This is a genomic window from Bradyrhizobium sp. HKCCYLS2038, from assembly GCF_051167655.1.
In the GTDB taxonomy this organism is placed as follows: Bacteria; Pseudomonadota; Alphaproteobacteria; order Rhizobiales; family Xanthobacteraceae; genus Bradyrhizobium.
The window spans coordinates 1-112,989 of sequence record NZ_JBNPTM010000005.1 but is presented as its reverse complement, the minus strand read 5'-3'; the positions used below and the strand labels follow the sequence as shown (position 1 = coordinate 112,989).

Here is a 112,989-nt window from a genome sequence, read left to right as displayed (position 1 = left end):
TGGAGGATGTCCTGCTTGAGCCCTATGGCGGGCAGATACTGCATCTCACGGTGGGAGACACCACCAAGCTCACTGCGGCTCTTGCGGTCGGCGGCCTGTCCGGATTCGGCCTGGCTTCGCGAATCCTGAGCCGCGGCTTCGATCCGTTCCGCATGGCCGGCTACGGCGTGCTGGCCGGCATCCCGGCATTCATTGCGGTGATCGCTGCCGCGCCGCTGTCGTCCGCCGCGCTGTTTGCCCTCGGCACGTTTCTGATCGGCTTCGGCGCAGGCCTGTTCGGCCACGGAACTCTCACCGCCACCATGAAGTCGGCGCCGCAGGAGCAGACCGGTCTCGCTCTCGGCGCCTGGGGAGCGGTCCAGGCGTCGGCCGCCGGCGTGGCGATCGCGCTCGGCGGGGTCATCCGTGACCTCGTTGCTGCCGCAGCACCGCAGAACGCACTGGGCGCCGCGGCAGGATATGTTTCGGTCTACGCGTTGGAAATCGTCATGCTGCTTGCCACGCTGTTGATCATGGCCCGTCTCGTTCGCCCCGGCGAGCTCGGGCTTTCTTCGGACCGGAGCGTCAGGTCGAGAGTGCGGCACGACAACGGCGAAGTCCGCACCACATTAGAATGGAAAGAGCCATGAGCCAGACGATCTGTCGGATGTACCCAACGCCTGCGCAGGCAGCGAACGCAAAGCTGGAGCTCGAGCACGCGGGCTATTCCGACGTCCATCTCGTCTCGAGCAACAGCGTGGGCGAGTCCGATGACGATCTCATCGCGGCCATCACCCGGGGATACGTCCTGAAGTCTCACGCGCGTGTCTACGCGCAGGGGATCCGCAAAGGCGGATCCCTGGTGACCGTGCACGCGCCGTTCACCGGCGCTGGCAAGGCGCTACGGATCCTCGCCAAGTACGGCCCGATCGAGTCCGGCATCACCGAGCCCGAGAGCCATGTGATGCCGTGGAACGAAGCGACGCCGATGTCGTGCATCCTGCAGATGCCGGTCCTGCTCGACGATCCGACGCCGTTTGCCAAATTCTGGAACGTCCCGGAGCTTGCGAGCAGCACGTTCTCGCTGTCGGCGGTCTTGGGCATTCCCCTGCTGAAGTCGTCCGATCCGGGGACCTCGTCGTTCAATCTGGCGCTGCTCAGCCGCGATCCGACGCCACTGTCCTCGCTGTTGGGCCTGCCGACGCTCACCGGACGATCCGCGCGACGGTAAATGCCGGCCGTGGGAGACGCTGCGTGACCGGCGCCGTTCATGAACGCTTTGTCACTTCTGGCTAGCCTGCCCGTTTGATAGGTTCGACGATCTGGCCCGGACGGCCGGGAGGTTGAGCGCTTTGAGGGCAGGTTAGTGACGGCTTTCGGCAAGCTGATAAGGACCACGGCGTTCCGGCTGACGCTGGTCTATCTGCTGTTGTTTGCGCTGTTCGCCGCCTCGCTGCTCGGCTACTTCGCCTGGAACACCCGCCGCCTCATCACCGAGCAGATTTCGACCACGGTCAGCTCGGAGATCGGCGAAATGACCGACATCTTCTCCCGCTGGGGCCTGCGCGGGATCGTCGGCGCGATCGAGAGCCGCGCGCTGCGGCCCGGGGCCAATCTCTATCTCATCACCACGCCGACGGGGCAGATGATCGCCGGCAATGTCGGCTCGCTTGCGCCCGGCGTGATGGGCTCGTCCGGCTGGTCGGAGACGTTCTATCGCCGGTTAGACGACGGCAGCGAGCATAACCATCGCGCGCTGGTCTATGTCACGCAGCTGGAGAGCGGCTTTCGTCTGCTGATCGGCCGCGATCTCGAGGAGCGGCGGCGGCTGTTCGGCATCGTCGCGAAGGCGGCGCAATGGTCGGTGCTGGTGGTCGTCGTGCTCGGCATCGGCGGCGGCATCTTCGTCGCGCGGCGGGTGCTGCACCGAATCGATGCCATGACCGGCACGACCCGCACGATCATGGCCGGTGACCTTTCGGGGCGGCTGCCGGTCGGGCGCAGCGGCGACGAGCTCGACCGCCTGGCCGAGAACCTCAACGCGATGCTGGAACGCATCGAGGCGCTGATGACCGGCCTCAAGGAGGTCTCCGACAACATCGCGCACGATCTGAAGACGCCTCTGACGCGCTTGCGCAACCGCGCCGAGGAGGCGCTGGCGAAGTCGCGCTCGGAAGAGGAATATCGCAGCGCGCTGGAGCGCACGATCGAGGAGTCCGACGGCCTGATCCGCACCTTCAATGCGCTGCTGATGATCGCACGCGCCGAGTCCGGGCAGGCGCGCGGCGACATGGTCGAGTTCGACGCCGCCGACGTGGCCGGCGGCATTCACGAACTGTACGAGCCGCTCGCCGAGGACAACGAGATGACCTTGCGCGTCAAGGCTGCGGCGGCGCCGGTGCATGGCAATCGCGAGCTGATCAGCCAGGCGCTCGCCAATCTCGTCGAGAACGCCATCAAATACGGCAAGCCGGCGGCGCTGCCGCTCGATCCGGTTGCCGCGGCTGCAAGCCGTGAGATTGTGATCGAGGCGCGGCGCGAGGGCGGCCAGGTGCTGCTCAGCGTCACGGATCATGGCGAAGGCATCCCGGAGGCCGAGCGCAAGCGCGCAGTGGAGCGTTTCGTGCGGCTCGAAGCGAGCCGCACATTGCCGGGTTCCGGGCTCGGACTCAGTCTGGCCTCCGCGGTTGCGACCTTGCATGGCGGTGAACTCAGGCTCGCCGACGCCAGGCCAGGGCTGATCGCAACGCTCGTTCTGCCCGCCGGTGCGGGCGTGCCCGCGAAGCTTGCGGCGCCGACGCAGGATGTGCCACAGAAGGCCGCATGACCTCATCCGCGCCGGGAAACGCGGACGGGCGGATTCTGGCCGGGCGTTTCGTAGCCGGCCCGCATGTCCGTGCGCCCGACAAAGCCGAACACCGTCTGCAAGACTGGCTCGCCGAGCTCGAGCCCGCTCAGTCAGTCGCCTTGCGAGAACTGCTCGCCGATGGCTGGGCGCGTACCATCCTGCTCGGCATCGCCGAGTGCTCACCCTATCTGTTCGACCTCATCCGCGCCGACGCCCACCGCCTTGAGCGCCTGCTGCGCTGTGAGCCGACGTCGCATCTCGCTGACCTGATCGCGCGCACCGGCCGCGAGGTGTTCGCTGCCGGCAACGAGGCCGAGGTGATGCGGCTGCTGCGGCAGCTGAAGGCGGAGGCAGCGCTGTTGATCGCCTTGTGCGACATCGGCGGGGTCTGGCCTGTTATGCAGGTGACGGCGGCGCTGACCGACGTCGCGGTGTCCTCGGTACAGATGGCATTGCGCCATCTGCTGCGCCAGGAAACGGTGCGCGGCCGGCTCGCCCCTCGCGACGCCGACGACCCGGAGCAGGGCTGCGGCCTGTTCGTGCTCGCCATGGGCAAGATGGGCGCGGGCGAGCTGAACTATTCGAGCGACATCGACCTGATCGTTTTCTTCGATCCCGAGCGCCATTCGCTCGCCCGCGACATCGAGCCGCAGCCGTTCTTCGTCCGCGTCACCCAGGCGCTGGCGCGGCTGCTGCAAAGCCGGACCGCCGACGGCTACGTGTTCCGTGTCGACCTGCGGCTGCGGCCGGATCCCGCCTCGACGCAGGTGGCGATGTCGACAGAGGCGGCGCTGCACTACTACGAGCGCGAAGGCCGCACCTGGGAGCGCGCCGCGATGATCAAGGCCCGCGTCTGTGCCGGCGACATCGTCGCGGGCGAGGCCATGATCGCCGAGCTGTCGCCGTTCGTCTGGCGCAAGCATCTCGACTTCCAGGCGCTGACCGACGTCCACGACATGAAGCGGCAGATGCAGGTCTATCGCGGCCACAGCGAGATCGCGGTCGAAGGTCACAACGTCAAGGTCGGCCGCGGCGGCATCCGCGAGATCGAATTTTTTGCCCAGACGCAGCAATTGATCGCCGGCGGCCGGCATCCAGAGCTGCGCGTGCGTCCGACCTTGCAGGCGCTCGACGTGCTCACGAGCAGCAACTGGATCACCGCGCAGGCCCGCGATGAGCTCGGTGTCGCCTATGAGTTCCTGCGCCGGGTCGAGCACCGCCTGCAGATGATGGCGGACGAGCAGATCCACAGTCTGCCCGACGATGTCGAAGGGGTCGGGCGGTTCGCGTGCTTCTTCGGCTACGAGACCCGTGAGGCGTTCGCGACGGATCTTCTGTTTCAGCTCGGCGTGGTGCAGGGGCACTATGCCCGGCTGTTCGAAGGCGATCCCACGGGAACGGTGAGCCTGCCGCCGGTGAACTATGGCGCCGGGCCGGACGAACATCGCCTGTTGGAGCATCTGGCCGCGCTCGGTTTCCGCGATCCGCTCATGGTCGCCAAAACGCTGCAGCGATGGCTGGCGGGCGAGTACCGCGTGTTCCGCTCTGAGGCGACCCGGGCCAGCTTCACCGAGTTCCTGCCCGCGCTGATAGACGGTCTCGCTCACGCCGACGAGCCGGATCGCGCCGTGGTCGCGTTCGACGGCTTCCTGCAGGCGCTGCAGCTCGGCGGCCGCCTGATCACCCTGCTCGGGCAGAACCGCGATCTCGTCGCGCTGGTGGCGCTCGTGCTCGGTGCGGCGCCGCGGCTCAGTGACATGCTGGCGCGGCAGCCGCGGCTGATGGACGGCCTGATCGATCCGCGCTTCTTCGGTGCGATGCCGGACCAGCGCGAGCTGTCGCAGCGTCTTGCGGCGACCCTGCAGGATGCCGGCACCTATGAGGAATTCCTCGATCGTCTCAGGCTGTTCGGCCAGGAGAGCCTGTTCCTGATCGGCACGCGCATTCTCTCAGGGACGGTGTCGGCGCAGCAGGCTGGCACGGCGTTCGCCGACGTCGCCGAGGGCATCGTGCACACCGTGCATGATCTCGTGACCGAGCACTTCGCCGCTCAGCACGGCCGCATCAAGGGGCAGGAGACGGCGATCATCGCGATGGGCCGGCTCGGGGCGCGCGAGATGACGGCCTCGTCGGATCTCGATCTGATCCTGCTGTATGATTTCGACGCCGACGAACCGGACTCGGATGGCGAGCGCCCGCTGCAGGGCGCGCACTACTTCGCTCGCTTCACGCAGCGGCTGATCTCGGCCTTTACCTCGCGCACCAACTACGGCGTGCTGTACGACATCGACATGCGGCTGCGGCCGTCGGGCCGCGCCGGCCCGCTCGCCTCCCACATCGATTCCTTCGCGCATTATCAGGAACAGGAGGCGTGGACCTGGGAGCACATGGCGCTGACGCGCGCGCGGGTGATCTCAGCGTCACCGGCGTTCCGCGCCCGCGTCGAGGCGATCATCCAGACGGCGCTACAGCGCCGGCGCGACGCCGAGGCGATCGCCCGTGACGTGGCCGACATGCGCCGCGCGATCGCGGCCGAGAAGGGCGAGGCGGATCTGTGGGACCTCAAGCACGCCGCCGGCGGCATGGTCGACATCGACTTCGTCGCGCAATATCTGCAGCTCGTGCATGCCGCGACCAAGCCGGAGATCCTCGACGTCAGCTCGCTGCAGGTGCTCGATCACGCCGAGCGGCTCGAAGTGCTGTCGCGTTCGGATGCCGTGATCCTGCGCCAGGCGGCGCGGCTCTATCATGATCTGACGCAGATTCTGCGTCTATGCGTCAGCGACAAGTTCAAGCCGGATCAAGCCGGCGAGGACCTGCTGCGGGTGCTGGCGCGCGCCGGCGACGCACCGGACTTCTCGGCGCTGGAGGCACGCCTGCGCGAGACGCAAGGCGAGGTGCGCCGCGTGTTCACGGCGCTGCTGGAGGGGGAGTAGGATCTGGGAGCGATCGCCCAGCGTCGTCGTGTGGCTACGCCTTCTCCTTCGCGACCGCCGCGGCCTTCAGCTTGCCGATCGCTTCGTTCACGGCTGGGTCCAGCCCGGCGCCGCCCGCGTCGTGGTGGGCGTAGATCGTCTTCAACATCCGCGGGTCCCAGAACTTCTTGATGTGCTCGGCGACGCCGGCGACTTCCTTGTCGTGGCCCTGGCTCTGGAAGAATTTTCCGATCTGGTTGGCCATGTAGACGAGGCGATCGTGGGTGCTGCTATGCGACATGGGACTTGTCCGTCTGTGTAGAGCGCGCGCCAGCCTCGGGGCTGATCCGCTCGGGATGGGTGAAGATTTCAAAACCGTCGTTGCGGGCCACCGCAATCAGCGTGATGCCGGCAGCCTCCGCCAGGCGGATGGCCAGCGCGGTCGGTGCTGACACCGCGACCAGAATGGGCGCACCCATCGCCGCGGCCTTCTGCACCAGCTCGACCGAGACGCGGCTGGTCATGATGACGAGGCCTTCGCTCGCCGTGCTGTGCGTCTGCGCGAGGTGGCCGGCAAGCTTGTCGAGCGCGTTGTGACGGCCGACGTCCTCGCGAAGTGCAACGATGCCGCGGGCAGGGGTCCAAAATGCCGCGGCGTGCACGGCACGGGTTTCGTGGTTCAGCTTCTGCAGCGGCTCGATCGCGGCCAGCGCCGCCATGACGTCACGGGGCGTGAAGCTTCGGCCCTGGGGCACATGTGCCGCCGGCCGCACCGCTTCAGCAAGGGAGTCGATGCCGCACAGGCCGCAGCCGGTGGGGCCGGCGATGTTGCGGCGGCGCTGGGCGAGGCGTTCGGCGAGGGCATCGGGGAGCCACATCCGCAGCTCGATGCCGTCATCGAGCTCGACGACATCGAGCGAGGTGATGTCGTCGCGGCTCGTGATGAGGCCCTCGTTGAGGCTGAAGCCGATGGCGAAGTCGGAGAGGTCGTGCGGCGTCGCCATCATGACGGCCTGGGTGCCGCCATTATAGGTCAGTGCGACCGCGGTCTCCTCCGGCACGCGGCGGTGGCCCTCGGTGAGGGCTCCGTCGCGCCAGACCAGACGATCCGCGATGCGCACTGCATCTCGCATGCTACTCCGCCGCCTCCACGATCGGGGCGATGCGGCGCGAGTTGCGGGCCTGCTCGTCATAGGCCTTCTGCCAGTCCGACGGCCCGTTGGACTGCGAGACCTGCACGGCAGTGACCTTGTACTCAGGACAGTTGGTCGCCCAATCGGAGTAGTCCGTGGTGATGACGTTGGCCTGCGTGAGCGGGTGATGGAACGTGGTGTAGACCACGCCCGGCGCCACGCGCTCCGAGATCAGCGCATGCAGTGTGGTCTCGCCGGCGCGGCTGGTCAGCCGCACCCAGTCGCCGTCGCGAATGCCGCGCTGCTCGGCGTCGTGCGGATGGATCTCCAGCACATCCTCGCCATGCCACACCACATTGTCGGTGCGCCGCGTCTGGGCGCCGACATTGTACTGCGACAGGATGCGGCCGGTGGTCAGCAGCAGCGGGAAGCGCGGGCCGGTGCGCTCGTCGGTCGCGACATATTCGGTGACCACGAACTTGCCCTTGCCGCGGACGAATCCGTCGACATGCATGATCGGCGAGCCCTCCGGATACTTCTCGTTGCAGGGCCACTGCACCGAGCCCATCTCCTCGAGCTTCTGGTAGGAGACGCCGGTGAAGGTCGGCGTCAGCGCCGCGATCTCGTCCATGATCTCGGAAGGGTGGCTGTACGTCATCTCGAAGCCCATCGCCTTGGCCAGGCCGATCGTGACCTCCCAGTCGGCGAGGCCGTTGAGCGGGGTCATCACCTTGCGGACGCGCTGGATACGGCGCTCGGCATTGGTGAAGGTGCCGTCCTTCTCCAGGAAGGTCGAGCCGGGCAGGAAGACGTGGGCGTAGTTGGCGGTCTCGTTCAGGAACAGGTCCTGCACGATCACGCACTCCATCGACGACAGCGCCTGCACGACATGCGTGGTGTTGGGATCGGACTGCAGGATGTCCTCGCCCTGCACGTAGAGGCCCTTGAAGGTGCCGTCGATCGCGGAGTCGAACATGTTGGGGATGCGCAGGCCCGGCTCAGGGTTGAGCTTGACGTTCCACATCGCCTCGAACTGATCGCGCACCGCGTCGCCCGAGATGTGCCGGTAGCCCGGCAGCTCGTGCGGGAACGAGCCCATATCGCAGGAGCCCTGCACGTTGTTCTGGCCGCGCAGCGGGTTCACGCCGACGCCGCGGCGGCCGATATTGCCGGTGGCCATCGCGAGGTTGGCGATCGCGATCACCGTGGTCGAGCCCTGGCTGTGCTCGGTGACTCCAAGGCCATAATAGATCGCGCCGTTGCCGCCCTTGGCATAGAGCCGGGCCGCGCCGCGGATCGCTTCCGGATCGACGCCGGAGATCGCGGCGATCGCCTCGGGGCTGTTCTTCTCCAGCGCGACGAACTCGGCCCAGTCCTGGAATTCGCTCCAGTCGCAGCGCTCGCGCACGAAGGTCTCGTTGACGAGGCCCTCGGTGACGATGACATGCGCCAGCGCGGTCAGGATGGCGACATTGGTGCCGGGCAGCAGCGGCAGGTGATAGTCCGCCTTGATGTGCGCCGACTTCACGAGGTCGATCTTGCGCGGATCGACGACGATCAGCTTGGCGCCCTGGCGCAGCCGCTTCTTCATGCGCGAGCCGAATACCGGATGCGCATCGGTCGGGTTGGCGCCGATCACCATGATCACGTCGGAATCCTCGACCGAGTCGAAGTCCTGCGTGCCGGCGGAGGTGCCGAAGGTGGTGGCGAGGCCGTAGCCGGTCGGCGAGTGGCAGACGCGGGCGCAGGTGTCGACATTGTTGTTGCCGAAGCCCGCGCGGATCAGCTTCTGCACCAGATAGGTCTCTTCGTTGGTGCAGCGGGAGGAGGTGATGCCGCCGATCGAGTCGCGGCCATACTTGGCCTGCAGGCTGCGCATCTTGTCGGCTGCGAATTTGAAGGCCTCGTCGTAGGAGACCTCGCGCCAGGGCTGGTCGATGGTCTCGCGGATCATCGGCTTGAGGATGCGCTCCTTGTGGGTCGCATAGCCCCAGGCGAAGCGGCCCTTGACGCAGGAATGGCCGCGATTGGCCTTGCCGTCCTTGTAGGGCACCATGCGCACGACTTCCTCGCCGCGCATCTCCGCCTTGAAGGTGCAGCCGACGCCGCAATAGGCGCAGGTGGTGACCGCCGAATGCTCCGGCTGGCCGATCTCGATCACGCTCTTCTCGGTCAGGGTCGCGGTCGGGCAGGCCTGCACGCAGGCGCCGCAGGAGACGCATTCGGAGCCGAGGAAGCTCTCGCTCATGCCGGGCGACACCCGGCTGTCGAAGCCGCGGCCGGAGATGGTCAGCGCGAAGGTGCCTTGCACTTCCTCGCAGGCGCGGACGCAGCGCGAGCAGACGATGCACTTGGAGGGATCGTAGGTGAAATAGGGGTTGGACTCGTCCTTCGGCAGCCAGGCCGGATTGGCCTCGCCGCAGGCGTCGGCGAACACGTGGTTCTCACCCTGGTTGCCGTAGCGCACGTCACGCAGGCCGACCGCGCCGGCCATGTCCTGCAGCTCGCAATCGCCGTTGGCGGCGCAGGTCAGACAGTCGAGCGGATGGTCGGAGATGTAGAGCTCCATCACGCCTTTGCGCAGCTTCTTCAGCCGCTCGGTCTGGGTGTGCACGACGAGGCCCTGTCCCACCGGCGTGGTGCAGGAGGCCGGCGTGCCGGCGCGGCCTTCGACCTCGACGAGGCAGAGGCGGCAGGAGCCGAACGCGTCGACCATGTCGGTCGCGCAAAGCTTCGGGATCTGCGTGCCGGCCTCCATGGCCGCGCGCATGATCGAGGTGCCCTCGGGAACGGTGATGCTCTGGCCGTCGATGGTCAAGGTGACCATCTTCTCGGACTTGGAGAGCGGCGTTCCGTAATCGGTTTCGTGGATGAGCGACATGGCTGGTGTCCTTATTCCCGAAATTCTATTCCGCAGCCTGCAGGTGCGGCTGCTGAGGTCCGAAGTCTTCGCGGAAGTGCTTCAGCGCCGAGAGCACAGGGTAGGGCGTGAAGCCCCCGAGTGCACAGAGCGATCCGAGCTTCATAGTGCCGCAGAGGTCTTCGACCAGGGCGATGTTCTCGGCGACGCGCTCGCCGCGGCGGATCTTGTCGATGGTCTCGGCGCCGCGCGTCGAGCCGATGCGGCAGGGCGTGCACTTGCCGCAGGATTCGATGGCGCAGAACTCCATCGCGAAGCGCGCCTGCTTCGACATGTCGACGGTGTCGTCGAACACGACGATGCCGCCATGGCCGATCAGGCCGTCCTTGGCGGCGAACGCCTCGTAGTCGAACGGCGTATCGAACAGCGCGCGGGGGAAATAGGCGCCGAGCGGGCCGCCGACCTGCACCGCACGGACGGGGCGGCCGGTGAAGGTGCCGCCGCCGATCTCCTCGACCAGCTCGCCCAGCGTGATGCCGAACGCGGTCTCGAACAGGCCGCCGAACTTGACGTTCCCTGCGATCTGGATCGGCATCGTGCCGCGTGAGCGTCCCATGCCGAACTCGGCATAGGCCTTGGCGCCTTCGTCGAGGATGAAGGGGATCGCCGCGAACGACAGCAGGTTGTTGACCACGGTCGGCTTGCCGAACAGGCCATGATGGGCGGGCAGCGGCGGCTTGGCGCGGACGAGGCCGCGCTTGCCTTCGAGGCTCTCCATCAGCGCGGTCTCTTCGCCGCAGACATAGGCGCCGGCGCCGGTGCGAACTTCGAGCTCGAAGGTGTAGTTGGAGCCCGCGATCTTGTCGCCGAGCAGGCCGGCCTTCTTGGCGATGTCGATCGCCTTGGTCATGGTCGCGATGGCGTGCGGATATTCCGAGCGCGTGTAGATGTAGCCCTTGGTGGCGCCCACCGCGATGCCGCAGATGGTCATGCCTTCGATCAGCACGAAGGGATCGCCTTCCATCAGCATGCGGTCGGCGAAGGTGCCGCTGTCGCCCTCGTCGGCGTTGCAGATGACGTATTTGCGGTCGGCTGCGGTCTGCGACACCGTCTTCCACTTGATGCCGGTCGGGAAGCCGGCGCCGCCGCGGCCGCGCAGGCCCGACGTGGTGACCTCGGCAATGACTGCGTCCGGCGACAAGGTCAGGGCGCGCGTGAGACCCTTGTAGCCGCCATGGGCGCGGTAGTCTTCCAGCGACAGCGGATCGACGACGCCGCAGCGGACGAAGGTGAGGCGGGTCTGCCGCTTCAGCCACGGAATCTCCTCGGTCAGCCCGAGCGAGAGCTTGTGCGGCTTGTCGGCGATGACGGCGTCGAGCAGCGACGGCACGTCGTCAGCGGTGACGGGGCCGAAGCCGAACCGGCCCTGCGCCGTCTCCAGCTCGACCAGCGGCTCGAGCCAGTACAACCCACGCGAGCCGTTGCGGACGATCTCGATTTCGACACCGCGCGCGAGCGCCTCGCGGTGCAGCGCCTGCGCAACCTCATCGGCGCCGACGGCGAGCGCGCCGGCATCACACGGGACAAAAAGACGCACGCTCATCGTTGGGCCTCCGAGACGAGGGCATCGATCCGGGCTTCGTCGAGCCGGCCGACCAGCCGGCCGTCGAGCATCGCCGAGGGCGCGGTCGCGCACAGGCCGAGGCAGTAGATCGGCTCCAGCGTGACGCGTTCGTCGGCCGTCGTGTTGCCCATGGCGATGCCGAGCTTGGCCTCGGCGCGCGCCGCGAGCGCATCACCGCCGGCGGCCTGGCAGGCCTCGGCGCGGCACAGCTTCAGCACGTGGCGGCCGGCCTTCTTGGCCCGGAAATCATGGTAGAACGTGAACACGCCGTAAACCTCGGCGCGTGACAGGTTGAGAGCGGATGCGATCATTGGAAGGGCATCCTCGGGCACGTAGCCGAACGCCTCCTGCAACGCATGGAGGATGGGCAAGGTTGCTCCCTCCATCTGGCTATGTTCGGCGATGATCTCGGCGCCGCGCGCCGCGTCCCAACTTTCGTACACCGGCGTCATCCTGATCCCGATTCTGCGTTGCAAGCGTTTCGCACATACAAGTTGGAAATGCTCCAGATATCAATAAAGCAGTCCCGTGCTGCGATAGCGAAACGCAATCGTGAGGTAGCTACAAGTTGACGAAAAACGGACCTTCTCGCGACCGTCATGCGGCGTGTTTTACCCGTGTCCGGCACCCCCTCGTCGTGATAGGGTTTCAGCCTGCCCGGAGGCTCCCAAAACGTGCGGAACCGGGCCACTCAACCGCTGGAAGGCCGACCCCTTGATCGACAAGCTCGAACTGCTGCTGGCGCTGGCCAAGGAGCGTCATTTCGGCCGCGCGGCCGAAGCCTGCGGCGTCACCCAGCCGACGATGTCGACCAGCATCAAGCAGCTCGAGGAGATCCTCGGCGTCATGCTGGTGCAGCGGGGATCGCGGTTCCAGGGGTTCACGCCGGAGGGCGAGCGCACCCTGGACTGGGCGCGCCGGATCGTCGGCGATTTCCGGGCGATGCGCCAGGAGATCAATGGCCTCAAGGACAAGCTGTCGGGCGAGATCCGGATCGCGGCAGTGCCGACCGTGCTCGGCATGGTTGCGTCGCTGACGACCCCGTTCCGCGCCCGGCACCCGGAGGTGCGGTTCCGCATCATGTCGTGCACTTCCGCGGACGTGCTCGGCCTTCTTGAGAACCTCGAGGTCGATGCCGGCCTGACCTACATCGAGAACGAGCCGATCGGCCGCGTCCGCACCATCCCGCTGTACAACGAGAGCTACCGGCTGCTGACCGCGCCGGACGGGATGTTCGGCGATCGCGAGCAGGTGACCTGGCAGGAGGTCGGGCAGGTGCCGCTGTGCCTGCTGACGCCGGACATGCAGAACCGCCGCATCATCGACCGCGCGCTGAAGGCCGCCGGCAACGAGGTGACGCCGACGCTGACGTCCAATTCGCTGCTCGTGCTCTACACCCACGTCAAGACCGGCCGCTGGGCCAGCGTGATGCCGGCCAAGCTCGCCGAGACGCTCGGCCTCGCCGACAAGGTCCGCTCGATCCCGATCGTCGACCCCGTCATCAACTACCAGATCGGCCTCGTCATCCCCCAGCGCGACCCGATGACCCCGCTGATCGCGGCGCTGGTGCAGGTCGCGCGCGAGGTCGCGCCGAGCCTGCAGGCGTGAGGCGCGGCGGGCGTCGACGCGTTTCAAGCCAGATGTTCGCGGCTATCGATTAGCAGCTCAGCAAGCGGCCCCTGGATTGCTTCGCTGCGCTCGCAATGAAGGTGCCAAACGGTTCCGTCCGTACCTGGGCTCGCACGATAGGTAGTAACAGAGCACGGCTCTCTCCACGCGTCATTGCGAGCGCAGCGAAGCAATCCAGGGCCGCGGGGACGGTCGATGCCGTCGCAGCAGGTCTGGCCTCACCGGGGTCATCGGCCGGCCATGGCCCTCATGCGGTCGCCGAATCCTGGGCTTGCGCATGGCGCGCGATCCGCAGCTCGTAGTGCGCGGCTTGGTCGTCATAGCGGCTGAGCAACAATTGTGCCGCCGCTGGCACCACGGCCGTCTCGTGCTGCGGACCTGCGAAGCGCACAACCGCCGCCTGATCGGTGAACGTCATGATCGTCATGAACTCGATCTCGGTCCCGACCGGTCTGCGCAGCAGCTCGATGCCGAGAAATCCGTCGATCTTCCGACCCATGATGCCTGGAAAGATCGTCGACCGCAGCAGTTGTTCGTAGGCGTCTGCATTCTCCGGCCTGGTCCAGCCGCGCCAAAGTCGCTTCAGCATCCGTCTCTCCTCGGTGCGATCATGGCGATGGTCATCGCACGGCAGCCGCCGCTCACACTTGGTGAAAATTGCTACAGCCAATCTGCGCGCATGCGATCATGGCCGGCGGCGATTTTCTTCACTGTGATTGATTTGCCCGACGAGCAGAGACGCGCCTGTTCAGTGGCGTGAAGCGCGATCACGCCTGTTGAAGGAAGCATGCGCGCCGCGCCCGATTTCGTCAGTCTTTTCAACGCGCGACACGCTGTCCAGATGCGCGGTGAAAAATATTCCTATTTTCAGAAATCAATTCCTGTGTCTTCCTGTGCGCATCCCGCCTCATGCAGAGGGGCGTTGCGCGCGATCGTCACGACACGCGAGGCGGGGAGGCGATGGCCGCGATGAGCCGCAGCGTGTCCTGAAGAGGATGCGCGGACGAACGGTTCGGCGCGGACGTGAAGTCGCAGCGTGCTGGCACCCCGACGCTGGTGTCCCGCGCAATGTGCGAAAGCGCGTTGTCGCGAATGGTGGCCAACAAGCCCGGCGCACCAGGCAGACTGCGTATAAGCGTTAAGACCGTCGCGCAGGGAAGGCCGGGTTTGTCCGGCTGCACCTGTGGTACCTGCCGCCTGCATTTTTTTCGCAGGCGGGCCGCAGGCGTCAGCCGACGCCTGGCCTTCCCTGCGCCCTTTGCATCGTCGAGGGGCGGACTGATCGCATCACTCGGGCATCCATGTGCCGCGAGCATGCGGGGGCATGTCCAGTTCTGTCGGACGCGCCGAGGTCCGTGGTTGTTTGAGATGTTGATCCGATCCTCAGGTGTCGTCCCGGGCTTGACCCGGGACCCATACGCCGCGGCGGAGATGAGGCGCGGGATGGTCGACGAGCGTGCCTCGCACGACGGCCTGGGGTTATGGGTCCGGGGTCAAGCCCCGGACGGCAGCGGTGGTTGTTGATGCAGCCGGGCCACCTACGCCGCGACGGAGATGTTCGCCGTGGCCTTGTACGCGTCGCGGGGCAGGGTGACGCGGACGACGGTGCCGAGCTCGATCCGCGAGCGCAGCCGCATCGAGCCGCCGTGCAGCTGGGTCAGCGAGCGGGCGATCGCGAGGCCGAGGCCGGAGCCGTGATAGGTCTTGGTCATCTGGCTCTCGACCTGCTCGAACGGGCGGCCGAGCCGGGCCAGCGATTGCGCGGGGATGCCGATGCCGGTGTCGGCGATGATCAGCACCACCTTGTCCTCGAACACCCGGCTGCGCATCGTGACGCGGCCGCCTTCGGGGGTGAACTTCACCGCGTTCGACAGCAGGTTGACCATGATCTGCTTGGTGGCGCGGCGGTCGGCGATGACCGGGATGCTGCCCTCGATGTCGGCGTCGAGCACCAGGCTCTTGTCCTGGGCGCGGCCGGACACCACGCGGAGCGATTCCGCCAGCGTCTTGGCGAGGTCGAGCGGCTCCATGTCGAGCTTCATGCGGCCGGCCTCGATCTTGGACATGTCGAGAATGTCGTTGATCACCTCGAGCAGGTACTGACCGGAGGTCAGGATGTCGTGGCAGTATTCCTGGTACTTCTCCGAGCCGAGCGAGCCGAACATGCCGCTGCCCATGATCTCCGAGAAGCCAATGATGGCGTTGAGCGGCGTGCGCAGCTCGTGGCTCATATTGGCGAGGAATTTCGACTTGGTCTGGTTGGCTTCCTCGGCCCGGGTCTTTTCCTGCGAGTACTTCTCGGCGAGGTCGGCGAGCTCGATCGCCTGCCGCTCCAGCGCGGTCTGCGAGCGCTGCAGGTCGATGACGGTGGCGCGCAGCCGCAGATCATTGTCGACGAGCTTCTGCTCGTGCTCCTTGATCCGGGTGATGTCGGTGCCGACCGAGACGTAGCCGCCGTCCTTGGTGCGGCGCTCCGAGATGTGCAGCCAGCTGCCGTCGTCGAGCTGCGCCTCGAAGGTGCGGCCGCCCTGCGCGTGCTGGCTGTTGTCGTGCAGCCGGGTGCGGATCTCCGGCATCTTGCCGACCTCGATGACGGTCTCGTAGGAGGTGCCGGGGATGACGGCGGATTCCGGCAGCTTGTGCAGCTTCTGGAAGTGCGAGTTGCACAACACCAGGCGGTTGTTGGCGTCCCACAGCACGAACGCCTCGGAGATCGTCTCGATGGCGTCGCGCAGCCGCAGATCGGCTTCGACGGTCTTTTCCGCCAGGCTCTTCTGCTCGGTGATGTCGACGGCGATGCCGATCAGGTGCATGCCGGAGGCGGTGGTGCCCTGGCTGAGCTCACAGCGCACCCGCAGCCAGATCCAGTGACCCTCGGTGTGGCGCATGCGGAAGCTCTGGTCGATCTGGCGGATGTCGCCGGCGACGAGCTGGTCGGCGATCGCGAACAGGTCGATGTCGTCGGAGTTCACCAGCGCATTGACCTCGCCGAAGGTGAGCAGGTCGCTGCGGTTGTCGAGGCCGAGCATCTCGAACATCGAGTTCGACCAGAAGATCCGGCCGCGCGACAGGTCCCAGTCCCACAGGCCGCAGCGGCCGCGGTTCAGCGCCGTGTCGATGCGGCCGCGGACGGCGTCGTTGATCAGGTCGCCCTCGCGGGCGCGGGTCGACTGCCAGTGGAAGGCGAAGCCGAGAATGAGCACGACGAAGCCTGTGGTGGCCGACAGCGTGACAGACAGCGCCGCGTCCGAGCCCCAGATCGGCTCGAGCTTCTCCTGGATCACGACGACGCGGCCGGGCAGCGCCTTGATCAGCTGCGAGACGGCGAAGGCCGGGCGGCCGTTCGGCAGCGTGATCTCGGTGACCGCGCCCTGCAGGCCCGGCGTGGCGAGCAGCTGCGCGGTCGAGATCAGGTCGAGGATGCGGTCGTTCTCGCCGAGCGCGGCATCGACCGGGACGCGGGCCAGGATGCGATGGTCGGCGCCGGTGACGATGACGTGGCGCCCGGGCGAGGCGCCCCAGCTCGGGATCAGGTCGGGCAGCAGGCCCTGCAGGTGCTCGATGGTGGCGACCCGGTCCGGGCGCATTGCCAGGTGGGCGATGCGGTCGGCCAGCAGGTCGGAGATGGCCGCGAGGTCGCGCTTGGTCGCGCCGCGCTTCTGCCGGCTCTGGTCGAGCACCTGGACGAAGGCGCCGAGACAGATCGTGACGAGAAAGGCAATGATCAAAGTAGGGACAGCACGACGCAATACCGGCTCAGCAGTCAGCAGCCTTTGATAGGCCGGTTTCGCGATCGATTGCGCCAACCCTTTGATCGAATCAGAAGATTGGACGCACGCGTTCGCGGCATGCGCACGCGCCATGCTGTAGACCCCCGAAACTTCCTGGATACCCGAATTTCGAAAGAGCCCCAGCCACTTCCGAATCAAGTCAATTTGAATCCAGATTTGTCGGGCTGTCGAGAGTCAACGATTTGGCAAAAGCTAATAAATCTTATCCAATGCGGATTTGCCATGGCGAAAAGCCGGCAACAGGAGTCCGAAGCGAGAACACCACGTGACATCACGGGCTCAGCCGTGCGGCGGCTCGGCATGACTGATGACGCGCTTGACCGTCGGGAAGGCGCGCCGCACTCCGCGTTCGATATGGTCGACGTTGTCGTGCACCTTGAGCACGCTCATCGACGGCGCGGCGCGGCAGTGGAAGTTGACGATCTCGCCGGCCTCGGTGTTGCGGACGCGGATGTTGTGCACGTCATACATGTCGGTCTCGGCGGCGAAGCGCTGCAGCGCCGCCGCGATCTCCTCGACGCGCTGCGCCGGTGCGTCGATGCCGAACGGCAATTCCGGCTCGAGCGGCTCGATATGCGTGTCGACCTCGACGTCGGCGCCGAACTCCTCGCGGATCGAGCGCTCCAGCTCGTGCGCGATCGCGTGCGCGGAGACCAGGGTCATGTCGCCGTCGACCTCGAGATCGATCGCGACGATCAGCCGGCCGCCGATGTCATGCACGGTGACATGGTGGATGGCGAGGCCGGAGTTGCGCGCGATCACCATGATCCGCTCGCGCACGCTCTCGTTGCTCAAGGCGACCGGCACCGTGGTGAAGGTGACGTCGGCGCCCGACAGCGTCTTGTCGACGGAGGCCTGCGCCTGGCGCTTGATCTCGTCGACGCGGTCGATCGGGTAGGTGCGCGGCACTTGCACCGTGGCATCGACGAAGTGCGTCGCGCCGACGAGCCGCACGCGCAGACGCTCGACGTCGACGACGCCGGCAACCGAACGGATCGCGGCATCCGCCTTCTCGGCCGCGCCGTCCGGCGCGCGGTCGAGCAGGGTTTCCACGGTCGAGCGCGCCAGCCTGAGACCCAGCACGGAGATCATCACGGCAACCGCGACGGCCGCGGCGGAGTCGCCCCACCAGAAGCCGAACCCGGTGAGGACGAGGCCGGCGATGACCGCGACCGAGCCGAGCACGTCGGAGGCGAAATGCAGCGCATCAGCGGCGAGCGCCTGGCTGTGGGTCTCGTGCGCCGCCCGGTGCAGCGCGCGGGCGCGCCAGAAATTGACCGCGATGTCGATCAGCAGCACGACGAACGGAATGGCCGACAGCGACGGCGGCGGCGCCGCCTCGCGCAGCCGGCTGACGGACTCGACCAGCACGCCGCCGGCCAGCACGTAGAGCAGGGCGATGACGACGAGCGCCGACAGGCTCTCGAGCTTGCCATGGCCGTAATGATGCTCGTCGTCGGCTGGCCGGTCCGATACCCGAACGACCATCCAGGTGATGATGGTGGCGACGACGTCGACGGCGCTGTGCAGCGCTTCGGAGACCAGAGCGAGACTGCCGATCAGGACGCCGACGATGAACTTCGCCGCGGCCATGCTCGCGCTCGCCGCGATCGAGATCGCAGCGACGCGGGCCTTTCCGGAATCGACATGAGAGACGGCGTCCTTCATGGCCGCGGATTTAGCAGCCGATGCCGCGCCGTGAAAGCCGGCATCGCGCGGCAACCTCGTCTTTGCCGCGCACTGTTTCGATTGCGTCTAAATGTCAGAACAATGGGCTCACAAGGTCACCACGATCTTGCCGAGATGCTTGTTGGCTTCCATGTGGGCGAACGCCGCGCCGATGTCGTCGAAGGCGAAGACGCGGTCGATCGGCAGCCGCAGCGTCCGGGATTCCACGGAGCTCCAGATGTCCTGCTTCACCTCGGCGAAGATCGCGCGGATCTCCTCGATCGAGCGGGTCCGGAAGGTGACGCCGACATAGGTAATACGGCGCGCCGCATGCAGGTCGAAATTGAAGTCGGCATGGGTGCCGCCGAGCCGGCCGACATTGACGATGCGGCCGAGCACCCTGGTCGCGGCGAGGTTCTGGTTGGCGACTGTGCCGGAGATCTGGTCGACGATCAGGTCAACGCCGTCGCCGCCGGTGGCTTCGCGCACCTGGTCGACCCAGGACGGGTCACTCGAATCGATTGCGAGATCGGCGCCGAACTCCTTCAGGCGCGCACGACGCGCCGGGTCGGTCGAGGAGCCGATCACGAGCGAAGCGCCCTTGAGCTTGGCGACCTGCATCGCCATCAGTCCGACGCCGGAGCTCGCGCCCTGGATCAGCACCCGCTGGCCGGGTTGCAGCGCGCCGTTGGTGACGACCGCATTGTGCATCGTCGTGAGCGCGATCGGCAGCGTCGCCGCCTCATCGAAGTTCATGTTGGAGGGGGCGTGGAACAGCCGGCCGTGATCGGCGAGGGTGTATTCGGCGAACGCCGCGCCGCCCGAGCCCATCACCTTGTCGCCGACCTTCAGGCCTGTCGCGTCCGGCCCGAGTTCGGCAACCTCGCCGGCCCACTCCATGCCGAGCACGGTGCCGACGCCGCCGGCGGCGCCGTGGGCATGGCCCTTGGTCATGCCGAGATCGGCGCGGTTAAGGCCGCAGGCGCGCACGCGGATCAGAACCTGCGTGCCCTTCGGCGTCGGCTTGGCGACATCGGTGATCGCGGCGCCCTGGGCGCCATAAACATAGGCTTTCATCGCAGGTCATCCTGTCGGGACAAGCGAGGCGACGGCCCGGTGCCGTCGCTCTCGATTGCGGACCGCCTAGCAGGCGCTCCGTCGCTCCGACAAGTCTTGATCCGCGATGGAACCGATCGCGAGCCGGAGCTCTGCCGATCAGGCGGCGGCGGAGGCTTCCGCCTCGTCGAAGGCCGTCGACACGTCGCGCATGCTGATGACGCCGGCGAGCGCGAAGTCGACGATGACGGGCAGGTGGCGGATGTGGTGCACGTTCATCAGGTGGCGGACGTGCTCGAGCGTGTCCTCGGTGCTGCAGGAGATCAGCCGCTGCGGCGAGATCAACTGCGAGACCTTCATGTTGACGCCGGCGGCGCCGTGCTCGGCGATGGCCCGCACGACGTCACGCTCGGTGAACATGCCGGCGGCGGTATTGCCCTCGGTACGCACGACGTCCTTGACGACGAGGGCGCTGACATTGCTCGCGCGCATCAGCTGCGCCGCGACGCCGACGGTCTCGTTCATACGCACCGTGATCACGCGCGCCGTCTTGTTGCGCAGGATGTCTCCGACTTTCATGGCACCCTCCCGTTGGTTGTTTTGAACGAGAGGAAGTCTGGTATACGTTATGCCAGATGTCAATGCGGATCTTGCGGTTTCCGAGGCAAATCTCGGCTAAACAAGGTCAGTAGTGCTGTCAGAGCTGTGTTGCCTCTGGCATCTGGCATTCAATCTACTCGAACAGAAAAAAAGAGGCGCACCGGGGGGATGCGCCTCCTGCAGTCGCGGGAAGAAGTGGATGGCTCACGCCGTGCGGATGTCCTGCGCGGCCGGCTCGGTGACGGCGGCCTCCTTGCCGAGAATGAAGGCGCGGCGCAGCGGCTTGATCACGAACAGCGCCAGCAGCGCGGCGGTTGCGTTGAGGCCGACGCCGATGACGAACACCGCCTGCCAGCCATATTTGGCCGAGACGAGGCTCGCGAGCGGGACGAGCAGCGATGCGGTGCCCTTCGCTGTGTAGAGCATGCCGTTGTTGGTCGTGGCGTATTTGCTGCCGAAGGTGTCGCCCGAGGTGGCCGGGAACAGGCTGTAGATCTCGCCGAACACGCCGAAATACACCGCGGTCGCGAGCACGAACACGATCGGGTTGTGGCCGTAGTTCGACAGCGTCAGCAGCATCAGCGCAGCGGTGCCGAAGGCGATGAACATGGTGTGCTCACGGCCGATGGTGTCCGAGATCCAGCCGAACAGCGGCCGGCCGAAGCCGTCGAAGATGCGGTCGAGCGAGATCGCGAAGGTCAGCGCCGCCATCTGGAACCCGGCGAGCGTCACCGGCTCGTTGGCGATTCCGAAATCCTTGGCGATCGGCGCGATCTGGGCCGCGGTCATCAGGCCACCGGAGGCAACCATGACGAACGTCAGATACATGATCCAGAAGATCGGGGCGCGCAGCACCTGCGGCGGGGTGTAGTCGATCTTGGTCTGCGGCAGGTTGAGCTGCTTCTTGCGCGCCGGCACAGCCTTGGTCGGCGGCCGCAGGAAGATCGCGAGAACGCACACGATCAGGCCCTGGCCGATGCCGAAGGTCAGGAAGGCGCTCTGATAACCGCTCGAGGCGATCATGCTGGCGATCGGCACCACGGTGAGCGCTGCGCCTGCGCCGAAGCCGGCGGCGGTGGCGCCGGCGGCGAGACCGCGACGGTCAGGAAACCATTTCAGCGCATTGCCGACGCAGGTGCCGTAGACCGCGCCCGCGCCGATGCCGCCGACCACGGCGCCGGCGTAGAGCAGGGTGAGCGAGTCGGCGTAGGAGTTGATCACCCAGGCCAGCGCGATCATCGCGCCGCCGAACATGATCACGATGCGCGGACCGTATTTGTCGACGAACCAGGCCTCGACCGGCACCAGCCAGGTCTCGGTCACGACGAAGATCGTGAAGGCCAGCTGGATGGCGGTGCGGCCCCAATGGAATTTGGCGTCGATCGGATCGACGAACAGCGTCCAGCCATATTGCAGGTTCGCGATCATCGCCATGCAGACGATGCCCATTGCGAGCTGGACCCACCGGAAGCCGCTGGATTGCGGCAAGTCGGTCGGCGATGCCTCTGTGCTGGAAACCATGAATCCTCCCAAACGCGTTCTCTTGGAGGGGCCGCTGTGATCCGCGCCCTCCCCACCTGCGATGAGGCATTCTGGTATAATATATTCCAGCCCGCAATATGGCCTGCGACACAGGGTGCGACATGTTGCTGTGCAGCGAGATGGTCGCGGGTGGCCAAGCAAAAGAAAACGCTCGGCAAAATGCCGAGCGTTCGAGATTTCGGGTCGATTGACTTTATTTTTATTGCGCTGCGAAGAGTGGCTTCACAGCATCGATTTCTGCACCACCGTCTTGCGCCAGGGCTTCAGCACCGCAATCGCCAGGATCGAGGCCAGGATGTTGGCGCCGGCCGCGATGATGAAGACCTGGTCCCAATTGCCGCTCGACTGCTGCATGTAGTTGGCGATCGGCACCAGGAGCGCCGCCGTTCCCTTCGCGGTGTAGAGCAGGCCGGCATTGGTGGTCGCGAACTTCGTGCCGAACGTGTCGGTGCAGGTCGAGGGGAAGAGCGAGTAGATCTCACCCCAGGCGAAGAACACGAAGCCGGACAGGATCACGAACCACACCGGATCGTGGCCGAGCATGTACAGCGCCCAGATGCCGATGCCTTCCATGCCGAAGGCGATGAACATCGTGTTCTCGCGGCCGATGTTGTCGGAGATCCAGCCGAAGAACGGACGCGTCAGGCCGTTCAGCACGCGGTCGATGGTCGCCGCGAAGGTCACCGCCGTCATGGTCATGCCGATCAGCGTCACCGGCACGGCGTCGACCTTCCAGTCACCGGCGATCGGCTTGAGGTTGGCGGTCACCATCAGGCCGCCGGCGCCGACGATCACGAACATGAAGTACATCAGCCAGAAGATCGGCTGACGGATCACCTCGGTCGGGTTGTAGTTGCGGCGGCTCTGCACGAGATTGGCGTTCTGCGTGACCACGGGTACCTGGCCTTCCTTCGGGGCGAACAGGAAGAAGGCGAGGATTACGATGATGATGCCCTGACCGAGACCGAAATACAGGAAGGTGGTCTGGAAGCCGGAGTCGCGGATCATGGCCTGGATGGGGGCTACGGTCAGCGCCGAGCCGGCGCCGAAGCCGGCCGCGGTGATGCCGGCCGCGAGGCCGCGCTTGTCGGGAAACCACTTCAGCGCGTTGCCGACGCAGGTGCCGTAGACGCCGCCGGCGCCGATGCCAGCGATGATCATGCCGAGATAGTAGCCGTTGAGCGAGGTGGCGTAAGCGTTGATCATCCAGCCGATCGCGCAGAGGACGCCGCCAACGAGGACGACGATGCGCGGGCCGTATTTGTCGACGAACCAGCCCTCGACCGGCACCAGCCAAGTCTCGAACAGAACGAACAGGGTGAAGGCCCACTGGATCGAGGCACGGTCCCACCCGAAGGTCTTGGCGATGTCGGGGACGAAGAAGGTCCAGCCATATTGGTAGTTGGCGATCATCACCATCGCCAGAACGCCAACCGCCAGCTGCGTCCACCGATAGGCGTCACTTACTCTTGCAGATGCGGGCGCCCCCGCGTGAGCCAAGTCCGTCATGTTTCCTCCAGGCTGTCTATTTTTAGCTAACAGCTATGCGGAGTTTGGTATATGATATGCCAATAGACAAGAGGATTCATCGGCCGCTGCCTGATCCTCACAGCCTGCGATCGGCGAAAAAGCGCGAATTAGCAAGGCAAATCGCTGCAGCGACAATACGACGCAGCAGTGCCGATCTCGAGATTGATTGTCCAGCTAAACCAAAGTCAGGCTTCCCGCAGTCGGGCATAGCCCTCCTGGAGCGCCGACCAGAACAGAGCGATCAAGCCGAGCACCATGATGGTGCCGACCAGCCCGTTCGAGAAGAACACCCCGAGGGATCCCTGGGATCCCAGCAGCGACTGCCGAAACGCTTCTTCGGCCTTGTCGCCAAGAACAATGGCGAGCACCAGCGGCGCGAGCGGATAGCCGCACTTCTTGAACAGATAGCCGAGCACGCCGAACACCAGCATCAGCACGACGTCGAACGTGCTGCTATGCACCGAATAGGCGCCGATCGCGCAGAGCACCAGGATAAGTGGTGCAATGATGCTGAACGGAATGCGCAGGATGGCGGCGAACACCGGGACGCAGGTCAGAACGACCAGGAGCCCGGCGAGATTGCCGAGATACATCGAGGCGATCAGCCCCCATACGAATTCCTTCTGCTCGACGAACAGCATCGGCCCTGGTTGCAGGCCCCAGATCAACAGACCGCCCAGCAGCACCGCCGCGGTCGGCGAGCCGGGCACGCCGAGCGACAGCATCGGCAACAGTGCCGCGGTGCCTGCGGCGTGCGCCGCCGTCTCCGGCGCGACGACGCCCTCGATCTCGCCCCGGCCGAAATTCTTGCCGCGCTTGGAGAGGCGCTTGGCGATGCCATAGCTCATGAACGACGCGGGTGTGGCGCCGGCTGGCGTGATGCCCATCCAGCAGCCGATCAGGCAGGAGCGCAACGAGGTCAGCCAATGCGCCGGCATCTCCTTCCAGGTGTGCAGCACCACCCGCAGATTGATCCGCGCGTCGCCGCCGCGGAAGCTCAAGCCTTCTTCCATCGTGAGCAGGATCTCGCCGATGCCGAACAGACCGATGACGGCGATCAGGAAGTCGAAGCCGTTGAGCAGCTCGGTAATCCCGAAGGTGAGCCGGAGCTGGCCGGTGATGGAGTCGAGTCCGACCGCCGCGAGTGCGAAGCCGATCATCATCGCCGCGACGGTCTTGAAGGGCGGCTCCTTGCTCAGGCCGACGAAGCTGCAGAAGGCGAGGAAGTAGACGGCGAATTTCTCGGCTGGTCCGAACCGCAGCGCGAAGCTTGCGACCAGCGGCGCAACCAGCGTGATCATCATGACAGCGAACAGCGCGCCGACGAAGGACGACGTAAACGCGGCCGTGAGCGCTTCGCCGGCCTTGCCCTGCTGCGCCATCGGATAGCCGTCGAAGGTGGTCGCGACCGACCAGGGTTCGCCGGGGATGTTGAACAGGATCGATGTGATGGCGCCGCCGAACAATGCGCCCCAATAGATGCAGGACAGCATGATGATGGCGGAGGTCGGCGGCATGCTGAAGGTCAGCGGCAGCAGGATCGCAACGCCGTTGGCGCCGCCGAGGCCAGGCAGGACACCGATGACCACGCCCAGCACGATGCCGAGGATCATCACCATGATGTTGAAGGGTTGGAGGGCGACGGCGAAGCCGTGAAACAGATTGGCGAACTCTTCCATGCCAGCTTGGTCCTGCAACCCTCAGCGAATGAGTTTTCTTGTTTAAAGTCCGAGCCATTCCTCGACCGGTCCCTTGGGCAAGGGGACCATGAACCAGCGCTCGAAGATCAGGTAGGTGACGATCGGCATTCCGATTGCGACCGCCGCAACCGTGAGCCAGCGATATTTGCCGAGCCATCGCATGAACCAGCCGATGAAGATCATCGATGCGAGATAGAGACCGGTGAAGGGCAGGGCACCGACATAGATCGCCGTCGGCACCACCACGCTCAGGACCTGGCGCAGCTGTCCCCATTCGGCGAAGACGCCGCCGTCATCTTCGCGCAGCGTGTTGCGGACATTCATCGCGCTCGACGCGACGATGAACAGGCCGACGTAGAAGGGGAAGAAGCCGGCGCGCGGTCCCTCCGCGCCCCAGTTGATGCCTGCCTTGATACTCCCGAAGATCACGATGACCCCGAAGAGCGCGATGGCAAGCGTGACGCCGAGTTCGACCGCCTTGTGGCTGGGGCCGGTGGATCCGCCCTGACTGCTCATGCGAGCCGCTCAGTTCGAGGCCAGGAAGCCGGCTTCCTTCATCAGCAGCTCGTGACGCTTCTCCTCGGTCTCGACCCATTTGGCGTAGTCGACCCCCGTCATGAACGTGGTGTTGAAGGCGCCGGTCTTCATGAAGTCCTGCCATTCCGGCGTCTCGCGGACCTTCTTGAAAAGGTCGACGTAGTAGTCGATCTGGTCCTTGGTGGCGCGCGGCGACATGAAGATGCCGCGCAGCATCACGTATTCGATGTCGAGGCCCTGCGACTTGCAGGTCGGAATGTCCTTCCATGCCTTGCCGTCGGTGATCTGCTCGTCGTAGCCCATCGGCTTGTCGTCGAACACGCAGAGCGGCCGGACCTTGCCGCCGCGCCACTGCGCAACCGCCTCGATCGGATTGTTGACGGTGGAATCGACGTGATTGCCGACCAGCTGAACGGCGACCTCGCCGCCACCCTTGTACGGAATGTAAGTGAACTTGGCCCCGGTGGTCTTTTCCATCGCCACCGTGATGATCTGGTCTTCCTGCTTCGAGCCGGTGCCGCCCATCTTCAGCGTGCCGCCACCTTGCTTCACCGCGTCGATGTAGTCCTTGGCGGTGGTATAGGGCTTCTCGGCGTTGACCCAGAGCACGAACTCGTCGAGCGCGAGCATCGCGACCGGGGTGAGATCCTTCCAGCTGAAGGGGATGCCGGTGGCGAGCGGGGTGGTGAAGAGGTTCGACAGCGTGATGATGATCTTGTGCGGGTTGCCTGCGGACGCCTTGACGTCGAGGAAGCCTTCGCCGCCGGCGCCGCCGGACTTGTTGATCACCACCAGCGGCTGCTTCATCAGGCTGTGCTTGGTGACGATGCCCTGGATCGTCCGCGCCATCTGGTCGGCGCCGCCGCCGGTTCCGGCGGGAACGATGAACTCGACCGGCCGGACGGGCTCCCATCCCGCAACAGCCGATGCATGGCTCGCGGCCACGGCCACAGCGGCAGCCAGGACGACGCGCATGGAACGCTTCATCGACGCATTCTCCCCTTCATTCCAGGACGTGACGGCTTCTTCCGGCCGCTACGTCCGAATTGCCGCCCTTGTCGGGCCTTGCAGATCTCGCCCCAGCCGGCGCTGGGCGTCAGCGCTCACGCGAGCATAGGTTGAGTCCTCGGCTGTCCGCAATTACGACCGCAACCGCGTAGAGCACGTCGATTTTGATATGAGCAATTCCCAACCGCAATTCAGGAGAGCCGCCGACGGTGCGGCAGGGCGGATTTGTCGCAGTTTGACGGTCCCCCAAAAAGCAAAAGCCCCGGAGATCCGGGGCTCTTGTTTGGGCTTCAATCCTGCTGTCCGGGCGCGTCGCCGCGCCAAGGCTGCTCAGAGGCCGAAATAGGGGAGGTCGCCGTTGCGGTTGGCGGCGCGCGCGCTGGTCATGAGCACGCGGTCGAGAGCGGCCAGGAAACGGCCGAACAGGGACACCGAGTTGACGAGGGGGAGGGCGACGGTCTTGGCCATGGTTTGTCTCCTTCAGTGAGGCGGTATGACGTTCTGACTGAGGAGAATTTACGTATACCAGATGCCAGATACAACGGATGATATTGCATGGCAGCATGAGTGTTTTGCGGTGCAGCAGGAATGTTACAATAGGAATTTCCAATCAAAAGTGACGGTCTCATATGGAAAAACCACCATCTCAATGTCAGGCCGGAAGAACAAAGGTATTATGCTATTCTAACTCATCCTTGCGTCTTGCGCGGCGGATCAAGTGCGACAGAGTTGTGGGTGTCGGAGCTCGACTGCAGACATTTCGGGGAGAATGCGCATGAAGGACCTCGCTGGAAAGACGGCATTCGTGACCGGGGCGGCATCCGGCATCGGATTGGGCATCGCGACGGCGTTCGCCCAGGCGGGCGTGAAGGTGATGCTCTGCGACATTGAGGAGAAGGCTCTGTCGGCTGCGCTGGAGCAGCTGCGGCTCACCAATGCGGATGTCGATGGCGTGCGGGCGGACGTCTCGCTCAAGGCCGAGCTTGCCGCCGCCGCGGAAGCCACGACGGCGCGCTACGGCAAGGTGCACATCCTGGTCAACAATGCGGGCGTCGGCGGCGGCGGACCGTATGGCACCTGGACCGACGCGTCGTGGAATTGGACCCTCGGCGTCAACCTGATGGCGACGATCTGGGGCATCGAGATCTTCGGCCCGCTGATCGAGCAGCATGGCGAGGGTGGGCACATTGTCTCCACCGCCTCGCTCGCCGGCCTGATTTCGAACGGGAGCACCGCCTACAATGTCTCGAAGTATGGCGTCGTCGGGTTGTCCGAGGGCCTGCGGCACGAGCTCGCGCCGCGCGGCATCGGCGTCTCGGTGCTGTGTCCCGGCTTCATCAGGACGCAGATCATGGACTCCCGCCGCAACGTGCCGCAGCGTTTCGAGGAGCCCGTCCGTCCGCTGCCGACGTCCGGCCCGCTTGCCGAGCGCATCAACATGATCCGGGAGCGCGTGTCGCACGGCATCGATCCGCTCTATGTCGGCGAGCTCGTCCGCGAAGGCGTCGAGAACGACTGGCCCTATATCTTCACCGACCTCGAATTCGAGCCGATGATCGACGCCCGCTTCGCCACCATCAAGCAGGGCTTCGACCACATTCGCGGGCGCATTCCGAAACGGTGAGCGAGCGGCGCTCGCGCGCTGCGCCCCGCGTGCAATGCGATGCAACAATCGGCGGGAGGCGAGGGAACCGTGTCGCGCGGACCGCAGTTGTTCTGCAATGAAGCGGGGTGACGCCGCCGGATGTTGATCACTGGGTTGGTCGGGCTGTATCTCTCCTGCTGGAACAACATCGGCAGACCTGAGGGCGAAGGAAGGCCATGCGCTTCTTGATCCTGGCACTCTCCATCCTGGCGATCGTCGGAAGCACGCATGTTGCGAACGCGGGTCTCAGCACTTCGCCTCGTGGAACGACGGCGCCCGCCGAGACGGCGAGCGCGAGCGAGGATGCAAATCAGCAGACCGAGAACCAGATCGGCCTCACCAACGCGAAGCGTCGCGCGGTGCAACGCGGGCTGACCAGGCTCGGGTTCGACACCAAGGCCAACGGGGCGTTCGACGAACGGACTCGCGCGGCGATCGCACGCTGGCAGGAGGAGCGCGGCTACCCCGCGACCGGTTATCTCGATGCCACCCAGCACAAGGCCCTGATGGACGCAGCCACCGAGGCCGCCAAATCCGACCGTCAAGCGCGTCGGAGCTCGGGCGGACGTACGCGGCATTCGCGAAACGCCGGAGGTCCCATCGGCGCGATCGGCGGCGCGATGCACCGCGTGGTGGGCGGAATATTCGGCAGGTAGGTCGTCCGGCCTCGAACGAGGCGAATTTCGCCCGTAGCCATAGCAAAGCGTATAATCAGGATCGGGCGATCTTTGAGATCACGCTCCGCGATCCGTCCCCGAAAGCTCCGGCCATTCTGGCGGTACCCTCTTTAAGGCTGACCTCGCTGAGCGGTGACAGTTTTCCATCACAAGGTAAGCCTTAGGAGGAAATCCCGTAGTATTGCCGATAAGAAGCAAGCTGCTGCTGCGGCGTGAAGCCTTCAAAGTCGCCGGCGCGCTTGCAGTCTTCCAGCATGGCAAGAAGCTCTTTGGCTTCGGGGGCGCTGCTCGAATGCAGGAATTCTTCAGTGGCCTCGAGACCAGCCCCGCAGACGAGTTGAATGTCGATGGTGCATCCTGCGTCGAAGGACGACATCTTGGCCTCGAAGATCAGAAGAGCATCACTGGCGATGCCGGCCGAGAACAGCTGCGTGCACAGGAGCTTCAACGCCTCGTTGCTGGTTCGATCGTTATCGTCAGTCTCAGCTTCGATGAGCCGGCGGATTTCGGGAAGGTCGTCCGCAGCTGGAGTGAGGCCGAAGCGGGCGAGCAAGTCGTTTTCATCCATAATGAGAGAGAATCCAGCAAACCGCGCGGTGCGGTCAACAGGCCGATTGAGCGCTTCACGCCAGAAATCGTCAGTGGTGGATCGGACGGCCGCAATTGGCGATGCGGGTAGGATGCGGGGATAGGCTGAAGCCGCAACATCGTGCCGCACCGACAGCTCATGGGGCAATCGCGCGCAAATTCATGCTAATGTGGCGCCCATGATCCCCGAGCGACAAATCAGAGCATCCTACACCCCAACGACAATCCGGGTGTATCAGGCCTATTCAGACGGCATCGCCGACGCGGCTTTGAAGCAGGGCACGTTCGTCTCACCGCCCTTCAGCATGACCCGGATGACGTGGATCAAGCCGTCGTTTCTGTGGATGATGTATCGCGCCGGGTGGGGCTCCAAGGACGACGGCCAGCGCCGCATCCTCGCGATCGATATCACCCACGATGGCTTCAACTGGGCCTTGGCAAATTCCTGCCCGAGCGAGCGCCCGCGCGACCTCGATGCTGAAGGCTGGCGGCGGCTGAAGGATGCTTCGCCGGTCAGGATCCAGTGGGATCCGGAGCGCGATCTTCATTTCGCGCCGCTCCCGCATCGGACAATTCAAATTGGCCTGAGCGGAGAAGCGGTCCGCCTGTATGTGCGCGACTGGATCAAGGCGATCACGGACGTGACGCCGCTCGCGCATGATATCTATTCCGACGTGAAGGCGGGCGCGCTGGACAGCGCGCGCTCGAAGCTGCCGGTTGAGCGTGCGTATGAAGCTGTGGATCAATAACGATCACATGCAGTAGAGCCGCCGACCACTGCGCGACGTTTGCTGCGTTTGTGGCGTCGGACATTCAACGACTTGGAGTCGAAACGAAAGCCGATGAAGGTCATCAAGGGAGATTTGATCAGGCTCGCGCTCGACGGTGCGTTCGATGTGATCGTCCATGGCTGCAATTGTCAGTGCACCATGGGAGCAGGGATTGCAAAGACCATCAAGAACATCTTTCCTGAGGCCTATGCGGCCGATCTGACGACGACGAAGGGCAGCCGCGAAAAGTTGGGCTCGATATCGACTGCGATCGTCACCCGTGGCGGCCACCAGCTGACGATCGTCAACGGCTATACGCAGTTCAACTGGCGCGGACCGGGGGTTCTGGTCGACTACGCTGCCGTGAGAAACGTCATGAAGGACGTGAAAGCCAGATTCTCCGCGCGCCGCATCGGCTATCCCAAGATCGGCGCGGGCCTGGCCAAGGGGGATTGGACACGGATTGCAGAGATCATCGATGCCGAGCTCTGGGAGGAGGATCACACCCTGGTGGAGTATGTGCCGTGATCACGCTTGCCGCAATCCAGATCCGGCCTTGGGTACCAACGGCCATCCTGGGGCGCTGAAATCGAAAACTATACCAGCGCCGCCTCCCAATATCCCATCGAGCACGGCCGGTGCTCTCGCCGCGCTCATGGATCGTAGATGATCTTGGATTTGATACTCAATCTGGCAGCGGCGGCGTCGACTTCTTCCTGGCTTTGAGGATAGGATTCAAAGACGATGTTTGCCTTGAAAAGACGTGGATAGTATCGCGGGTGGAGCGTCCATAGGATGTCGCGGTCCACTCCCGTCTCGGCGTAGATGCTGGCCACTCGCTTTCTGACGTGGGCGCTGTCGGGCGGCGCCACGGACGATGGGTCAATCGCTCTCTCCCGAAAATACTGGGCTATGCGCGCCGATGAGTATTCGACGGTGTCGCCCCCCTCACGACATGGACCACGCCGGAACGCTCTCGGGCCACCCTCGCGTGGCGTCTTGAGGAAGGCACAATATGGATCGGCCGGGTCGCTGCTTCCGGGATTGTGCCAAAGCACGAGGGCGTCCTTGAGCACGAACGTATGGTCGGGAGCGGTCATGATGAACTCGGCACAGGCCGAGAAACAATAGTCGTAGACGACGACCGTCGCGTGGCGATCACGAATGAGCTTGGCGAGTTCGAGGGCCTTGTCTTCCCTCCCGCCAAGGCTGCGGATGACGACGAGTCCACCGGGCTCGAGAGTTTCTGCCGGTAAAACGTCGAGGCCTGGAAGCAGCGCAGCGTCGAGGCACAGGGTGTGCTTGTCCGGGCTGAGCGTGATCAGACTCCGCGGCCGGATCGTCCGGCAGTATTCGGCAGCACGTCCGTAGCTCTCACGAACAATTGCATCGTCTTGAGCAGATGCCGCGCGTGGCAGACATGGAAGCCCGATGGATAGCAGGACAGCGAACCACCAGCCCTTTTGGACCCAATCGGCCACCGAGACAGCTCCTCAACGGCATCTACTTCCGGCTGCAGATCACGATTCTCTATCATCTGTCGCGCAAGACATCAAAATCGTAATGTCGTGAGGACGAGACAGCAAACGGCTTGGTGCATCCCAGTGTCGGCAGCCTTGTGCCGTCAGCGGACCGCTGAGCGCCATTCCAGCTGCCGCGTTCTCAAAGCTGCAAAATATGCCTCCGATGGAGGGCGCGGCCCGCTCCGCAATGCGGTAAGGAAGGCATCAGGTGGCTTGTAGTGATGCTGGGTGACGTAGTGATAGATCATGCTTGGCGCGGCATAAGACTGTCCTGATGGTCCGATCACTCTGATTTCCGAGTCGCCGAGCATGACGGCCTCGCCATTCCGCGTCACACGGAATCGCTCGTAGCTCCAGTCAGAACACAGCTCACAGTCGTGCAGGCCGCGCGTTTGGTTGACCGCCAGCTTGCAGTGCTCCCACAGCAGGTCGAGATCGCTTTCCAGAGCCCGTTCCGTTGCAAACGAGTGGCCGAGGGCCAGCCAGCCTACGTTCTGTGCGCCGAGAACTTCAGAACGACGATATTGGTATGGCGAGAGATCTCGGAAATAGGCCATGCGGTGATAACCACTGAGCAACGGATCATACGCCGTCGCGAGGGGAACAACTGCGCCACCCCCAATGTGCCCACGGTTCGAGACATTGTCGATAGGGCGTGATCGCCGGCCATGGGAGGAGGCAACGGTTTCAGCAGGGGCGGAGCGAAAGAAATCCAGTTTCCCAGCCTGCGAATCAAAAAGCCGCCGGGCATGCCGGCGGCTTGATGTCGGTGGGACAGGCGCTGCTATCGCACCTGTCCGTTGCTTAGATCGCCGCTTACTCCGCGGCTTCCTTGCGCGGCGGATCGAGGGCGCCGGAGTCGTGGATGTCGGCGACCTGGTGGTCGCTGAAGCCGAGCACCTGGCGGAGGATCTCGTCGGTGTGCTCGCCGAGCAGCGGCGAGCGGGTGACGTCGGCCGGGCTGTCCGAGAGCTTGATCGGGTTGCCGACCGAGAGATACTTGCCGCGGGTCGGGTGATCGACCTCGACCAGCGTGCCGGTCTTGCGCAGCGACTCGTCCTCGGCGATCTCCTTCATCGACAGGATCGGGCCGCAGGGGATGTCGAACTCGTTCAAGATGTCCATGGCCTCGAACTTGGTCTTGGTCATGGTCCACTGCTCGATGCGGCCGAAGATCTCGTTCAGGCGCGGCAGGCGGGCGGCGGGCTTGGCGTAGTTCGGATCGGTCTTCCAGGTCGGCTCGCCGATCACGTCGCAGATCTTCTCCCAGACCGGAGCCTGGGTGATGAAGTAGATGTAGGCGTTCGGGTCGGTCTCCCAGCCCTTGCACTTCAGGATGCGGCCCGGCTGGCCACCGCCGGAATCGTTGCCGGCGCGCGGCACGGCGTCGCCGAACGGGATGCCTTCGCCGAACTGGCTGTATTCCTTCATCGGGCCGCGCTCGAGGCGCTGCTGGTCGCGCAGCTTGACGCGGCAGAGGTTCAAGACGCCGTCCTGCATCGCGGCCGTGACGCGCTGGCCCTTGCCGGAATGCGTGCGCTGATAGAGCGCGGTGACGATGCCGAGCGCGAGGTGCAGGCCGGTGCCGGAATCGCCGATCTGCGCGCCGGTGACGAGCGGCAGGCCGTCACGGAAGCCGGTGGTCGAGGCGGCGCCGCCGGTGCACTGCGCGACGTTCTCGTAGACCTTGCAGTCCTCGTAGGGGCCGGGGCCAAAGCCCTTGATCGAGGCGACGATCATCTTCGGGTTGATGGCCTGGATCTTCTCCCAGGGGAAGCCCATGCGATCGAGCACGCCGGGGCCGAAATTCTCGACCAGCACGTCGCACTTCTTGATCAGCTCGGTCAGGACTTCCTTGCCCTTCGGGTTCTTGGTGTCGAGCGTGATCGACCGCTTGTTGTGGTTCAGCATCGTGAAATAGAGGCTGTCCACGTTCGGAATGTCCTGCAGCTGGCCGCGGGTGATGTCACCCACGCCCGGACGCTCGACCTTGATCACGTCGGCGCCGAACCAGGCCAAAAGCTGGGTGCAGGTCGGTCCAGACTGGACGTGGGTGAAGTCGAGAATGCGAACGCCCTCGAGCGCCTTGGTCATGTTGTTCCTCTCCGTAACGAATGGTCATCCCGCAGGAGCGGGCAGGTGATGTCTTGCGGGTGGCCTTACTTCTTCTTGGTCAGCACGCTCTGCGGATTGAGATTGCCGATACGGCCGCTCTCCGAGCCCGCCGCGGGATCGATCACGGCGTTGATCAGGGTCGGCTTGCCGGAATCCATCGCCGCGTTGACGGCGCGCTTCAGCTCGTCCGGCGAGGTGGCGTTGACGCCGACGCCGCCGAAGGCTTCCATCATCTTATCGTAGCGCGCGCCCTTGACGAACACGGTGGTCGCCGGGTCGTCGCCCGCCGAGTTCTGGTCGGTGCCGCGATAGATGCCGTCATTGTTGAAGATGACGACGCAGATCGGCAGATTGTAGCGGCAGATGGTCTCGACTTCCATGCCGGAGAAGCCGAAGGCACTGTCGCCCTCGATCGCCAGCACCGGCTTACCGGTCTCGACCGCAGCGGCGATCGCCGATCCCATGCCGATGCCCATGACGCCCCAGGTGCCGACGTCGAGACGCTTGCGCGGCTGGTACATGTCGATCACGCCGCGGGCGAGGTCGAGCGTGTTGGCGCCCTCGTTGACCAGGATCGCGTCCGGACGCTCCTTGATGATGGTGCGGAGCACGCCGAGCGCGCCGTGATAGTCCATCGGCGAGTTGTTGTTCATCAGCCGCGGCGCCATCTTGGCGACGTTGTCCTCGCGCTTCTTCTGCACGGCGCTCAGCCACTCGACCGGAGCCTTGGCCCAGTTGCTGCCCATGGCGTCCGAGAAGGCCGATACGACCGAGCCGATGTCGCCGACCACGGGAGCCGCGATCTCGACGTTGGAGTCCATCTCCTTCGGCTCGATGTCCACCTGGATGAACTTCTTCGGAGCATCGCCCCAGCTCTTGCCCTTGCCGTGCGACAGCAGCCAGTTGAGGCGGGCGCCGATCAGCATGACGACGTCGGAATCCTTCAGCACGGTTGAGCGCGCAGCACCAGCGCATTGCGGATGCAGGTCGGGTAGCAGGCCCTTGGCCATGCTCATCGGCAGGAACGGCACGCCGCTCTTCTCGACGAAGGTCTTGATGGCCTCGTCAGCCTGCGCATAGGCCGCGCCCTTGCCGAGGATGATCAGCGGGCGCTTGGCGCTCTTGAGAACGTCGAGCGCGCGCTTGACCGAGTCGGGGGAGGGGATCTGTGCCGGCGAGGGATCGATCACCTTGACCAGCGACGCCGCGCCGGCCTGGGCGTTCATCACCTGGCCGAACAGCTTTGCCGGCAAATCGAGATAGACGCCGCCGGGACGGCCCGATACGGCGGCGCGGATCGCGCGGGCGAAGCCGATGCCGATGTCCTGGGCGTGCAGCACGCGGAACGCGGCCTTGCACAGCGGCTTGGCGATCGCGAGCTGATCCATTTCCTCGTAGTCGCCCTGCTGCAGGTCGACGATCTCGCGCTCGGACGAACCCGAGACCAGGATCATCGGGAAGCAGTTGGTCGTGGCATGCGCCAGCGCGGTCAGGCCGTTGAGGAAGCCCGGCGCCGAGACGGTGAGGCAGACGCCCGGCTTCTTGGTGAGGAAGCCCGCGATCGCGGCGGCGTAGCCGGCGTTCTGCTCGTGACGGAAGGAGAGCACGCGGATGCCTTCAGCCTGCGCCATGCGGCCGAGGTCGGTGATCGGAATCCCCGGGACGTTGTAGATCGTATCGATCCCATTCAGCTTCATCGCGTCGATGACGAGATGGAAGCCGTCTGTCAGTTCCTGGTGGGTATCCGGTGCCTCGGTCTTAACAGCAGTCTGCGGCATGCGCCTCTCTCCCTGGTCGTCTCTTGAAGACGCCTTCGGCGTCTTCTTCTGTTTGATCGTGTCAGCTGACGATCAGCTGAATAGTTCCTGCCCGTGAGTCTCGACGTAGGTGGCGAGGCCCAGCGTGTGATCGCGGGCGAGCTTCTCGGCGAGCTCGGTGTTGCGTTCCTCCAGCGCCTCGATGATCGCGAGATGCTCGGGCAGGGAGGCCGCAATACGATCGGTACGTCCGATCGTGAGCTGGCGATAGCCGCGCACGTGCAGCAGAATGTCGTTGGTCATGTCGACGAGGACGGGCGATTCCGACAGCGAGATCAGCGCCTGATGAAATGCGATGTTCGCCTTGGAATATTCCTCGATGTGCTCCTGCGGCGGGCGGTCCTTGCCGAAATCCTTGAAGTAGTCCCGCAGCGCCGTGATGTCCTTCTTGCGCGCGATCGTCGTGATCATGCGCGCGGCCATGCTTTCCAGCGCGGCCCAGGCGCGGATCATGTCGACGATCTCGCTCTTGGTCCGCCTGACAACGACGATGCCACGGCGCGGCACGGTCTTGACGAACCCGTCCTGCTCCAGCATCGCGATCGCTTCGCGAATGGGCGTGCGGCTGACACCGAGACGCTCGGACAGCGCGCGCTCGTCGAGCATCACCGGCTCCGGCGACGCGTAGATGTCCATCTTCAGGATCGCTTCGCGCAAGGCCTCATAGGCCTTGTTCTTGAAGCTCGTCTCCGGGGCAATGCGAGCGATCGCGATGTCGGCCTCGGCCATGATGGGCAATGCCTTGCTTGTTTTCTCTGTAGACAAGACCGATCTCCTCTCCTTGGGAGATGTCTGTTTACAGCATTTTACGTCCAAGATTTTTGGCATACCAGATGCCAGACTGTCAAGCTGCGTGCTTTTTCAGCGTTTCCACACCTTCGCTGACCTTGACAAAGTTTGCTTCTGGCATACCAAATGCCATAAACGACGACACCAATCTCCAGGAGGAAGCCCCAATGTCAGACGCCGCCCACGCCAAAGCCACGATCCGTGCAGTACTGGATCGGGTTAAGGCCGACAAACGCACCAGCCTAACCGCGCCCGAGGGCAAGCTGGTCTGCGACGCCTATGGCATTCCGGTGCCGAAGGAAGGTGTGGCGAAGTCGGCGGCCGAGGCGGCCAAGATGGCCGGCGACATGGGTTTCCCGGTCGTCATGAAGATCGTTTCCCCGGACATTCTCCATAAGACCGAGGCCGGCGGCGTCATCGTCGGCGTCAAGACCGCCGACGACGCGCAGAAGGCGTACGAGACCATTCTCGCGAATGCGAAGAAGTACAAGGCCGACGCCAAGATCGAAGGCATCCAGGTGCAGCAGATGCTGACCGGCGGCACCGAGGTCATCGTCGGCTCGATCACCGACGGCTCGTTCGGCAAGCTGGTGGCCTTCGGCCTCGGCGGCGTGCTGGTCGAGGTGCTGAAGGATGTGACATTCCGTCTCGCCCCCGCGACCAAGGAAGATGCGCTGTCGATGCTCGACGGCATCCAGGCTCATGAGATGCTCAAGGGCGTCCGCGGCGGCGATGCGGTCAGCCGCGAGGCGCTGGCGGATGTCATCGTCAAGGTGTCGCAGCTGGTCAGCGATTTCCCTGAGATGGTCGAGCTCGACCTCAACCCGGTGTTCGCGACCAAGAACGGCGCGATTGCCGCCGACGTCCGCATCGTCGTCGATTTCGACTACAAGCCGCGTCCGGCACCGCGCTCGAACGACGAAATCGTCACCGCGATGAACCGCATCATGAAGCCCCAGGCGGTCGCCGTGATCGGCGCCTCCGCCGAGGACGGCAAGATCGGCAACTCGGTGATGAAGAACCTGATCAATGGCGGCTACAAGGGCCAGATCTATCCGATCCACCCGAAGGCCTCCGAGATCCTCGGCTACAAGGCCTATAAGAGCGTCAAGGACGTCCCCGGCGTGATCGACACCGCCGTGTTCGCGATCCCCGCCAAGTTCGTCGCCGGCGCGCTGACCGAATGCGGCGAGAAGCAGATCCCCGGCGCGGTGCTGATCCCGTCGGGCTTTGCCGAAGCCAACGAGCCCGAGCTGCAGGCCGAGATCGTCGAGATCGGCAAGAAGTACAACGTCCGCCTGATGGGGCCGAACATCTACGGCTTCTACTATACGCCGGCCAATCTCTGCGCGACCTTCTGCACCGCCTATGACGTCAAGGGCCACGCCGCGCTGTCGTCGCAGTCGGGCGGCATCGGCATGGCGATCATCGGCTTCTCGCGCTCGGCGAAGATGGGCGTGTCGGCGATCGTCGGCCTCGGCAACAAGTCCGACATCGACGAGGACGATCTGCTCGCCTTCTTCGAGCAGGACCCGAACACCAACCTGATCGCGCAGCACTGCGAGGATCTCAAGGACGGCCGCGCCTTCGCGGAAGCCGCCAAGCGCGTCTCCAAGAAGAAGCCGGTCATCGTGCTGAAGGCGGGCCGCACCTCGGCCGGCGCCAAGGCGGCTTCGTCGCACACCGGCGCGCTCGCCGGCAACGACAAGATCTACGAGGACGTGCTGAAGCAGTCCGGCGTCATCCGCGCCCGCAGCTTGCGCCAGCTGCTCGAGTTCGCCCGCGGTGTGCCGGTGCTGCCGACGCCGAAGGGTGAGAACGTCCTCATCATCACCGGCGCTGGCGGTTCGGGCGTGCTCTTGTCCGACGCGGTCGTCGACAACGGCCTGTCGCTGATGGCGATGCCGCCGGATCTCGATGCCGCCTTCCGCAAGTTCATCCCGCCGTTCGGTGCCGCCGGCAACCCGGTCGACATCACCGGTGGCGAGCCGCCGATCACCTATGTGAACACGGTCAAGCTCGGCTTGTCGGACGACCGCATCCACGCGCTGATCCTCGGCTACTGGCACACGATCGTGACCCCGCCGATGGTGTTCGCGCGCAACATGGTCGAGGTGAAGAAGGAGATGGAGGCCAAGGGCTTCGTCAAGCCGATGGTTGCCTCGCTCGCCGGCGACGTCGAGGTCGAGGAGGCCGCCGAATATCTCTACCAGAACGGCATCCCGGCCTACGCCTATTCGACCGAGCTGCCGGTCGAGGTGCTCGGCGCCAAGTACAAGTGGGCGCGCGGCGCGGGCCTGCTCTAAGTCAAATCGACGCGAATGCCGCTCCGGCTATGGCCGGGGCGGCACTTTCTTTGATAGCGTGACGAAGCAAGATCCGTCCGTCCTGCAACGACGCCGCCCCTGAGAGGGTCGCGCAGAGAGGCGCCACGTGATCCGTCGCAAGACGATTGAGCCACGCGCAGATGCCGCGGCCGAGCCCCGCGACGGCGGTGTGCAATCCGTCGGCCGCGCGCTGCAGATCCTGGAAATTCTCGCCGAAGACGACGAAGGCTATCGCCTCAGCGATCTCGCCGTCCGGGCCGGCCTCTCGACTTCCACCGTTCATCGCCTGCTGACGACGCTGGAGAAGCGCCGCTTCGTCCAGTTCGACCGCCTGGAATCGAAATGGCATGTCGGCGCGCAGAGCTTTGCTGTCGGCGCGACCTTCACCCGCCGGCGCAATTTCGTCGCGCTGGCGATTCCCTATCTGCGGCGCCTGCGCGACCAGTCGCGCGAGACCGCCAACCTCGCCGTCGTCGACGACGAGTCGCTGATGGTGCTGCTGCGGCTCGAGAGCCGCGAGATCATGCGTTCGCTGACCAAGGTCGGCGGCCGCCTCTCGATGGTCACCTCCGGCATGGGCAAGGCGGTGCTCGCGACCTATTCCGACGATGACGTCAACGCCATCATCCACCGCCAGGGCATGCCGCGCCTGACCGAGAAGTCGATCATCCGCGCCAGCGACCTGTTCCGCGAACTCGAGACCATCCGCCGCCAGGGCTACGCCGTCGACGACGAGGAAGCCCGCCTCGGCCTGCGCTGCATCGCCGCCGTCGTCCACGATTCCTGCCGCGAGCCGCTGGCCGCGATCTCGGTCTCGGGCCTGGCGAGCAGGCTGACGGAAGAGCGGGTGCCGGTGGTCGGGGGAATGGTGCGGGATATTGCGGCGGAGCTGACAGCGGCGCTCGGGGGAGTGGGGCCGGTGGCCCGGCAAGGGGAATCTCGGCCCGATTGACTGCGAGCCGATGGTCGAGGCACAGCCTTGGTGACTGTCACTTGAAATGGCAGCCAGTCGCCCGCAGCGAACATCCGAGCTCTGTCCTCGTCATTCCGGGGCGCGCGCAGCGCGAGCCCGGAATCCATAGCCGCAGGCCGTCATGAGTCGCGAACTGGCGGTGGCGCTTGTCTTCGACAAACAACCGGTCGTGGTTATGGATTCCGGGCTCATCGCTAACGCGATGCCCCGGAATGACGGCAGAGAGCCTGTGCCACGATCAGGCCGCACGCGCGGCTGGCCGTTCACCTTGCTCAAGGGGTGAGCAGGCGCCAAGCGGTATTTGGGCTTGCCGACACCCCGCTCGCGCGCAACCATCCGTATCGGATCACGCAACTCGCCCAGGGAGCCTGCCATGACCAAACTCACGCGCTTTTCGGTCGCCCCCCTGTACACCATGACGCGGCGGCTCGCCGATGTCGCATCGAGCCGCGCGGCGCCCGATCTCGTCATTACCGGCGCGCGTGTGCTGTCGACCTATTCCGAGCGCATCCACCCGAACCGCGAGCTCTGGATCACCGGCGGACGGGTCGCGGCAGTCAAGCCGGCCGGCGCGCACAAGGCACTTCCCAGGGGCTTCGCGATCCACGACGCGGCCGGCGGCATCATCGCGCCGGGGTTGGTCGATCCGCACATCCACATCGAGTCCTCGATGGTGACGGCCTGCGCCTATGCCGAGGCGGCGCTGCTCAACGGCACCACGACGATCTTCTGCGACAGCCACGAGATCGGCAATGTGATGGACGTCGCCGGCGTCGAGGCGATGCTGGAGGACGCGCGGCAGGCGCCGCTGTCGATCTTCCTCACCGTGCCCTCCACCGTGCCGGCGACATCGGCGGCGCTGGAGACCGCCGGCGGCGACCTTACGCCGGACAAGATCGCCGGCCTGTTCGACCGCTGGCCGGAGGCGGTGGCGCTCGGCGAGAAGATGGATTTCGTGCCGGTCTGCATGGGCGACGAGCGCAGCCACGCCATCCTTGCAGCGGCCCTGCAGCGCGGGCGGCCGGTGTCCGGCCACGTCTATGGCCGCGAATTCGTCGCCGCCTATGCGGCGAGCGGCGTCACCGATACGCATGAGGCGATCGACCGCGACATCGCCGATGATCTGCTCGATGCCGGCGTCTGGATCTTTCTGCGCGGCGGCCCGCCGACGACGCCGTGGCACAGTTTGCCGCAGGCGATCCGCACGATCACCGAGCTCGGTGCCTCGCACAAGCGCACCGCCGTCTGCACCGACGATCGCGATGCCGACGATCTCATGCTGTTCGGCCTCGACTGGGTGGTGCGCGAAGCCGTGAAGGCCGGGATGTCGCCGGAGCAGGCGTGGTCGATGGGCTCGCTGCACGGCGCGACGCGCTTCGCGATGGACGGCGAGATCGGCGGGCTCGGCGGCGGCCGCCGCGCCGACCTCGTGCTGCTTGACGACGGCCTGAAGCCGCAATCGACCTGGTATGGCGGCGAGCTCGTTGTCGACAAGGGCAAGATCACCGCGCGGCTCGATCAGGCGCTGTCGCAACGCTATCAGTACCCGAAAGCCGCCTATGCCACCGTGAAGCTGCCGGCTCAGATGAAACTGACGCCGGAGCTTCCTGCCAAGGCCTGCACCGTCAACGCGATCAAGACCGCGCTGCCGGGCATCACGCTGATCCACGAGAAGGTCGCGATCGAGCCGGCCAATGATTGGGAGACGCTGTTCGCGCGCCATGGCCTGTGCTTCGTCGCCGTCATCGAGCGCCACGGCAAGTCCGCCGGCAATGTCGCGCATGGCCTCCTGAAGGACTTTGGCCTGAAGCGCGGCGCGGTCGCCTCCAGCGTCGGCCATGACAGCCACAACATCATCGTCGCCGGCACCAATGAGGCCGACATGCAGGCCGCCGTCGCCGCAATCGGCGCGCAGCAGGGCGGCGTCTGCGTCGTTGCCGACGGCAAGGTGAGGGCGATGGTTCCCTTGCCGATCGCAGGCCTGCTCTCCGACAAGCGCGTCGTCGAAGTTGCGGAGGAGGTGAAGCTTTTGAAGACGGAATGGGTCGAGGCGGGCTGCACCATTCCCTACATGGGCTTCAATCTGATTCCCCTATCGGTCATTCCGGAAATTCGTATCACCGACAAGGGCCTCGTGCTGGTGCCGCAGATGGAGCTCGCGCCGCTGTTCGAATAGCGTCGACGCGCCGCAACTCATCAGTTCATGTCATCCCATCTCAGTCGCAACTAATTGAGGATGAGCATGTTTTGCCAAGCATTCTGCATCGTGGGAAAAATCGACGACTGAATTGAGATCGCACCCGTCAGCAGCGATCCTCGCGCATCAACCAAACGGGAGACGCGAGATGGCGAAGATGCGGGCGATCGATGCTGCGGTGCGGATCTTGGAGAAGGAGGGCGTCGCTTGCGCCTTCGGCGTTCCCGGGGCGGCGATCAATCCGCTTTATTCTGCGCTGCAACGGCGCGGCTCGATCCGCCACATTCTCGCCCGCCACGTCGAGGGCGCCTCGCACATGGCGGAGGGCTATACCCGCGCCAAGGCCGGCAATGTCGGTGTGTGCATCGGCACGTCGGGCCCGGCCGGCACCGACATGATCACCGGGCTCTATTCGGCCATTGCCGACTCCATTCCAATCCTCTGCATCACCGGCCAGGCGCCGCGCGCGCGGCTCTACAAGGAGGATTTCCAGGCCGTCGACATCGAGCAGATCGCCAAGCCGGTGACGAAGTGGGCGGTGACGGTGCGCGAGCCCGGCCTGGTGCCGCGGGTGTTCAGCCAGGCCTTCCACATCATGCGCTCGGGCCGCCCGGGTCCGGTGCTGATCGATCTGCCGCTCGACGTGCAACTCGCCGAGATCGAGTTCGACGACGAGACCTACGCGCCGCTGCCGGTCTACAAGCCCGCGGCGACCCGCAAGCAGGTCGAGAAGGCGCTGGAGATGCTCAATGCGTCCGAGCGTCCGCTGATCGTCGCCGGCGGAGGCATCATCAACGCCGATGCCAGCGATCTGCTCGTCACCTTCGCCGAGATCGTCAACGTGCCTGTCGTGCCGACCCTGATGGGGTGGGGCGCCATTCCCGACGATCATGTGCTGATGGCCGGCATGGTCGGCCTGCAGACCAGCCACCGTTACGGCAACGCCAATTTCCTGGAGTCCGATTTCGTGCTCGGCATCGGCAATCGCTGGGCCAACCGCCACACCGGCTCGCTCGAGACCTACACCAAGGGCCGCACTTTCGTACATGTCGACATCGAGCCGACCCAGATCGGCCGCGTGTTCAATCCCGAGCTCGGCATCGTCTCCGATGCCAAAGCCGCGCTGGAGATGTTCATCACCGTCGCGCGCGAATGGCGCAAGGCGGGTCGCTTGCGCGAGCGGCAGGCCTGGCCGGCGGCGTGCCAGGACCGCAAGCGCACGATGCTCCGCCGCAGCGATTTCGATCAGGTGCCGATCAAGCCGCAGCGCGTCTATCACGAGATGAACAAGGCGTTCGGCCGCGACACCTGCTATGTCAGCGTCATCGGCCTGTCGCAGATCGGTGGCGCGCAGTTCCTCAGCGTCAACCACCCGCGTCACTGGATCAACGCCGGGCAGGCGGGCCCGCTCGGCTGGACGCTACCGGCCGCGCTCGGGGTCCGCGCTGCCGATCCCAAGCGCGAGATCGTCGCGCTGTCGGGCGACTACGACTTCCAGTTCCTGATCGAGGAGCTCGCGGTCGGCGCCCAGTTCAACCTGCCTTACATCCACGTCGTCGTGAACAACGCCTATCTCGGCCTGATCCGCCAAGCCCAGCGCGGCTTCTCGATGGACTATCAGGTGCAGCTGTCGTTCGACAACATCAATGCGCCGGAGGTCGGCGGCTACGGCGTCGACCACGTCGCGGTCGCGCAAGGCCTCGGCTGCAAGGCGATCCGCGTCACCGATCCGCGCCAGGCGCAGGCGGCGTTCGCGACCGCGCGCGAATGGATGGCGGATTACCAGGTGCCTGTGGTGGTCGAGTTCGTGCTCGAACGCGTCACCAATATCGCGATGGGCACGGAGATCGACAACGTCGTGGAGTTCGAGGAGGTGCTCGATCTGCCGGTGGACGAGACGCCGGCCGAGCCGGCCCGCACGCTGCAGCCGGCCTGACCGCAGCCATCGCACTCAGTCGAGGATCACGTCATGCCGCGCTTTGCCGCCAATCTCACGATGCTGTTCAACGAGCTGCCGTTCATGGAGCGCTTCGCCGCCGCCAAGGCGGCCGGCTTCAGCGGCGTCGAATATCTGTTCCCGTACGAATTCGACAAGACCGAGCTGCGCGAGCAGCTCGCCCGCCACGGCCTGACCCAGGTGCTGCACAATCTACCCGCCGGCAACTGGGCGGCCGGCGAGCGCGGCATCGCGATCCTGCCGGATCGTGTCGACGACTTCCGCGACGGCGTGCGCCGCGCGATCGAATACGCCAGGGCCCTCGACTGCCGGCAGCTGAACTGCCTGGTCGGGATCGCGCCCGATGATGCCGATCCGCGCGAGCTCAACCAGGTGCTGGTGCGCAACCTGCGCTTCGCCGCGACCGCGTTGAAGGCGCAGGGGATCAAGCTCCTGATCGAGCCGATCAACACGCTCGACATTCCCGGCTTCTTCCTCAACCGCACCGCCCAGGCGCTGCAGCTGATCTCGGACGTCGAGTCCGACAATCTGTTCGTGCAGTACGACATCTATCACATGCAGATCATGGAGGGCGATCTCGCCCGCACCATGCAGAAGCATCTCGCCCGCATCGCGCACATCCAGCTCGCCGACAATCCCGGCCGCCACGAGCCCGGCACCGGCGAGATCAACTACCCCTTCCTGTTCCGCCACCTCGACGCGATCGGCTACAGCGGCTGGATCGGCTGCGAGTACAAGCCGCGGACGATGACGGAAGAGGGGCTGGGCTGGTTTGATCAGCGCATGGCTGTTGGCGAGCGGTCTTGACCGGAGTGGATCGCCTGTGAAGACGCGGTCTTCCTGTTCAGCCGCTACTCCGACGGCGAAGCGGGCGCGCGTTCGAGCGCGGGGTCGTGGCCCACTGCAAGCACGATGCCCATCGCGATGATGCCTAGGCCGGCGAGCAGCAGCAGACCTGCCGTGTAGCTGCCGGTATGATCCCTCAGCCAGCCCATCGCGAACGGGCCGGCAAATCCCGCCAGGTTGCCGATCGAGTTGATGACGGCAATTCCAGCGGCCGCCGCGGCGCCCGACAGAAACGCGGTCGGCAACGTCCAGAATACCGGCAGGCAGGCGAAGATCCCGAATCCTGCAATACAGAACGCGAGCATCTTGAGGGTCGGATCGGCGAACAGCACGGCCAGGACGAGTCCGGCGGACGCAATAGACAGCGGGATCGCCGCGTGATAGGTGCGCTCCGCCGCCTGATCGGAGCGCCGGCCCCACCAGACCATGCCGATCACGCCGACCAGATATGGCGCCGCCGATACGACCGTCGTCAGGAAGGTGTTGAGCCCGAACGCCTTGACGATCTGCGGCAGGAAGAAGCTCAGGCCGTAATTGGTCGCGACCGCGCCGAAATAGATCAGGCTGAGCGCGAGCACGCGGCGATCGAACAACACCTCGGAGACCGTGTAGGACCTGACAGCCTCGCGCTGGCGGCGCTCGACCAGCAGGCGGCGGGTGAGCCAGTCCTGTTCGTCCCGCGCCAGCCAGCCGGCGACCTCCGGGCGATCCGTCAGATAGAAGAACACGACGACCGCGAGGATGATGGCGGGGATCGCCTCGATGAGAAACAGCCATTGCCAGCCGGTCAGCCCGAAGCCGCCATGCAGGTAGAGCAGCAAGCCGGAGATCGGCGCGCCGATCACGGTCGAGAGCGGGATCGCGGCCATGAAATAGCCGATGATCCGGGCGCGATGCTCCGCCGGAAACCAGAGCGTGAGATAGAAGATGATGCCGGGAAAGAAGCCGGCCTCGGCGACGCCGAGCAGGACACGCAATAGATAGAAGCTGTATTCATTGCCGAGCCCGGACACCCGGGAGATCCAGGGCAGGCAGGCCATCAGCCCGGACAGCACGCCCCAGCTCAGCATGATCCGCGCAATCCAGGTGCGCGCGCCAAAGCGCTCCAGCAGCAGGTTGGACGGCACTTCGAAGATGAAATAGGCGACGAAGAAGATGCCCGCGCCAAAGCCGAACGCCGTCTGCGACAGGCCGAGATCCGCATTCATGGTGAGTGCGGCGAACCCGACATTCACCCGGTCGAGATAGGCGACGAAGTAGCAGACGACCAGAAACGGAACGAGGCGCGCGGTGACCTTGGCGATTGTACGGGCTTCGAGATCTTGCAGCATCTGACTCGTCCGATATCGGACAAGAACTCATGACTTGGATGCCCGTTCCTTTCGGCGCTGACATGAGAGAAGCTGACATGGGAAACGGAGACAGTGCGTCGCAATATCCACATGCAATGGAGGTCGCGCGAGGACCCGCTCGGGCCGACCCGGGGTCCCGACGGGCGATGGCTGCGCGCCGCTAGGCGCTGGCTAAGCTGGAAATCTCCGGACCTGAAAGCCGGTCTCGTTTTGCCTAAGGATCATGTGCAACAGTGTTTTGCTCGACGCCCAGCGCTTACCCGCGGCGGCGATATGAACGCCAGGCCGAAGCGGGGCCGGATCTTGAGCTGGCGAAAGCGGCCTCCGGACCAGAAATGGCGCGCGCCAGTTCGATCGTTATCGGAAGAACCCCCAAAGTCGAACGACAACCGCGTCGCCGCTTTCGCTGCCGTTTGTCACCACGAACGGCGTCGAGAAGGCAACTCCGGTGCTGAAGGTCCGCTCGACATTGGTGGTCGTCTGCCCGACGAAGCTCCAGCGATTTGTCGTTCCTCCGCTGGGGGGAATATCCTGCGTCAGCGAGACCTCCAACAAGATCGCCGTACCATGGACGGACAGCCGCTGGATGGAGATATCGGTTATGACGAACGTCTTGCCGGCGGGGATCGAGAACGCGGTGTCATGACCGTCCGGGTGGACGATGTTTGGGGTGCTAGTTCCGCCCTTCGCCACGGTCGTCTCGAGTTGGACGGGGCGTCTCCCCAGGACTGGGGGCTTCTTGACGGGACTTACCAAGACATCCCTCCATGGCACCGCAATCCCCGTACCGCACGGCATGCGCCGCGCCCCAACTCGTTCTGAAGCTCCGGCCGTGTGAAGTTGGGACGCATCGCTGCACCTCCAAGGGGTCCTCGCAGCATGCACATCGAAGCGCGAGAGCACCTTGCTCTGGATCAAAACGAAATGTTTCTCGGAGGTCTGCGAGCGGGCAGGGCATGCTCGCACCCGATTTCCCTCTGTGACAGCAAACGCGCTGCGACTCTCGTGCCGTCAACTGCGGAACGCGCCGCGTCATGGCTTCCGATGTTCGAGGAATTCCTGCACCGGCCCGACGAAGGGGTGCATGAACTGGCCAAGCATGCCACCGGGAATCGGCTTCACCGTGCCGTAGTTGACAGGCCAGCGGTCCTTGGGCAGGTGCCAGGTTCCGCCCAGCATATCGAACAGCGGCGTGTGTGCCGCGTAGTTCTTGTCGAGGGCCTCGGCGTCCGACGCATGGTGCCAGTGATGGAATTGCGGCGTGACGATCACGTAGCGCAGCCAGCCGACATCCATCTTGATGTTCGAATGGATCAGCACCGATTGCACGGAGATGAAGATGAGATAGGCGAAGATCGTGTCCTGCGGGAAGCCGAGCAGGACGATCGGCACGAGCACCAGGGCGCGCGTGGCCAATGGCTCGAAGAAATGCAGGCGCGATCCCGAGAGCCAGTCCATGTGCTCGGGCGAATGATGGACCGCATGGATGCGCCACAACCACGGCACCTCGTGATAGGCGCGGTGGGCGACGTATTCGACGGCATCGGCCGCCAGGATCACCAGCACGAAGCGGACGATCGCCGGCAGCGCCACGACATGCGCCTGCAGTGACGGGCTGATCGCCCAGTTGAAATAGTCATGGGCAACATGTGTCGAGACCACCAGGAAGACGCCGATCAGCAGGTGGTTGACGCCGAAATAGGCGAGATCGAGCTTCCAGCCGGGGCTGAGCGGCCCTTGCTCCGGCCGCACCCGTGGGAAGACCCATTCGAGCAGCACGAAGGCGGCGCCGGTGAAGAAGAGATCGAGCACCAGCCAGTCGAGGCCGAGATAGACGCGCGGCTGGAGAAAATCCGGTGTCGGCACGTAGGGCCCGCCCAGCAGCGTGGCGAGGAAGAGCATGCTGAGACCGATTGCCGCCTGCACCCGCGGGCCGCCAAGCACGATCCCGACCACGCCGAGCCAGGCACCGACGACCATGGCGATCGCAAGCGTGAGGCGGAGCAGCTCGACGTCGTAATGGACGCGCAGCTCAGGCGTCGTGAGAAAAGCGGGGTAGCGCAGGCATAGCACCGCCGCGACGCTGAGCACGCCGATCGCGGCACAGAGCGAACTGCCGATGCGCCCTTCGCCGATACGCGGCCTCGAACTTCCTTGAGCCATCGACGGCCTCCCAGACGGTCCCAGGCGCGTCAGCCCAGGCGCGCGAGAGTTTTTCTCAAATCCAACGGCTAGGGTACTTAGATGCCGGACAAGAGTTAAGATTCCTGGAAGTCAGGGTCTGATTCCGGTCAGAAGCGGCGAGACAATGCGCCAATGATCCTGCCTCAGGCCTTGGATGGGATGACGTACAGGAGGGAGGGCAAGATGGTTTCTGGTGAGAAGTAAAACGGTCCTTCCCCGATCCTAATGGCCCCCATTCGCTCATAGAAGCCCTCCGCTGTAGGTTCGGCAGTGATAAATAGGGCTCCGGCTTTCATCAGCTTTGCGCGAACGATAGCTGCGCCGAAAAGAACGCGACCGACCCCTCGCTTCCAATTTGTCGGGTCGACATAAAGGCCGTGGAGCTGCGCAATTCCTTGAAGAGACGTTGGCGTCACCGCAACGACGCCGACTGTTTTGCCGGCTCCGTCTTCTGCCACTTGCACAAATTTCGCACTAATCAACGGCACCGTAATTGTAAGCGCAGGCATGGTTCGATCAATGAACGCCTCGTCGTGTCCCGCGTGCATTGTCGCTTGGATACAGAGGCGCGTTAATTCACGTTGCTCATCGAGCCTGGCCTCTCGAACTGTGAATATTTCCATTTGATATGTTTCCGTTCTCTTGACGCAATCGGACCAGATTTGGGAACGCCAAGGGAAGTCAGCAATGGATCACAAGCGGGCCTGCGCTACGCCGAGCACCTCCTTCCGGTTGAGCCAAATTGCAGACACCGTCGCGATCCGGCTGTGGGTCCGGAACGGGCCATCAGGGGACATTGCAGGTTTGGCCTGATATTGAAGGAGGCCGCCCACCGAGGCGGCCTTGGAGAAGAACTACATGCGCATAATCGCAATTTGGGTTTTGGGCCTCGTCGGATGCTTCTTCCTCGGCAGCATTCTCGGGCTTCTGTGCAGCACCCTCTATCCAGAGCCGCGCACTCTCATGCCAGTGACGGTGATCTGGGGCTCGGTCGGCGCGATGTGCTTGTTCGCCAGCCTGCGGCTTTGGTTCGCAAAGTAGGCCACTGCGTATTTCAAATTAGGCCACTTCGATCCGAGACAGGCCAGTACCAACATGTTCATGAGAACCGAGCGACAAATCAAGCCGAGAAGCGAACAGGCCCGAATGTCCGTCTGGGTCACAACCAGACCTCGGTTGTCGGGCGGCTTACTTCCGGTTGCATCTCGACAAGTAGACCTGCTTCGCCCCGACCGGGAGGTCCGGAACGGCGAATTACGGACGTGACAGGGCCGCGCGACCGGGCCCTGAATGGCCCCGGAGGCTGCCGACTTGCGGCGCTGCATCAAGTCGGCAACCATCCGAGGTACGCCAGCCGTGATACTAGTTCGTTCGGGGCGGCAGTACGTGACCCATTGAAGACGTCGCATGGTTCGGTAAATCTGAGGCTCGGAGATATCTTACGACCAACGGAGTGAGAATGAATTTCGTTGCCGTCATCGCTGAATACGGGATTGTCATCCGTCGGCGCGCCTTGACCGAAAGGGGCGTATCGTATCAGGCCGTACTTGATGCCCTTGAGACGGATAAGCCGCACGGTGCTGATGAGGAGCTACTCTCTTTTGGTCCAAGCTTCGGTCCAGAGGCACTCGCATCTCTGACGCGGAGGCTCATCGATCTGGGCCTCGTCTATTTCGATGACTTCTTCGAGTTCGCCAGCGACGTCCCGCGGTGGTGCAAGTTTGCCGTGGCGTTCGTGGCGACTAAGTCAACGTGAACCAGCGCACTGGATGTCTGCTGTTGGACCATAGCGGAAATTGCACCGCGATTCTAAGGTGCAGCGCCGGTCATGACAGGCCGACGAATACAGAACATGCAAACACCATCATATGTTGAGCAGTCACATCGCAATGCATGCCCGGCGTCTGCGATTGGGATGGACCATGAATCGAGTTTTCGTCGCCATACTCTTGTTTGCATCGTCACCCATTTGTCTGGCCGGTTCAACGCCGCCATCAACAATCAATGCCCCGTTCATTGAAACTTACAAGAGGAGCGGTAAGGAGCTGATCTACTTGGCCGTCGTTCATCACTCGTCGTTGAAGTACCCGAATGCCATGAGCGACCCGACGTTCAAGACCATTGCACAGATTTTCGCGCAAACTCCACCGGATGCTGTGGTCGTCGAGGGAGTCGAACCTCAAGACTTGAGCAGCTTTCTTCAATTTGCGAGAAGTTGCGCGGCTGCAAACTTCAACCTGTCTGAAAAAATCTGCAATGAGCCTCCATTTGCTGCCGACCTTGCGACAAGCATAGGCGCCGTGGTGTACGGGGGGGAGCCGCAAGGGGTTTCAGTGTTGGCTCATTTTGAGAAGCATGGATACACCGCTCAGGATGTTCTTGCCTACTACGTCATGCGAATGGTTCCTGTGCAAAACAAACACGCGCCATTGACGCCAGAAACGTTTGCTGCCTTCGAGCAGAAAGTCACTCGGGATGCGCGAAGGAAACTTGGAATCTCCGAGCCCTTTTCGCCCGAGGATTTTCTCGCTTGGTTTGTGAAGAACAAGCCTGGTCCCGAGAATTATCTGACAATCACAGCCAACGACACAGGACCAGGAGCTCCCGGGCAGAAGCCGACCTTGTTGAATACTCTGACGAGAATCAATTTGGCTTTGCGCGACGAAAGTGTCGTCAAAACAATTCAGCAGGCACTTGAAAAGCACAATCGAGTTCTGGTGGTTTACGGATCGGCCCATCTCGTTCTTGAATGGGATCAGTTGGAACAACTTATGGGAACGCCGACATGGAGCAAGCCGTTCTGAGGTTGGGCCCGTGTAAGCCGGGTCGAGTTCATCGTCCTTGCGTTAGGGTTTGGGAGGGGCGCTGTATTGCAATCAGCTCGAGGCCGATCCGGGCATCGTGATCAATCGCACCGGCAACGAAACCATGTCCGACGCCAATTCGGGTGCAGGTGCTGATGGACGTAACAACCTTCAACGCGTCAAGATCGAGTGTTCCCTTGACAACCCTTTCGACCCGAGCATCCATCACAGCCAGCCGGCCGTATCTCTGAGAACTGATATCGGCCTCTATGCCGACGATCGTCACCTCTACGATGACGGGCGCATCGACCTCCTCAGGGATATGGTCAAAGAGCACGCCAGTCTGTGCGCTCGCCACCGCACAGGCCTCTGCCCGGTCGAATAAAAAACAACCCGCAATCAAGTAAAGGGCGCCCAGCCCTGTTGACCTTGCCCCTCGGGCTTAATCCAGTTTGAAGTTCGTTCTGGCCCAACGAGGACCAGAGCATGAAGCGCAGCCGCTTTACGGAAGAGCAGATCATCGGGATTTTGAAGGCGCACGAGGCTGGTGTTCCGGTCGCCGATCTGTGCCGCAAGCATGGCGTGAGCGACGCCAGCATTTACAAGTGGAAGGCCAAGTTCGGCGGAATGGACGTCTCGGAGGCCAAGCGGCTGAAGACGCTGGAGGACGAGAACACGCGGCTCAAGCGGCTGCTGGCGGACGCCATGCTGGACAATGCCGCGCTGAAGGATCTCCTGGGAAAGAAGTGGTGACGCCCGCGGCGAAGCGGAAAGCTGTCGCACATCTCGTGGGCGTTCACGGGATGAGCGAACGGCGGGCGTGTAAAGCCATCGGCTGTTGCCGGATGACGGTCAGATATCAGACGAGCCGTGCCGACGATGCCGGGCTGCGGCAGCGCATGAGGGCGATCGCCCACGAGCGCCGCCGCTTCGGCTATCGGCGCCTGCACGTCCTGCTCAAGCGGGAGGGCTACCTGATCAACCACAAGAGGCTGTTCCGGCTGTACCGGGAGGAACGACTCACGGTGCGCCGCAGAGGTGGCCGCAAGCGCGCGATCGGGACCCGAGCGCCGATGACGGTGCCAGTGCTCGCGAATGATCGCTGGTCGCTCGACTTCGTGTCGGATCAGATGACCGATGGCCGGCGCTTCCGCATCCTGACCGTGGTCGACGACTGCACCCGCGAGTGCTTGGCGCTGGTGGCCGACACCTCAATCTCGGGCGCCCGGGTCGCTCGGGAGCTGGACCGGCTGGTCGCCGAGCGTGGCAAGCCCAGGATGGTGGTGAGCGACAACGGCAGCGAGTTCACGAGCAATGCCATCCTGGCATGGACCGATCAGAGCCGTGTCGCCTGGCACTACATCGCGCCGGGCAAACCCATGCAGAACGCCTTCATCGAGAGCTTCAACGGCCGCTTGCGGGATGAACTGCTGAACGAGACGCTGTTCACCTCGCTCGCCCAGACCCGCGTCGCGCTCCGATGCTGGCGGGCCGACTACAATGATGAACGACCACACTCGCAGCTCGGGTGGAAAACGCCGTCCGAGTTCGCGGCCACCTGCAATCCGCGTCGGGATCTGGCGCTGCGCTATGTCGAAAGCTCCGCGCCAGCCCCCGCCGCTAACACAGCCCGGATGGGCACATCCAACCGCCCGAACGAACTGAGACCTGGATAAAACTTGGGGGCAAGGTCACTGTCATCTTCAATGTACGCATGTTCGCACCCTGATCGCTATCTCAACACGATGCCAAGACTTCTCAAGGTCAGCAATGGGTCAATAGCGGATATCGCCACGCGCGGCCGCAAATGCAGGCTTTGGGCCAACAAGAGACTTCCGGATTTATGTATCCTAATATCACGCCCCGGTGTTCGTTTAACCGTGAGACGCTGAGTTCATGGCATTTTTCCCGGACCTTTCACCCTATGCATATGGGCACGGTGCCGATCCAGGAGTGGTTCACGTGGGTTGGCTGGATGGCACCCACCCATTTCCAAAAGGCGCAGTCGATACTCGAATAATTGAGCGAATCAAACTCTTGGCCAGGAAGCCGGTTGAGCTTTATCGGGGATATCACCTCTGCGAACTGTGCACAGCGCCTCCCGATATCGAAAAAACATTCATGCCTCACAACGACAGGATTATTGATCCGAACTGCGCGTGGGCTCGATGGGCCAATGAACGCCGCAGCAATGGCGAAATAAGAGTGCGTTTGGGAAATGTTACTTTTGCTGCGCCAGTTCTCATTGCCCACTACATAGAAGAACACGGATATTTGCCGCCTTCTGATTTTCTCGCGGCGATCGAGGCAACAGCTTGCTGACCTTCTGATGCCGACTTCCGCTTTGGGTCATAAGCGGAAGTTGGCGCAATAGCCCGAAAAGTGGCAAGATCACATGATCGCTCCCGGCGTGACGGGAACTTTGTAGGCACTTGGTGCATGGAAAACGCACGCGTCGAAATGATGATAACCAGCATAGAGCTCGATGCTAGCAGTTGGAAAACAGCCTCCGATTTTCAATCAGCGTTCAAGGCTGCAATAGCGGCTCCCGAATGGCATGGGGACATGGCGGGCGCTTTCCTGGATTCAATTTTCGGCGGGGGTATGAACGTGCTCAAGCCTCCATTCGTCATTAGAGTCGTAAATGCCGCAGGGCTTGCCCCAGAGCTTAAGGAGCTGATCCACGACCTTTCCTCAACGATGCAAGCAACACGCCTGCGTCGGCTCAGCAGAACAGGCGAGGACGTTGCTGCCAGTCTTGAATTCGCAAACTGAGCCGGCTCGCGGAACGTCAGCTTTATCGCGGCACGTCGGCTTCGGGTCACAACCAGACCTCCGAGCGTTGGACAAGACACGTTCGGTTGCTCCTCGAGAGCAGACATCCTCAGCGCAGATCCGGAGTGTCCGGACCGGGCCAACAGCGGATACGGCTGCGCGTCGATAGTGTCCGAGATCGGCATCGGCGATGGCCCTGCGGTCTCGAGGGAGGCGGATCACCCGGCGGCCTCGCAAGGGCGACTGGGGCGATTGGTCCCGAGTTTGCGCCGCGCCTGCTCGTCGGGCAAATCAGCAGTGGTCGATCCTGCGCGTGCCGGCGGCATTCGCCTGCGGCAACGTTGCGGTAGGCCGCATCGGCAAAAACGAATTCTCGAACTGGATCAAGCCGATGCTGCGCTCGTCGATATCGAGCGAAAAAATGTCTTTCATATTTTCCGAAATCATGCATCATGTGCCCATCCTGCCTCGATGAGAGGGACGTTGCGCGCGATCGTCACGACACGTGGGGCAGGGATGCGGTGGCCGTGGGGTGTCGCAGCATGCTCAGTGCATGTGGACGAACGACGCCTTGCGGACGTGAAGTCGTGTGGTCCTGGCCTTCCGGTGCCGAGGTCAAGTTCGCGACGAGGGCTTTCGCCCTCGCGTGAGGCGACGGGGTCAATCAGCCGGTCCCCGGGGAGAGCACGAAGGAAGCGTTAAGACCGCCGCGCAGGGAATGCCGGTTGATCGGCTTTGCCTGTGGTACCTGCCGCCTGCATTTTTTTGAGCAGGCGGGCCATGGGTGGGGCCTTCACCCGGCATTCCCTGCGCCCTCTCGTTTATTGGAGGGCAGGTTCATCCGCACGACTTCGGGCGTGATCCGCCGCGAGGCCGCAGACGCGCGCGTGGCTGTTTGAGACGTGGAGAGCTATGGAGCGGTTAGCGTCATCTCCGCGTGAGACACGCGGGATTTCGTTCCCCTGGGCATCATGAAGTTTCGGCCATCTGGAACCGGAACCGCAATCGATCCTCGTTGTTGATCGGCATCTCTAAACACACTGGAGGAGAGATGATGAGGACCCGTCTTGCCGTTTCGCTGATCGCCACCTCGCTGCTGGCATCGACCGCCGCGTTTGCCCAGTCCACCACCGTCGAAGGTGCCGCCAATGGCGCGGCGGCGGGCGAGGCTGTCGCCGGTCCGGTCGGCGCCATGGTCGGTGGCACGGTCGGCGCGGCCGTTGGCGCTGCGGTGGAGATCCCGAACGCGGTGATCACTTCGATCGACGCCGAGCGTGCGCCGTCGGTCGTCGTGCGTGAGCGCGTCGTGGTCGGCGAGCCGCTGCCGGATACGGTCGAGCTGCGCCCGGTGCCGCGCTACACCGAGTATCGCTACGCGGTCGTGAACGATCGCCGCGTGATCGTCGATCCGCGTACGCGACGCGTGATCAAGATCATCGAGTGATCTGACGTCATCACCGCTGAAGGCCTCGCTGCGTCGGCGGCGGGGCCTTTCGCATATTCAGCTGCAAAAAAAAATCTGGCAATTAGTTACTCCGTCATGCCCGGGCTTGTCCCGGGCATCCACGTGGTTCTCAGCAGGCTGAAAGACGTGGATGGCCGGGACAAGCCCGGCCATGACGGGGGGACGGGCGAACTTACCAGTCCGATCGTCAAATGGGGTAGCCCTGGCGTCAGTGGCGGGGCCCTTCGCGCGTCAGGTGGTCTCGTCAGGTGGCTTGGGGACGAAGCTGCCGTGCCAGCCAGTCGAACAAGGCCGCAAGGCCGAAGCCGATGCAGGCCGCTGCGGCATCGACGATGAAGTCCTCCAGCCGCGCGTGCCGTCCGGGTGCCCAGAATTGCGCCACTTCGAGCGCGCCGATCAGGATCACCGCGACCGCCGTCGTGAGCAGCCGCTGGCTGCGGTACGCCAAGCCGAAGGCCAGGCCGATCAGGATGAAGGCCAGCGCGTGCTCGCCATCCTGTCCGAGCGGGGAATGCGGGCGGTAGTTCGGCGGCCCGAGGGTTGCGAACGCAACGGCGGCCGCGAGCAGCCAGGCCGAGAGACGGAGTGCGAGTTTCATGGCTGCTGCATAGCATGATCCGGGCCAGCCGCCGGGCTCACAGCTGCTTGAGCCCCAAGCTTAGTTAACGCGCGCCAGCCGCGCCAGCGCACGTCAGATCGGCTGCCGAACGCCGAGCCCTTGCATGAAGCGCTCGCGGATCTGCGCCGGATCGCGCCTGGTGGCGCCGACGCCGGGCTTGTCGTCGATCCGCGCAGCGATCAGCACCGGGCCATCGGCCTGCAATGCGCCATCGACCAGCCGTTCGAAATCCTCCTCGTCCGCCGCCCAATGGCTGGCCGCGATGCCGCAGCCCAAGGCAATGGCCACGATGTCGGCGTGGCGCGCCGGCGTCGGCTGGCTGCCGGTGATCTGGTAGATGCCATTGTCCATCACGATGATGGCCAGATTCTTCGGCGCCAGCGTCGCAATCGTGGTCAGGCATCCCAGCTGCATCAGCAGCGAGCCGTCGCCTTCGAGCGCAAACACACGACGCTGCGGCTGCGCAAGGGCGACGCCGAGCGCGATCGGGCAGGCCAGCCCCATGCTGCCGAGCATGTAGAAATTCTGCGGCCGCTGGCCTGCCGCCCACAGGTCGAAATTGGTGTTGCCGATGCCGCCGATCACGGCTTCCTCATGGGCGAGCTTGCCGACCAGCCGGCAGGTGAGGTCGAAGCGGTTCATGACCTTGGTGTTGCTGAGGGCAGCGCTCATGCGAACACCTTGCCGCCGGTGAGGAGGGGCGAGAGGATCAGCGCGACGGGGGCCTGCGTGGCGATCGCCTGCTTGATCGAGCGGTCGACGATGAATGCGAGCTCGTCGAGGCGGGTCATGGTGTGATGCTCCACGGCCAGCGCATCGAGCACCGGCCGCATCGTCCGGCACACCAGCGACTGGCCATAGTTGAACTCGCCGAGCGTGCCGCGTTCCGACACCAGCATGATCAGCGGGATCTGGCAGGGCACGACCAGGGACGCCAGCACATTCGGCAGGGTCGCAAAGCCCGAGGTCTGCATCAGCAGCGCGCCGCGCCGGCCGCCCATCCAGGCGCCGGCGAGAATGCCGACGGCTTCCTCCTCGCGCGCGGTGGCGAAGGTGGTGAAGAACGGGTCGGCGTGCAGGGCCTGGATCAGCGGGGTGAGGACGCGGTCGGGAACATAGGGGACGAGGTCGATCTGATTGCGCTTGAAGCCCTGCAGCACGATCTCGGGCCAGCCGGGCGGCGCTGATGCTGAGCGTGCCGCATCGGATTCGGCGGTCATTCCATGGCTCCGGGTCTCGCTGGGCGTCCTGTCCGGCCCGAGCTTGACGGGCCCCGAACGATTGTCAACATGCCGGCCCGGCCGGTCAGGCATCCGCCTCGCAAGTCCGAAGACAACACTCAACACCCGGGAGGTCGCCCGTTCATGGTCGCAAACTCGAAGCGCGTGTTCTACGTCAAATACCTGGCCCACCCGATCTTCAGCGAGCTGCTCGCGGCCCGGCCCGACGTCCGGCTGGACCGGCTCGAGAATGACAGCGCGGAGGCGGACACGGCGGCCATCCTGGCGACGGCGCACGCCTACCAGATCGGCGCCGCCCGCGACGAGCTCGCGACCCGCTTCCATGCCGACGCCGACCTGCTGCGCCGTGCGCCGAACCTGCTGATCGTCTCCAGCAACGGCGCCGGCTACGACCCGGTCGACGTCGAGGCCTGCACGAGGGCCGGCGTGCTGGTCGTCAACCAGTCCGGCGGCAATGCCCATTCGGTCGCCGAGCACACGCTCGGCATGATGCTGACCCTGTCGAAGCGGATCATCCAGTCGGACCGACGGCTGCGCCGGGAGCGCGACGTCAACCGCAACGACCTGATCGGCAACGAGGTGCAGGGCCGCATTGTCGGCATCGTCGGGCTCGGCAATGTCGGCCGCCGCGTCGCCGAGCTGTGCCGCGGCCTGCTGGGCATGACGGTGCTGGCCTACGACCCGTATCTCTCCGCCGAGGAGATTCGCGCGCGGGGGGCGGAGAAGGTGGAGCTGCAGGATTTGATGCAGCGATCCGACTTCGTGTCGATCAACTGCCCGTTGACCAGGGAGAGCAGGGGCATGATCGGGGAAAGGGAGTTCGCGCTGATGCAGCCTAGCGCCTATTTCGTCACCACCGCCCGCGGCTTCATCCACGACGAGGATGCGCTGCTGGCGGCGCTCCGTGAAAAGCGCATCGCCGGGGCCGGGCTCGACGTCTGGTCCAAGGAGCCGCCGCCGCCGGACCATCCGCTGCTGCAATTAGACAACGTGCTGGCCAGTCCGCATACGGCCGGCGTCACCCGGGAGGCGCGCCAGAACATGGGCCGGATCGCCGCCGAGCAGCTCCTGGGGGCGCTCGACGGCATCAGGCCGCCGCGGCTGATCAACCCGGAAGCCTGGCCGCGCTACAGCGCCCGGTTCCGCGACGCCTTCGGAGTGCCGCCGGGCTAGGCGGGGAGGCAGAAAGTGGGGGAGAAGATTTCATCCGTCGAAAGCTGCAACGCAGCAATAAATCTTCTCTCGACCGCAGCCTCGGCGAAGCGATCATTGCTATTTTCGAGTCCGTCTCGACAGTCCTGCGGAGGCTGATCATTTTCCATGATGCGCCATGAGCTTAGTCACGAGTTTTCGCTCGGCGCAGAAGGGAACTGGTCCGATGCGCCGGCTGAACTTGATCCTGAAGTCGACCCATGGTCGCGTGCGGCGCGCCGTCTCAACCTTCGTGGCAATTGCCGCGGCGAGCCTTCCCTCGGTCGGCGCCTGAGGGCGGTTCCACTGCTGCATCAAATATTTGCGGCGTCGGCTTGATATCGGTCAACAGCCGCGGCTGAGCCGAGGTAACATGGACTTCAACGACTGCTGCAACAGCAGGGAGGTCCCATGTCGCGCTATGTCATCCACTTCATGAAGGACGTGCTGGGCGAGAACGGCCGCCAGTGCGAAATCTGCCAGAGCACGCTGGAAGTTGAGGCCGAGACCGAAGGCGAAGCAGCAGAAATCGCCAAGCAGGAATTCTGCAAGACGCAGAATTTGCGCGATTGGTCCCTGCACGCCGACCGCATGCAGGTCAAGGCGGCCGACTTCCCGTCCTGAACTGATCGTACGGGAGCGCTTGTCATCGGCGGAACGCGGTGGCAATCGGAGCGTCCCCGTTGCTTCCACGAGAGACCTTGCGTGCTTCCCGACTGGATTTCCCTCGATTGCCCGCTGCCGTCCGAGCCCCATCGGCAGGCGGCGCTCGACCGGCAGGCGCAGCTGACCAAGCCGCTCGGCGCGCTCGGGCGGCTGGAGCAGGTGGCGGTCGAACTGGCGGCGCTGCAGGCCGCGGACCGGCCTGCGGCCGATCGCGTCCCGGTCGTGCTGTTCGCCGGTGATCACGGCATCGCGGCTCAAGGCGTCTCGGCCTATCCGCCCGAAGTCACCGTGCAGATGCTGCACAATTTTGCCGGCGGCGGCGCGGCGATCTCGGTGCTGTCGCGCAGCCTGGGATGCCCTCTCGAAGTGGTCGACGTCGGCACGCTGGCGAACGATCCCGTTCCCGGCGTCGTGGCCGACAAGCCGCGGCGAGGCACGCGCGACTTCAGCCGCGAACCGGCGCTGACGGCTGAAGAAGTTGCATTCGCCTGTGAAGCCGGTCGGCGCGCCGTCGCGCGGCAGTCCGATCGGGCACCCGACCTGATCATCTTCGGCGAGATGGGCATCGGCAACACGACATCAGCCGCGGCCATCGCCGCGGCGTTGCTGTCGTGTGCGCCCGCCGACATCGTCGGCAGCGGCACGGGTCTCGACGCCGAGGGGCGGGCGAGAAAGGCGGCCGTCATCGCCGCCGCTCTGACGCGACACGGCCTGACCTCCGGGGCGGCCGTGCCGGATATCCTCGCCGCCGTCGGCGGTCTCGAGATCATCGCCCTAGGCGGCGCGATCATCGCTGCTGCGCAACGGCGCTGGCCGGTGCTGATCGACGGCTTCATCGTCTCGGTCGCGGCGCTGGTCGCCGTCAGGCTCAATCCGTCGTGCCGGCCCTGGCTGCTGTTCTCGCACTGCTCGGCCGAGCGCGGCCATGCCATGGTGCTCGAGGCGCTCGATGCGCATCCTCTGATCGATCTCGATCTGCGCCTCGGCGAGGCCTCCGGCGCCGCCACCGCGCTCCCTATCATCCGGCTGGCCTGCGCGCTCCACAACGGCATGGCCACCTTCGCGGAGGCCGCCGTGTCCGGACGCGACGGCTGATGCGGATCGATCTGCTGCGGCACGGCACGACCGGACGAGACGGCCATCTGGATGGCCGCACCGACCCGCCGCTCAACGAGCAGGGCTGGCAGCAATTCAGGCGGCAAACCCAAAGCCGCATCTGGTCGTCGGTCGTGAGCTCGCCATTGGCGCGCGCGCGGGCGGCGGCGGAGAATTACGCCGCGCAGGCCGGCAGCGCGCTCGACATCGACGCGGATTGGAGCGAGCTCGACTTCGGCCAGTGGGACGGTCGCAAGCGCAGTGATGTCTCGGCTGAATCGGGAGGGGCCGCCTTGCTCGAGGCGTTCTACGCGGATCCCGCGATCGCTGCGCCTGACGGTGAGAGCTGGGCCGACCTACTGATGCGGGTGGCGTGCGGGGCCGATCGCATCCTCGCGCGACCGGACGCGAGTCCGGTTCTGGTGGTGACCCATGGCGGTGCCATGCGCGCCGCACTGTCGCATCTGCTCGGCTGGCCGTTGCGCCAACTCTGGAGCCTGCGCATCCATCCGGGAACCCGGATCACGCTCGAAGCCGGACGAAGCGAAGGTGGCGTGCCCTGGGGCGAGATCGTCGAGATCATCCAGCCATGACCATGCGAGAATTCTGGATCGCCTTGCAGTTCCTGACCCGGCTGCCGACGCCGCGGATTGCGGACACGAGGCCGGACGATCTCGCGCGGGCATCGGTGTGGTTTCCGGCCGCCGGCCTGGTGATCGGAGCGTGCCTGGCGGTGATCGCGTGGCTGCTGCAGGGGGCTGATCCTTGGATCATCGCGTTGGCCGTGCTCGTCGGCTGGATCTGGATCACAGGCGCGCTGCATCTCGATGGGCTCGGTGACGTCGCCGACGCGTTCGGCGCTGCGCATGGCAAGCCGGAGCGGTTCATCGCGGTGCTCGGCGATCCCCATGCCGGCAGCTTCGCCGTCGTCGCGATCGGCCTGCAGATCGCCGCCAAGCTGGTGCTGCTCGCCGAGCTGGCGACCGGCCCGACAGCCTGGGCGCTGCTGCTCATCCCGGCCTGGGCGCGCTGGGGAACGTTGATCTGTAACAAGACGCTGCTGTCCCTGAAGCCCGGGCTGGGCGCCAGCATCGCCAACAGCGTCGGCTGGAACGTGATCTTCGCCTGGGGTGGCGTGCTCGCACTCGGAGCGCTCGCCGGCGCCGTTCCGACGCTGCTTGCGATCGTGCTGATCCCGGCGATCGCGTTCTATTGGCAATTTCGGCTCGGCGGCATCACCGGCGATTGCCACGGGGCCAGCATCGAGGTGACGGAAACGCTGATGCTTGCCGCCTGCGTGCTCGCCTAAGCCACGTCACCCAGCGCTACCGCAAGACGTTGCCAATCGGGCTCTTCCCCGGGCAGGCCGAATCGCAGCCAGCTCGGTTGCGCCGGAAAACGCCGGACGTGGATGCCGTGGCGGGCAAGCCGTTCCGCGATGTCAGCCGCGTTCGATGATGCGATCAGCCGGAACAGCGGCGTCCCGCCAATCACACGGCAGCCGGCTTGGTCGAGAAGCGCGTCCATTCGCAGGCAGTCTCTCGCCAGCCTGGCGCGCGTCTGCTGCAGCCAGTCGTCATCGGCCAGCGCCGCGGTTCCGATGGCGAGTGAGGGTCCCGACACCGCCCATGGTCCAAGCTCGTCGCGAAGCCGCCGCGCGATCGCAGTGGAGCTGATCGCAAAGCCCAGCCGTATGCCGGCGAGACCGTAGACCTTTCCGAACGAGCGCAGCACGATCGTCCCGGGGGGGAGATCGACCGCGAGACTCGCATCGGCGGGATAGAGGTCCATGAAGGCTTCGTCGACGATCAGCAGACCGTCGCGCCGGCGCAGCCCCGCTGCCAGGCCGACGAGCGCATCACGTGGCAGCAGGCGGCCGGTCGGGTTGTTGGGGGTCACGACCACTGCAACCTCGGCATCCGCGAGGGCGTCGAACTCTTCGACCAGATCGACGCGATGACCGCAGCGGCGCCAGCACAGCGCATGCTCCTCATAAGTCGGCGTCAGCACCGCAACCGACGAGCGCGGCCGCAGCCGCGGCAGCAGCTGCAACAGGGCCTGGGTACCCGGTGCGGCCACGATGTTGTCGGACGCGCCGACACCATAGCGCGCCGCGGCGGCCGCGTTCAGCGCTTCTTCTTCCGAGTGCGCCGGCAAACGTTCCCAAACTGAAGGAGGGATCGTCGGAAGCGGGTAGGGCGTCGGGTTGATTCCGGTCGACAGATCGAGCCACGGCCGTGGCGCATCCGGGTAGCGACGGCTGATCGCATCGAGATCGCCGCCGTGAAGGATTGCTTCCGGCCGGTCCGCGCGCGTGCTAGTCGCTGTATCGTCCATGTCTGTCCTCTAGCGGAGATCGATGTTCGTCTCTCTCGCGCTCACGGCGCTCCTCATCGAGGCGGCGGTCGGTTATCCCCAGGTTCTGGTGCAACGGATCGGCCATCCCGTGATGTGGATGGGCGCGCTGATAGCATGGGCGGACGATCGCTGGAACGGGGCTGCCACCGGCTTTGCCGCCCGTCGGGCGCGCGGCATCGGGCTGGTCGTTCTGCTCGTCACGGCGATGCTGGCCGTCGGCCTGGGCGCCACATGGATCCTGCGAGCGATCGTTGGTGAGCCGGTCGTCACGATCCTGCTCGGGTGCCTTGCCAGCAGCCTGTTGGCCCAGCGCAGTCTCGACATGCATGTTGCCGCGGTCGCGGACACGCTGGAGACGGACGGGCTCGACGGCGGCCGCCGCGCGGTGGCGATGATCGTCGGACGCGATCCGGAGCGGCTCGATGAAGCCGGCGTCGCGCGTGCCGCCATCGAGAGCCTTGCGGAGAATTTCTCAGATGGCATCGTGGCGCCGCTGTTCTGGCTCGTCGTGGGCGGGCTGCCCGGGATCCTGATCTACAAGGCCATCAACACCGCCGACAGCATGATCGGTCATTTGTCGGAGCGCCATCGGGCGTTCGGCTGGGCGGCGGCGCGGCTCGACGATCTCATCAACCTGCCGGCGTCGCGGCTGTCGGCACTGTGGATTGCGGCAGCGGCCAGCTTCGTGCCGGGCGGATCTCTGGCGGCCGCGTTGCAGGCCGTCGCCCGTGATGCGTCGAAGCATCGCTCGCCAAACGCAGGCTGGCCGGAGGCCGCGATGGCGGGGGCACTGGCGCTGCGCCTGGCCGGCCCGCGCGTCTATCACGGACATCTCGTCGCCGATGCCTGGATGGGCGATGGCCGCGCCAACCTCGATGCGTCCGACATCCGGCGCGCCTTGCGGCTCTACCGCCTGGCTTGCGCAATCCAGGCCGTCTTCATCGCGGTCATCGTCCTCGTCAGGGTGCTGTAGCGGCACGCGGTGTAGGCTCACGCGCCAGCGCGAGGATGCTGGCGACGTCGACGTGGCGTTCGAGATGCGCCGCGAACGCATCCAGCGTCGCGTCGACATCGCTCTCGTAGGACAGTCCGCTCGTCGTCGCATTCAGCCCGCGCAGCCAGTGCGCGCGCAGGCGATCATCCGTGAACAGGCCGTGCACGTAGCAGCCGGCGATCTGGCCGCCGGCTGCAACGGCACCGTCGCGGCGGCCATCGGAGTAGATGAGGAAGGGGCTCCGTGCCGCCGGCCCGTCGGTGCGGCCGATGTGCATTTCGTAGCCGCGGAACGGCACCGCCTCATGGGTCAGCGTGCCGTCGACCTCGCGGAGCGCCTTGTCGTCCGTCAGCGTCGTCTCGACATCGAGCAGACCGAGCCCCGCGACCGAACCGGGCGCGCCTTCGTGTCCGGCCGGATCGCTGATCGTGCGCCCCAGCATCTGATAGCCGCCGCAGATGCCGAGCACCCGGCCTCCACGCCGCAGATACGCGGTCAGGTCGATGTCCCAACCGGTCTCGCGCAAGGCAGCGAGATCGGCGATGGTGGCCTTCGATCCCGGCAGGATGACGAGGGCGGCGTCACCCGGAAGCGGCGTGCCCGGTCGCAGGAATTGCAGATCGATGCCGGCTTCCAGCCGCAGCGGATCGAACTCGTCGAAGTTCGAGATGCGGGGATAGGCGAGCACGACCACCTTCGGCCGCCGGCTCTGTTGGTCTGCTTGCGCCGGAAGGCCAAGAGCGTCCTCCGCCGGCAAACGAGTTGCCCCGGCGAAATGTGGAATGAGACCGAGCGACGCCCATCCGGTGCGTGTCGCGATCTCGTTCATGCCCGTGGCGAACAAGGCCGGATCGCCGCGGAACTTGTTGACGAGGAAGCCAGCGATCAGCGCGGCGTCGTCCGGCGCGAGCACGGCCTTGGTGCCGACGAGACTGGCGATCACCCCGCCGCGATCGATGTCGCCGATCAGCACCACAGGGATCTGCGCTGCTTGCGCAAAGCCCATGTTGGCGATGTCTCCGGCACGCAGGTTGATCTCCGACGCCGAGCCGGCGCCCTCGACGAGCACGATGTCGGCTTCGGTAGCGAGACGATGGAAGCTGTCGAGCACGGCCGTCATCAATTGCGGCTTCATGGCCTGATAGGCGGATGCCTTGGCATTGCCGATGACGCGCCCCTGCACGACCACCTGCGAGCCGACCTCGCTCTGCGGCTTGAGCAGCACCGGGTTCATGTGCACCGTCATCGGCCGCCGCGCTGCGCGCGCCTGCAGCGCCTGGGCCCGGCCGATCTCGCCGCCGTCGGCGGTGACGGCCGCATTGTTCGACATGTTCTGCGGCTTGAACGGGGCCACCTTCAAGCCGCGCAATGTCAGCGCACGCGCGAGCCCTGCGACGATCAGCGATTTGCCGACGTCGGAGCCGGTGCCCTGGAACATGATGGCGCGTGCGGCCATGGCCTAGAACTCGATGCCTTCCTGCGCCTTCACGCCGGCCGCGAAATGGTGCTTGACGAGGTTCATCTCGGTGACCAGATCGGCGGCCTCGATCAGCTCCGGCTTGGCATTGCGTCCGGTGACGACGACGTGCAGGTCCGGACGGCGCGCGGCGAGCGTGGCAACGATGTCATCGATCGGCAGGTGATCGTAGCGCAGCGCGATGTTGAGCTCGTCGAGGATCAGGAGACGGACCGCGGGATCGGCCATCAGCTCTTTCGCCTTCGCCCAGGCGCGCTCGGCCGCTGCGACGTCGCGGGCGCGATCCTGCGTCTCCCAGGTGAAGCCCTCGCCGAGCGTGTGCCAGGACACCTGATCGCCGAACCGCTCGATCGCCTTGCGTTCACCGGTCTCCCACGCGCCCTTGCCGAACTGCACGACGCCGATGCGGAAGCCGCGGCCGAGCGCGCGCAGCATCAGGCCCCAGGCAGCGGTCGATTTGCCCTTGCCCTTGCCGGTGTGGACGATCAGCAGGCCCTTCTCGACAGTCTTGGAGGCGACCTCGGCATCCTGAACGGCCTTGCGGTTCTCCATCTTGGCCTTGTGGCGCGCATCGTCAGCGCTCTCGGTCATCGGCTCGTTCTCCTTCACTTCAATGTCAGCGGCAGGCCGGCCGCGATCAGGATCACGCGATCCGCCATGGCCGCCACATCCTGGTTCAGTCGTCCCTGCGCATCACGAAACGCGCGCGCGAGCGCATTGTCCGGGACGATGCCGAGACCGACCTCGTTCGACACGGCAACGATCGGGCCTTCCGCCGCCGCGAGCGCCTCGATCAGCTCGGCACATCGTGCCGGGACATTCATGTCGGCCAGCATCACATTGCTGAGCCACAGCGTCAGGCAATCGATCAGCATCGGCGTCCGCGCTTTCGATTGGGCGCGAACGAGGCCGGCGAGATCTTGAGTGGTCTCCAATGTCTGCCAACCCTCGGCGCGTCGCGACTTGTGCTGTGCGATGCGCGCGGTCATCTCGTCGTCGAACGCCTGCGCAGTCGCAATATAGATCCAGGGCGGCGGCTGGGCGGTCACCAGCGCCTCGGCATGGCGACTCTTGCCGGAGCGCGCGCCGCCGAGCACCAGCGTCAGGCGCGGCAAGGCGGGAGGCGGCGGGGCAGGGACCATGGGGACGATTCCGATTGACGGGCTTTGGCGCGACCCGTATCTAACAGATGACGGTTCTCCGAAAGGAGAGATTTAGGGAACATGGTGCGGGGTCAAACCCAAGGCCGTGGCTGCCCCCGCAACTGTAATCGGCGAGTGTGAGGCCAAAGCACCACTGGGAAACCGGGAAGGTGGCTTCACGCAGCGACCCGAGAGCCAGGAGACCTGCCGTCGACATTGCTGTTGGCCGACCCGTCGCGCGGGGAGTCGCGATGCTGGTTATGATCCTGCCGGAAACGGCGGGATGCCGTCGGATGCAGCGCATCGTCCGGTCCTCTGGGGGAGCCGGCAAGCGACGGAGACGGCCATGACGTTCAATCGCACCACCACTTTCGCCGCCGTGAGCCTTATTCTGCTCGCGTCCGAGCCCGCTTTTGCGCATCACATGATGGATGGCAAGCTGCCGCAGACCTTTGCGCAGGGCCTGCTCTCGGGCCTCGGCCATCCCATCATCGGGCTCGATCATCTGGCTGCCATCGTCGGCGCCGGCATTGTCGCCGCCTTGCTCGGTCGCGGTTTCGCGCCCGTGCTCGCCTTTACCACGGCGATGATCGCCGGCGTCGGTCTCCATCTGGCCAAGGCCAACATCCCCGCCGCCGAGTTGCTGGTCGGTCTGTCCACCGTAGCGGTCGGCCTGGTGGTGGCGATGCGCGGGCGTTTTGGCGTGCTGCCGGTCGCCGCGCTGTTCGCCCTTACTGGCGTTATCCACGGCTACGCGTTGGGTGAGTCGATCGTCGGTGCCGAGACCGCGCCGCTCGGAGCCTATCTCGCCGGCCTGCTTGTGATTCAGACCGTCATCGCCGCGGGGGCGTTCCTCGGTGTCAAGCTGCTGTCGGCCAAGGCCCACGCGGTTGCGCCGCTCGCGGTTCGCCTCGCAGGCGCAGCGATCGTGCTGGTGGGCGGTGTCGCTGCGGCGACGGCCGCGGGCGTGATCGGCTGATGACGGCATCGCAGATCGGTGAGACGACGCTGTTCGTCTGCACCACGTGTCGCACGCAGCTGGCTGATGCTGCGTCGGATCAGCCGCGGGCGGGAGCCCGCCTGCTGGCCGCGATCGAGACGGTGCCGACCGAGCAGCGGGCGGGCGTTGCCGTGGTCGGCGTCGAGTGCCTGTCCAACTGCAATCGGTCCTGCACGGTCGCGGTGACCGCGCCGGGCAAGTGGACCTACGTGCTCGGCGCGCTCGACCCGGACCTGCATGTGGCGGACGTGCTGACGTTTGCCCAGCTGCACCAGCGCCACGAGGCCGGCCTGCCGGCCTGGCGCGAGCGCCCCGAATACATCCGCAAGAACACCGTTGCGCGCGTGCCGGCGCTGCCGGCACGGCGATGAGAGAAGGATGATGCGGTCATGACGAAGTCATTCGCCAAGACGCCCTGCACGATCGTCACCGGTTTTCTCGGCGCCGGCAAGACCACGCTCGTGCGCAACCTGATCGAGACGGCGAATGGCCGGCGGCTCGCGATCATCGTCAACGAGTTCGGTGACGTCGGCATCGACGGCGACATTCTGAAAGGTTGCGGCGTGCCGGACTGTCCGGAGGATCGCATCGTCGAGCTCTCCAACGGCTGTCTGTGCTGCACGGTTGCCGATGATTTCGTGCCCGCGCTGAAGAGCCTGCTGGACCAGAAGGAGCCGCCGGAGCACATCGTCATCGAGACGTCCGGGCTGGCGCTGCCGAAGCCGCTGGTCCAGGCCTTCAACTGGCCTGAGATTGCGACGCGCGTCACCGTCGACGGTGTCGTCGCCGTCGTCGACGGGCCGGCGGTCGTCGCCGGACGCTTCGCCGATGACCCAGCGGCGCTGGCCGCGCAGCGTGCCGCCGACGAATCGCTCGATCACGACAATCCGCTCGAGGAGGTCTACGAGGACCAGCTGCTCTGCGCCGACCTCGTCGTCATGAACAAGAGCGACCTGATGAGCGAGCAGGAACGCAAGGACGTCGCCTCCGAGATCGCCGCGACGGTGCAGCGCGCCGTCAAGGTGATCGCGACCGAGCACGGCAAGCTGTCCGCGTCGGTTCTGCTCGGACTCGGCGCGGCCGCCGAGGACGATCTCGCGGCGCGCCCCTCGCATCACGACAACGAGGCGGAGCACGATCACGACGATTTCGAGAGCTTCGTGCTCGACATGCCGGCGCAGACCTCGCCGGAGGCACTGGTCGACCGCATCGCTGCCGCGGTCGAGGCGCACGACGTGCTCAGGGTGAAGGGATTCGTCGAGGTCGCGGGCAAGCCGCTGCGTCTTCTGGTGCAGGCCGTCGGCAACCGCATCCAGCATCAGTTCGAGCGGCCCTGGCGCTCGGGTGAAACGCGGCAGGGTCGCCTGGTCGTGATCGGCGAGCGCGGCCTCGATGCCGCGGCCATCAAGACGCTGGTCGCGGGCTAGGCGAGGGCGATGCACCTCCTGGCGACATCCGGCGCTGATCTCGACGACCTCGAACAGGCCGTGGATCTCGCGCAGTCGCCAGCGGAGATCGTCGTGCTGTCGTTCTCCGACACGGACTTGTCGGCCCTGGCGGAGGCGTGGTCGGCCGCGGCGGAGGAACTGCCGAGCCTGCGTCTCGCCAGCCTGAAGCGGCTGAAGCACCCGATGTCGGTCGATCTCTACATCGATCGCGTCGTGAGCGGTGCGCGCGCCGTCGTCGTGCGCTGTCTCGGCGGGCTCGATTATTGGCGCTACGGACTCGAGCGCATTGCCGCGGTCTGCCGCAGCCGCAACATTCTTTTCGCGGCGTTGCCCGGCGACGATCGCGCCGATGACAGGCTCGGTGAGCTCTCGACCTTGCCGGCAGAGGTCACCGCGCAACTCTACGGCTATCTGCACGAAGGCGGCGTCGGCAACGCGCGCGAGTGCCTGCGCTATCTCGCCGCGCTGCTCGGCCGCGAGACGCGATTTGCCGAGCCGCTCGCCATCGGTTCGATCGTCGGCTTCGTGCCGGACCGCGGCGCTGTTGCCGTCGATGAACTCTGTCGTTGCGACGACGCGCGCCCGACCGCGTTGATCGTGTTCTACCGTGCGAGCCTTCTCGCGGCAGACACCGCGGGGATCGCCGAACTGATGCGGGCGCTGGAGCGCAACAGGCTCTCGGCCTTGGCTGTCGCGGTCACCAGCCTGAAGGATCCCAGCATCGTCGAGCCGCTGAATCGGCTGATCCTCCAGCGGCTTCCTGCAATCATCCTGAACGCCACTGCGTTCTCGGCGTTGCGCGACGACGGCACGACCGTGTTGGATGTTGCGGACGCACCCGTGCTGCAGATCGTGCAGGCGCAGAGCACCGAAGAGGCGTGGTCGACCTCGTCGCGCGGGCTGTCGCCGACCGACCTCGCCATGAATGTGGTGCTGCCGGAGCTCGATGGACGGTTGCTCGCGCGGACCATCGCGTTCAAAGGGGAGACGGCTGCGGACGAGCGCCTCCAGTTCAGCGCGTCGCGCTATGTTCCGCAAACCGATCGCATCGCCTATGTCGCAGAGCTTGCAGCGGGCTGGGCGCGGCTGCGGAGCTTGCCGGCGAGTGAACGCCGCATCGCGCTCGTTCTGTCGGACTACCCCGCGCGCGGCGGCCGCCGCGGCTACGCCGTCGGCCTCGATACGAGCGCGAGCGCTGCCGCCATCGCCCGGCTGCTGGCTGACGCCGGATACGACGTCGGTGAGGCTCCAACGACCGCGCAACTGGATGCGCTGCTGCGGGATGATGCGGATGAGTTTGTCGTGCCGCTGTCGAATCATCGACGCGCGCTTGCGCTGTTGCCGGATGAACTCCGGCGCGCCCTGCTGGACAGTTGGGGTGAGGCGGACGCTGATCCGGCGTTTCGCGACGGCGCGTTTCGCTTCCCCGTGCTGCGCGCGGGCAAGCTCTTGATCCTGCTGCAGCCGGACCGCGGCAGCCGCGCCGATCGCAAGTCGGGCTATCACGACACCACTGTGCCGCCGCGGCATGCCTATGTCGCCCTCTATGCGCATCTGCGCGAGGCCGAGACCATCGACGCGATGATCCATCTCGGCGCGCATGGCACGCTGGAATGGCTTCCGGGCAAGGCGCTGGCGTTGTCCGGCACATGCTGGCCCGAAGCGGTGCTCGGCGCGCTGCCTGTGATCTACCCCTTCATCGTCAACAATCCCGGCGAAGCCATGCAGGCCAAGCGGCGGCTCGCTGCGGTGACGCTCGGGCATCTGACGCCGCCTCTGTCGCAGGCGGGCCTGCACGGTCCTCTGCTCGAATTGGAGGGATTGGTCGAGGAATATGCCGAGGCCGATGGGCTGGACAAACGTCGCTTGAGATTGCTGGAAGACGAGATCATCGCGCGTGCCTGGCAGAGCGGGTTGGCCGCCGATTGCGGGCTCGAGCGCACGATGACCGGACGCGAGGCGATCGCGCAGCTCGACGCGCAATTGTGCGACATCAAGGAGCTTGCCGTCCGTGATCGTCTGCATGTGTTTGGCGAGAAGCCGGACCCCGCCGCGACCGCTCTGCTGAGCGCTGCGATCACGGCCGCCGCCGGTCAAGCGGGCGGTGCTGTCGATGCCGCCGACGTCGAGGTCCGGATTGCGGCAAGCGCGGCCGCCGAGAGCAAAGCCTTGCTGGCAGCCCTCGCGGGGCGCCGCGTCGCTGCAGGGCCGGCGGGAGCACCGAGCCGTCGCCGGCTCGACGTGCTGCCGACCGGCCGCAATCTGACCGCGATCGATCCGCGCGCGATCCCGACGCGGACGGCGGCCCTGGTCGGCGTACGCGCTGCCGATGAAGTGATCCGGCGCTATCTTCAGGACCATGGCGACTACCCGAAATCGCTGGTGCTCGATCTCTGGGCGTCGGCGTCGCTGCGCACGGGAGGCGACGATCTCGCCCAGGCGCTGGCCTATCTCGGCGTCCGGCCGCGCTGGGACCTCAACTCCAATCGCGTCACGGGGGTCGACGTGTTGCCGCTGGCGGTGCTCGATCGCCCGCGCATCGATGCGACGCTGCGGATCTCCGGCCTGTTCCGCGATCTGTTCGAAGCGCAGATCGCGCTGTTCGATCTCGCCGTGCAGACCGTCGCGGCGCGCGACGAAGACGATGCCGACAATCCGCTGGCGGCCGCACGGCGCCGCGGCGAGAGCCTTGCCCGCGTGTTCGGCGGCGCTCCCGGCAGCTACGGCGCCGTCGCTGCTGATCTCGCGCTGGGGATGAACTGGACAGATCGTTCGCAGCTCGGCGAGGCCTATCTCGACAGCACCGGCTTCAGCTTCGGTGGTGCGCATGACGGCGCGCCGGCGTCCGACGCTTTCCGTGCGCGCGTTCGCAGCGCCGATGCGCTGGTCCACGCCCAGGATGATCGCGAGCGCGATCTGCTCGACGGTGAGGAGGTTGCCGATTTCGCCGGCGGCTTCGCCGCAGCCGCCGAAGCGCTCGGCGCGGCGCCCGCGCTGCTGCATCTCGACACCAGCCGTCCCGACGCGCCGAAAGCGCGGACCTTCAGCGAGGAGATCTCGCGCGTCGTGCGCGGCCGTCTCGCCAACCCGCGCTGGATCTCCGGCATGCTTGCGCATGGCTATCGTGGTGTTGCCGAGATCGCGCAGGGGATCGACGCGCTCTACGCTTTCGCCGCCACCTCCAACACCGTTCCCGAGCATCTGTTTGATCTGGCGCATGGGACGCTGCTGCGCGACGAGGCAGTGTTGGAGGCCATGCTCGCGCGCAATCCGGCTGCCGTCGCTGCGATCGTGTCGCGGTTCGAGGACGCGCTGCGCCGCCAGCTCTGGGTGCCGCGCCGGAATGCGGTCGCGCACGAGCTCGCTGCCGCCGGCGCGCGACTGGCGCAGACGGAGAGAGCAACGTGACGGCCGCGGTCGAGATCAAGGGATGGTGTCCGGGCGCGCGCCGGCCGATGCCGAGCGGCGACGGGCTCGTCGTTCGTGTCCGGCCGCATGGCGGCACATTGCCGATTCCAGCATTGCGCGAACTCGCCGAGGCCGCGCAGCGCTTCGGCAACGGCCAGATCGACCTGACGCGGCGCGCCAATCTGCAGATTCGCGGTGTCTCGCCCGAGACGCTCGCGCCGCTTTGGGAAGTCATGGACGCGCTCGCGCTGCTCGACGACAGCGCGGAGATCGAGGCGATCAGGAACATCGTCGTCAATCCGCTGGCGGGACTCGATCCGGCTGAGATCATCGACATCCGCCCCGTCGCTGCTGCATTGGAGCAGCAGCTCGCGGTGGACCGGGCGCTGCACGGGCTGCCTGCCAAGTTCGGCTTTGCGCTGGATGGCGGCGGGAAGCTGCCGCTCGCGGGCCTTGCGGCAGATATCCAGCTCAAGGCCGTTGGCCGGGACAGCGAGCGCCGCATTGCCGTCGGCCTCGATCGGGAAGATGGCGTCCTGTGGCTCGGCACGACTGCGCCTGCGGACTCCGTTCGGGCCGCGATGCGACTCGCTCACCATGTGCTGTCTCACAGCCCGACCCGCCGCTCCGCAACGCTGCCTTCGGACGCAATCGATGCGGTCATTGCCGAGCTTCGGCTCGATGCCTCCACCGCGATGGCGATCGATCCAGCCGCGACAGCGCAGCAGCGACGTGGTCTCATCGCGTTGACCGGGCAGAGCTGCGCCATCGGCATCGGCGTCCCATTCGGTCGCCTCGACAGCGCAACGCTGACGCAGCTTGCGGATCGGCTCGCCGAACGGAATGTTTCCGAGGTGCGGCTCTCGCCGTGGCGTGCGCTTTACGTCGCTGCAGATCGCGCTGTTGCCGAGCGCATCGTCACGGATGCGGTCGGGATCGGTTTGATCGTGGACGACGCGGATCCGCTGATGCGCATTGACGCCTGTTCTGGCGCAGGCTGCTGCGCGTCGACTCAGCTTGCGACGCGCCAGCATGCCCGCGTGCTGGCGGCGAAGATGGCGCACACGCGGTTCGCCGGCTCTTTACACATCTCCGGCTGCGCCAAGGGTTGCGCGCGCTCGGCGCCGGCCGATGTCGTGCTGGTGGGCGACAGCGGCCTCTATCACATCGTTCGCAACGGCACGGTGAGGAGCGCAGCTCAGGGCGTGCTCGATCCGGCCGCCCTCGATTTGGCCGGAAACGGGCTGTTCGAAACAGGCGAGAAGGCCCATGTCTGATCTGCGCGACTACATCAAGGATGGCGCGGAGATCTATCGCCGCTCGTTCGCCACCATCCGTGCCGAGGCCGATCTGTCGCGCTTCCGCGGCCTGGAGGAGAAGATCGCGGTCCGCATCATCCACGCCTGCGGCATGGTCGAGATCACCTCCGACATCGCGATGTCCGAGAGCTTCGCCGTCGCGGCGCGGGCCGCGCTCGATCGCGGCGCGCCGATCCTGTGCGATGCCAAGATGGTGGCGCAGGGCATCACGCGGGCGCGGCTGCCGGCCAAAAACGAGATCATCTGCACGCTGCATGATGCGAGGGTGCCCGCGCTCGCCGCGCAGCTCGGCACGACGCGATCGGCGGCGGCGCTCGAGTTCTGGCGGCCGCATCTCGGCGGCGCGCTGGTGGCGATCGGGAATGCGCCGACCTCGCTGTTTCATCTGCTCGACATGCTCGATCAGGGCGCGCCGCGCCCTGCGGCGGTGATCGGAACGGCGGTCGGATTCGTCGGCGCGCGGGAGTCGAAGGAGGCGCTCGCGGCTGACGGCCGGGTGCCGTATCTGATCGTGAAAGGGCGCAAGGGCGGCAGCGCCATGGCGGTCGCCGCGGTCAATGCCGTCGCGAGTGACGTCGAATGAGCCTGCTCGACACCATCGCAGGCGCGGCCGAGGCGGCGACGCTTTACGGCATCGGCGTCGGTCCCGGCGACGTCCGCTATTTGACCTTGCGCGCCGCCGGCCTGATCCGATCGGTCGACGTGGTCGCGTTCTTCGCCAAGCGCGGCATGGAAGGCAATGCACGGCGGATCGTCGCGCCGTTGATCGAGACTGGCCGTCACGAGCTGCGGCTGGAATATCCGGTCACCGAGGAGGTGCCGGTCGCCGATCCTTCCTATCAGGCGCAGATCGGAGACTTCTATCACCGCGCGTCCGACAGCATCGCGGCGCATCTTTCGGCGGGCCGCTCGGTCGGCCTGTTGTCGGAAGGAGATCCATTTTTTTACGGCTCGTTCATGCACATGTGGCGCCGCCTCGAAGCCGATCATCGAGTCGAGGTCGTTCCTGGTGTCACGGGCATGTCCGGCTGCTGGACCAAGGCAAACGTTCCGATCACCTGGGGCGACGACATCCTGTCCGTGCTGCCTGGAACGCTGGACGAGGACGTCCTGCACGACCGGCTGACGCGCTGCGAGGCCGCCGTGATCATGAAGGTCGGCCGCAATCTCACCAAGGTGAAGCGCGCCGTCGCGCGCGCCGGCCTGCTCGAACGTGCGATCTACGTGGAACGTGGAACGATGGAGGCGCAGCGCGTCGTGCCGTTGGCCGAGGTCGAGCAGGATCGCGGCCCCTATTTCTCGATGATCCTGATCCCGGGGCAGGGACGCCGGCTGTGACGGGCACGCTCACGATCGTCGGCGTCGGCCCGGGGCGGCCCGAACTCATGACACCGGCCGCGTCCGAAGCTATCGCCGCTGCGACGGATCTGATCGGCTATGGCCCTTATCTCGACCGGGTGACGGCCAACCGTGCGGGACAGGTCCGTCACGCCAGTGACAACCGCGTCGAGCTCGATCGCGCCCGTCACGCGCTGATACTGGCGAGCAGCGGCCGGCAGGTTGCGGTGGTGTCCGGCGGTGATCCCGGCGTGTTTGCAATGGCTGCCGCGGTGTTCGAGGCCGTCGAGGCTGGACCGTCAGAGTGGCGCGGCCTCGACATCCGCGTCGAGCCGGGTGTGACGGCGATGCTCGCTGCGGCCGCCGAGGTGGGGGCGCCACTCGGCGGCGATTTCTGCGCGATCTCGCTGTCGGACAATCTCAAGAGCTGGGCCACGATCAGCCGCAGGCTGGAGGCAGCCGCCGCGGCCGACTTCGTCATCGCGCTCTACAATCCGCTGTCCAAGGCCAGGCCGCATCAGCTCGGCCAGGCGTTCGCGCTTTTGCGCACGGTCAAGTCCCCCGCGACTGCCGTGGTGATGGTTCGCGCCGCAGGGAGCGGTGAGGCGAGGTCCATCATCACGACGCTGGGCGAGGTCGATCCCGAATCTGCCGACATGCGCACGCTCGTGCTGATCGGATCGACGGCCACGCGCCTGATCCCTCGCGAGGGAAAACGGCCGTTCGTCTACACGCTGCGCCGCGAGGTCGAGGGCGACCGATGAGCAAGCTGCGCTTCGAGCCACACCAGCGCTGCGCCGGCGCTGTCAAGCGCCACGCCATGCGGCTTGTCGGGTCGCGCGATCATCACCACGGGTACACCGAGCATGCGTGCGGCCGAAATCTTCGGATACGTAGCGGCTCCGCCGGAATTCTTCGAAACGACGAAGCCGATGCGCTCCTGGTCGAGGAAGGCCCGCTCCTTGGCGTCGTCGAACGGACCACGGTCGAACACGAAGCGGATGTCGGGCGGCAGCGCGATATCGCCGGGCGGATCGATGGTGCGCGCGATGTAGTGGTGCTGCGGGGCTGCGGCAAAGGCTTCGAGCTCCAGCCGTCCCAGGCTGAGGAAAACGCGCGCCGGGTCCTGTCCGAGAGCGGCAGCGGCCGCCTGCGGTGTCTCGACCTCGATCCAGCGATCACCGTCCTGGCGCTGCCATTCCGCGCGCCGGATCGACGCCAGTGGCAGCTTGAGTGCCTGACACGCCGCGACGGCATGCCGCGACATCTGGTCGGCGTAAGGATGCGTCGCGTCGATGACCGCATCGATCGCATGATCGGCCAACCACGCCTGCAGTCCCGCAATGCCGCCGAAGCCGCCGATACGGGTCGGCAGCGGTTGCGGCCGGGGCGAGATCGTCCGGCCGGCCAGCGAGAGCGTCGCCGCGAAGCGATCGTCATCGGCGAGCAGCTGTGCCAGCTCCGAGGCTTCGGTCGTCCCGCCGAGAACGAGAATGCGCATGCGGGGCAGGGTCCATGGTGAATCCGGGCGCAACTTGCAACGCCAAGCGCTGGCTGTCCATCGTCGGCATCGGCGAGGACGGCGTCGATGGTATTTCGATGCATGCGCAGCGTCTCGTGGCACAGGCGGAGTTGGTGGTCGGCGGCGTGCGTCATCTCGAACTGGCTGCGTCGCTGATCAGCGGCGAGCGGCTGGCATGGCCGAGCCCGCTGCAGCTGGCATTCGACCAGATCGCCGCGCGCGAAGGACAGCCGGTCGTGGTGCTGGCGAGCGGCGATCCCTTCAACTTCGGCGTCGGCAAGCAGCTCATGCAGCGCTTCGCGGCGAAGGACATGCTGTGCGTCCCGCAGCCTTCGGCGTTCAGTCTTGCCGCGGCGCGGCTAGGCTGGGCGCTGCAGGATGTCGCCCAGGTCACGCTGCATGGCCGCGCCCTCGAAGGCATCATCCGTCACCTCACGCCGGGCGCCCGGATCCTGGCGCTGGCCTGGGACGGCACGACGGCCGGAAAGCTCGCGGTGTTGCTGACGTCACGCCGCATGGGGCGCTCGCGCCTGACGGTGCTGGAGGCGATCGGCGGCGCGCAGGAGCGCGTGCGCACCACGGTGGCCGCGGGCTTCGATATGTCGGACATCCATCCGCTCACGACGCTCGCAATCGAAGTGGAAGCCGAACCCGATGCGCCGGTGATTCCGCTCGCCGCGGGTCTCGCCGATGATCTGTTCGACCATGACGGTCAGATCACCAAGCGTGACGTCCGTGCGGTGACGCTGTCAGCGCTGGCGCCGAGGCCGGGCGAACTGTTGTGGGACGTCGGGCTGGGATCCGGCTCGGTGGCGATCGAATGGCTGCTGCGTCACGGCTCGCTGCGCGCGATCGGCATCGAGGCGCGGCAGGACCGCGCCGACCGCGCCATGCGCAACGCGCTCGCGCTCGGCACGCCTGATCTCAAGGTGGTGCTGGGGCGCGCGCCGGCGGTTCTCGCGGATCTCGAACGACCGGATGCGGCCTTCATTGGCGGCGGGATCTCGGTGCCGGGCGTGTTCGAAGCCGTGTGGTCGCAGCTGAAGCCGGGCGGCCGGCTCGTGGCCAACGTGATCTCGCTCGAAGGCGAGGCGCGTCTGATCGATCTGTTCGACAAGCATGGCGGCGAGCTGATCCGGGTTGCGGTGTCGCGCGTGGAGCCGGTCGGGCGCATGCATGGCTGGCGACAGGCGATGCCGGTGACGCAATGGCGGGTGAGCAAGCCATGATCGCATTGGGGATCGGCTGCCGCCGCGACGCCATTGCCGCGGACATTGAAGCGGTCATCGCCCAGGCGCTCGACACCGCGTGCCTCGCCGCCGGCGATGTCGCCGTGGTCGCGACTGCAACAGACAAGCTGCGCGAGCCCGGACTGATTGACGCCGCCAAGCGGCGCGGATGGCCGCTGCTTGGCCTCGACACGAGCGATCTCAAGCTCGTTGCCGGTCTTGCCTCCACGCGAAGCGATCGCGTGCAGCGCCTCAAGGGTCTGCCCTCGGTCGCCGAGACCGCAGCGCTAGCGGCCGCCGGTCGCAACGCGCGCCTGATTCTGCCGCGCATTGCCAACGCGTCAGCAACCTGCGCCGTCGCAGCGGGCGACGGTGCTGCGGAGGATGGCCGATGACCATCCATTTCATCGGCGCCGGACCGGGCGCAGCAGACCTGATCACCTTGCGCGGCCGCGATCTGATCGCACGCTGTCCGGTCTGTCTCTACGCGGGCTCGCTGGTGCCGAAGGCGCTGCTCGCGCATTGTCCGCCCGGCGCGCGCATCGTCGACACCGCCCCATTGTCCCTCGACGAGATCATTGCCGAGATGGCGCGGGCGACTGCCGCCGGTGAAGACGTCGCCCGACTGCATTCCGGCGATCTTTCGATCTGGAGCGCGTTGGGCGAGCAGTTGCGGCGCCTCGACGCGCTGAAGATTCCTTATACGATCACACCCGGCGTGCCGTCCTTCTCGGCAGCGGCCGCGGCGCTCGGCCGCGAGCTGACCTTGCCGGGATTGGCGCAGACCGTGGTGTTGACGCGGACGTCGGGCCGTGCCTCCGCCATGCCCGAGACGGAGCAACTGGCGTTGTTCGCGCAGTCGCGCGCGACGCTCGCGATCCATCTTTCGATCCATGTCCTGGACAAGGTCGCAGCCGAGCTGCGCCCGCATTACGGCGACGATTGTCCGGTCGCCATTGTCTATCGTGCGAGCTGGCCGGACCAGGTCATCGTGACCGGCACGCTCGCCACCATCGTCGACCGGATCGCGGCGCAGGCCATGGAACGCACCGCGCTGATCCTGGTTGGTCGCGCGATCGGTGCTGACGATTTCCGCAACAGCGCCCTGTATGACGCCGACTATCAGCGGCGTTTTCGCGGGAGGGGCGAGTGAGCCGGTCCGTGATGTCGTCCGACCAGCCGGCCGTCGCGATCGAACACGGCGATATCGAGCGCGATGTCGTCTTTGCCGAGCGCACGGTGCGCCGTCTGCCACGCGGCGCGGGCGACGATGTCGCCGGCGGGAAATCCGGCCCGCTCGGCCTCCTGCAGCACCTGCAACGCGGTGTTGGCATTGCGGGCGGCCGTGACCAGCGCATCCGGCGCGCCTGCGGCTTGCAGCACGCCGGCGAGCCAGCCGAGATCGACCTCGCCGGCGCGCGAATGCAGATCGAGCAGGCCCTGGCCGAGCTTGGTCATCTTGGCGAAGCCGCCGGCGACCGTCACGCGCGCGACCGGATGGCGCCGCAGATATTTCAGCATGCCGCCGGCGAAGTCGCCCATGTCGATCAGCGCCGTGTCCGGCAGCTGATAGAGCTGCTGGACGGCTTTCTCCGAGGTGCTCCCGGTCGCGCCCGCCACATGCGGCACCCCAGTGGCGCGTGCGACGTCGATGCCGCGATAGATCGAGTGGATCCAGGCGGCGCAGCTGAAGGGCACGACGATTCCGGTCGTGCCGAGAATGGAGAGGCCGCCGACGATGCCGAGCCGCGGGTTCAGCGTCTTCTTCGCCAGCTCCTCGCCGCCCGGAATGGAGATCTCGACGATGACGTCGCGCGTCGCGCCGTGCGCGGCGGCGGCCTCGTTGATTGTAGCCGCGATCATCTCACGCGGCACCGGATTGATCGCCGGCTCTCCCGGCGCCAGCGGCAGCCCCGGCCGTGTTACCGTGCCGACACCGGGACCCGCGCGAAAAATGATGCCGGAGCGCGCCGCGCCACGTTGCACGGTCGCCCTGATCAGCGCGCCATGGGTGACATCGGGATCGTCGCCGGCGTCCTTCACGACGCCGGCCGTCGCGTTTCCATCGCCGGTCTCGTGCATGGCCACTGCAAAGCTGACGCGGCGTCCGCCGGGCAGGGCGATCTCGACCATCGCGGGACAGCTGCCGGTGATCAGCAGCTCATAGGCCGCGCGCGCGGCCGCGGTCGCGCAGCTGCCGGTGGTCCAGCCACGCTTCAGTGGTCGGTTCGGCGGATCCGCCAGTTCCATCATGCCCGACCGCATAGCACATTTTGCAGCCGCGCGGCGGTGCTCCGGCCATGACGGCGGGCTTGCCGAAGGGGATCATCATCGCCGCGCCGCGCTCCGGCGCCGGCAAGACGACGATCACGCTCGGGCTTCTGCGCGCGTTCGCTGCGCGCAGCACGGCCGTGCAGCCGTTCAAGTGCGGCCCCGACTATATCGATCTCGCCTTTCATTCGGTCGCCGCAAGGCGGACGAGCTACAATCTGGACAGCTGGGCGATGTCGGCGCCACAGCTGACGGGGCTCGTCGCCGATGCCGGCAATGGCGCCGACATCTGCGTCGTCGAGGGCGTGATGGGCCTGTTCGATGGCGCGCCGCAGCCGGGGCGTGCGGGCCGGGGCTCGGCCGCCGATCTCGCAGCCTTGCTGGGCTGGCCGGTGGTGCTCGTACTCGACGTGAGCGGCCAGACCGAGACCGCCGCGGCCGTCGCGCTCGGCTGCGCGCGCTTTCGCAACGACGTTCATGTGGCCGGCGTGATCCTCAATCGGGTCGCCAGCGCGCGGCATCGCGCGCTGATCGCGCCGGCCTTTGCCGGCGTCGGAATCCCGGTGCTCGGCGCGCTGGCCCGCGATGCGCAACTGACCTTGCCGGAGCGGCACCTTGGCCTCGTGCAGGCGCAGGAGATCACGGCGATCGAGCCTCACCTCGATCGCCTCGCGACCTGCATCACGGCATCCGTCGACCTGGATGTGGTGCTTGCACTGGCGCAACCGATGCGCGGCACGGATCATCCATCCCCGGCAGCGCGCTTCGGCATCGATCCTCCGGGGCAGCGCATCGCATTGGCGTCCGATGCCGCCTTCTCATTCAGCTATCCGCATCTCCTGCAGCATTGGCGCGCCGCGGGCGCTGAGATCGTGCCGTTCTCGCCCTTGAACGACGAAGCGCCTGATCCGGCGGCTGATGCGGTCTGGCTGCCGGGCGGCTATCCCGAACTGCATGCGGGGCGATTGGCGTCGGCGCGATCCTTCATCGACGGCTTGCGCAGCATGGCTAGGCGCGGTGCCGCCGTTCACGGCGAGTGCGGCGGCTACATGATGTTGGGCACCGGGCTAGAGGATGCCCAGGGCCTGCGGCACGCGATGGCCGGGCTGCTGGCGCTCGAGACGTCGTTCGGCAAGCGCCGCCTGCATCTCGGCTATCGCCACGCGACCTTGCTGGCCGACTGCAGCCTGGGCCGGAAGGGCGCATCCGTCCGCGGCCATGAATTCCACTATGCGACGATCCTGAGCGAAGCCGACGATCCGCTGATAGACTGTCGCGATGCATCGGATCTGGCCATCGCCGAGCGCGGCGCCCGGCGCGGCTCGGTGACGGGATCATTCCTGCATGTCCTGAGCGGGGGCGAGCGATGAGCGATCACGGTTCGAGCTCACCGACATTCGACGCGGCCTTCCGGCAACGCTTCGCCGAACTGGTGCGCTGGCGCCGCGACGTCCGCCGCTTTCGCTCTGATCCGGTCCCTCCTGAGCTGCTCGATGCGCTGCTGGCGCTCACCGCTCACGCGCCGTCGGTCGGCTTCTGCCAGCCCTGGCGGTTCGTGCTCGTCGAAAGCCCGGAGCGCCGAAGCGCGATCGTCGAGAATTTCAAGAGCGCGAACCAGGCCGCGCTGGCCGGCTATGACGGCGAGCGTCGCGCGCTCTACGCCGGCCTCAAGCTCGAAGGCCTCACCCAGGCGCCCGTGCATCTTGCGGTGTGCGCCGACGAGGGCGCCCCGACGGGCCATCGTCTCGGACGCGCCACGATGCCGGAAATGCTGCGCTACTCGGTGGTCGCGTCCATTCAGACGCTCTGGCTCGCGGCGCGCGCGGAGGGACTTGGTGTTGGCTGGGTCTCGATCCTCGATCCCACGGCGGTCACTCGCGATCTCGCATTGCCGTCGGAGTGGACACTGATCGCCTATCTCTGCATCGGCTGGCCGCAAGAGGAGCACGACGATCCCGAGTTGGAGCGTCACGGCTGGGAAAGGCGGCTCGATCCGTCCGTGATCAAGCCGCTCAAGCGCTAGCTCACGACGCCAGCGCCAGCGCGGGCGCGTCGACTGTGACCGGCTCCACGGGCGAGGGCGCGTCGCCCTGCAGCTGAAACCTCATGCCGTGCAAAGTGAGCGTGAGCGGAATGCCGCGGAAATCGTCGTGGAATGCGCGGATGCGGCGCTGCATTTCGGCGGCGCCGATATCGGCTGGCATGGAGCACATCCCGGCATACATCCGCTTCGTGCTCCTGATCCCGCTCCAGCCGACGGCGAGCGCCGGCAGCGGGCCGGCATGGCAGGCGAGGTCGTGCGACATCCGCCAGAACAAATAGGCGAGACGCACGAAAGCCATCTGCTCGAGACCGCGCACGTCAAGTCCATTCGGCACGTCGAAGGTCTCGACGCCGACGATCGCGCCGCAGTCGACGCGCGCCTCCATCGCATGCGCCGTTGCGCCAAAACGTGTCGCGCCATCGTACATCGCGAAATGAGCCGGCGCCCAGCCTGGATAGTCGGGTGATGCCGGATGAAAATTGTAGGCACCGTGGCCGAGCGCCGAGAGAATGTCAGCTGGCACGATCACGCTGGTCGTGAAGGCGAGCAGCCGTGATCTGCCGAGCAGATCGCACTCGATGGCCTCGAGCTCCGCCAAAGTGACCACGCAGCGAAAGGAAAGGGCAGAGTTGTGAGCCCTCAGCAAGGCGGTGAGCGCGAGGTGCTGATCGCGGCTGCCGGTCAGAAGGATGATGGTGTCGAACATGGTCTGCCTCGTCTGTCCTCAGCGGCGATAAGCCCTGATATTGGTGGAGGATTGTGTGGCGTCTGCTGCCGCGATGGCTTGAAATAGATTGGGCGCCAGCTCCTGCCCGGTCACGATTTCGACCACCAAATTGCCGGCGCCGGTTGCGGCTGCACGTGCGGCGTGAACCTCCGGCTGCGAACAGCACAATGACAGCTCGAATCGAGCGAAGCCGCCGCAACGGGCGGTGAAGGCGCGCGCCAGCGCATCGATGCTGTCAGCGACTGCGCGCGCGCTGCCTGCCACGTCGAGCAGGATCACGGTGACGGCCTTGTCCGAGTTGGCTTCAGAGCCAAGGACGAGCAGCGACTCCGCTGGACCTGCACGGCCGGCCCGGCGTGCCGCCCTGACCATCGCAGCAAATTCCGGATCAGGACCGAGTTCGCCGATCAAAGGCTTCAAGTTGTGGACGATCGTTGCATCGCGGCTCGCAGCTTCACCGGCGATGGCGTGGTAGGAGCGCGGCAGCCAGACGGTGTCGAGCGCGATCTGGGAGCTCGCGGCACTCCAGGCCTGATCGATCAGATAACCGTCCCAGACATCCGGGCAGGATGATGCGATCTCCTGCCACGTTCTGAGCATCGCAGCGGCCGCCTTCGACGGACCGAAATACAGCGTGCGCGCCGACATCTCCCAGCCGTTCCATTTGTGGGCGGCAAAGTCGCAGCCGGCAAGATGGGGAAGGGTGGGCGCCGCCTGAAACATCACGTCGGGATCTACGTAGAGCAACCGCCCGCCGTGCCGTTGCCACATGCGTGCGATGAAGTTTGCCTTGTCCGCCGCGGTCAGGTGCTGTCCGTCCCGACATTCGACGGCCTCGATGTCGAACGCAAGTCCGAGCCGCTCGAGCGAGCGTCTGAGGTGATAGACGTGTAGGTCGCCCAAGGTCCTGGGATGGCAGGACACGATGCGCGGCGCGCATTCTGCACCCGTCACTTTCGATATGGGCCACGCGAGGCCGCCCCACCAGAGCTGGTGCGGGCCCTCGGCCGATGCGCCGACGGTTCCAAACTCCGTGAGCTTCGATTTCAGGAAGTCGAATGCCGGATTCTCGCCGAACGGGATCAAGACCACGTCGCGCCGGTTCAGCGAGCCGTACAGCAGTTCGGCTCCCGCGCCGGTCGGCGGATCGATCACGACCATGGTGCGGCTCTCGCGAGCAGAGACGCGATCGCTCCAGGGCGCAACAGGTCCGAATGTCTGCGACAGCCATCGTACGCGCCGTTCCTGTTGCCGGCCAAGTCTGACGCCGTACGCGCGCAAGTCCTGCGCGGGGTCGGAATCGATAGCCTCTGCGTCTCGTCCAGTCATGCGGATCCTCCTGCACAATAGAACGGATCACGCCGGCCAATCAGGCGCATCGATCTCTCGTCATCGCGTAGATGCCGCGATGCGCGTGCAGTCGCGGTTCGGCACGGAGCGCGCGAGTGGCGTTTCGAAATGTTGCTACAAACATTTCGGCTCGTAGCGCCGATGTTCATCGAAACAATCAGCAACACTGGCGGAGCGGTTGGACACGAATGCACACATGCAGCAACGGCGCCTGGCGCAAAGCGCAGGTCGCGTCACTCCATCTCTGTTGTGACTACAACGGATGAGTTCGAAAGATCAGGCGCGCGATATCGAAAAAAATCGTCACAAGATGCGAACATCGCTCTCTCGGGTGACTGACAGAGTCAAAAAATCAGGTAGTTTCTTCTCGATGATTCGGAAAAAATTGCCGGGGCCCGATCGGCGTCGGGCAGCGGAATCCGGATGGAGCCATTCCACATCGTTCATGTCGGACACGGCTCGTGTGCGTTGTTAGTACGCGTGATCGCTGCGTTTTCTCCTGCTGGCGTCGTCCTCCGGAATGAATTCTGTCATGCCGACTAGCGGCTCAACGAGCTCGATGAACGTTTGGTGCTTGATCGGGAGGCGGCAAAAACTGCCTGGCGCTAGGCAAAACGTTCCATGTAAGCACTTGAGAAATCACGCAAATACTCCGCCTGATAATTCCGTTCGTGGCGTTCAACGATCGGAAGCCGTCTGCGGCCAGCGCATTCGGCATTGCGGGTTGGAGATGCGGAAATGAGCTACGCGCTGGACGTCTGTGCCCCCGCCGAAGGCGTCACGCCGAGCGAGCCGGCGGCTGCCGCGGCCGCAAGCGTGCCGTGGAGCGAATCGGTCAGCACCGTACCCGACTGCATGCCGCCGGGCGAAGCCGTCGTGCTCGACGAGGACAGCGATCTGCTCGACCGCTTGGCAACCGGAGATGAACTCGCCTTTCGCCTGCTGGTCGAGCGCCACATCGACCGTGCCTATGCGATTGCGCTCCGCATCGTCGGCAATGCGGCGGATGCCGAGGACGTCGTGCAGGACACGATGCTGAAGGTGTGGACCCATCGCGGGCGCTGGCAGCATGGACGGGCGAAGTTCTCGACCTGGCTCTATCGGGTCGTCAGCAACCGCTGCATCGACATCCGCCGCAAGCCTCGGACCGAGAATGTCGACGTCGTGCCCGAAGTGGCCGACGGTAAGCCGGATGCGGCGAGCGTGATCGAGCGCGCCGAGATGAGCGACCTTCTCGAGGCGGCAATGCAGCGTCTGCCCGAGCAGCAGCGCATCGCGGTGATCCTCTCGTATCACGAGAACATGAGCAACGCCGAGATCGCCGGGGTGATGGATACGACCGTCGCCGCGGTCGAGTCGCTTCTCAAGCGCGGGCGCCAGCAGCTGCGCGACATGTTGAGGCGCTACGAGCGCGACATCCGCGGCGCCTTCACCGACTGCTAACCATGAGCGTTCCGGTGCTGCAGATTTTGCGCCTGATGCCGGCAGGTCGCTCCGTTTGATCGGACAGACGGGGCTGATCCGCACCGTCAGTCCCTTCCCGGATCCGGCGCGTGCCGCCGATCACTCATGGAGTTCTCACCGTGCCCGCCATCTCGACCAACATCGCCGCCAACTCGGCAGTCCGCTACCTGAACATCAACTCCAACCAGGAAACCAGCTCGCTCTCCAAGCTGTCGAGCGGCTCGCGCATCACATCGGCGTCCGATGACGCAGCCGGTCTGGCGATTTCGACCCGCATCTCGTCCGATATCACCACCTTGCAGCAGGCGGCGACCAACACGGCCCAGGCGACGTCGATTCTTCAGACGGCCGACGGCGGTGCGTCCAATATCAGCGACATCCTGGCGCGCATGAAGTCGCTCGCCTCGGAATCGGCTTCGGGCACGACGGTCGGAACCAGCCGCACCTACATCCAGTCGGAATTCTCGCAGCTGATCAGCGAAATCGACTCGATCGCGACCGGCACGCGCTATAGCGGCCAGAGCCTGCTCGATGGCACCAGCACGTTCTCGGCCGGCGTCTCGGTTCTGGTCGGCTCGTCGGCGACCGACACGATCAACATCAAGCTGTCGGATCTGACCTCGGCCACGCTCGGCGTCTCCACGCTCGACGTCAGCACGCAGGCCGGCGCGACCACCGCGCTGACCGCGCTGGACACCGCCATCGACACCGTTTCCAAGGCGCGCGCCGATATCGGCGCCCAGGAATCGCGCTTCAACTTCTCGTCCGACTCGATCTCGACGCAGACGCAGAACCTGCAGTCCGCCAATTCGGCGATCAAGGACGTGGACATCGCCTCGGAGCAGGCGAAGCTGTCGTCGGCCCAGGTGAAGACCCAGGCCGCCGTGTCCGCTGAAGCGGCCGCCAACCAGATCCCGCAGTATCTCCTGAAGCTGCTGGGCTGAGCCGTGATCTGCCGGGCCGGCGTCAGGCCGGCCCGGGTCTTTCTGCGGAGGGTGTCGAATGACCGTGAGCAGCGCGACCTCGAGCACGAGCAGCACGGCGTCGTCGTCATCCTCGTCGACGAGTGCGAGCAGCTCGCTGACCACGTCGGGGACGAGTACCACCAGCACGATCGACTGGACGGCGCTGATCCAGTCCGCGGTGAATGCCAAGCTCACCCAGGCGACCCAGATCTCCACCAAGATCACGTCCAACCAGGCCAAGATAACCGCATATCAGACGCTGCAGACGGCGCTGAAGACGCTGTCGTCGGGATTGTCGTCGCTGGCGACGTCGATGGTGAACTCGCTCGCGACCAACGCCTTCGCGACCCGGTCCGCCACCATCGGCGCGACCGGCGACGTCAGCGCGTCGTCGGCCCTGTCGATGTCGGTGAACAACGGAGCGGCGACCGGAAGTCACACGCTGACGATCGGCCAGATCGCCACCGCCCACAAGGTCGCGGGAGCGACCCAGTCCAGCCAGACTGCTGCGCTCGGCTATGCGGGCACGTTCTCGCTCGGCCTGTCCGGCGGCAGCACGTCCGACATCACGATCACGAGCGACATGTCGCTGCAGGACGTGGTCGATTCGATCAATGCCCAGACCTCAACGACCAATGTCGAGGCGTCGATCGTCCAGGTCTCGAGCGGGTCGTATGAGCTGGTGCTCACAGGCACGCAGGACGCCGCCGATATCACCTACGCAAGCTCGTCCGGCGAAGACATCCTCAACAAGCTCGGGGTGACCGACAGCTCCGGCGCCTTTGCCACGGTGCTGCAGACGGCTCAGGCGGCAGAATTCACGCTCGACGGCATCAGTCTGACGCGAGATACCAACGACATCTCCGATGTGCTGAGCGGCGTGACGTTCGACCTGCTGCAGGCGACGCCGTCCGGGACCACCTTGAATATCAGCATCGGCACGGATACGAGCCAGATCTCCTCGGCGCTGCAGACCTTCGTCACCAACTACAACGCGTTCCGGGATGCTGTCATCGCGCAGCAGACCACGAACTCCGACGGAACGGCCGCATCCAGCGCGGCGCTGTTCGGCGACGGCACGATGCGCGACATCATGAACACGCTTCAGGCCGTGCTGGGAACCTCGGTTGGCGGATTGACGATGGCCGACCTCGGCTTGTCCTTCAACGAGAAGAACGAGCTCGAACTCGATACCGGCACCCTGTCGACGATCCTCAGCACCAATCTCGACGGTGTCACGACGCTGCTGTCGGCGCAGACCAAGACCTCGTCGAGCCAGCTCAGCGTCGTCAATACCGGAACGTCCCCGCAATCATTTTCGCTGGATCTCACGGTGGATTCGTCCGGCAATCTCACGGCTGCTTCGGTGGCGGGCGACAGCTCGTTTTTCACCGTCAGTGGCAACACGATCGTCGGCAATTCCGGAACGATCTATGCCGGCATGGCCTTCACCTATAGCGGCTCGACGTCGCAGTCGATCACGGTGACCTCGACGCAGGGGCTCGCCACGCAGCTCTACCAGATCGCGAAGACGGCCTCGTCGAGCACCGGGTCGCTGCAGACGCTGATCGACAACCTGACGTCCCGTGACGAGACGCTGACGACGAAGGCGAACGACATCAAGAGCGCCGCCGCAACGTTTCAGACCCAGCTCACGGCGCAATACGCCAAATATCAGGCGGCGATCGAAAGCGCGAACAACACACTGACCTATCTGAAAGCCCTCCTCAACGCGAGTTCGAGTAACTGATGACCCAGAATGCGACGGCGCAACGTGCAAGTCAGGCTTATCGTGGTGCGGCGGTGGCGGTTCCGCCGCTGCGCGCCGTCATCATGCTGCTCAACGGGGCCGTAAGCTATCTGCAGAAATCGTTGCAGGCCCAGGAGGCGCGCTGCTTCGAGGAGGGGCATGGCCACCTGACCCGCGCTGTCGCGATCCTGCGCGGGCTGAGCCTGCACCTCGACACGGCGCGGGGCGGGGTGGTCGCCGAGCAGGTGTTCGGGACCTACAACGCACTAATCCTGGCCGCTCTGCGCGCCCATGGCCGTCCGCATATGCGCGAGAATCTGCAGCGGATCATCGACAGCCTGGTGGAATTGCGCCAAGCCTGGGAGGCCGTCGAGGTGGCGGCGCGGACCAGGCGAGGTCCGGCCGATCCGGCGAATCGCCGGTAGGCGACGAATCAGAGGCCGCGTGCATCGCGGAAACCTCTCGAAACCGACCAGAAACGGGCAGCATCGTCCGATGTCTGCGGTACTCATTGCAGGCCGTCGTGCAGATGCACCCCAGAATCTACGGGGTTTTCAGGCCTGACCTCGCCTTCGACCCATTGCGATTGCCGATATCAATTTCGTTCGCCGCCTGAATGCTTTATGACGGTCCCGGACACGCTGGATGAGCGGACGATGGACGTCAGGGAATTCGAGGATCTGGTCGACCGGTTGGGAGAAGACATTTCCCAATGGCCGGCCGGGCAGCGCCAGGCGGCCACTGATCTGCTCGCGTCTTCGCCCGAAGCTCAGAGATTGATCGCGGACGCACGGCTCGTCCGTGATGTGCTGTCGTCGCCTCAGGTCCGCGCGCCGGCCGGCTTGACCGGGCGGATCCTGGCCACAGCGAGTCGCATGGCGGCAGAAGATGCTTCGCCGGCATCTGCGGATGCTCACCAACCCGGCTGAGCCGGCGCCGGACCCCGACCTCTTCTTCGCTGAACGTCCAAGTCGATGATGCCGTCACATCGTGCTACTGGCCGCGCCAGTAGCGCGCAACCCGCCGTGACGCATCCCCGTGCTCGTTCTCTGCTCCCGCGACGGCTGGACCGCTCGAACTCTCCGCGCTGATCATCAGTTCGAAGCCAACGCCGCCAGTTGATCGCTGCGAGGAACGGCGCCTTGCGGGCGGCGAATTTTGCCGCCTCTGCCCAACGATGCGGCGGCAAATTCTGCCGTGGGATCAACTGACTAATTCAACACATCGTGCGCCTGGATTCGGCGCTCCGGCCGTTTGATCAGCAACGCCCCTCGTGAGCGGGTGTAGTTCACCGCGCGAGGCGGTGAAAGCCGGAGTTCGCCATGACTGTTTCCGCGACGACTTCGTCGACCGTATCGACGACATCGACGTCCTCATCCAGCACATCGTCACGCACGACGCTCAGCTCGACCGACTTCCTGAAGCTGCTCGTGAGCGAGCTGCAGAACCAGGATCCGCTCAACGCCACAAGCGTGACCGACTTCATCAACCAGATGACGTCCTATGCAAACTTCACCGAGCAGCAGTCGATCAACACCAGCATGGATTCGCTCGCCGGATCGTTCTCGAGCCTGGTGACGCTGAACTCGGTCAACTACATCGGCCACACCGTCGAGGCGAAGACGGACACCGCCGTTCTCTCCAACGGCTCGGCGACATTCGGCTACTCGCTGTCCTCGGCAGCATCCACCGTCTCGATCTCGATCAAAGACGCCTCCGGAAGCACGGTCTGGACTGGCACCGGCAGCGGCAACAAGGGCTCGAACACCATCACCTGGGACGGCACGGATTCGAGCGGCAACCAGCTCAGTGACGGCGGCCAGTACACGATCTCCGTGACTGCGACGGACGCTGCCGGAAACTCGGTCCTTAACTACACGACGATCACCGGGACAGTCACCGGAATAGACACCTCGACCAGTACCCCCTCGCTCACCGTCGGCGGCGTGCCGGTCAGCGCCAGCAACATCCTCGGCGTCACCTCCTGACGGCATCATTCGGAGTCAATCATGAGTCTCTCTGGAGCCTTGTCATCCGCGATCTCGGCGCTCAATGCGCAGAGCTCCTCGCTCGCGATGATCAGCGATAACATTTCGAACGCCGACACGACCGGATACAAGACGACGTCCGGTCTGTTCGAGCAGCTGGTGACGGCATCGAGCAACTCGAAAGCCTACTCGTCCGGGGGCGTGTCGGTCTCCGGCCGCTCCAACATCACCCAGCAGGGATTGTTGGCCGCCACGACAAACACCACTGACGTCGCCATCCAGGGCTCCGGCTTCTTCGTGGCCACTAATTCCACCTCGGCCGGAGGCGGAACCTTCTATACCCGTAACGGCGCATTCACGACCGACAATGCCGGCTACCTCGAGAACAATGGCTACTATCTCGAAGGCTGGCGCACCGACGCGAGCGGCAACGTTGTTGGCAGCGGTCTGGAGCCGGTCAATACCAAGGTCGCACTGACGAATGGCGGGGCGACCACGAAGACGTCGGTTGCCGCCAACCTTCCGGCCGATGCAGCCAGCGGCGACAGCTTCAGCAGCTCGATGACCGTGTACGATTCCTTGGGGCAATCGCACACGCTCAACGTCACCTGGACCAAAGGGAGCACGGCTAACGAATGGACCGCCGATTTCGCGCCGGCCACGGCGTCGGACGGGACCGTCACCAGCGGCAGCTACACGATCGACTTCAACTCGGATGGATCGCTCAGCACCGTCTCCTCGACGAATCTCGGCATCACGTGGAATAACGGTGCCGCCGCGAGCTCGATCGCACTCGATTTTGGTACGACAGGAGGTGGTACGGACGGTCTCACTCAGCTGTCGTCCGGCAGTTCGACTCCCAGCGTCTCCAACTTCAGCGCCAATTCCGACGGCATTTCGTTCGGGACGTTGAGCAGCATCTCCGTCGGCAAGAACGGCTTGGTCGAGGCCACATACTCCAACGGACAGACGGTCCCGATCTACAAGATCGCAGTCGCGACCTTCGCCGATCCGAACGGCCTGGTGGCGCAGTCCAACGGCATGTACACGTCGACGGCGACCTCCGGGAATGCAGCCCTGCAGGCGTCAGGCGAGAATGGTGCCGGCACCATCTATGGTAGCGAGCTGGAGTCGAGCACGACCGACACCACCGGCCAGTTCAGCAACATGATCTCGGCACAGCAGGCCTATTCCGCGGCCTCCCAGGTCATCTCCGCGGTGAACAAGATGTACGACACTCTGATCTCGTCGATGAGGTGAGGCATGGCCGACCTGAAGAGGGACCGGCCCAGCGAAGGCGAGGCGCTGTTGAAGAAGCTGCGACGGCTGCGGCTGCGCGCCGCGGCGGCCGGACGGGATGACCGTGCGCAGCTCCTGGCGCTGATGGACGATATCGAGACGGTGCGGCGAAAGCTGTTGCGCGAGTGCGCGCAGCTCGAAGCAGAGTTCAAGGTGGCCGCCGTACGCGTGACGGCGCTGAACACCTACGCAAAAGTCGCCCAGACGGGCCGTCGGCCTTTGCGCGGACAATGAGATTGGGAGCGATAGGATGAAACGAGCAATTCAGGGCTGTCAGCCGGCGGCAACCGATGACGAGGTGCGGACGTTGATCACGCTGATCGACGAGCTGATCGCGGTCTTGTCCGAGGAAAATATGGAGCTCGCCAAGGGCCTGCCGGCCTCGCGCTCCAAGCAGCTCGACGACAAGAATCGGCTGGCGGGGCTGTTCGAGCACAGGGTCGCCGAATGCGCCAGGCGGACCGCGAGCCTCGACGTCCGCGACCGTGTCCTGCGCGAACAGCTGATGGAGCACATCCTGACTCTGCGCAGCGCGATGGACGAGAATCTCGTGCGCCTGCGGGCGGCCATCGAGGCGAGCAACCGTCGCATCGAGGCGGTGATGCAGGCCATCCGCGAGCAGATCGCCAACGCGTCGCCCTATGGGGCCAGCGGACGGCGGACCGCGCGAGCAACCTCGTGTGGAACAAACTTCAGCGCGTGATGGCGAGCCGATACCGGGAGTAGGATGAATGTCGCTCGATATTGCACGTCTGGTCGCCTTCACGGGCATCTCCACCACGGAGCTGCAGATCAGCGTGGCGTCGTCGAACATCTCCAACGCCGACACGAAAGGGTACACGCGGAAGACGGCCAACCAGGTCACCAATGTGACCGGCGGTATAGGAACCGGTGTGTCCATCACCGGAATTTCCAGCAATGTCGACAAGCTGCTGCTCAAATCGCTGATCGGTGCGAATTCCGACCTCGGCTCTGCCGATACGACCAACAGCTATCTGGCGCAACTCCAGCAGCTGTTCGGCAGTGCGTCCTCCTCGGGGACATCGACCACCGGGACGTCTCTCGCAAATTCGCTGGCCTCCCTGGAGTCGGCGCTGTCGTCGCTGGCGAACTCGCCGAGCAGCGTGTCGCTGCAATCCGCCGTCATCAGCGCGCTCGACGACTTCGCAAGCCAGCTGCGCAGCACCTCGAGCGGCGTGCAGACGCTGCGCGGCAATGCCGACAAGGAGATCGCGTCGTCGATCCAGAGCGTCAATGACGATCTCAAGCAGATTGCCGACCTGAACCTCGAGATCCGGAAGATGGCCGCCTCCGGCCAGTCGACGGCCGATCTGGAGGACGAGCGCAACTCCGCGCTGCAGGACCTGTCCTCCTACATGAATGTGAGCTACTACTCCGCTTCCAACGGGGATCTCCAGGTCTATACATCGTCGGGCCGCGCTCTCGTCGATAGTTCGGCGCATACGCTCAGCTATACCGCGTCAGTAAATGTCTCGGCCTCGTCGCGTTTCAACGGCATCATGGTGGACGGCGTCGACGTTACCTCGCAGATCAGTTCGGGCAAGATCGGTTCGCTGATCACGTTGCGGGACGACACGCTGCCGGCCGTGCAGACGCAGCTCGATCAACTGGCGTCCCAGCTGAAATCGGCGCTCAACGGCATCACCAACGGCGCTTCGGCGGTGCCACCTCCGACCAGCCTGACCGGATCGGCGACCGTGAGCAGCGCGACGTCCCTGTCGGCAACGGGAACGGTCCGCATCGCGGTCACCGATCAGAGCGGCAATCTCGTCTCTTACGGCGATTTCGACCTCTCGGGTTATTCGAGCGTTGACGACCTCGTGAAGGGTATCAATGCCCGCAACATCGGGATCACGGCCTCGATCGATTCTGGCGGCCATCTTGCGCTGACCTCGACGTCGTCGGACAATGGCGTTGCCATTAACGACATGACCAGCAGCATTGGCGGAACCGGCTTCTCGGCCTATTTCGGCATCAACGACCTGGTGACGGGCACCGGCGCGGCCAACTTCGCCGTCAACAGCAGCATGCTCAGCGGAACCGCGGGCCTGCCGACGGACACCCTCGACAGCTCGGCGACCTTGACGACTGGAACTCAGGTCCTGACGTCGGGCTCGGCGACGATCATCAATGCGCTCTACGACAAGCTGACCGGATCGACCAGCTTCGCGTCGGCCGGAGGCCTGAGTGCCACGACCGGGTCTTTCGCGGACTATGCGGCGGTGATCGTGGCCAATGTGGCCAGCAAGGCCTCCCAGGCGTCGACCAACTACACGGCCAAATCGACCGCACAATCCAGCTATGCCAGTTCGCTGTCGTCGCAGTCCGGCGTCAACATCGATGAGGAGACGGGGCGGCTCAGCGCGCTGCAGAACAAATACGCGGCGGCGTCCCAGTTGATCTCGGTCGTCAACAGCATGTTCTCGTCGCTGCTCAGCGCGGTACAGTCGAACTAGCCGGAAACCCATGCCATGACGATGCGGATCGCGACATTTGCCAATGCCGACCAGATGATCGTGAGCGCGCTGCGGACGCAGGCCACGATGGCCAATCTGCAGGTCCAGGAGGCCTCGGGGCTGAGGTCTGAATATCTCGCCGAGTACGGCGCGGACACCCAGCACGTGGTCAATCTGCAGGTCTCGGTGACACGGGCCCAGTCCTACATCGACTCTGCGACTCTGGCCGACAGCAAGGTGCAGGTCATGTACTCCGCCGTAGGGCAGGTCTCCGACATCGTCACGCAGTTGCGTTCGGCCCTGAGTGCTGCGAGCTCCGGAAGCAGCACCGGAACGGCCTCGGCCATCAGCTCTGCGCAGCAATTGCTGCAGCAGATGGCCGCCATTCTGAACACGCAATATGACGGGCAGCACCTGTTCGGTGGGGCGCGAACGTCGGCAGCGGCGGTCGACACGTCGACCTTCGCCTCTGGAACCGGATCGCTTACGACCGCCGATACGAGCTATTTTCAGGGCGACGGTGAGCTGGCGTCGGTCCGTGTGTCCGATGGCCAATCGGTGACCTATGGCGTGACGGCCGACAATGCCGCCTTCGAGGAGGTGATGCGGGTGCTGAAATTCGTCGCGAACAGCTCGAGCCTGTCGACGACCGACATCACCTCCGCCCTGACACTCGCCGACCAAGCCGTCGATGACGTAGCGACCGTGCAAGCCAAGCTGTCGGACGCCGCCTCGCGGATCGAGAGCGCCAAGTCGCAGCAGACCGACTTCAAGAGCTATGCAGAGAGCCTTGCGACCGACCTGACCAGCGTCGACGTCGCCGCCGTCACCGCCCAGCTGTCGACCTACCAGGCGCAGCTGACGGCTTCCTATACGGCGATTTCCAAAATCCAGAGCCTGAATCTCGCCAGCTACCTGCGCTGACGGCCGGCCGGGAGCCTTCCGCTCTGCGTTGCGCCGGCGCTCGGACCTCCAGACCGGGATCTGGCAGAACTCCCTGGAACGGTCGGGCGGATCGTCCCTGTGCTGGCCCGGTCGGCTGTCCCGCCTGGGCGGCAGCGCAGCGCAATAACCTCGGCGCCGCGGATTGAAACCATGACGCGCTCCGGAGGTTTGTTGACGGGCAACACGTCGGCGGATCGCTCATGACTCAACAGAATCAGCTTCGAAGCTTCGGCCACGGACTGCGCGCGGTTGCGGACAATGTGTGGATCGTCGATGCCGGTCGCATCAGTGCCGCCGGCCTGCCGCTGCCGGTCCGCATGACGGTGATCCGCCTGTCGAGCGGCGATCTGCTGCTGCACTCGCCGACCCGGTATTCTCTTGCGCTGCGCGAGCAATTGGAACAGCTCGGCCCGATCAAATATCTGCTCGCGCCAAACGTGGCGCATTGGATGTTCCTGCCGGACTGGCAGGCGGCGCTGCCCGAGGCACGGCTTTACGCAGCACCAGGGATTGCCGATCGGCAACAGGTCCGCCGCAGCCGGCTGCGCATCGATCGCGAACTGACCGATGTCGCGCCGGACGAGTGGTCCGATGACCTTCAGCTCGTCCTCCTCGCCGCGCCGCTGTTCACCGAGGTCGAGCTGTTCCATAAGCCGAGCCGCACGCTCGTTCTCACCGATCTCGTCCAGAATCTGGCGCCCGAGGGGCTGTCGATGCTGCCGCGTGCAGCCGCGAGCGTTCTCGGGATCACGGCCCCAGATGGCAAGGCGCCGGCCTATCTGCGCCTGCTGCTTCGCTTGGGCGGCCGCGCGGTTCAGCTTGCGGCGGCGCGGCTGATTGCGTTGGCGCCCGAGCGCGTCATCTTTGCGCATGGGCGATGGTTTGAGACCGGCGGCACCACGCAACTGCGCCGCTCCCTCGGCTGGCTGCTGGATGCCTCGCCCGAGGCGAGGCGACTGATCCGGGACTTGAGAGGAACCCGTATCGTCATCACCGGCGCATCCAGCGGCATCGGCCGGGCGACGGCGCTCGCGCTGGCGCGGGAGGGCGCCAGCCTTGTCCTGGCAGCGCGCCGCGAGGATGTGCTGAACGATGTCGCGACGGAGTGCGAGACGCTCGGCGGACGCGCCATTGCGGTTGGAACCGATGTCACCGATGCCGAGGCTGTGAAGCACCTCGCCGACGGCGCCATGCAGACGTTCGGCGGCATCGATGTGTGGATCAACAACGCCGGAACCGGCGTGTTCGGTGCTTATCAGGACGCGGACATCGCGCTTCATCGAAAGACCATCGAGGTCAATCTGCTGGGCACGATGAACGGCGCCTATGCGGCGCTGCCGATCTTCCTGCGGCAGCGGCGTGGAACGCTGATCAACAACATCTCGCTGGGCGGCTGGGCCCCGACGCCGTTCGCGGCCGCCTATACCGCCAGCAAGTTCGGTTTGCGCGGCTTTTCGGCCAGCCTTCGCCAGGAACTCGCGGCTCACAAGGACATCCACGTCTGCAGTGTGTTCCCGGCGATGGTCGACACGCCCGGCTTCGTGCACGGCGCCAACGTGTCCGGTCGCAATCTGGATCCTGGGCCGCTTTTGTATCGTCCCGAGGACGTCGCCGACACCTTCGTCCAATTGATCCATGCGCCGCGCGACGAAGTCGCCGTCGGTTGGCCGGCGCGGCTCGGGCAAATCTCCTACGCGCTGGCCCGCCGTCCGACCGAGCGGCTGGTGAGCACGGCGTTCCGTTTTCTGCTCGCGCGTGCCAAAGGCGCTCCGCGCAGCACGGGGGCCGTGCTGGCGCCGATCACCGCCGGTACCGCCGTTAGCGGCGGCTGGCTCGGGCGCAAGGGGCTGCCGCCGGCAGGACAACTGAGCAAGATCGGCCTGGCCGTCGGCCTCGGCGGGCTTGTGCTCATCATGATCTCCCGCGGGCGCCGACCGCATCGCGCACCGCGGGCACGCGCGCACCGCTGATCCGGAGGCTGCATGCTCGGCAAGCTTACGTGGTCGGCGATCCCGTTCGGCCAGCCCATCCCGCTGGTCGCTGCGGGGATCGTGCTCGTCGCCATCCTCGGCGTCCTGCTCTGGGTGTTCTTGAAGGGCTACCTCCCTTATCTCTGGCGCGAGTGGATCACGAGCGTGGATCACAAGCGCATCGGTGTGATGTACATCCTGCTCGCCTTCGTCATGCTGCTGCGCGGCGGCACCGACGCGATCATGATGCGCCTGCAACAGGCGGTCGCGTTCCACTCCAACGGCTATCTGCCGCCGGAGCATTACAATCAGATCTTCTCCGCGCACGGCACGATCATGATCTTCTTCGTCGCCATGCCGTTCGTGATCGGCCTGATGAATCTCGTGGTGCCGTTGCAGCTGGGCGTGCGCGACGTCGCGTTTCCAACGCTGAACTCCGTCGGGTTCTGGCTGACTGCGACCGGCGCTCTGCTGGTCAACGTCTCGCTGGTGGTCGGCGAGTTCGCCCGCACCGGCTGGTTGCCATTCCCGCCGCTGTCGGAGCTGACCTATTCGCCAGGTGTCGGAGTTGACTATTACATCTGGGCGCTGGAGATCTCCGGGGTCGGGACGCTGGTCAGCGGCATCAACCTGGTCACGACCGTGCTCAAGCTGCGCACCACGGGCATGAGCTATCTGCGCATGCCGATGTTCTGCTGGACCACGCTGGCCTCCAATCTGCTCATCGTCGCGGCGTTCCCGATTCTGACGGCGACACTGACGATGCTGATGCTCGACCGCTATTTCGGCTTTCATTTCTTCACCAATGAGGCCGGCGGCAACATGATGATGTTCATGAACCTGATCTGGGCCTGGGGGCATCCCGAGGTCTACATCCTGGTTCTGCCGGCCTTCGGCATCTATTCGGAGGTGGTCGCGACATTCTCGAGCAAGTCGCTGTTCGGCTATCGCTCCATGGTGCTGGCGACCATGGCGATCTGCGTGGTCTCCTTCATGGTGTGGCTGCACCATTTCTTCACGATGGGCGCAGGGCCGGACGTCAACGCGATTTTCGGCATTGCCAGCATGATCATCGCCGTGCCGACGGGCGTGAAGATCTACAACTGGCTGTTCACGATGTATGGCGGGCGTGTCAGGTTCACGACGCCGATGCTGTGGTCGGTCGGCTTCATGATCACGTTCATGATCGGCGGCTTGACCGGCGTGCTGGTCGCGGTGCCGCCGGCGGACTTCCTGTTGCACAACAGCCTTTTCCTGGTCGCCCATTTCCACAACGTGATCATCGGCGGCGTGCTGTTCGGGGTGTTTGCGGGCGTCACTTACTGGTTTCCCAAGGCGTTCGGCTTTCGTTTGTATGAGAGCTGGGGGAAGGCGGCGTTCTGGTTCACCCTGATCGGCTTCTACGTCACCTTCATGCCGCTCTACGTGGTCGGCCTGCTCGGCATGACCCGGCGCATGCAGCATTACGACGTCGCCGAATGGCGTCCCTGGCTGGCGGCGGCGACTTTCGGCACGGCGCTGCTCGCGATCGGCGTCATCCTCCAGATCCTACAGCTCGTCTTCAGCATCAGGGATCGCGAGCTGCTGCGCGACACGACCGGCGATCCCTGGGACGGCCGCTCGCTGGAATGGGCGACCTCCTCGCCGCCGCCGGTGTTCAACTTTGCGGTGATGCCGAATGTCACAGGGCAGGATGCGTATTGGCGGATCAAGGAAAACGCGAAAGACCAGCAGCTCCACACCAGCGACCATGACTATCGGGACATCGAGCTGCCAAAGAACTCCCCCACCGGTTTCGTCTGCGCGTTCTTCGCGACCCTCATGGGGTTCGCGCTGATCTGGCATATCTGGTGGATGGTCGCGCTTGGCGCAATGGGAGCGTTCGCGACGTTCGTCGCATTTGCGTGGCGCGATCACGACGAGTACGTCATCCCCGCCGCTGAGGTCGCGCGGATCGATCGGGGCATCATCGCGGCGCGGCAGCAGGGGCCGTCGTCTACGGGAGGCGGCACCTGAGGCAATAGGCTTCGGTGCGGGCCGGCAGACCGGCCGCACCGAAGCTCGATCAATCTCACCAGCGGTGATGTGTGCGGATCACGCCGTGGCCGCGGCCGTGTCCGAAATGGCGTCCACCGTGCCAGCCGTGATTATGGCCCCAGCCTGGAGCGCGGTAGTAGCCGTAGCTGTGCCGCCATGGCCGCGGGCCGTACGAGTAGCCGTAGCTGCGATAGACCCGGCGCGGCGCGTAGCTGTAGCCATACCCGCTGTAGTACGGGCGATACGAATAGGCGGGATAGTAGCCGCCGCTATAACCGTAATAGGGCGAGCTGGCGTAGCCATAGCCGCCGTAATAAGGCGAGTAGCCGCCGTAATAGCGGGGTGCTGCGATCGCCGATCCGATCACGGTGCCCGCCAGCAGGCCTGCACCGATTGCGGCGCCGCCGCCCCAGCCGCCATGCCAGCCGCCGTAGCGGACCTGGACGGCGTGCGAGCTCTCAGGGCCGGGCTTCGCGGCCGACGACAACGCCGTGAGCGGCGCGGCGGAGGCGGTTTGCAGTGTTGACAAGGACAAGGCGCCGGCGATCGCGAGCGTCGCTGCGGCTTTGAAGGTGACCATCCTGAGTTCTCCCGTTGCTGTCAGGGTGTTGCTCAAACCGGATGCGTGCAGCTTTGTTGCAGCTGTCGGGCGGACCGATTGTCGCGCATCCTTGGTCTAAGGGAACGACGGTGTTGAGGAGCGGTCGATGCCGGACACCGGCATCGACCACGCGTTGTCGTCATGGGCAGGAGTGCCGGCGGCCGTCACGGCCGAGATAGGTGCCGGAGGCCGGATCGAAAGATCTATAGCGCTGCGCGCAATAGACATCGGACTCGCTGGCCTGGGCGCGGCTGTTGGCGATGGCGCCACCGATAATTGCGCCGGCGGCGAGCCCGCCGAGGACTGCAGCACCGGAGCCGTTGTGGTGATGGCGATAGCCGTACTGATAGCCGTGGCGGCGGCCGAGGCCGGGATGCCAGTCGTGCCCGCCGCGCCAGTGGCGGTACTGAACCTGCTCAACGCCGGCCGCCGGGCCGGTTGGCGTGCTGGCCGGATGGTTCGGCAGCAAAGGTGCGGCGGCGAGGGGTGTTGCCGCGGAGAGTGTCATGGTCCCGAGCGCGGCGACCGTCAAAAGTTTGCGCAGCTGCATCTGCGTGCTCCTTTCTGTTCTTGAGATGTGAGGAGCAACGTTTCGCCGCAATGGCCCGTTCCGGGTCTTGGTGCTGCCCGATCGGTGGCACAAGGTCGCATGAATGTCACAATGTCGCAGCGGCCTCGCAAGGCCGCCGCAACGTGTTTGAAGACGTCAGTGCGGCGGCAGACCGTTGCGCACACCCTTCGTGCTCGGCGAGCCGCCGCCGAAGCTGTTCGACGAGTTACCGGTGGCTGATCCGGTACCCGTGGCGGTCCCCGATCCGTTGCCGACGCTGCCCGAGCCGGAAGCTCCCGTCCCTGCGCCTGTCGTGCCGCCCGCGCCGCCGCTGCCGCCACTGCCCACGCCGCCCGCGCCCATGCCGCCACTGCCAGTGCCGCCACCGGCGCCCGCACCGGCACCGGCTCCTGCGCCACCACCTGCGCCGCCACCTGCACCACCGCCACCGCCCTGAGCCAGGGCTGCGCCGACCGAGCCGGCCGCAATCACCGTTGCCGCGAAAATCGTGAGAATTGTCTTCCGCATTGTTGCGCTCCCTTGAGGTTTCACCAACCACCAATCGAGCGCTTCACGCGACGTTCCTAATTACACCCTGTGGCGACGTCGCACCGTGTCGGCCGGATCCACCAGCGGAACAAGGCTTCATTGCTCAACTAACAATGAGGGCATCGAGCAGCGCGTCCGGACATTCCGCCATCATCGTGTGTCCGGCACCCGGCAGCACGATCGTGCGCGCCTGCGAGATCGCAGCCGCGAGTGCCTTGCCGGCCTTCACCGGGGTCATCATGTCCTTCTCGCCAAGGATCACGCGTGTCGGAACCGCGATCTTCGCCGCTGATGCCAGCGCATCCTGATAGTTGTTGCAGGCGGAGAGGTCGTTGAACAGCACGCCCGCCGCGCAGCGCTCCAATGTCGCCTGGGCGCCGCCATGCATCCACAGCCCCGGCGCGCGGCTGCCGCCGAGCTCGGCGGCAAAACCCAGTCCCCAGATCGAGACCATGTCGATGGCGGCGTGATCATTCGCTTCGGCGGCCTTGAGGAGATCCGGCCCGACCGTCATCGTCGCAGCCGTCCCGATCAGGCTCAGCGCCGAGACGCGATCGGGATGGCGGGCCGCCGCGTCGAGCGCGATCAGCGAGCCCATTGAGTGGCCGATGAGATGCGCCGGCTTGGCGTTCACCGCCTGCAACAGCGCAATGATCCAGTCGGCCATCGCCGCGATGGTCGGCAGAGCAGGGCCTGCGGAGCGGCCGTGGCCGGGCATATCAGGTGCCAGCACGGCAAAGCCGTGATGGGCGAACCAGCGGCTGTGTAGCGCCCAGACCGAATGGTCGAAGCCGGCACCGTGCACGAAAACGACGGCGGGCAGTGAGGGATCGAACGCGCGACCGCCGGTCGCCGCGAACATTTCGCGATCAGCAATGGACAGCTGCATGGCTCACACCTTCTGCGAGGCGCGCAGCGCCTGTCCGAGATCGTCGATGATGTCGCTGGCCGCCTCGATGCCGACCGACAGCCGGATCAGCTCCTCGCCGATGCCGGCGGCCGCGAGCTGGGCGGCGTCCATCTGCTGATGCGTGGTCGACGCCGGATGAATCACCAGCGTCTTGGCGTCGCCGACATTGGCGAGATGGCTGATCAGCTTCAGGCTCTCGATGAACTTGCGCCCGGCGGGCCGGCCGCCCTTGATTCCGAATGAAACGATCGAGCCGGCGCCCCTGGGCAGCAACTCCCTGGCAAGCGCGTGGTCCGGATGGCTCTCGAGTGAGGGATGCAGCACCCAGTCGACCGCCTTGTTGGTCGTGAGCGCGGCGAGCACCGCGCTGGTGTTCGCGACATGGCGCTCCATCCGCAGGTGCAGCGTCTCGACGCCCTGCAGCAGATGGAATGCATTGGTCGGCGACAGGCAGGCGCCGAAATCGCGCAGGCCTTCGGTGCGCGCGCGCATGATGAAGGCCGCGGTGCCGAACTGCTCGTCGAAGACGATGCCGTGATAGCCGGCATAGGGTTCGGTCAGCTGCGGGAATTTGCTGGACGCGCGCCAGTCGAACCTGCCGCCATCGACGATGACGCCGCCGATCGCGATGCCATGGCCGCCGAGCCATTTGGTCGCGGAGTGCATCACGATATCGGCGCCTTGCGCGATCGGCTGGCTGAGATAGGGCGTGGCGAAGGTGTTGTCGATCAAGAGCGGCACGCCGGCGTCATGCGCGATCGCGGACACCCTGGGGATGTCGAGCACTTCGAGGCCGGGATTGCCCAGCGTCTCGCCGATCACGAGCCGCGTGTTCGGTCGGATCGCCGCGCCAAAGCCATCGAGGTCGCGCGGCCTGACGAAGCTCGTATTGATGCCGAAGCGCGGCAGCGTATGCGCCAGCAGGTTGATGGTGCCGCCATAAAGTGACGACGAAGCGACGATGTGATCGCCGGCGTTGAGCAGGGTGGCGATGGCCAGATGCAGCGCCGCCTGTCCGCTGGCGGTGCAGACCGCGCCGACGCCGCCTTCCAGCGCCGCCAGCCGCTCTTCAAGCACTGCTGTCGTCGGGTTGGAGATGCGGGTGTAGATATGGCCGGCGCGCTCGAGGTTGAACAAAGCGGCCGCGTGCTCGGTGTCGTCGAATACGTAGGACGTGGTCTGGTAGATCGGCACCGCGCGGGCGCCGGTCGCGGGATCCGGATGCTGGCCCGCATGCAGGCTCAGGGTCTCGAAGGCAGGCGGTTTCGGCGGCGGCATGCGGATCAACTCCCCTCGGGCAGGTCGCACCTTCTGCCATAGATTTCAGCGGACGTCAGGACCTGCGAATCCCGCGTTCCGGTCGGTGGCCTCATGGTTCTCAAGGCGATGCGATAGCATCGCCTGAACGCGCCGCAAAGCGGCGCTCCTCACCATGAGGGGCGAGAGTTTGCCACGTAGGGAAGCGGAGCTCGTGGGCAAGTATCTCTTCCCAACGTCCTCCCATCGTCCCTTGCTCGGCGCATGTCGCTTTAGCTGTCTCGCCGCACATTCCGTCCTCATCCCGAGAAGCCCGCAAGAGGCGGGCGTCTCGAAGGATGGCCGCGAGCACAGATCCATCTCCGTGTTGTCGAGATCGATCGCTAAGGGGGCGGCGCCACACGCCGCCCCCGAACACGTCCATTCGTCAGCCGCCGAAGCTCTTCGGGAACAGGCCCGATGCTGCGATCTCGGCAATCGCGAGGCGAGCGCTCGGCTTCTCGCGCTCCTTCAGCATGGCCGGAAGCTTCTCGCCGTCGCCCTTGCGGCCGACCGCGATCGCGATTTCCACGGCGAAGCCATCGGGCACGCCCAGCGCAGTCTGCGCTGCGGCGACGTCGAAGCCGCTCATGCCGTGGGTGGCCCAGCCGGACACAGCGGCCTGGTTGGCGAAGTTGGCCCAGGCGGCGCCGGCGTCGAAAGAATGCGTGCGGGTCGGCGCCGGCTCGGTCTTGCCGGCCGGAATGAAGGTCTTCTTCGACACCACGTAGACCAGCGCAGCCGCATGCTGGGCCCAGCCGCGGTTGAACTCGATCAGCGGCGCCAGGAAGGTGTCGAACTCGGCCGAGCCGCGCAGCGCGTAGAGAAAGCGCCAGGGCTGCGAATTATAGGAGGAGGGCGCCCAGCGCGCCGCCTCGATGAAGGTCAGAAGCGCGCTCTCGGGCAGCGCCTCGTCGGTGAAGCCGCGCGGCGACCAGCGGTCGACGAAGATGCGATGCGCGGGGTGCTCGGTGCTGCGGTCGGTCGGCGGCGGAAGATGGGCAGTCAAGGTGGTCTCCTTCGTTCGGTCCGTGTGGTCCGGCCCGGTCATAAAGCATTCGGCGGCTATCGCTGAAAGCAAAAGCTTAGCTTACGTGATCACCTCTCCCCAGCGGGCAGGGCAATGGTACGTGGCAGCCGCCTGCAGCAAGCGGCCCGGTCTCCACCGCCCTTCGAGACGCCCGCCTCCGGGCGACGGGTCATCTGGCTCACGGCGCCTTCGGTGTCCAGATCGCCAATGCCGACGTGTCCACCTTCACCGGCAGAACGTGCTCGGCGAGAAAAGCATCGGCGATCTTCTGCTGCTCCGACAGGCCTGCGGCGGTGACCGCGCCGACCTGGTAGGAGCGGTGGCTGTTGGCTTCCTCGACGGTTGCGTCATCGATGCCCCAGAGCGCCGCGAGCTGACTCGCGGCTGCCGCCGGGTTCGTCTTCACCCATTTGCCGGTGTCGACGAGCTTGCCATAGATGACGTTGAGCGCGTCGCCGTGCTTCGCGGCGTAATCGGCCGACGCGAGGTAGTAGCGCTTGTAGTTGGCCAGCCCATCGCGGCCGTCAGTGAGCACGCGCGCGCCCGACTGCCGGATCGTGCTGGTCAGGAACGGATCCCACGCCACCCAGGCATCGACATTGTTGCTGACGAAGGCGGTGCGGCCGTCGGCGGGTGGCAGATAGGCCGGGGTGATGTCCTTGAAGGTGAGGCCGGCCTTGGCGAGCGCTGATAGCAGCAGATAGTGGCTGCCGGCGCCCTTGGTCACCGCGATCTTCTTGCCCTTCAGATCGGCCAGCGATTTCGTCGGCGAGGCCGTCGCCACCAGGATCGCCTGCGCCGAGGGCGAGGCAGCTTCCTCCGCGACATAGGCCAGCTTGGCGCCGGCGGCCTGCGCGAACACCGGGACGGTGTCGGCGACGTCGGCGCCGACATCGATGCTGCCGATATTGATCGCTTCGAGGAGGGGGAGACCACTGGAGAATTCGTGCCAGCTGATCTTGATGTCCAGCGGCGCGAGCGCCTTCTCCAGCTCGCCATTGGCCTTGAGCAGCGCGATCAGGGTCGAGGATTTCTGATAGCCGATGCGCAGCGTTTCTGCCGCGTCGGCCGCGGGGGCGGCGAGCGAGCCGAGTAGACCGATGGCCAACGCCATCAGGCTGCGGCGAGCCAGATCAAAGTGGCGGGCGGGACGATGTGGACCGCTGAAAGGTGTCATCTGGCAAATCTCCTGAGGGCGAATGCATGCAAGGCTCGTGAGATCATTCGCAGGATCGCTGTCCCTGGGCAATTTTGCAGATCGGTCGGGATGGGGATCAATCTTCTCCGCTCCACGTTGTTGGGAGAAATCCGTTCCTTCTCGAACGAGGCGCAATCAGACAGCCGTCCATGAACTCGCGACGTGCCAGGCGCCCGAGATGTCTCTGCCGTTCGTCCCTCCTTGGGAGAGGGCACAGGGAAGGCCGGGCATCGACTGACACCCATGGCCCGCCTGCAGAAAAAAATGCAGGCGGCAGGAACCACAGGTTCAGCCGGACATCCGGCCCTCCCTGCGCAACGGGCTTACGGCTTATACGCGATCTCCCCGGTGCGCCGTGCTTTCTGGCCACCGTCGTCGGCAGGATACCCCCTCGGCATCCCGCCCACTTGATACTAGCGTCGGAGTATCAGGACCACGCGACTTCGCCGTCCGGCTCCCATCGTTCGTCGGCATGCTTGACGCACGCTGCGACGAGACCCGGCCATCGCATCCCACCCGACGCTTCGTGACGTTCGCGAAACGCCCCTCTCGATCGGGCGGGACAGCGGGATACCATCATGAATTCTGAAAATAAGAAACATGAATATTTTTCGTGGAGGGACTGGACAGGCAAATCAGCGTTGAGAATGCGGGAGAATTTAGCTTTCTGGCGCAGGCGAGGACGCGTGATTCTAACCTCTACAGGCAGGGCTGTCGCGTACGCAGATTGGAGTTTTGCGTTCGTCTGTCTCCACATCGTCATGGCCGGGCTTGTCCCGGCCATCCACGTCGTTCAGCATCCTGAGAACGGCGTGGATGCCCGGGACAAGCCCGGGCATGACGGAGCAACTAGCTGGCAGGTTTGCTTATCGCGAGAGCCCGACATCGACATATGCGATAGCACTGCCGTCTGCGGGGGGAGGTCGGACTACATCAAAGATGTGATCCGATTGATGGTGGTGTCACGGGTCCTTATAGGAACTACTCGTGCGGCTGCCCCTCGCCCCGACCCTCTCCCCGTGAAGAACGGGGAGAGGGAGTGCACCGTCATCGCGGTGAGACGCGCGAGGACGTTCCAGCGCGATGTCGTTGCCGCGCGCCGGCCCTCTCCAGATATGCGCAGAACATGTCCGCCATCGCATCGGCATAGGCCGCAATCTCCGCGCGGCTGCGCGGCGTGTCGGAGAAGTGTTTGCCGACCTGGCTCAGCGTCGTCTTGATCAGGTCGGCGGCCCGCGCGCGCTCGGAGTCGGCCGCGTTGGGCAGCGCCTCGCGGATGAAGGCCAGCATGGCGCGGCGGCTGCGCGCCTGGGCCTGCTTCGATTCCGGCGCATCGCGGTAGAGCGGGGCGGCGTCGTCGAGGGCGCCGCGGACCCCGGCCTCGTCGCATTCCGATTGCAGGAAGGCGTGGACGAGCGCGCGGAGGCGCAGCAGCGGCGGACGGCCCTTGTCGTCCAGGATGCCGTGCAGCAGGTCCGTGGTCTGCTGCCACTCGTCGCTCTGCAGCCGGAACAGGATGGCGGCCTTGTTCGGGAAGTACTGATAGAGCGAGCCGATGCTGACACCCGCCTTCTCGGCGACGCGCGCGGTGGTGAAGCGCTGCGCGCCCTCCGTCCTCAAAACCTGAACAGCCGCCTGTAGAATGGCCGCGACGAGGTCGGTCGAGCGCGCCTGTTGCGGCTGTTTTCGCGCGGAAATCGAGGCTTTACGAGCTGACGCCATGGCGTGGTCCGGAATGCGATTAGCGAATGCGACTGATTATTCGTATTTTGACCGGGACGCAAACGACATCCCTCGAGACACGGAGAAACTCCATGATCACTCTCACATCCCAACCGATCGCATCGCTGCTGGATCGCCTCCTGGCTCAGGCCGCGCTGCTGCGACCGGAAACGAGTCCGGCCTTCGCCGGCATGCAGCAACGCGGCGAAGAGCTGATGCGCAGCAAGTCCGGCCATGTCGAGCTCTACACGCAGCTCAAGGACTTTCCCCTGCCGGTGTCGCGCGATACCGGCCTGCTGCTCTACATGCTGGTGCGCAGCTTCCGGGCACGATCGATCGTCGAGTTCGGCACCTCGTTCGGCATCTCGACGCTGTTTCTGGCAGCGGCGTTGCGCGACAATGGCGGCGGCCGGTTGATCACCACCGAGTTCGAGTCGTCCAAGGTCGCTCGTGCGCGCAAGCATCTGGCCGAAGGTGGCCTGCTCGATCTCGTCGAGATCCGCGAAGGTGATGCGCTGCAGACGCTCGGTCGCGATCTTCCCGAGACGATCAATCTCGTGCTGCTCGATGGCGCCAAGCCGCTGTATGGCGACGTCCTGGCGCTGCTGGAGAGCCGGCTCAGTGCGGGCGCGTTCATCGTGGCCGACAATGCGGACTATTGTCCGGATTATCTCGCTCATGTCCGCTCTCCGGCGAACGGCTATCTCTCGGTGCCGTTCGGCGACGAGGTCGAGCTGTCGATGCGGATTGGACCACTCCCGTAGCCTGCATGAGCGCAGCGACATGCGGGGTCAGCACCGGCGTATGCGAGGCCGCGTTGCCTCCTTACAGCTGCGCAATACAACGCCCTCTCCCCTTGTGGGAGAGGGCATCGCCGGCCGATCCTCGAACTCGCTCGGGTGAGGGGTCTCTATCCGCGAGCGCGGTCTGGGGAGGCATACCCCTCACCCAACCGAGCTTGCTGAACTATCCGACATGCCCTCTCCCACAAGGGGCGAGGGCGCAATCACGGCCACCGCATGCGCTGCGAGATAGAACGCTGCTGTTGACAACGTTGTTGACGTGCGGGCCGCGATTGGCCACGAGGAGAGCTCCCACACCGAGCGCCGCGACCCATGCCTCGCATCCTCCTGATCAATCCCAACAGCTCGGCGGAGACCACCGCGATGATGGTCTCGATTGCCGCGGCCTGCTGTGCAGGGCGGGCTGAAGTGATCGGCGCGACTGCGGCGCGGGCACCGGCCATGATCACCGATGGCGCCGCGCTTGCGGCGTCGGCCGCGGAGGTCATCGAGATCGGGCGCGCTCATCTGGGCCATTGCGACGGCATCATCGTCGCCGCGTTCGGCGATCCCGGTGCCGCCGAGCTTCGCAGTGGTGGTCCGCTGCCGGTGGTGGGAATCGGCGAGGCGTCGATGCGCGAGGCCGGGGCAGGCGGGCGCCGCTTCGGCGTCGCCACGGTGACGCCGGCGCTGGTTTCGAGCATCGCGGATGCCGCAGACAGGCTGGGTCTGTCGGCGCAGTTCACGGGGACGCGCCTCACGCCGGGTGATCCGACCGTGCTCGCGGCCGATCCGGCGCGTCTCGCCACGGCGCTCGCGGAGGCCGTGCGCGGCTGCATCGCGGACGGCGCAGATGCCGTCATCATCGGCGGCGGGCCGCTGGCGCAGGCGGCCGATCAGCTGCAGCCGCAATTCGCCGTACCCATCATCAAGCCGATCGCGGCGGCGGTCTCGCAAATGCTGCAGCTGTTGTCCGCGTGAGCGGCGCGCGCCGGGCCTACGGCCGGTAGCTCGCCGCCGGATGCGGCGCGGCGAGCCGCGCGCGGCCGAACATTTTTTCGCGCAACGTGCCCGGTTGATACGCCTTCTTGTAGCGGCCGCGCCTGGTCAGCTCCGGCACCAGCATGTCGGCGACATCGGCAAAACTCTCCGGCGACAGCGCAAACGCAAGGTTGAGACCGTCGACGCCGGTCTGCTCGATCCAGCTTTCGATGAGATCGGCGACCTTGGCCGGCGAGCCGACGAACACCGGGCCGATGCCGCCGATGCCGATGTGCTCGGCGACCTCGCGCACGGTCCAGACCCGGTCCGGATCGGCGCGGGTGACGTTGTCCATTGCGCTTCGGCCGGCATCGTTGAGCACGTGGCGGACCTGCTGGTCGAGCTCATAGGTCGAGAAGTCGACGCCGGTCCAGCCGGACATCAAGGTCAGCGACGCCTCGTGGTCGATGTAGCGGCGATAGTCGGCGAATTTTGCTTCCGCCGCCGCATCGGTCTCGCCGAGCACGACGGTGGCGATGCTGAAGATGACGATGTCGGTGCCTGCGCGCCCGGCCTCGACCGCGGCCTGTCGGATCGCGGCGACGCGTGGCGCGATGATCTTGGCCGACGGGCCGGACATGAACACGCATTCGGCATGGCGGCCGGCGAACACGCGGCCGCGCGGCGAGGTGCCGGCCTGGTACAGCACCGGCGTCCGCTGCGGCGACGGCTCGGACAGATGGATGGCGTCGAGCTGGTAGTTCTCGCCCTGATGGACGACGCGATGAACCTTCGCCGGATCGGTGAAGATGCCGCTGGCGCGGTCGCGCTGGACGGCGTCGTCCTCCCAACTGCCTTCCCACAGCTTGTAGACGACCTCCATGTACTCGTCGGCGACGTCGTAACGGTCGTCATGCGCGGTCTGGCGCTCTTTCCCCATGCCGCGCGCGGCGCTGTCGAGATAGCCGGTGACGATGTTCCAGCCGATGCGGCCCTCGGTGAGATGGTCGAGCGTCGACATCCGCCTGGCGAACGGGTAGGGCGGCTCGTAGGACAGCGTGCAGGTCACGCCGAAGCCGAGGTGATCGGTGACCGCGGCCATCGCCGAGATCAGCATCATCGGATCATTGACCGGCACCTGGATCGCGTGGCGCAGCGCCGCGTCGGGGGTGCCGCCATAGACGTCATAGACGCCGAGCACGTCGGCGAGGAACATGCCATCGAAGCGGCCGCGCTCCAGCGTCTTCGCCAGGTCGAGCCAATAGGGCAGGCGGTTATAGTCGGAGGAGCGGTCACGCGGATGCCGCCATAGCCCGGGCGACTGGTGCCCGACGCAGTTCATCGCAAACGCATTCAACTTGATATCCGCAGCCATGATGTCCCTCGACGCCTTCCGTAACCGCACCAGATGGCACGCTTCGGCCGGCGTTTTCAATTGCGTCGGTGCGCACGGCCGCTTGCGAGCCGCGCAGGCTTGGCTATGGTTCGACGTGATGAGCGCGCCGCAAGGCAATGACGGCGCGAGCCAGGCTCAAGGGCCGCGTTGGGGAGGAATAGATTGATGCAGATCCGGGTGACGGCACTGGCCGCGTTGTTGCTGAGCTCGTCGGCCATGGCATCCGCGCATGCCGAGGATTTCAAGGCGAGCTGTGCCGCGCTGGCGCAGGGCTTTTCCGGCAGTGGCCGCATCGTCACATCTGAATTCGTCGCCGCCGGCGGCGTGCAGCTGGCGCCGCCCGCGCCCGCCGGCGTGACGAGCCCGGCGCCGGACCATTGCCTGATCCGCGGCAAGATCAACGAGCGCACCGGCATCGACGGCAAGCCATATGCCATCGGTTACGAGCTGCGATTGCCCGCGACGTGGAATGGCAAGTTCGTCTTCCAGGGCGGCGGCGGCGTCGACGGCGTGCTGCGCCCGGCGCTCGGCCTGGTGACCGGCGCAACGCCGCCGAATGCCCTGTCCAACGGTTATGCCGCGGCCTCGACCGATTCCGGCCATCTCGAGGAGCCCGGTCCGCTCGGGCCGTACCAGTTCGGGCTCGATCCGCAGGCGCGGCGCGACAAGGGCTACAGCTCGATCCCGCCGGTGGCCGCGGCCGCGAAGGGCGCGACCGAGAAGCTGTACGGCAATACGCCCCGGCGCTCCTATTTCGCCGGCTGTTCGAACGGCGGCCGCCAGGCGATGGCGGTGACGCAACGCTTTCCCGAGCTGTTCGACGGCGTCATCTCCGGTGCGCCGGCCTATCGCGTGCCGCTCGCCGGCATCGACGTGATCGTGCAGGAGCAGGCGCTGCTGGCGATCGCGCCGCCCGGGCCGGACGGCAAGGCCGATGTCGGCAGCGCGCTGACCGATGACGACCTGAAGCTGGTGGCTGATGGCGTGACCGCCGCGTGCGACGGCGCCGACGGCGCCAAGGATGGCATGGTGCAGGACGTCATGGCCTGCCGGTTTGATCCGGCGGTGCTCGCCTGCAAGGATGGCGAGAGTGCGCAGTGCCTGTCCGCGCCCAAGCTGAAGGCCATCAAGCTGATGTTCGACGGCAGCCGCAATGCGATGGGCGGGCTGATCTATTCGCGCTGGCCCTATGACCCCGGCCTCGCCTCGCCGGGCTGGCGCGCGTGGAAGCTCGGTACGCCCAAATCCAGCCCGCCGAATGCGCGCAACCTGACGCTGATCGCCGGCGGCGTGCCGTATGATTTCATGAGCCCGCCGGAGACGCCGACCGATCTGGTCGCCTGGGTGCGCAATTTCGACATCGACCGCGACGTGCCCAAGGTGATGAAGGGCGCCGGCGGCTTCGATGCCGGGATGGAATATGAGGCGGCGACCTCGACCGATCTCGACAAGTTCAAGTCGAAGGGCGGCAAGATGCTGTTCTACCACGGCACCGCCGATCCGATCTTCTCGGCGCTCGATACGGTCGACTATGTCGACCAGCTGAAGAAGAAATACAGCGACGCTGACGGCTTCGCGCGGCTGTTCCTGGTTCCCGGCATGAACCATTGCGGCGGTGGACCTGCGACCGACCAGTTCGACGCGCTGAGCGCGCTGGATGCCTGGGTGGAGGGCAAGGCCGCGGCGCCGGAAACGATCCGCGCCACTGCGCGGAAGGCGCCCGACGTGCCCTGGCCGGGCCGCACGCGCGATCTGTGCGCGTTCCCGAAAGTGCTGACCTACAAGGGCAGCGGCAATCTCGAGGATGCGGCCAGTTTTGAGTGCCGCTGACCGGATCGTGCACGCCATCGCAACGGCGTGCACGATCGCTTGAGGGTGGTTGACGCAGACCGGCGCAGCCCTGATCTATCGGCCAGCGCCGGCCTGTCCTCCGCAGTGTTGCGGCTTCCCATCAGTCCCACCGTTCCCCATGGTTGCCGTCAAGACGCGAGCCTTCACCATCCTGTACGAGTTCGAGCATGCTCAGACGGAGCTGATCGGGAAGTGCGTCGCCTTGAGCGACGGCAAGGCGGGAACCGTGGAGCAGGTCCATCTCGACGAGTTGCACGGCCTGCGCATCACGATCACGGGCCATGACGGCCGCTGGCCGGTGTCGACCATCAAGTTCGCGCAGCGCTGAGCGCCGGGACGACTTCGGAAGTTTGGATTGTTTCGATCAACGACGGAGTGATGGCGCGCTCGCATCGTGCGATGCGGCGAGCCGTTCCGCATTCAGGGCCGCCAAACATGCGCACCCGTATCAATTGATACAGCCGGAAGGCACTGCTGCGGCTAGCATCGACGCTCGCGGCGCGGCCATAGGCGCCGAGATGAAACCGGATCCAACCTCGCATGGAAGAAAGCCAGAAGAAACGGCGCCGGCGCGTCAAGCAGACCATGACGCTGGCAGAGCGGTTGCTCCAAGCGGCGCGTGAGGCGCGCGACATCGCGAAACGTCTGCCGCCAGGCATCGAGCAGGCGAGGCATTTGCGCCGCGCCCGCGAGGCCGAGGCCATCGTGGAGCTCGATCGCTTCCTGACCGCGCCGGCACGCAACACGTCGCCGCGACCGCGCTAGCTGGCGCGTATCGGAAGAGCAGGGTGACTGCATCGGGCCGGCAATCCTCCTGAGCTTGTGGCAACAGGGCTGACCAATCCGCGAGAGCAGGTGCTCGGCGTCGCCGCAGGCCAGCAGGACGCGCACGGAAATACCATCTGTCACTCGGCGATCCCGGACGCGCCGGATGGCGTCATCGCAAGACCCACATCGAGACGCATCTGACGACAGCCGAGCGCGGCTTTGCGGTGGCCGAGCATGTGTGCAATGCCGCGAGTGGCGACCTCGGGCTCGGCGGTCCGCTGGATCCTTGCGGAAGATCTCGTCCGCATGTGCATCCGCGCTCGTGTCGTTCGCTGTTGCAACCTCGGACGAGCAATTTCTGACGCTGCGCGCGGCATCCGTTCCAAAATGGAACGGAAACGGCGTGTGACGGGGCAGAGCGCGGGATGCGACAGCGCTATCCACAATTCTGCACAGCCGTCGCAAAAAGTTCTTGCACGGGATGCGGCGCCGCACTATCTCACCACCACGCCAGCCGGACATCACTGATGACTGAGGCGCCCGACTTTCGGGCCTGATGTTGTTTTTTCTGCTGACTGGCTCTTGAGTTTTTCTTCAAAAAAAAGCTCTTGACGGTCTCCAAAAATCAGCTATTTGAAGCGCCCCGGCAACGGGGACTTCGACGGTGAAAGAGACCAGAGAAGTTGATGTACTAAGTAGTTCGAGGCGAACTAATTAGTACGGGCTGTTTGACAAGTGAAGATGAAGAAAGAGAAACGTGGACGGCGGAGTCCTTGCGGGTCTCGGGATTGAGGGCT

General features: G+C 65.3%; 108 protein-coding genes and 1 riboswitch (1 of these 109 only partly in view). Of the genes, 60 read left to right on the top strand and 48 right to left on the bottom strand.

Annotated elements, in window-relative coordinates:
* The 4 genes from ACQR1I_RS22485 to ACQR1I_RS22470 all read left to right on the top strand — a co-directional run.
* A protein-coding gene (locus tag ACQR1I_RS22485; protein ID WP_434868460.1) for a PucC family protein crosses the window boundary here: on the top strand, positions 1 to 629 show its 3' portion. The gene continues 832 nt to the left of window position 1, outside the view; only the last 629 of its 1,461 coding nucleotides appear in the window; its start codon lies off the left edge, out of view; its stop codon occupies positions 627 to 629.
* Positions 626 to 1,210, top strand: a complete 585-nt coding sequence (locus ACQR1I_RS22480) for a hypothetical protein (RefSeq protein ID WP_434868423.1) — start codon at positions 626 to 628, stop codon at positions 1,208 to 1,210. The genes ACQR1I_RS22485 and ACQR1I_RS22480 overlap by 4 nt, the downstream gene beginning before the upstream one ends.
* Positions 1,211 to 1,345: 135 nt before the next feature.
* Entirely contained in the window at positions 1,346 to 2,806 is a 1,461-nt protein-coding gene (locus ACQR1I_RS22475) for a sensor histidine kinase (protein ID WP_434868424.1), read from the top strand.
* Positions 2,803 to 5,763 carry a bifunctional [glutamine synthetase] adenylyltransferase/[glutamine synthetase]-adenylyl-L-tyrosine phosphorylase gene (locus ACQR1I_RS22470; protein WP_434868425.1) on the top strand — a complete coding sequence of 987 codons (2,961 nt, stop codon included), beginning with the start codon at positions 2,803 to 2,805 and terminating at the stop codon, positions 5,761 to 5,763. The genes ACQR1I_RS22475 and ACQR1I_RS22470 overlap by 4 nt, the downstream gene beginning before the upstream one ends.
* A 34-nt stretch (positions 5,764 to 5,797) precedes the next feature.
* Here ACQR1I_RS22470 and ACQR1I_RS22465 read toward each other — a convergent pair whose 3' ends face one another.
* The 5 genes from ACQR1I_RS22465 to ACQR1I_RS22445 are packed head-to-tail and all read right to left on the bottom strand — an operon-like array spanning position 5,798 to position 11,811.
* A complete protein-coding gene (locus ACQR1I_RS22465; RefSeq protein WP_434868426.1) occupies positions 5,798 to 6,043 on the bottom strand; it encodes a formate dehydrogenase subunit delta in 246 nt (81 codons plus the stop codon).
* Positions 6,033 to 6,863 (bottom strand): formate dehydrogenase accessory sulfurtransferase FdhD, encoded by an 831-nt coding sequence (gene fdhD / locus ACQR1I_RS22460; RefSeq protein ID WP_434868461.1) that lies wholly within the window; start codon positions 6,861 to 6,863, stop codon positions 6,033 to 6,035. Before fdhD ends, ACQR1I_RS22465 begins: the two co-directional genes overlap by 11 nt.
* A gap of 13 nt (positions 6,864 to 6,876) precedes the next feature.
* Complete coding sequence (gene fdhF, locus ACQR1I_RS22455; protein ID WP_434868427.1) at positions 6,877 to 9,756, bottom strand: formate dehydrogenase subunit alpha; 2,880 nt, start codon at positions 9,754 to 9,756, stop codon at positions 6,877 to 6,879.
* Positions 9,757 to 9,781: 25 nt separating this feature from the next.
* Entirely contained in the window at positions 9,782 to 11,338 is a 1,557-nt protein-coding gene (locus ACQR1I_RS22450) for a formate dehydrogenase beta subunit (RefSeq protein ID WP_434868428.1), read from the bottom strand.
* Entirely contained in the window at positions 11,335 to 11,811 is a 477-nt protein-coding gene (locus tag ACQR1I_RS22445) for a formate dehydrogenase subunit gamma (protein ID WP_434868429.1), read from the bottom strand. The genes ACQR1I_RS22450 and ACQR1I_RS22445 overlap by 4 nt, the downstream gene beginning before the upstream one ends.
* A gap of 262 nt (positions 11,812 to 12,073) precedes the next feature.
* On the opposite strand from ACQR1I_RS22445, the gene ACQR1I_RS22440 reads away from it, so the two are divergent.
* On the top strand, positions 12,074 to 12,967 hold the full coding sequence (locus tag ACQR1I_RS22440) for a LysR family transcriptional regulator (protein ID WP_434868430.1): 894 nt from the start codon (positions 12,074 to 12,076) through the stop codon (positions 12,965 to 12,967).
* Positions 12,968 to 13,235: 268 nt separating this feature from the next.
* Here ACQR1I_RS22440 and ACQR1I_RS22435 read toward each other — a convergent pair whose 3' ends face one another.
* From ACQR1I_RS22435 to ACQR1I_RS22380, 12 genes are all read right to left on the bottom strand, one after another.
* Entirely contained in the window at positions 13,236 to 13,577 is a 342-nt protein-coding gene (locus ACQR1I_RS22435) for an antibiotic biosynthesis monooxygenase (RefSeq protein ID WP_434868431.1), read from the bottom strand.
* A 71-nt stretch (positions 13,578 to 13,648) separates the two neighbouring features.
* The gene (locus ACQR1I_RS22430) at positions 13,649 to 13,810 is read right to left on the bottom strand and encodes a hypothetical protein (protein WP_434888842.1); all 162 of its coding nucleotides are present in this window, start codon (positions 13,808 to 13,810) and stop codon (positions 13,649 to 13,651) included.
* Between the two features lie 716 nt (positions 13,811 to 14,526).
* The gene (locus ACQR1I_RS22425; RefSeq protein ID WP_434871098.1) at positions 14,527 to 16,851 is read right to left on the bottom strand and encodes an ATP-binding protein; all 2,325 of its coding nucleotides are present in this window, start codon (positions 16,849 to 16,851) and stop codon (positions 14,527 to 14,529) included.
* A 207-nt stretch (positions 16,852 to 17,058) separates the two neighbouring features.
* On the bottom strand, positions 17,059 to 18,447 hold the full coding sequence (locus ACQR1I_RS22420; RefSeq protein WP_434871097.1) for a cation diffusion facilitator family transporter: 1,389 nt from the start codon (positions 18,445 to 18,447) through the stop codon (positions 17,059 to 17,061).
* A 108-nt stretch (positions 18,448 to 18,555) separates the two neighbouring features.
* Positions 18,556 to 19,524 (bottom strand): zinc-binding dehydrogenase, encoded by a 969-nt coding sequence (locus ACQR1I_RS22415; protein ID WP_434871096.1) that lies wholly within the window; start codon positions 19,522 to 19,524, stop codon positions 18,556 to 18,558.
* Positions 19,525 to 19,662: 138 nt separating this feature from the next.
* The gene (locus tag ACQR1I_RS22410) at positions 19,663 to 20,082 is read right to left on the bottom strand and encodes a CBS domain-containing protein (protein ID WP_434871095.1); all 420 of its coding nucleotides are present in this window, start codon (positions 20,080 to 20,082) and stop codon (positions 19,663 to 19,665) included.
* Positions 20,083 to 20,307: 225 nt separating this feature from the next.
* The gene (gene oxlT / locus ACQR1I_RS22405) at positions 20,308 to 21,624 is read right to left on the bottom strand and encodes an oxalate/formate MFS antiporter (protein WP_434871094.1); all 1,317 of its coding nucleotides are present in this window, start codon (positions 21,622 to 21,624) and stop codon (positions 20,308 to 20,310) included.
* A gap of 243 nt (positions 21,625 to 21,867) precedes the next feature.
* Positions 21,868 to 23,154 (bottom strand): oxalate/formate MFS antiporter, encoded by a 1,287-nt coding sequence (gene oxlT, locus ACQR1I_RS22400; protein WP_434871093.1) that lies wholly within the window; start codon positions 23,152 to 23,154, stop codon positions 21,868 to 21,870.
* Between the two features lie 206 nt (positions 23,155 to 23,360).
* The gene (locus ACQR1I_RS22395) at positions 23,361 to 24,854 is read right to left on the bottom strand and encodes a tripartite tricarboxylate transporter permease (protein ID WP_434871092.1); all 1,494 of its coding nucleotides are present in this window, start codon (positions 24,852 to 24,854) and stop codon (positions 23,361 to 23,363) included.
* A gap of 42 nt (positions 24,855 to 24,896) precedes the next feature.
* The gene (locus tag ACQR1I_RS22390; protein ID WP_434871091.1) at positions 24,897 to 25,391 is read right to left on the bottom strand and encodes a tripartite tricarboxylate transporter TctB family protein; all 495 of its coding nucleotides are present in this window, start codon (positions 25,389 to 25,391) and stop codon (positions 24,897 to 24,899) included.
* A 9-nt stretch (positions 25,392 to 25,400) separates the two neighbouring features.
* Complete coding sequence (locus tag ACQR1I_RS22385; RefSeq protein WP_434871090.1) at positions 25,401 to 26,399, bottom strand: Bug family tripartite tricarboxylate transporter substrate binding protein; 999 nt, start codon at positions 26,397 to 26,399, stop codon at positions 25,401 to 25,403.
* Positions 26,400 to 26,750: 351 nt separating this feature from the next.
* The gene (locus ACQR1I_RS22380) at positions 26,751 to 26,888 is read right to left on the bottom strand and encodes a hypothetical protein (protein ID WP_284420614.1); all 138 of its coding nucleotides are present in this window, start codon (positions 26,886 to 26,888) and stop codon (positions 26,751 to 26,753) included.
* Positions 26,889 to 27,195: 307 nt separating this feature from the next.
* Here ACQR1I_RS22380 and ACQR1I_RS22375 point away from each other — a divergent pair, with 307 nt between their 5' ends.
* Both ACQR1I_RS22375 and ACQR1I_RS22370 read left to right on the top strand, forming a co-directional pair.
* Entirely contained in the window at positions 27,196 to 28,044 is an 849-nt protein-coding gene (locus ACQR1I_RS22375) for an SDR family NAD(P)-dependent oxidoreductase (RefSeq protein ID WP_434871089.1), read from the top strand.
* Between the two features lie 197 nt (positions 28,045 to 28,241).
* Positions 28,242 to 28,721: a peptidoglycan-binding domain-containing protein gene (locus tag ACQR1I_RS22370; RefSeq protein ID WP_434871088.1), complete on the top strand. Its 480-nt coding sequence runs from the start codon at positions 28,242 to 28,244 to the stop codon at positions 28,719 to 28,721.
* Between the two features lie 181 nt (positions 28,722 to 28,902).
* On the opposite strand, the gene ACQR1I_RS22365 is transcribed toward ACQR1I_RS22370, so the two are convergent.
* Entirely contained in the window at positions 28,903 to 29,460 is a 558-nt protein-coding gene (locus tag ACQR1I_RS22365; protein ID WP_434871087.1) for a hypothetical protein, read from the bottom strand.
* 49 nt (positions 29,461 to 29,509) lie between these two features.
* On the opposite strand from ACQR1I_RS22365, the gene ACQR1I_RS22360 reads away from it, so the two are divergent.
* Positions 29,510 to 30,079, top strand: coding sequence for a DUF4291 domain-containing protein (locus ACQR1I_RS22360; protein ID WP_434871086.1), 570 nt, complete (start codon positions 29,510 to 29,512; stop codon positions 30,077 to 30,079).
* Positions 30,080 to 30,172: 93 nt separating this feature from the next.
* Positions 30,173 to 30,628 (top strand): macro domain-containing protein, encoded by a 456-nt coding sequence (locus ACQR1I_RS22355; RefSeq protein WP_434871085.1) that lies wholly within the window; start codon positions 30,173 to 30,175, stop codon positions 30,626 to 30,628.
* 125 nt (positions 30,629 to 30,753) lie between these two features.
* On the opposite strand, the gene ACQR1I_RS22350 is transcribed toward ACQR1I_RS22355, so the two are convergent.
* The 5 genes from ACQR1I_RS22350 to ACQR1I_RS22330 all read right to left on the bottom strand — a co-directional run bounded on the left by ACQR1I_RS22350 (position 30,754) and on the right by ACQR1I_RS22330 (position 36,284).
* A complete protein-coding gene (locus ACQR1I_RS22350; RefSeq protein ID WP_434871084.1) occupies positions 30,754 to 31,581 on the bottom strand; it encodes a hypothetical protein in 828 nt (275 codons plus the stop codon).
* Between the two features lie 143 nt (positions 31,582 to 31,724).
* Positions 31,725 to 32,180, bottom strand: coding sequence for a hypothetical protein (locus tag ACQR1I_RS22345; RefSeq protein ID WP_434871083.1), 456 nt, complete (start codon positions 32,178 to 32,180; stop codon positions 31,725 to 31,727).
* Between the two features lie 259 nt (positions 32,181 to 32,439).
* A complete protein-coding gene (gene frc, locus ACQR1I_RS22340; RefSeq protein WP_434871082.1) occupies positions 32,440 to 33,717 on the bottom strand; it encodes a formyl-CoA transferase in 1,278 nt (425 codons plus the stop codon).
* 65 nt (positions 33,718 to 33,782) lie between these two features.
* The gene (gene oxc, locus ACQR1I_RS22335; protein ID WP_434871081.1) at positions 33,783 to 35,516 is read right to left on the bottom strand and encodes an oxalyl-CoA decarboxylase; all 1,734 of its coding nucleotides are present in this window, start codon (positions 35,514 to 35,516) and stop codon (positions 33,783 to 33,785) included.
* A gap of 72 nt (positions 35,517 to 35,588) precedes the next feature.
* Positions 35,589 to 36,284 carry a GntR family transcriptional regulator gene (locus ACQR1I_RS22330; protein ID WP_434888841.1) on the bottom strand — a complete coding sequence of 232 codons (696 nt, stop codon included), beginning with the start codon at positions 36,282 to 36,284 and terminating at the stop codon, positions 35,589 to 35,591.
* Positions 36,285 to 36,511: 227 nt separating this feature from the next.
* On the opposite strand from ACQR1I_RS22330, the gene ACQR1I_RS22325 reads away from it, so the two are divergent.
* From ACQR1I_RS22325 to hyi, 5 genes are all read left to right on the top strand, one after another.
* Positions 36,512 to 38,650, top strand: coding sequence for an acetate--CoA ligase family protein (locus ACQR1I_RS22325; protein ID WP_434871079.1), 2,139 nt, complete (start codon positions 36,512 to 36,514; stop codon positions 38,648 to 38,650).
* Between the two features lie 127 nt (positions 38,651 to 38,777).
* The gene (locus tag ACQR1I_RS22320) at positions 38,778 to 39,623 is read left to right on the top strand and encodes an IclR family transcriptional regulator (RefSeq protein ID WP_434871078.1); all 846 of its coding nucleotides are present in this window, start codon (positions 38,778 to 38,780) and stop codon (positions 39,621 to 39,623) included.
* 394 nt (positions 39,624 to 40,017) lie between these two features.
* Complete coding sequence (locus ACQR1I_RS22315; protein ID WP_434871077.1) at positions 40,018 to 41,820, top strand: adenine deaminase; 1,803 nt, start codon at positions 40,018 to 40,020, stop codon at positions 41,818 to 41,820.
* Between the two features lie 169 nt (positions 41,821 to 41,989).
* On the top strand, positions 41,990 to 43,777 hold the full coding sequence (gcl, locus tag ACQR1I_RS22310) for a glyoxylate carboligase (RefSeq protein ID WP_434871076.1): 1,788 nt from the start codon (positions 41,990 to 41,992) through the stop codon (positions 43,775 to 43,777).
* Positions 43,778 to 43,810: 33 nt separating this feature from the next.
* Positions 43,811 to 44,605 (top strand): hydroxypyruvate isomerase, encoded by a 795-nt coding sequence (gene hyi / locus ACQR1I_RS22305; protein ID WP_434871075.1) that lies wholly within the window; start codon positions 43,811 to 43,813, stop codon positions 44,603 to 44,605.
* 44 nt (positions 44,606 to 44,649) lie between these two features.
* Here hyi and ACQR1I_RS22300 read toward each other — a convergent pair whose 3' ends face one another.
* The 4 genes from ACQR1I_RS22300 to ACQR1I_RS22285 all read right to left on the bottom strand — a co-directional run bounded on the left by ACQR1I_RS22300 (position 44,650) and on the right by ACQR1I_RS22285 (position 48,803).
* Complete coding sequence (locus ACQR1I_RS22300; RefSeq protein WP_434871074.1) at positions 44,650 to 45,975, bottom strand: MFS transporter; 1,326 nt, start codon at positions 45,973 to 45,975, stop codon at positions 44,650 to 44,652.
* A 378-nt stretch (positions 45,976 to 46,353) separates the two neighbouring features.
* Positions 46,354 to 46,689, bottom strand: coding sequence for a hypothetical protein (locus tag ACQR1I_RS22295; protein ID WP_434871073.1), 336 nt, complete (start codon positions 46,687 to 46,689; stop codon positions 46,354 to 46,356).
* 339 nt (positions 46,690 to 47,028) lie between these two features.
* Positions 47,029 to 48,159: a sterol desaturase family protein gene (locus tag ACQR1I_RS22290; RefSeq protein ID WP_434871072.1), complete on the bottom strand. Its 1,131-nt coding sequence runs from the start codon at positions 48,157 to 48,159 to the stop codon at positions 47,029 to 47,031.
* 164 nt (positions 48,160 to 48,323) lie between these two features.
* Entirely contained in the window at positions 48,324 to 48,803 is a 480-nt protein-coding gene (locus ACQR1I_RS22285; RefSeq protein ID WP_434871071.1) for a GNAT family N-acetyltransferase, read from the bottom strand.
* Positions 48,804 to 49,023: 220 nt separating this feature from the next.
* Between ACQR1I_RS22285 and ACQR1I_RS22280 the strand changes: the two genes are divergently transcribed.
* The 7 genes from ACQR1I_RS22280 to ACQR1I_RS22250 all read left to right on the top strand — a co-directional run bounded on the left by ACQR1I_RS22280 (position 49,024) and on the right by ACQR1I_RS22250 (position 53,759).
* Positions 49,024 to 49,221, top strand: coding sequence for a hypothetical protein (locus tag ACQR1I_RS22280; protein WP_434871070.1), 198 nt, complete (start codon positions 49,024 to 49,026; stop codon positions 49,219 to 49,221).
* Between the two features lie 418 nt (positions 49,222 to 49,639).
* Complete coding sequence (locus ACQR1I_RS22275; RefSeq protein ID WP_434871069.1) at positions 49,640 to 49,936, top strand: hypothetical protein; 297 nt, start codon at positions 49,640 to 49,642, stop codon at positions 49,934 to 49,936.
* Between the two features lie 166 nt (positions 49,937 to 50,102).
* A complete protein-coding gene (locus tag ACQR1I_RS22270; RefSeq protein WP_434871068.1) occupies positions 50,103 to 50,984 on the top strand; it encodes a hypothetical protein in 882 nt (293 codons plus the stop codon).
* Positions 50,985 to 51,081: 97 nt separating this feature from the next.
* Positions 51,082 to 51,369, top strand: coding sequence for a hypothetical protein (locus ACQR1I_RS22265; RefSeq protein WP_434871067.1), 288 nt, complete (start codon positions 51,082 to 51,084; stop codon positions 51,367 to 51,369).
* Positions 51,370 to 51,470: 101 nt separating this feature from the next.
* Positions 51,471 to 52,660 (top strand): IS3 family transposase gene (locus ACQR1I_RS22260; RefSeq protein ID WP_434888840.1). Its coding sequence is split into 2 segments (ribosomal slippage): positions 51,471 to 51,720 and positions 51,720 to 52,660, totalling 1,191 coding nucleotides; the frame shifts between segments, so codons are not numbered across the junction.
* Between the two features lie 286 nt (positions 52,661 to 52,946).
* On the top strand, positions 52,947 to 53,306 hold the full coding sequence (locus tag ACQR1I_RS22255; protein WP_434871027.1) for a hypothetical protein: 360 nt from the start codon (positions 52,947 to 52,949) through the stop codon (positions 53,304 to 53,306).
* Positions 53,307 to 53,423: 117 nt separating this feature from the next.
* Complete coding sequence (locus tag ACQR1I_RS22250) at positions 53,424 to 53,759, top strand: barstar family protein (protein WP_434871026.1); 336 nt, start codon at positions 53,424 to 53,426, stop codon at positions 53,757 to 53,759.
* Between the two features lie 291 nt (positions 53,760 to 54,050).
* On the opposite strand, the gene ACQR1I_RS22245 is transcribed toward ACQR1I_RS22250, so the two are convergent.
* Positions 54,051 to 54,191 (bottom strand): hypothetical protein, encoded by a 141-nt coding sequence (locus ACQR1I_RS22245; RefSeq protein ID WP_434871025.1) that lies wholly within the window; start codon positions 54,189 to 54,191, stop codon positions 54,051 to 54,053.
* Between the two features lie 622 nt (positions 54,192 to 54,813).
* On the opposite strand from ACQR1I_RS22245, the gene ACQR1I_RS22240 reads away from it, so the two are divergent.
* Entirely contained in the window at positions 54,814 to 55,203 is a 390-nt protein-coding gene (locus ACQR1I_RS22240; protein ID WP_434871024.1) for a DUF1236 domain-containing protein, read from the top strand.
* Between the two features lie 265 nt (positions 55,204 to 55,468).
* Here the strand turns inward: ACQR1I_RS22240 and ACQR1I_RS22235 are convergent, their stop codons facing one another.
* From ACQR1I_RS22235 to ACQR1I_RS22225, 3 genes are all read right to left on the bottom strand, one after another.
* The gene (locus tag ACQR1I_RS22235) at positions 55,469 to 55,822 is read right to left on the bottom strand and encodes a VanZ family protein (RefSeq protein WP_434871023.1); all 354 of its coding nucleotides are present in this window, start codon (positions 55,820 to 55,822) and stop codon (positions 55,469 to 55,471) included.
* 93 nt (positions 55,823 to 55,915) lie between these two features.
* Positions 55,916 to 56,515, bottom strand: a complete 600-nt coding sequence (locus ACQR1I_RS22230; protein ID WP_434871022.1) for a thiamine pyrophosphate-dependent enzyme — start codon at positions 56,513 to 56,515, stop codon at positions 55,916 to 55,918.
* Positions 56,512 to 57,063, bottom strand: coding sequence for a thiamine pyrophosphate-binding protein (locus tag ACQR1I_RS22225; protein WP_434871021.1), 552 nt, complete (start codon positions 57,061 to 57,063; stop codon positions 56,512 to 56,514). Before ACQR1I_RS22225 ends, ACQR1I_RS22230 begins: the two co-directional genes overlap by 4 nt.
* Before the next feature lie 144 nt (positions 57,064 to 57,207).
* On the opposite strand from ACQR1I_RS22225, the gene ACQR1I_RS22220 reads away from it, so the two are divergent.
* The 6 genes from ACQR1I_RS22220 (at position 57,208) to ACQR1I_RS22195 (ending at position 61,345) form a co-directional block, all read left to right on the top strand.
* Positions 57,208 to 58,257 carry a hydroxyacid dehydrogenase gene (locus tag ACQR1I_RS22220; RefSeq protein WP_434871020.1) on the top strand — a complete coding sequence of 350 codons (1,050 nt, stop codon included), beginning with the start codon at positions 57,208 to 57,210 and terminating at the stop codon, positions 58,255 to 58,257.
* 157 nt (positions 58,258 to 58,414) lie between these two features.
* Entirely contained in the window at positions 58,415 to 58,570 is a 156-nt protein-coding gene (locus tag ACQR1I_RS22215; RefSeq protein ID WP_434871019.1) for a hypothetical protein, read from the top strand.
* Positions 58,571 to 58,686: 116 nt separating this feature from the next.
* A complete protein-coding gene (locus ACQR1I_RS22210) occupies positions 58,687 to 58,899 on the top strand; it encodes a hypothetical protein (protein ID WP_434871018.1) in 213 nt (70 codons plus the stop codon).
* Between the two features lie 81 nt (positions 58,900 to 58,980).
* Positions 58,981 to 60,036 carry a nicotinate-nucleotide--dimethylbenzimidazole phosphoribosyltransferase gene (gene cobT, locus ACQR1I_RS22205; RefSeq protein WP_434871017.1) on the top strand — a complete coding sequence of 352 codons (1,056 nt, stop codon included), beginning with the start codon at positions 58,981 to 58,983 and terminating at the stop codon, positions 60,034 to 60,036.
* Positions 60,036 to 60,629 carry a histidine phosphatase family protein gene (locus ACQR1I_RS22200; protein ID WP_434871016.1) on the top strand — a complete coding sequence of 198 codons (594 nt, stop codon included), beginning with the start codon at positions 60,036 to 60,038 and terminating at the stop codon, positions 60,627 to 60,629. The genes cobT and ACQR1I_RS22200 overlap by 1 nt, the downstream gene beginning before the upstream one ends.
* Complete coding sequence (locus tag ACQR1I_RS22195) at positions 60,626 to 61,345, top strand: adenosylcobinamide-GDP ribazoletransferase (RefSeq protein ID WP_434871015.1); 720 nt, start codon at positions 60,626 to 60,628, stop codon at positions 61,343 to 61,345. Before ACQR1I_RS22200 ends, ACQR1I_RS22195 begins: the two co-directional genes overlap by 4 nt.
* Here the strand turns inward: ACQR1I_RS22195 and cobD are convergent.
* Positions 61,342 to 62,373, bottom strand: a complete 1,032-nt coding sequence (gene cobD, locus ACQR1I_RS22190) for a threonine-phosphate decarboxylase CobD (protein WP_434871014.1) — start codon at positions 62,371 to 62,373, stop codon at positions 61,342 to 61,344. The two genes, ACQR1I_RS22195 and cobD, sit on opposite strands and share 4 nt — an antisense overlap.
* A gap of 22 nt (positions 62,374 to 62,395) precedes the next feature.
* On the opposite strand from cobD, the gene cbiB reads away from it, so the two are divergent.
* A complete protein-coding gene (gene cbiB / locus ACQR1I_RS22185) occupies positions 62,396 to 63,367 on the top strand; it encodes an adenosylcobinamide-phosphate synthase CbiB (protein ID WP_434871013.1) in 972 nt (323 codons plus the stop codon).
* Here cbiB and ACQR1I_RS22180 read toward each other — a convergent pair.
* From ACQR1I_RS22180 to cobU, 3 genes are read right to left on the bottom strand one after another with little or no spacing between them, the layout of a single operon-like run.
* Positions 63,354 to 64,844 (bottom strand): cobyric acid synthase, encoded by a 1,491-nt coding sequence (locus ACQR1I_RS22180; RefSeq protein WP_434871012.1) that lies wholly within the window; start codon positions 64,842 to 64,844, stop codon positions 63,354 to 63,356. The genes cbiB and ACQR1I_RS22180 overlap by 14 nt on opposite strands.
* A 3-nt stretch (positions 64,845 to 64,847) precedes the next feature.
* Positions 64,848 to 65,456 (bottom strand): cob(I)yrinic acid a,c-diamide adenosyltransferase, encoded by a 609-nt coding sequence (gene cobO / locus ACQR1I_RS22175; protein ID WP_434871011.1) that lies wholly within the window; start codon positions 65,454 to 65,456, stop codon positions 64,848 to 64,850.
* Between the two features lie 14 nt (positions 65,457 to 65,470).
* Positions 65,471 to 66,007, bottom strand: coding sequence for a bifunctional adenosylcobinamide kinase/adenosylcobinamide-phosphate guanylyltransferase (gene cobU, locus ACQR1I_RS22170; protein WP_434871010.1), 537 nt, complete (start codon positions 66,005 to 66,007; stop codon positions 65,471 to 65,473).
* Positions 66,008 to 66,041: 34 nt separating this feature from the next.
* Positions 66,042 to 66,233: riboswitch (cobalamin riboswitch) on the top strand.
* A gap of 120 nt (positions 66,234 to 66,353) precedes the next feature.
* On the opposite strand from cobU, the gene ACQR1I_RS22165 reads away from it, so the two are divergent.
* From ACQR1I_RS22165 to cobJ, 8 genes are read left to right on the top strand one after another with little or no spacing between them, the layout of a single operon-like run.
* Positions 66,354 to 66,986, top strand: coding sequence for a HupE/UreJ family protein (locus ACQR1I_RS22165; RefSeq protein ID WP_434871009.1), 633 nt, complete (start codon positions 66,354 to 66,356; stop codon positions 66,984 to 66,986).
* Positions 66,986 to 67,378 (top strand): DUF1636 domain-containing protein, encoded by a 393-nt coding sequence (locus ACQR1I_RS22160; protein WP_434871008.1) that lies wholly within the window; start codon positions 66,986 to 66,988, stop codon positions 67,376 to 67,378. The genes ACQR1I_RS22165 and ACQR1I_RS22160 overlap by 1 nt, the downstream gene beginning before the upstream one ends.
* An 18-nt stretch (positions 67,379 to 67,396) precedes the next feature.
* On the top strand, positions 67,397 to 68,434 hold the full coding sequence (gene cobW, locus ACQR1I_RS22155) for a cobalamin biosynthesis protein CobW (RefSeq protein ID WP_434871007.1): 1,038 nt from the start codon (positions 67,397 to 67,399) through the stop codon (positions 68,432 to 68,434).
* Between the two features lie 9 nt (positions 68,435 to 68,443).
* Entirely contained in the window at positions 68,444 to 71,863 is a 3,420-nt protein-coding gene (gene cobN, locus ACQR1I_RS22150; protein ID WP_434871006.1) for a cobaltochelatase subunit CobN, read from the top strand.
* Complete coding sequence (gene cobG, locus ACQR1I_RS22145; protein ID WP_434871005.1) at positions 71,860 to 73,140, top strand: precorrin-3B synthase; 1,281 nt, start codon at positions 71,860 to 71,862, stop codon at positions 73,138 to 73,140. The genes cobN and cobG overlap by 4 nt, the downstream gene beginning before the upstream one ends.
* On the top strand, positions 73,133 to 73,765 hold the full coding sequence (locus tag ACQR1I_RS22140) for a precorrin-8X methylmutase (RefSeq protein ID WP_434871004.1): 633 nt from the start codon (positions 73,133 to 73,135) through the stop codon (positions 73,763 to 73,765). Before cobG ends, ACQR1I_RS22140 begins: the two co-directional genes overlap by 8 nt.
* Positions 73,762 to 74,520 carry a precorrin-2 C(20)-methyltransferase gene (locus ACQR1I_RS22135; protein ID WP_434871003.1) on the top strand — a complete coding sequence of 253 codons (759 nt, stop codon included), beginning with the start codon at positions 73,762 to 73,764 and terminating at the stop codon, positions 74,518 to 74,520. The genes ACQR1I_RS22140 and ACQR1I_RS22135 overlap by 4 nt, the downstream gene beginning before the upstream one ends.
* Positions 74,517 to 75,284, top strand: coding sequence for a precorrin-3B C(17)-methyltransferase (gene cobJ, locus ACQR1I_RS22130; protein ID WP_434871002.1), 768 nt, complete (start codon positions 74,517 to 74,519; stop codon positions 75,282 to 75,284). Before ACQR1I_RS22135 ends, cobJ begins: the two co-directional genes overlap by 4 nt.
* On the opposite strand, the gene ACQR1I_RS22125 is transcribed toward cobJ, so the two are convergent.
* Positions 75,248 to 76,021, bottom strand: a complete 774-nt coding sequence (locus ACQR1I_RS22125; RefSeq protein WP_434871001.1) for a cobalt-precorrin-6A reductase — start codon at positions 76,019 to 76,021, stop codon at positions 75,248 to 75,250. The two genes, cobJ and ACQR1I_RS22125, sit on opposite strands and share 37 nt — an antisense overlap.
* 14 nt (positions 76,022 to 76,035) lie before the next feature.
* Here ACQR1I_RS22125 and cbiE point away from each other — a divergent pair, with 14 nt between their 5' ends.
* The 3 genes from cbiE to cobM are packed head-to-tail and all read left to right on the top strand — an operon-like array spanning position 76,036 to position 78,424.
* The gene (gene cbiE, locus ACQR1I_RS22120; protein WP_434871000.1) at positions 76,036 to 77,271 is read left to right on the top strand and encodes a precorrin-6y C5,15-methyltransferase (decarboxylating) subunit CbiE; all 1,236 of its coding nucleotides are present in this window, start codon (positions 76,036 to 76,038) and stop codon (positions 77,269 to 77,271) included.
* Positions 77,268 to 77,666, top strand: coding sequence for a cobalamin biosynthesis protein (locus ACQR1I_RS22115; RefSeq protein ID WP_434870999.1), 399 nt, complete (start codon positions 77,268 to 77,270; stop codon positions 77,664 to 77,666). The genes cbiE and ACQR1I_RS22115 overlap by 4 nt, the downstream gene beginning before the upstream one ends.
* Positions 77,663 to 78,424 (top strand): precorrin-4 C(11)-methyltransferase, encoded by a 762-nt coding sequence (cobM, locus tag ACQR1I_RS22110; RefSeq protein WP_434870998.1) that lies wholly within the window; start codon positions 77,663 to 77,665, stop codon positions 78,422 to 78,424. The genes ACQR1I_RS22115 and cobM overlap by 4 nt, the downstream gene beginning before the upstream one ends.
* Here the strand turns inward: cobM and ACQR1I_RS22105 are convergent.
* Complete coding sequence (locus ACQR1I_RS22105; protein WP_434870997.1) at positions 78,394 to 79,524, bottom strand: cobalt-precorrin-5B (C(1))-methyltransferase; 1,131 nt, start codon at positions 79,522 to 79,524, stop codon at positions 78,394 to 78,396. The genes cobM and ACQR1I_RS22105 overlap by 31 nt on opposite strands.
* Positions 79,525 to 79,571: 47 nt before the next feature.
* Here ACQR1I_RS22105 and ACQR1I_RS22100 point away from each other — a divergent pair, with 47 nt between their 5' ends.
* Positions 79,572 to 80,912 carry a cobyrinate a,c-diamide synthase gene (locus ACQR1I_RS22100; RefSeq protein WP_434870996.1) on the top strand — a complete coding sequence of 447 codons (1,341 nt, stop codon included), beginning with the start codon at positions 79,572 to 79,574 and terminating at the stop codon, positions 80,910 to 80,912.
* The gene (bluB, locus tag ACQR1I_RS22095; protein ID WP_434870995.1) at positions 80,909 to 81,565 is read left to right on the top strand and encodes a 5,6-dimethylbenzimidazole synthase; all 657 of its coding nucleotides are present in this window, start codon (positions 80,909 to 80,911) and stop codon (positions 81,563 to 81,565) included. The genes ACQR1I_RS22100 and bluB overlap by 4 nt, the downstream gene beginning before the upstream one ends.
* Position 81,566: 1 nt before the next feature.
* Here bluB and ACQR1I_RS22090 read toward each other — a convergent pair whose 3' ends face one another.
* Together ACQR1I_RS22090 and ACQR1I_RS22085 are read right to left on the bottom strand one after the other, a co-directional pair.
* Positions 81,567 to 82,292, bottom strand: coding sequence for a formyltransferase family protein (locus ACQR1I_RS22090; RefSeq protein WP_434870994.1), 726 nt, complete (start codon positions 82,290 to 82,292; stop codon positions 81,567 to 81,569).
* A gap of 18 nt (positions 82,293 to 82,310) precedes the next feature.
* Positions 82,311 to 83,642, bottom strand: a complete 1,332-nt coding sequence (locus ACQR1I_RS22085) for a hypothetical protein (protein WP_434888839.1) — start codon at positions 83,640 to 83,642, stop codon at positions 82,311 to 82,313.
* Between the two features lie 759 nt (positions 83,643 to 84,401).
* Here ACQR1I_RS22085 and ACQR1I_RS22080 point away from each other — a divergent pair.
* The 13 genes from ACQR1I_RS22080 (at position 84,402) to cyoB (ending at position 98,537) form a co-directional block, all read left to right on the top strand.
* Complete coding sequence (locus ACQR1I_RS22080; RefSeq protein ID WP_434870993.1) at positions 84,402 to 85,106, top strand: RNA polymerase sigma factor; 705 nt, start codon at positions 84,402 to 84,404, stop codon at positions 85,104 to 85,106.
* Positions 85,107 to 85,246: 140 nt separating this feature from the next.
* The gene (locus tag ACQR1I_RS22075) at positions 85,247 to 86,071 is read left to right on the top strand and encodes a flagellin (RefSeq protein ID WP_009031916.1); all 825 of its coding nucleotides are present in this window, start codon (positions 85,247 to 85,249) and stop codon (positions 86,069 to 86,071) included.
* 58 nt (positions 86,072 to 86,129) lie between these two features.
* Positions 86,130 to 87,842, top strand: a complete 1,713-nt coding sequence (fliD, locus tag ACQR1I_RS22070) for a flagellar filament capping protein FliD (protein ID WP_434870992.1) — start codon at positions 86,130 to 86,132, stop codon at positions 87,840 to 87,842.
* Positions 87,842 to 88,267, top strand: a complete 426-nt coding sequence (gene fliS, locus ACQR1I_RS22065) for a flagellar export chaperone FliS (RefSeq protein WP_434870991.1) — start codon at positions 87,842 to 87,844, stop codon at positions 88,265 to 88,267. The genes fliD and fliS overlap by 1 nt, the downstream gene beginning before the upstream one ends.
* A gap of 198 nt (positions 88,268 to 88,465) precedes the next feature.
* Positions 88,466 to 88,771, top strand: a complete 306-nt coding sequence (locus ACQR1I_RS22060; protein ID WP_434870990.1) for a hypothetical protein — start codon at positions 88,466 to 88,468, stop codon at positions 88,769 to 88,771.
* Positions 88,772 to 89,164: 393 nt separating this feature from the next.
* Positions 89,165 to 89,830 carry a flagellar hook assembly protein FlgD gene (locus tag ACQR1I_RS22055; RefSeq protein WP_434870989.1) on the top strand — a complete coding sequence of 222 codons (666 nt, stop codon included), beginning with the start codon at positions 89,165 to 89,167 and terminating at the stop codon, positions 89,828 to 89,830.
* A 21-nt stretch (positions 89,831 to 89,851) separates the two neighbouring features.
* Positions 89,852 to 91,090 carry a flagellar hook protein FlgE gene (gene flgE / locus ACQR1I_RS22050; protein ID WP_434870988.1) on the top strand — a complete coding sequence of 413 codons (1,239 nt, stop codon included), beginning with the start codon at positions 89,852 to 89,854 and terminating at the stop codon, positions 91,088 to 91,090.
* A 3-nt stretch (positions 91,091 to 91,093) separates the two neighbouring features.
* Positions 91,094 to 91,363 (top strand): hypothetical protein, encoded by a 270-nt coding sequence (locus tag ACQR1I_RS22045; RefSeq protein WP_434870987.1) that lies wholly within the window; start codon positions 91,094 to 91,096, stop codon positions 91,361 to 91,363.
* A gap of 16 nt (positions 91,364 to 91,379) precedes the next feature.
* Entirely contained in the window at positions 91,380 to 91,832 is a 453-nt protein-coding gene (locus ACQR1I_RS22040) for a flagellar protein FlgN (protein ID WP_434870986.1), read from the top strand.
* Between the two features lie 28 nt (positions 91,833 to 91,860).
* The gene (gene flgK, locus ACQR1I_RS22035; RefSeq protein WP_434870985.1) at positions 91,861 to 93,606 is read left to right on the top strand and encodes a flagellar hook-associated protein FlgK; all 1,746 of its coding nucleotides are present in this window, start codon (positions 91,861 to 91,863) and stop codon (positions 93,604 to 93,606) included.
* Between the two features lie 15 nt (positions 93,607 to 93,621).
* On the top strand, positions 93,622 to 94,530 hold the full coding sequence (locus tag ACQR1I_RS22030) for a flagellin (protein WP_434870984.1): 909 nt from the start codon (positions 93,622 to 93,624) through the stop codon (positions 94,528 to 94,530).
* Between the two features lie 221 nt (positions 94,531 to 94,751).
* Positions 94,752 to 96,521 (top strand): SDR family oxidoreductase, encoded by a 1,770-nt coding sequence (locus ACQR1I_RS22025; protein ID WP_434870983.1) that lies wholly within the window; start codon positions 94,752 to 94,754, stop codon positions 96,519 to 96,521.
* A 12-nt stretch (positions 96,522 to 96,533) separates the two neighbouring features.
* Complete coding sequence (gene cyoB / locus ACQR1I_RS22020; RefSeq protein ID WP_434870982.1) at positions 96,534 to 98,537, top strand: cytochrome o ubiquinol oxidase subunit I; 2,004 nt, start codon at positions 96,534 to 96,536, stop codon at positions 98,535 to 98,537.
* 55 nt (positions 98,538 to 98,592) lie between these two features.
* Here the strand turns inward: cyoB and ACQR1I_RS22015 are convergent, their stop codons facing one another.
* The 8 genes from ACQR1I_RS22015 to ACQR1I_RS21980 form a co-directional block, all read right to left on the bottom strand.
* Positions 98,593 to 99,138, bottom strand: a complete 546-nt coding sequence (locus tag ACQR1I_RS22015) for a hypothetical protein (protein ID WP_434870981.1) — start codon at positions 99,136 to 99,138, stop codon at positions 98,593 to 98,595.
* A gap of 160 nt (positions 99,139 to 99,298) precedes the next feature.
* Positions 99,299 to 99,709 carry a BA14K family protein gene (locus tag ACQR1I_RS22010; RefSeq protein ID WP_434870980.1) on the bottom strand — a complete coding sequence of 137 codons (411 nt, stop codon included), beginning with the start codon at positions 99,707 to 99,709 and terminating at the stop codon, positions 99,299 to 99,301.
* A 156-nt stretch (positions 99,710 to 99,865) separates the two neighbouring features.
* Positions 99,866 to 100,237 carry a hypothetical protein gene (locus tag ACQR1I_RS22005; RefSeq protein WP_434870979.1) on the bottom strand — a complete coding sequence of 124 codons (372 nt, stop codon included), beginning with the start codon at positions 100,235 to 100,237 and terminating at the stop codon, positions 99,866 to 99,868.
* A 124-nt stretch (positions 100,238 to 100,361) separates the two neighbouring features.
* Positions 100,362 to 101,147 carry an alpha/beta fold hydrolase gene (locus ACQR1I_RS22000; RefSeq protein ID WP_434870978.1) on the bottom strand — a complete coding sequence of 262 codons (786 nt, stop codon included), beginning with the start codon at positions 101,145 to 101,147 and terminating at the stop codon, positions 100,362 to 100,364.
* 3 nt (positions 101,148 to 101,150) lie between these two features.
* Entirely contained in the window at positions 101,151 to 102,446 is a 1,296-nt protein-coding gene (locus ACQR1I_RS21995; RefSeq protein ID WP_434870977.1) for an O-acetylhomoserine aminocarboxypropyltransferase, read from the bottom strand.
* 406 nt (positions 102,447 to 102,852) lie between these two features.
* Complete coding sequence (locus ACQR1I_RS21990) at positions 102,853 to 103,473, bottom strand: nitroreductase family protein (protein ID WP_434870976.1); 621 nt, start codon at positions 103,471 to 103,473, stop codon at positions 102,853 to 102,855.
* Between the two features lie 199 nt (positions 103,474 to 103,672).
* Positions 103,673 to 104,671: an aliphatic sulfonate ABC transporter substrate-binding protein gene (locus ACQR1I_RS21985; RefSeq protein ID WP_434870975.1), complete on the bottom strand. Its 999-nt coding sequence runs from the start codon at positions 104,669 to 104,671 to the stop codon at positions 103,673 to 103,675.
* 1,068 nt (positions 104,672 to 105,739) lie between these two features.
* Entirely contained in the window at positions 105,740 to 106,414 is a 675-nt protein-coding gene (locus ACQR1I_RS21980) for a TetR family transcriptional regulator (protein WP_434870974.1), read from the bottom strand.
* A 92-nt stretch (positions 106,415 to 106,506) separates the two neighbouring features.
* On the opposite strand from ACQR1I_RS21980, the gene ACQR1I_RS21975 reads away from it, so the two are divergent.
* The gene (locus ACQR1I_RS21975) at positions 106,507 to 107,178 is read left to right on the top strand and encodes an O-methyltransferase (protein WP_434870973.1); all 672 of its coding nucleotides are present in this window, start codon (positions 106,507 to 106,509) and stop codon (positions 107,176 to 107,178) included.
* Positions 107,179 to 107,529: 351 nt separating this feature from the next.
* Positions 107,530 to 108,177, top strand: coding sequence for an aspartate/glutamate racemase family protein (locus ACQR1I_RS21970; protein WP_434870972.1), 648 nt, complete (start codon positions 107,530 to 107,532; stop codon positions 108,175 to 108,177).
* A gap of 16 nt (positions 108,178 to 108,193) precedes the next feature.
* On the opposite strand, the gene ACQR1I_RS21965 is transcribed toward ACQR1I_RS21970, so the two are convergent.
* Positions 108,194 to 109,552, bottom strand: coding sequence for an LLM class flavin-dependent oxidoreductase (locus ACQR1I_RS21965; protein ID WP_434870971.1), 1,359 nt, complete (start codon positions 109,550 to 109,552; stop codon positions 108,194 to 108,196).
* Between the two features lie 186 nt (positions 109,553 to 109,738).
* Between ACQR1I_RS21965 and ACQR1I_RS21960 the strand changes: the two genes are divergently transcribed.
* From ACQR1I_RS21960 to ACQR1I_RS21950, 3 genes are all read left to right on the top strand, one after another.
* A complete protein-coding gene (locus ACQR1I_RS21960; RefSeq protein WP_434870970.1) occupies positions 109,739 to 111,403 on the top strand; it encodes a tannase/feruloyl esterase family alpha/beta hydrolase in 1,665 nt (554 codons plus the stop codon).
* Positions 111,404 to 111,542: 139 nt separating this feature from the next.
* On the top strand, positions 111,543 to 111,752 hold the full coding sequence (locus ACQR1I_RS21955) for a PRC-barrel domain containing protein (protein WP_434870969.1): 210 nt from the start codon (positions 111,543 to 111,545) through the stop codon (positions 111,750 to 111,752).
* A gap of 212 nt (positions 111,753 to 111,964) precedes the next feature.
* Positions 111,965 to 112,189 (top strand): hypothetical protein, encoded by a 225-nt coding sequence (locus ACQR1I_RS21950; protein ID WP_434870968.1) that lies wholly within the window; start codon positions 111,965 to 111,967, stop codon positions 112,187 to 112,189.
* Positions 112,190 to 112,989 lie beyond the last annotated feature (800 nt).

Coding starts and splice junctions, on each gene's coding strand:
- ACQR1I_RS22480 (WP_434868423.1), top strand. CDS start 626: ATGAGCCAGACGATCTGTCGGATGTACCCAACGCCTGCGCAGGCAGCG.
- ACQR1I_RS22470 (WP_434868425.1), top strand. CDS start 2,803: ATGACCTCATCCGCGCCGGGAAACGCGGACGGGCGGATTCTGGCCGGG.
- ACQR1I_RS22465 (WP_434868426.1), bottom strand. CDS start 6,043: ATGTCGCATAGCAGCACCCACGATCGCCTCGTCTACATGGCCAACCAG.
- fdhF (WP_434868427.1), bottom strand. CDS start 9,756: ATGTCGCTCATCCACGAAACCGATTACGGAACGCCGCTCTCCAAGTCC.
- ACQR1I_RS22450 (WP_434868428.1), bottom strand. CDS start 11,338: ATGAGCGTGCGTCTTTTTGTCCCGTGTGATGCCGGCGCGCTCGCCGTC.
- ACQR1I_RS22445 (WP_434868429.1), bottom strand. CDS start 11,811: ATGACGCCGGTGTACGAAAGTTGGGACGCGGCGCGCGGCGCCGAGATC.
- ACQR1I_RS22435 (WP_434868431.1), bottom strand. CDS start 13,577: ATGCTGAAGCGACTTTGGCGCGGCTGGACCAGGCCGGAGAATGCAGAC.
- ACQR1I_RS22425 (WP_434871098.1), bottom strand. CDS start 16,851: ATGGCGCGTGCGCATGCCGCGAACGCGTGCGTCCAATCTTCTGATTCG.
- ACQR1I_RS22420 (WP_434871097.1), bottom strand. CDS start 18,447: ATGAAGGACGCCGTCTCTCATGTCGATTCCGGAAAGGCCCGCGTCGCT.
- ACQR1I_RS22415 (WP_434871096.1), bottom strand. CDS start 19,524: ATGAAAGCCTATGTTTATGGCGCCCAGGGCGCCGCGATCACCGATGTC.
- ACQR1I_RS22410 (WP_434871095.1), bottom strand. CDS start 20,082: ATGAAAGTCGGAGACATCCTGCGCAACAAGACGGCGCGCGTGATCACG.
- oxlT (WP_434871094.1), bottom strand. CDS start 21,624: ATGGTTTCCAGCACAGAGGCATCGCCGACCGACTTGCCGCAATCCAGC.
- oxlT (WP_434871093.1), bottom strand. CDS start 23,154: ATGACGGACTTGGCTCACGCGGGGGCGCCCGCATCTGCAAGAGTAAGT.
- ACQR1I_RS22395 (WP_434871092.1), bottom strand. CDS start 24,854: ATGGAAGAGTTCGCCAATCTGTTTCACGGCTTCGCCGTCGCCCTCCAA.
- ACQR1I_RS22390 (WP_434871091.1), bottom strand. CDS start 25,391: ATGAGCAGTCAGGGCGGATCCACCGGCCCCAGCCACAAGGCGGTCGAA.
- ACQR1I_RS22385 (WP_434871090.1), bottom strand. CDS start 26,399: ATGAAGCGTTCCATGCGCGTCGTCCTGGCTGCCGCTGTGGCCGTGGCC.
- ACQR1I_RS22380 (WP_284420614.1), bottom strand. CDS start 26,888: ATGGCCAAGACCGTCGCCCTCCCCCTCGTCAACTCGGTGTCCCTGTTC.
- ACQR1I_RS22375 (WP_434871089.1), top strand. CDS start 27,196: ATGAAGGACCTCGCTGGAAAGACGGCATTCGTGACCGGGGCGGCATCC.
- ACQR1I_RS22370 (WP_434871088.1), top strand. CDS start 28,242: ATGCGCTTCTTGATCCTGGCACTCTCCATCCTGGCGATCGTCGGAAGC.
- ACQR1I_RS22360 (WP_434871086.1), top strand. CDS start 29,510: ATGATCCCCGAGCGACAAATCAGAGCATCCTACACCCCAACGACAATC.
- ACQR1I_RS22355 (WP_434871085.1), top strand. CDS start 30,173: ATGAAGGTCATCAAGGGAGATTTGATCAGGCTCGCGCTCGACGGTGCG.
- ACQR1I_RS22345 (WP_434871083.1), bottom strand. CDS start 32,180: ATGGCCTATTTCCGAGATCTCTCGCCATACCAATATCGTCGTTCTGAA.
- frc (WP_434871082.1), bottom strand. CDS start 33,717: ATGACCAAGGCGCTCGAGGGCGTTCGCATTCTCGACTTCACCCACGTC.
- oxc (WP_434871081.1), bottom strand. CDS start 35,516: ATGCCGCAGACTGCTGTTAAGACCGAGGCACCGGATACCCACCAGGAA.
- ACQR1I_RS22330 (WP_434888841.1), bottom strand. CDS start 36,284: ATGGCCGAGGCCGACATCGCGATCGCTCGCATTGCCCCGGAGACGAGC.
- ACQR1I_RS22325 (WP_434871079.1), top strand. CDS start 36,512: ATGTCAGACGCCGCCCACGCCAAAGCCACGATCCGTGCAGTACTGGAT.
- ACQR1I_RS22315 (WP_434871077.1), top strand. CDS start 40,018: ATGACCAAACTCACGCGCTTTTCGGTCGCCCCCCTGTACACCATGACG.
- gcl (WP_434871076.1), top strand. CDS start 41,990: ATGGCGAAGATGCGGGCGATCGATGCTGCGGTGCGGATCTTGGAGAAG.
- hyi (WP_434871075.1), top strand. CDS start 43,811: ATGCCGCGCTTTGCCGCCAATCTCACGATGCTGTTCAACGAGCTGCCG.
- ACQR1I_RS22300 (WP_434871074.1), bottom strand. CDS start 45,975: ATGCTGCAAGATCTCGAAGCCCGTACAATCGCCAAGGTCACCGCGCGC.
- ACQR1I_RS22290 (WP_434871072.1), bottom strand. CDS start 48,159: ATGGCTCAAGGAAGTTCGAGGCCGCGTATCGGCGAAGGGCGCATCGGC.
- ACQR1I_RS22285 (WP_434871071.1), bottom strand. CDS start 48,803: ATGGAAATATTCACAGTTCGAGAGGCCAGGCTCGATGAGCAACGTGAA.
- ACQR1I_RS22275 (WP_434871069.1), top strand. CDS start 49,640: ATGAATTTCGTTGCCGTCATCGCTGAATACGGGATTGTCATCCGTCGG.
- ACQR1I_RS22270 (WP_434871068.1), top strand. CDS start 50,103: ATGAATCGAGTTTTCGTCGCCATACTCTTGTTTGCATCGTCACCCATT.
- ACQR1I_RS22250 (WP_434871026.1), top strand. CDS start 53,424: ATGGAAAACGCACGCGTCGAAATGATGATAACCAGCATAGAGCTCGAT.
- ACQR1I_RS22245 (WP_434871025.1), bottom strand. CDS start 54,191: ATGAAAGACATTTTTTCGCTCGATATCGACGAGCGCAGCATCGGCTTG.
- ACQR1I_RS22240 (WP_434871024.1), top strand. CDS start 54,814: ATGAGGACCCGTCTTGCCGTTTCGCTGATCGCCACCTCGCTGCTGGCA.
- ACQR1I_RS22235 (WP_434871023.1), bottom strand. CDS start 55,822: ATGAAACTCGCACTCCGTCTCTCGGCCTGGCTGCTCGCGGCCGCCGTT.
- ACQR1I_RS22230 (WP_434871022.1), bottom strand. CDS start 56,515: ATGAGCGCTGCCCTCAGCAACACCAAGGTCATGAACCGCTTCGACCTC.
- ACQR1I_RS22225 (WP_434871021.1), bottom strand. CDS start 57,063: ATGACCGCCGAATCCGATGCGGCACGCTCAGCATCAGCGCCGCCCGGC.
- ACQR1I_RS22220 (WP_434871020.1), top strand. CDS start 57,208: ATGGTCGCAAACTCGAAGCGCGTGTTCTACGTCAAATACCTGGCCCAC.
- ACQR1I_RS22215 (WP_434871019.1), top strand. CDS start 58,415: ATGAGCTTAGTCACGAGTTTTCGCTCGGCGCAGAAGGGAACTGGTCCG.
- ACQR1I_RS22210 (WP_434871018.1), top strand. CDS start 58,687: ATGTCGCGCTATGTCATCCACTTCATGAAGGACGTGCTGGGCGAGAAC.
- ACQR1I_RS22200 (WP_434871016.1), top strand. CDS start 60,036: ATGCGGATCGATCTGCTGCGGCACGGCACGACCGGACGAGACGGCCAT.
- ACQR1I_RS22195 (WP_434871015.1), top strand. CDS start 60,626: ATGACCATGCGAGAATTCTGGATCGCCTTGCAGTTCCTGACCCGGCTG.
- cobD (WP_434871014.1), bottom strand. CDS start 62,373: ATGGACGATACAGCGACTAGCACGCGCGCGGACCGGCCGGAAGCAATC.
- cbiB (WP_434871013.1), top strand. CDS start 62,396: ATGTTCGTCTCTCTCGCGCTCACGGCGCTCCTCATCGAGGCGGCGGTC.
- ACQR1I_RS22180 (WP_434871012.1), bottom strand. CDS start 64,844: ATGGCCGCACGCGCCATCATGTTCCAGGGCACCGGCTCCGACGTCGGC.
- cobO (WP_434871011.1), bottom strand. CDS start 65,456: ATGACCGAGAGCGCTGACGATGCGCGCCACAAGGCCAAGATGGAGAAC.
- cobU (WP_434871010.1), bottom strand. CDS start 66,007: ATGGTCCCTGCCCCGCCGCCTCCCGCCTTGCCGCGCCTGACGCTGGTG.
- ACQR1I_RS22165 (WP_434871009.1), top strand. CDS start 66,354: ATGACGTTCAATCGCACCACCACTTTCGCCGCCGTGAGCCTTATTCTG.
- ACQR1I_RS22160 (WP_434871008.1), top strand. CDS start 66,986: ATGACGGCATCGCAGATCGGTGAGACGACGCTGTTCGTCTGCACCACG.
- cobW (WP_434871007.1), top strand. CDS start 67,397: ATGACGAAGTCATTCGCCAAGACGCCCTGCACGATCGTCACCGGTTTT.
- cobN (WP_434871006.1), top strand. CDS start 68,444: ATGCACCTCCTGGCGACATCCGGCGCTGATCTCGACGACCTCGAACAG.
- ACQR1I_RS22140 (WP_434871004.1), top strand. CDS start 73,133: ATGTCTGATCTGCGCGACTACATCAAGGATGGCGCGGAGATCTATCGC.
- ACQR1I_RS22135 (WP_434871003.1), top strand. CDS start 73,762: ATGAGCCTGCTCGACACCATCGCAGGCGCGGCCGAGGCGGCGACGCTT.
- ACQR1I_RS22125 (WP_434871001.1), bottom strand. CDS start 76,021: ATGCGCATTCTCGTTCTCGGCGGGACGACCGAAGCCTCGGAGCTGGCA.
- cbiE (WP_434871000.1), top strand. CDS start 76,036: ATGGTGAATCCGGGCGCAACTTGCAACGCCAAGCGCTGGCTGTCCATC.
- ACQR1I_RS22115 (WP_434870999.1), top strand. CDS start 77,268: ATGATCGCATTGGGGATCGGCTGCCGCCGCGACGCCATTGCCGCGGAC.
- cobM (WP_434870998.1), top strand. CDS start 77,663: ATGACCATCCATTTCATCGGCGCCGGACCGGGCGCAGCAGACCTGATC.
- ACQR1I_RS22105 (WP_434870997.1), bottom strand. CDS start 79,524: ATGATGGAACTGGCGGATCCGCCGAACCGACCACTGAAGCGTGGCTGG.
- ACQR1I_RS22100 (WP_434870996.1), top strand. CDS start 79,572: ATGACGGCGGGCTTGCCGAAGGGGATCATCATCGCCGCGCCGCGCTCC.
- bluB (WP_434870995.1), top strand. CDS start 80,909: ATGAGCGATCACGGTTCGAGCTCACCGACATTCGACGCGGCCTTCCGG.
- ACQR1I_RS22090 (WP_434870994.1), bottom strand. CDS start 82,292: ATGTTCGACACCATCATCCTTCTGACCGGCAGCCGCGATCAGCACCTC.
- ACQR1I_RS22085 (WP_434888839.1), bottom strand. CDS start 83,642: ATGACTGGACGAGACGCAGAGGCTATCGATTCCGACCCCGCGCAGGAC.
- ACQR1I_RS22080 (WP_434870993.1), top strand. CDS start 84,402: ATGAGCTACGCGCTGGACGTCTGTGCCCCCGCCGAAGGCGTCACGCCG.
- fliD (WP_434870992.1), top strand. CDS start 86,130: ATGACCGTGAGCAGCGCGACCTCGAGCACGAGCAGCACGGCGTCGTCG.
- fliS (WP_434870991.1), top strand. CDS start 87,842: ATGACCCAGAATGCGACGGCGCAACGTGCAAGTCAGGCTTATCGTGGT.
- ACQR1I_RS22060 (WP_434870990.1), top strand. CDS start 88,466: ATGACGGTCCCGGACACGCTGGATGAGCGGACGATGGACGTCAGGGAA.
- ACQR1I_RS22055 (WP_434870989.1), top strand. CDS start 89,165: ATGACTGTTTCCGCGACGACTTCGTCGACCGTATCGACGACATCGACG.
- flgE (WP_434870988.1), top strand. CDS start 89,852: ATGAGTCTCTCTGGAGCCTTGTCATCCGCGATCTCGGCGCTCAATGCG.
- ACQR1I_RS22045 (WP_434870987.1), top strand. CDS start 91,094: ATGGCCGACCTGAAGAGGGACCGGCCCAGCGAAGGCGAGGCGCTGTTG.
- ACQR1I_RS22040 (WP_434870986.1), top strand. CDS start 91,380: ATGAAACGAGCAATTCAGGGCTGTCAGCCGGCGGCAACCGATGACGAG.
- flgK (WP_434870985.1), top strand. CDS start 91,861: ATGTCGCTCGATATTGCACGTCTGGTCGCCTTCACGGGCATCTCCACC.
- ACQR1I_RS22030 (WP_434870984.1), top strand. CDS start 93,622: ATGACGATGCGGATCGCGACATTTGCCAATGCCGACCAGATGATCGTG.
- ACQR1I_RS22025 (WP_434870983.1), top strand. CDS start 94,752: ATGACTCAACAGAATCAGCTTCGAAGCTTCGGCCACGGACTGCGCGCG.
- cyoB (WP_434870982.1), top strand. CDS start 96,534: ATGCTCGGCAAGCTTACGTGGTCGGCGATCCCGTTCGGCCAGCCCATC.
- ACQR1I_RS22015 (WP_434870981.1), bottom strand. CDS start 99,138: ATGGTCACCTTCAAAGCCGCAGCGACGCTCGCGATCGCCGGCGCCTTG.
- ACQR1I_RS22010 (WP_434870980.1), bottom strand. CDS start 99,709: ATGCAGCTGCGCAAACTTTTGACGGTCGCCGCGCTCGGGACCATGACA.
- ACQR1I_RS22005 (WP_434870979.1), bottom strand. CDS start 100,237: ATGCGGAAGACAATTCTCACGATTTTCGCGGCAACGGTGATTGCGGCC.
- ACQR1I_RS22000 (WP_434870978.1), bottom strand. CDS start 101,147: ATGCAGCTGTCCATTGCTGATCGCGAAATGTTCGCGGCGACCGGCGGT.
- ACQR1I_RS21995 (WP_434870977.1), bottom strand. CDS start 102,446: ATGCCGCCGCCGAAACCGCCTGCCTTCGAGACCCTGAGCCTGCATGCG.
- ACQR1I_RS21985 (WP_434870975.1), bottom strand. CDS start 104,671: ATGACACCTTTCAGCGGTCCACATCGTCCCGCCCGCCACTTTGATCTG.
- ACQR1I_RS21980 (WP_434870974.1), bottom strand. CDS start 106,414: ATGGCGTCAGCTCGTAAAGCCTCGATTTCCGCGCGAAAACAGCCGCAA.
- ACQR1I_RS21975 (WP_434870973.1), top strand. CDS start 106,507: ATGATCACTCTCACATCCCAACCGATCGCATCGCTGCTGGATCGCCTC.
- ACQR1I_RS21970 (WP_434870972.1), top strand. CDS start 107,530: ATGCCTCGCATCCTCCTGATCAATCCCAACAGCTCGGCGGAGACCACC.
- ACQR1I_RS21965 (WP_434870971.1), bottom strand. CDS start 109,552: ATGGCTGCGGATATCAAGTTGAATGCGTTTGCGATGAACTGCGTCGGG.
- ACQR1I_RS21960 (WP_434870970.1), top strand. CDS start 109,739: ATGCAGATCCGGGTGACGGCACTGGCCGCGTTGTTGCTGAGCTCGTCG.
- ACQR1I_RS21955 (WP_434870969.1), top strand. CDS start 111,543: ATGGTTGCCGTCAAGACGCGAGCCTTCACCATCCTGTACGAGTTCGAG.
- ACQR1I_RS21950 (WP_434870968.1), top strand. CDS start 111,965: ATGGAAGAAAGCCAGAAGAAACGGCGCCGGCGCGTCAAGCAGACCATG.